The sequence below is a fragment of the Pseudomonas sp. SBB6 genome, from assembly GCF_024213215.1.
In the GTDB taxonomy this organism is placed as follows: Bacteria; Pseudomonadota; Gammaproteobacteria; order Pseudomonadales; family Pseudomonadaceae; genus Aquipseudomonas; species Aquipseudomonas donghuensis.
Genome location: NZ_JANAVH010000010.1, coordinates 1 through 115,343, shown reverse-complemented (window position 1 = coordinate 115,343; position 115,343 = coordinate 1). Strand labels below are relative to the sequence as shown.

Here is a 115,343-nt window from a genome sequence, read left to right as displayed (position 1 = left end):
CATTCCCATAACCACTACAAGAGGCGATGCAATGGGAAATTCGACCAAAGCGGGTAAGCCTGACAGCAGTGTCGATGCCTGGGCGATACTCTGTCTGATCATCCTGGTGGTGGTGACCGCCGTGTATTGGGTCAGCCACCAGTGACATCACGCGATGGGTAACAGTGAACCGCCCGCAGAAGGGATATCTGCGGGCGGACTGCTGTTTAGCGGGCGGTAAGGTGCATGGCCAGTTGCACCAGCCCGATCAGTACCAGAATGAAAATCAAGGTGAACACGGTGCCCAGCGCAATAAAGTGGCTGGCCTTGCCGTGGTTGAAGTCGCGGGCGCGGTTCTTGCCGCTTTGCACCCCGAACGCCGCCGCCAGGATGCTTTGCAGCATCTGCCAGAAGGTCGGGGGTTTGCCTTGGGCGGGTTCGTCCATGAGGGGCTCCTTGTAGAAGGCATCCCCATGAGTGTAGACCGCATCGCGGGGCAAGCCCGCTCCCACTGTAGGAGCGGGCTTGCCCCGCGATCACTCAGTTGTCATAGCCGAGGTTAGGCGCCAACCAGCGCTCACTCACGCTCAGGTCCTGACCTTTACGCGCCGTGTAGCTCTGCACCTGGTCCTTGTCGACCTTGCCCACGGCAAAGTACTGCGCCTGCGGGTGAGCGAAGTACCAGCCGCTGACCGCCGCCGCCGGGAACATGGCGAAGTGATCGGTGAGGAACACGCCGCTGGGGCCGGTTTCGCCGATGGCGGTGCCGTCGAGCAGGCGGAACAGGGTTTCCTTCTCGGTGTGGTCCGGGCAGGCCGGGTAGCCCGGGGCAGGGCGGATACCCGCGTACTGCTCCTTGATCAGCGCCTCGTTGTCCAGGTGCTCGTCCTTGGCATAACCCCAGTAGTTTTTCCGCACCTGTTCATGCAGCCACTCGGCGCAGGCCTCGGCCAGGCGGTCGGCGAGGGCCTTGACCATGATCGAGTTGTAGTCGTCGCCCTTGTCCTGGTAAGCCTTGGCCACTTCCTCGGCGCCGATGCCGGCGGTGGTGATGAAGCCACCGACGTAATCGGTGATGCCGGTCTCTTTTGGCGCAACGAAGTCGGCCAGGGAGAAGTTCGGCTTGTTGTCCGGCTTGATGGTCTGCTGGCGCAGGTGGTGCAGTTGTGCCAGCGGCTGGCCGTCGGCGCCATAGACTTCGATGTCGTCATGGTTGACCTGGTTGGCCGGCCAGAAACCGAACACCGCGCGGGCGCTGATCAGCTTCTCGTCGATCAGCTTGGCGAGCATTTCCTGGGCATCCTTGAACAGCGCGGTGGCCGCTTCGCCGACCACGTCGTCGGTGAGGATGCGCGGGTACTTGCCGGCCAGGTCCCAGGAGATGAAGAACGGCGTCCAGTCGATGTAGGCGGCCAGCACCTTGAGGTCGATGTCCTTCAGCACTTTGACGCCGGTGAAGCTCGGTACCACCGGCTGATAAGCGGCCCAGTCGTATTTCGGCTTGGCGGCAATCGACTGCTCGTAACTCAGGCGCTCGGTGCGGGCGCTGCGGTTGGCGGTGCGCTCGCGGACTTCAACGTAGTCCTGGCGGGTCTTTTCGACGAAGCCCGGCTTGAGCTCCTTGGACAGCAACTGGGTGGCGACCCCCACGGCACGCGAGGCGTCGGTGACGTAGATCACCGCGTCGTTGCTGTACTTGGGCTCGATCTTCACCGCCGTGTGCGCCTTGGAGGTGGTGGCGCCGCCGATCATCAGCGGCAGGTGGAAGTCCTGGCGCTGCATCTCACGGGCAACATGGACCATCTCGTCCAGCGACGGGGTGATCAGCCCGGACAGGCCGATGATGTCGCACTTCTGCTCGCGAGCAGTCTGCAAGATCTTCTCGGCCGGGACCATGACGCCGAGGTCGACGATGTCATAACCGTTGCAACCCAGCACCACGCCGACGATGTTTTTGCCGATGTCGTGCACGTCACCCTTGACCGTGGCCATGAGGATCTTGCCCTTGGCTTGGGGCTTGTCGCCTTTTTCCAGCTCGATGAACGGGATCAGGTGGGCCACCGCCTGCTTCATAACCCGCGCCGATTTGACCACCTGGGGCAGGAACATCTTGCCGGCGCCGAACAGGTCACCGACCACGTTCATGCCGCTCATCAGCGGGCCTTCAATCACCTCGATGGGGCGCGCGCACTGCTGGCGGCATTCTTCGGTGTCTTCGACGATAAAGGCAGTGATGCCTTTGACCAGCGCGTGTTCCAGGCGCTTGCCCACCGGCAGCGAGCGCCATTCTTCGTTCTCGACTTCCTTGACCGCGCCGCCGCCTTTGTAATCGTCGGCGATTGCCAGCAGGGCGTCGGTGCCGTGCGGGGTGCGGTTGAGCACCACGTCCTCGACCTTCTCGCGCAAGGTTGGCGGGATTTCGTCGTAGATCTCCAGCTGGCCGGCGTTGACGATACCCATGGTCAGGCCATTTTGGATCGCATGGTAGAGGAACACCGAGTGGATCGCCTCGCGCACCGGGTTGTTGCCACGGAACGAGAACGACACGTTGGATACCCCGCCCGAGGTCAGGGCGTAGGGCAGATGGTCGCGGATGTAGGCGCAGGCTTCGATGAAGTCGACGGCGTAGTTGTTGTGCTCCTCGATGCCGGTGGCGACGGCGAAGATGTTCGGGTCGAAGATGATGTCTTCCGGTGGGAAGCCCACTTCATTGACCAGGATGTCGTAGCTGCGCTGGCAGATCTCGCGTTTGCGCGCGGCGGTGTCGGCCTGGCCGACCTCGTCGAAGGCCATCACCACCACAGCGGCGCCGTAGCGCTTGCACAGCTTGGCGTGATGCTTGAAGGCCTCGACGCCTTCTTTCATCGAGATCGAGTTGACGATGCCCTTGCCCTGGATGCATTTGAGGCCCGCTTCGATCACCTCCCATTTGGAGGAGTCGATCATGATCGGTACGCGGGAGATGTCCGGCTCGCCGGCAATCAGGTTGAGGAACTTGACCATGGCTGCCTGGGAATCGAGCATCCCTTCGTCCATGTTGATGTCGATCACCTGGGCGCCAGCCTCGACCTGCTGCAGGGCGACTTCCAGGGCTTCGGTGTAGTTCTCTTCGCGGATCAGCCGGGCGAACTTGGCGGAACCGGTAATGTTGGTGCGCTCACCGACGTTGACGAACAACGAGTTGCGGTCGATGGTGAACGGCTCCAGGCCCGACAACCGGCACGCCTTGGGGATGTCCGGAATGGCCCGTGGCGGGTACTTGGCCACCGCTTCGGCAATTGCCTGGATATGCCCGGGGGTGGTGCCGCAGCAACCGCCAATGATGTTCAAAAAGCCGCTGGCGGCGAACTCTTCGACCACCACGGCCATCTCGGCCGGGGTTTCGTCGTACTCGCCGAAGGCGTTCGGCAGGCCGGCGTTGGGGTGCGCCGAGACATGCGTGCCGGCCTTGGTCGACAGCTCTTCGAGGTAGGGGCGCAGGTCCTTGGCGCCGAGGGCGCAGTTCAGGCCCACGGAGATCGGGTTGGCGTGGCGCACCGAGTTCCAGAAGGCTTCGGTGGTCTGCCCCGACAGGGTCCGGCCGGAGGCGTCGGTGATGGTCCCGGAGATCATGATCGGCAATTCGACGCCGTCCTCCTCGAACACCTGCTGCACGGCGAAGATCGCCGCCTTGGCGTTGAGGGTGTCGAAGATGGTTTCGATCAGGATCAGGTCGGCGCCGCCCTCGATCAGGCCACGGGTGGCCTCGATGTAGTTTGCTACCAACAGATCGAAGGTGACGTTGCGGTAGCCCGGGTCGTTGACGTCGGGGGAAATCGAGCAGGTGCGGCTGGTCGGGCCGAGTACGCCGGCAACGAAGCGTGGTTTGTCCGGGGTTTCGAGGGTCTTGGCGTCGGCCACCTGGCGGGCGATGCGCGCGCCTTCGAGGTTGAGCTCATAGGCCAGCGCTTCCACGCCGTAGTCGGCCTGGGAAATCTGCGTGGCGTTGAAGGTGTTGGTTTCGAGAATGTCGGCGCCGGCGTCCAGGTAGGCTTTCTCGATGGCAGCGATGACGTCGGGGCGCGACAGCAGCAACAGGTCGTTGTTGCCTTTGACATCGCTTGGCCAATCGGCGAAGCGCGTGCCACGATAGTCGTGTTCCTCGAGGCGGTAGCTTTGGATCATAGTACCCATGCCGCCATCGAGAATCAGGATGCGCTCTTTGAGTGCTTGCTGAAGTGCTTGGAAACGAGCGCTGCGGTCAGACATAGGACTACCTGGTCGGGCAAATACAAAAGTTGCGGAATAATAACAAAGCTGCGCGGTTTTTAGACGTGTTGAAGATTTACATGAATTTCATTCATGTTGGCACGCCGCCAGCACCGGTAGAATCGTGAAGCTATCAATACCCAGGACATTCGGCACATGGTGCATCGCTTACTTGCCGGCGCTTTCGCTCTGTTCATCAGCGGCGTGGCGTTGGGGCAAGCCCCTCAATCAAGCTCGGCTATTTCGTATACCCGGGACATCCAACCGATCTTTACCGAGAAATGCGTGGCCTGCCACGCCTGCAACGACGCGGCCTGCCAGCTGAACCTGGGCAGTGCCGAGGGTGCCGCGCGGGGCGCTTCGAAAGTGCCGGTGTACCAGGGCGACCGCAGCACGGCGGTAGCGCCGACGCGGCTGTTCTACGACGCCAACAGCACGCAAGCCTGGCAGCGCAAGGGCTTTTACTCGGTACTCGACAACCAGGGCAGCCAGGCTGCGCTGATGGCGCGGATGCTCGAGCTGGGGCACAAGACCCCGCTGACGCCCAACGCCAAGCTGCCCGAGGAGATCGTCCTGGGCCTGAACCGCAACAACATGTGCCCGCTGCCCGGCGAGTTCGACGCCTATGCCGGCGCGCACCCGAAAGAGGGCATGCCGCTGGCGGTCACCGGCCTCACCGATGCCCAGTACCAGACCCTGCAACGCTGGCTGGCGGCCGGTGCGCCGGTGGAGCACAACCCGATTCAGCCAAGCGCCAAAGAGGCCGCGCAGATCGCCGACTGGGAAGCGCTGCTCAACCGCCCGGGTTCGACCGAAGCGCTGGTCGGCCGCTGGCTGTACGAGCACCTGTTCCTGGCCCACATCCATTTTGTCGGTGGCGAGCAGGGGCACTTCTTCCAGTGGGTGCGTTCGCGCACGCCAAGCGGCCAACCGATCGACCTGATCGCCACGCGCCGGCCCAACGATCCGCCGGGCACCGACTTCTACTACCGGTTGATGCCGGTGCAGGGCGTGATCGTGCATAAAACCCACATCACCTACCCGATGGGCCCGCACAAGCTCAAGCGCGTCAAGCAGCTGTTCTACAGCGGCGACTGGCACGCCAATGCGCTGCCCGGCTACGGCCCGCGCCACCGTGCCAACCCGTTCGAGACCTTCGAAGCGATTCCGGCGGTGGCCCGTTACCAGTTCATGCTCGATAACGCCGAGTACTTCGTACGCACCTTCATCCGTGGCCCGGTGTGCCGTGGCCAGATCGCCACCGACGTGATCCGCGACAACTTCTGGACGCTGTTCCAGGAACCGGCCCACGACCGCTACCTGACCGATGCCGAGTATCGCGGCCAGGCCACGCCGCTGCTGGCCATGCCCGGGCAGATCGACGACGTCGGCAGCATCCTGACCCTCTGGCATGCCTACCGCGACAAGCGCAACGAGTACGAAAAGCTGCGCCGCGATGCCTATGCCGAAGTGCCGCCGCCGAGCTGGTCGACCCTCTGGGCCGGCAATGACAACGCGCTGCTGACCATCTTCCGCCACTTCGACAGCGCCTCGGTGAGCAAGGGCCTGATCGGTGACGTGCCGAAGACCATCTGGCTGTTCGACTACCCGCTGTTCGAGCGCACCTATTACCAGCTGGCGGTCAACTTCGACGTCTATGGCAACGTCTCGCACCAGGCGCAGACGCGGCTGTACTTCGACCTGATCCGCAATGGCGCCGAGGTCAACTTCCTGCGCCTGATGCCGGCCGATGCCCGTGGCGCGATCCTCGGCGACTGGTACCAGAACAGCGGCAAGGTGAAGATGTGGATGGACTATGAGGACATCGACACCGACACCCCGAGCTCGCTGAAGCTGGACAAACGCGACCCCAAGCGTGACTTCGGCCTCAAGCTGATCCAGCGTACCGGCAGCCTCAATGCCACGCCCGACCCGATCAACCGCTGCCAGGGCGCCTACTGCTCGCGCCCGCAAATGAACGAAGCGTTCCGCGATGTCGAACAGGCCCTGAGCCGCCTGGTATCACGCCCGGCGGCCGGCCTTAAGGTGATCAACCAGTTGCCGGAAGCGACCATGCTGCGCATCGAAGGGCAGGGCGGCCAGCGCCAGGTCTACAGCCTGCTGCGCAACCGCGCCCACAGCAACGTCGCCTTCATGCTCGGCGAGGCCTACCGTTACCAGCCGGGCCTGGACACCCTGACCCTGGTGCCGGGCGTGCTCAGCAGCTACCCGAACTTCATCTTCAACGTCCCGGCCCGCGATGTGCCGGAGTTCGTCGAGGACCTGGAAGCGGCCCGTGATGACACCGCCAGGTTCGAGCGTATTGTCATGCGCTGGGGCGTGCGTCGCAGCCATCCGCAGTTCTGGCAGTACTTCCATGACCTCGACAGCTACATCAAGGAGACCGAGCCGGTAGAGTCGGGCGTGCTCGACATGAACCGCTACGAGAACCTTTGAACATGATCTTTTCCGACAGAAATACTAGGACTTTGTTCGGCGGCCAGGTTGGCGTAAACTGCCGACAAGTCTGTGAGGAACTTCCATGAGCGCCATAACTATTACCGACGCCGCGCACGATTACCTGGCCGATCTGCTGGAAAAGCAGAACACCGCGGGTATTGGCATTCGCATTTTCATTACCCAACCGGGCACCACCTACGCCGAGACCTGCATTGCCTACTGCAAGCCGGGCGAAGAGAAGCCGGAAGACGAGGCGGTGGGCCTGAAATCCTTCACCGCCTACCTCGACGCGGTCAGCGTGCCGTTTCTCGAGGACGCCGTGGTCGACTACGCCACCGACCGCATGGGCGGCCAGCTGACCATCAAGGCGCCGAACGCCAAGGTGCCGATGGTCAACGAAGACAGCCCGATCAACGAGCGCATCAACTACTACCTGCAAACCGAGATCAACCCGGGGCTGGCCAGCCACGGCGGCCAGGTCAGCCTGATCGAAGTGGTCGAGGACGGCATCGCCGTACTGCAGTTCGGTGGTGGTTGCCAGGGCTGCGGCCAGGCTGACGTGACCCTGAAGGAAGGTATCGAGCGGACCTTGCTCGAGCGTATCCCGCAGCTCAAGGGTGTGCGTGATGTGACTGACCATAGTCAGAAAGAAAACGCCTACTACTAGCTCCATAGGGCCCCATCGCTGGCAAGCCAGCGATGGCGGTCTTCAAGCCTCAAAAGTCATAACTGACACTCGCATAGTAAAACGCCCCCTGCGCCCCCTCCGGCGACGTAATCGAATACTTCGGCACCCCATACAACTGCGGCCCTTCGAGCTTGTCCGGATGGCTGTCGAACAGGTTGATCGCGCCCACCGACAGTTTCAGCCCCTGGTCGAAGCTGTAGCTCAGGTCCAGGTCGGTGATCCACTGCGGGCTGAAGGTCTGGTCCAGGTTCGGGTTGCTGCTGTTCAGGCTCTGCCACTGGCCATAACGGCGCTGGGTCAGGGTCACGCCCCAGTTCTCATACAGCCAGTTGGCGCTCAAGGTCAGCTTGTCTTCCGGCGTGCCGTGTTCGATCAGGCCCTGGGTAGTGCGGCCGACGATCTGCTCGCCGCTGATACCGCCGACATCGCGCAGCTCGGTGATCCGTGTACGGGTCTTGGCAAAGCCTGCGTTGAGATTGAGCCGGCCAAACTGCTGCAAGTCCCACTGGTATTGCCCCGCCAGTTCCAGGCCGTCGGTGCGGGTGTCGGCGATGTTGGTGTAGAACGCCGCGCTCTGGATGTTGGCGTAGGGCGTGCCGCCAAAGATCGGCCCGACCACGTTGCTGGGCAACTGGTCGGAGAGGGTGATGCGGTTGTCGATATCGATGCGGTAGGCATCCAGGGTCACCGACGCATTGTTCAGCGGGCGCCAGACCAGGCCCAGGGACAGGTTGGTGGACTCCTCGGGCTTCAATGCGCGGCCACCGAGCAAGGCCGCCTCCGGGCTGTCGGCGCGCAGGGTGCGCTGCTGTACTTCGACCCAGTTGCCGCTGCCTGAAGGCTGCTCGACCACCTGTACGCTGAACGACGACAAACCGCTCTGCACCAGCGATGGCGCACGGTAACCGGAGCTGATGCTGCCGCGCGCGGCAATCTGCGGGGTGAAGTCGTAGCGCAGCGACAGCTTGCCGTTGGTGGTGTCGCCAAAGTCCGAATAATGCTCGGAACGCACGGCCAACCCGGCCTGGAACTTGTCGGTGATCTGCCCTTCGACATCGACATAGGCACCGAACACCTTGCGTTCAAGCGACGTGGCATCGACCTGGGTGATACCTGAGTAGTAACCGGGAATGCGCCGGCCACTCAGTGGGTCGAGCGTGTTGAACAGCGGCCCGTTCTGCCAGCCAGCCGCTTCGCCGGCACTCAGGCTGTAGTGCTCCTTGCGCCAGGCCAGGCCCGCCGACAGGGTCAGCGGCTTGGCCAGCAGCGCGGTGGGAAATTCGCGCACCCAGTCCAGGGTCAGGTTGCTCTGCTTGTTTTCGCGCTCGCCGGTGTAGATCTTCTGCGGGCTGGCGTTGCCCCAGCTGGGGTTGATGGCATTGCGGTCAGTGGACTTGAGCGTGTCGTTGCCGTAGTTGGCGGCCAGGTCGAACTTGCCCAGTTGCTCGTCTTCATAACGCACGCCAGCGGTCACGGCATAGTCTTCCAGGTTGTAGCGGGTGATCGGCAGGCGCCCGTCCGGGTAGCGCTGCAGGGCCACGCTACCGTAGTTGTTGCGCAGGGTGGTGGGCGGATCGAAGAAGCCTTCGGCGTCGGTGTTCTTGTGCGCGTAGGTGGCAAAGCCGTAGGCGCTGAGGCCATCGCCGATGCCGATCTCGCTGTTGGCCACCAGGTTGTACTGGTCGGAGACATTGCCCGAGCCCCAGTTCCAGGTGCGGTAGCGGTTGTTCTGTTCGCGCTCGCTGTTGATGCTGGTGGAGCCTGGGTAAAAGATCCGGTTGTCCGGGCGGGTGTCGCTGGCCGGGTCCTGGCTGCCGGCATCGAAACTCAGGTTGAGAAAACCATCGTTGGGCAGGGCCAGGCCCTTCCAGCCGCTGAGCTTGCGCTGCAGGCCGTCGCCCTTGGCGTAGCCGCCAAAGCGATAGCCGATGTTGCCGCCGGCGTCGTTCTCCTTGAGCACGATATTGATCACCCCGGCGATGGCATCCGAGCCGTACTGGGCAGCGGCGCCGTCACGCAGGATCTCCACCCGCGAGATGGCGCTCAGCGGAATCAGGCTCAAGTCCACCGCCGCCGCACCGCGGCCGTTGGCCAGGCCCTGGCGGGTGACGTTGGCACTGCTGTGACGGCGCTTGCCGTTGACCAGCACCAGCACCTGGTCGGAGGCCAGGCCACGCAACGAAGCGCCCTGGGCAATGGAGCCGGCAAAGGCCCCTTGCGGCGACTGCGGGAAGCTGAACGACGGCGACAGCGCAGTGAGCGCACCGGACAAATCCTGGGCGCCGGTTTCCTGCAACTGCTCGGCACTGAGCACATCCACCGGGGCGGCGCTTTCCAGGGCGGTGACATCACTGCGACGGGTGCCGACCACCACCACGGTGTCGAGCTTGCTGTCGCTGGCGCCCGGCGCCTGGGCGTAAACGCCGGGCGCGCCGAAGCCGCCGATGACCAGCGCGATGGCGCTGGCCTTGGGGGTAGGTCGGAACATGGCAACAGACTCCTGTAAGACGCAAAAGGTGCAGCGATCAGAACCGGCTGGTGACACTCAGGCCCACGGTGCGCGGGTCGCCATAGGTGATCACGTACTGGCCGGCGGTGCCGTTGGGGCGGCCGTGGACCTGGTAGCGGCGGTCGGTGAGGTTGTTGACGAAGCCGGTGACGCTGAGCTTTTCATCCGGGCTGAACCAGGTCAGGCGGGTATTGGCCAGGGTGTAGTGCGGCTGGTTGAGCGGCTGGTCGGCGCTGCTCTGGCGGTCGGCCAGAAAGTACTCGCGATCGCGAAAGCTGACATCGGCACCGGCCACCAGCTTGCCGCCGACTTCCAGCGGGATGGTGTAGTCGCCCCCCAGCGACACCACGTAGCGCGGCGAACGCACGAAACTGTTGCCGCTGTAGTCGGCGGTTACCGCGCCGGTGGTGGGGTTGGTGTTCTTGAAGTCGGTGTATTCGGTGTCGAGGAACGACAGCGCCGCGCGCAGGTGCAGGGCGTCGGTTGGCTGGCCCTCGATTTCGAGCTCGGCGCCCTTGACCTTGCCCTTGGCACCGTTGGTCAGCGCCGTGGTGAGGATGCCGTTGTTGACCGTCAGCAGGTTGACCTGGATGTCCTGGTAGTCGTAGTAGAACAGGTTGGCGTTGACCGTCAGGCGATGGTCGAGCCACTCTGACTTGAGCCCCAGCTCGTAGGCGTCCAGCTCTTCCGGATCGACCGTGGTCAACTGCGCGAGGCTGGTCGACAGCCCGGTGTTGAACCCACCGGAACGAAAACCGTGGGCATAACGGAAGAACACCCGCAGGTTGTCGTTGATGCGGTACTCGGGGGTCAGGTCGTAGGTCCAGGCATCCCAGCGCTTGGCTTCTTCCTGGGAGCCGTTGCTGCCATTGGCGGTCAGCGGGATCAGCGGGCCGTTGGCGGTGGCGCGGGTCAGTTGCACCAGGTCGAGGTCGATGTCCTTTTTCTCGGTGGTCCAGCGCAGGCCGCCGGTCACGGTGAGGTTGTCGGTGAGGTCATAGGCGAGGTTGCCGAACAGCGCGTAGCTGTCGGTCTTGTGGGTGTAGCTCAGGTCACGAAAATCCACCACGCCGCCAGTCTGGTTGGAGCCCGTACCATTGGGCGTCGGCCCCGGGGTGACGGTGCGCAGGGCGCTGCTGTCGAGGGTTTCGTGGAAGTAGTGGGCGCCGAGCATCCAGCGCAGGGTTTCCTGCTGCGCCGAGGCCAGGCGAAACTCCTGGGAGTATTGGTCGTAGCGGTTGTCGCTGTCGGCGGCGCCGTTGACTTCGTAGGGGGTGTAGTCGGCGTCACTGAGTTGCTGGTTGCGGATGTAGTCGTAGGCGCTGATCGAGGTCAGCGTGTAGCCGCCGATGTCCCAGTTCAGGGTCAGCGAGGTGCCGTTGTGGTCGAGCTTGGCATCTTCATCGACGTTCAGTTCGATGCGCCGGCCTTCCGGGCGCTGGTAACCGACGTTGTAGTAGCGGCCGAGCGTTAGCGAACCGCTGCTGCCATCGCCCTTGAACTGGCGGCCGTGGATCTTCCACAGCGCTTCCAGGTCGGGGTTGAGCTTGGCCAGGAACTGCACGCGCACCGCCTTCTTGTTGACGTCGCCGTAGGTCTGGTCGTTGCTCAGGTTGTGGGTGAAGCCATCGCGCTCTTCGGAGTACAGCGATACCCGCGCGGCCAGGCGCTCATCGACCAGCGCGCCACCGATGGCACCACTGAGGATGCGCTCGTTCTTGCTGCCAAAACCGATCGTGCCAAAGCCGTCGGTATCGAAGCCCGGCTTCTTGGAGATGATGTTCACCGCACCGGCGGTGGTGTTCTTGCCGTACAGGGTGCCTTGCGGGCCGCGCAGGATCTCGATGCGTTCCAGGTCGAACAGCGGGCCGCCGCCGGCCACCGGCGCATTGAGGTAGACGTCGTCGGCGTAGATGCCCACCGGGTAGACGGTGGCAGCACCAGTGTCGCCGGTGCCCAGGCCGCGGATGTACCAGCGCGGGCGGCCGTCGCCGTCGGGGTTCTTCGCCGAGGCGTTGGGGATGAACGTGGTGATGTCGCCCATGGCCCGAACGCCGTCGGCGGTGATGCTGCTGCCTTGCACCGCGGTGACAGCCACAGGGACTTCCTGCAGGGTTTCTTCGCGGTGCTGGGCGGTGACCGTGACGGTCTTCAGGGCCGGTGTGGTGCTGTCGTCGGCCCTGAGCAGTTGCGACTGGCTGGCCAGCAGGATGCTCAGGCCGATGCCTTTGGCGATTGGGTTAAGTGTGTGCATGCTGCTGGTCTCCCCGGATGTGCAGTTGAAGGGGATAGAGCAGGGTTTGTGCCATGTTTGTAACTTGTTGTATTTAAAGGGTTTTATTGGATTTCTTGAGAGTGGTTGCTAGCTATTCAGCAGGGCGGTGTGGAATGCCTGCTGCTCCAGCAGCAATCGCGAACCCTGTGGGCGCTGGTTTGCCAGCGATGGGCTGCAAAGCAGCCCAAAAAAACCTCAGGTCGCCACCCGCGAAGTGGAGCCGATCACCGCCTCCAGCACCCTGAAATCAATCCACTCACGCACATCGAAGCGCCGCGGTATAAAGTCCCAGCGATGCAAGAAATCAGTGAAATCCTGCAGCGCCTCGATCGAGCGGCTATCGAGGGTGGTGCGCAAGCGCCGATGGGCATCCTCGCCATAGGCCGCCGCCACCCAGTACTCGCTGGTATTCAGCTCACGGGCGAGATAACGCCGGGTTTCATCGGCATTGGCCCAGGCCCACTGCTCGGTGCGCAGCAGCACGTCAACGATGCGCTTGCAGGCACCGAAGTGCTGCTCCAGCAGGTTGATATCCACGGTCAAGGTGCGCGGCGTACCGTTGTTCGAACGAATCAGCGGGTCAGGGTGGGAGCCGGTGTCGATCACTACCCGCAAGCCAAACTCGTGGGCCAGTTGCAGCGCTGAGGCGCCCTTGAGGAAGATCGCGTCGATATCGCCGCGCAGCAGGCCGATCAGTTCGTTGTTACGGCGGCTGACGCGGTTGACGCCGAGGGTCACCGCCGCGCCATGCACATGGGCGACCTGTTCATCACTGTGGGTGCCGCCATAGGGGTAGTCGACCAGCTCGACATCGGCGACGTTCAGGCCTTCGAGTTTCAGCGCGTTCTCCAGCCCGCGCAGGGCCTGGGCGCGGGTGAAGTCGATCTGCACGTTGGCCCATTTCGGCAAGCCGAAGCGGCGGTTCTTCAGGTCGCGAACCGTGCGCACGCCACTGTCTTCGGTGGTCAGGATCAACTGCACCTCATCGGCCCAGCTCAGACCCAGCACGCGGGTCTGCACGCCGCTGGCGTAGGCCCAGATCGCCGGAATGTTGCCGCCGTGGCGCACCGAGTTGCGCAGGTGATGGTCGTAATGGGCTTCGCGCACTTCGCGCTCGCTGGATTCACGCAGCGACTGGATCGAGGTGCCCAGCGGCTGGAAGGCTTCGGCCAGGCGCCCGCTTTGCACGGCAATGCCAAGGCCGGTGGGCACCGGGCTGTGGGTGTACCAGAGGGTGTCGAGGGGTGTGCTCATGTCAGGCTCCGGTCAGGCAGTAGCGGTCAGGGGCAGGGCGGCGAGCGGTGCCTGACGCACCAGCGGCAGCACCTCCTGGCCGATGCGCAGGGCCTCTTCCAGGTGCGGGTTGCCGGCCAGGATGAAGGTCGAGAAGCCGGCGTCGCGGTATTCGGCCAGGCGTTCGGCAATGTGCTCGTGGCTGCCCACCAGGCCCACGGTCGGGCCCGGCTTGGCCTTGGCGAAACCGGCCCAGAGGTTGGGGCCGATGATCAGGTCGTCGAAGCGCTGGATGTTCTGGTGGTAGGCCGTTTGCCGCGCGCCGCCGACCGAGTCGCTGGCGCTGGTGAAGGCCTTGGCGATGGCGCTGGGCTTGCCGTCGAGCTTGTCGAACTGGCGCCGCAGGTCGCGCCAGGCGGCGTCTTCGGTTTCACGGGCGAACAGGTCGACACGCAGGCCGAAACGCACCGTGCGGCCTTGCTTGTCGGCCAGCTCGCGCACCCGCTCGATATGCGGCTTGAGCTGCTCAACTGGTTCCGCCCAGTTCAGGTAGACATCGGCATGGCGGGCGGCCACGTCCAGTGCCGGGTCGGAGAACCCGGAGAAGTACACCCCCGGCTTGCGCTCGTTGCCCAGGTGCGGTGGCAGCGCGCCGTTCTCCAGGCGGTAGATGTCGCCGTCGTAGGAGAAGCGTTCGTTGTTCCACAGCCCTGCGATGATGTCGAGGAACTCGCCGGTGCGCTGGTAGCGCTGGTCATGCTCGAGAAAATCGCCCTGGGCGCGCTGGCTGGCCGGGTTGCCGCCGGTGATGATGTTCCAGTCCAGGCGCCCGTGGCTCAGGTGCTGGAGGATCGCAGCCTGCTGGGCGGCATAGGCGGGCAGGGTCCAGGTGGCCTGGAAGGCGATCAGAAAGCGCAGCCGACGGGTTTCCCGGGCCAGGGCCGCGGCGGCGATCCACGGCTCGGGGCCGGTGGGCAGCAGGGCGCCTTCGAAGCCTGCAAGCTCCGCGGCCTTGGCCACCTGGGCGATGTAGTCGATGTAGGTGAAACCGTCGGCGCTGCCGTCCTGCAACTGGCCGGGGGCGATATGCCCGGGCGTGCGGCTGAAGCTGCCACGGTTGTGCTTGTCGGTGCTCAATTGCGGGCCGTCGGTGCCCAGGGGCAGACGCCAGAAGAATTCGGTGCTCATGGCTGTTCCTCGGTGGATGTGAGGACACTGGTGCAACGCCCATGCCACGCCGCGCGGGCCCGGAATCACTGGGGGTTGAGCGCAAGGGTGTTGCCAGGGCAGCAGCGGGTCAGCAGTGGCTGCGGCGGTTGCAGCACAACAGCATCGCTGGCAAGCCCGCTCCCACAGGTTTGGTGTACACAGATCCACTGTGGGAGCCGGTCTTGCCGGCGATGGAAGGCAAAGCCTTCCTGCTTGTCAGCAAGCTTCCCCCTGTAACTCGGCACCGTGCTGATAACGCCGATACAACGCCGCATAATCGCCACCCTTGGCCAGCAACTGCTGATGCGGCCCTTGCTCCACCAGCTTGCCCTCGCGAATCAGCACGATCCGGTCGGCATCGCGGATGGTCGCCAGGCGGTGGGCGATGATGATCGCCGTGCGCCCCTCGCACAGCCGTCGCAGTGCTCGCTGGATGCGCCGCTCGGTGTGCACGTCGACCGCCGAGGTGGCTTCGTCCAGCACCAGCACCGCCGGGTCGGCCAGGTACGCCCGCACCAGGCACACCAGTTGACGCTGGCCCTGGCTCAGGTGACTGCCCAGCGGCCCGACCTGGGTGTCAAAGCGATGCGGCAGGCGCTCCAGCACCTCGTCGGCACCCAGCTCGCGCACCGCGCCAATCAGGGTCTGATCATCAGCAGCAGGTGCGGCCAGGCGCAGGTTGTCGAGAATGCTGCCGTTGAACAGTACGTTGTCCTGCAGCACCACACCCACATGGCGGCGCAACTGTTGCTGGCTGAGCTGGCGGATATCGACGCCATCGAGGGTCACTGCGCCCCGGTCGACTTCGTAGAAGCGCGTGAGCAACTGCACCAGGGTACTTTTGCCATGCCCGGACGGGCCGACGATCGCCAGCACTTCACCGGCATGAATGCGCAGGTCCAGGCCGTCGATCACCGGCCGGGCCGGCTGTGGCAGGTAGGCAAACTGCACCTGTTGAAAATGCACCTCGCCACGGGCCCGGGGCAGGTCAACCGGGGTAACCGGGTCGAGGATCTGCGGCGCCGTGTCGAGCAGCAGGAAGATCCGTTGGGCCGAGGCGGAACCGGTCGCGTAGCGTTCGAACAGGTCGGTCAGCTCTTGCAACGGCCCGAGGAACAGCATCACGTAGAACAGGCTTTCGCCCACCTGGCCGACCGTGACCGTACCTTCGGCCAGGCTGTAGCCGCCGACCAGCACCAGCACCGCCATGCCGGCGGCGGTGAGCAGCGCGGTAAAGGGCGCGAACCAGCCCGAGCGCAGGCTGCCGACGATCAGCGCGGTGTTGAAGGCGTGCAGCAACTGCTGGTACCGCGCCAGGTTCGGCGCCTGCTGGCCGGTCTGCTGCAACAGGCGCACGCCGCTGACGCTCTCGACCAGGTGCGCGGTAAAGCGGCTGCGTTGTTCGGCGACCTTGGCCCAGTTGCGCTGGGCGATGCGCTTGAAGGCCCAGGTCGCCGCCAGCAGCAAGGGCACGCTACCGATCAGGCTGAAAAAGAACAGCGGTTCGATCAGCCACAACATCACCGCCGCCAGGCTGCAGCGCAGCAGGGCGCCGAGCAGCTCCGGCGGGCCCTGGATGAGTAGCGGCTCCAGGGCATCGACGTCGCGGTCGGCGCGGGAAATAATGCGCCCGGCGCGGGTGCGATCGAAGTAGCCGACGCTCAACGCCTGGACATGGGCAAACACCCGCACCCGCAACTGGTTGAGCACGCCGATGGCGGCGCTGCCGGCAATGTACTGCGACACCCCGGCAAGCAGAAAACGCCCCAGCCAACTGGCCGCCAGACCCAACCCCAGCCATAGCACCAGTGGCTGGTCGAGCAGCCAGCGGTTGCCGTCGTGGATCAGGCCGCGGTCGAGCAGTTCGCGGACGAACCAAGGGCGCAGGAACACGGTGAACACCAGCACCAGCTCCAGGACAATCACCCAAGCGATCTGCTTGCGCACCGGCCGCAGCAACGGCAGCAGGCGCTGGAACATGCTGCGGTCGAGGGCTTTTTTGGCCAGCAGTTCTTCGATTTCGATATCGCTCAGGGCGTTGCCCGGCAGTGGCTTAGCCATGGTCGATCCCCAGCAGGTCACGGTAGGTCGGGTTGCGTTGCAGCAGTTGCGCGTGGGTACCGCTGTCGGCGATGGCGCCGTTGTCGAGCAGCAGCACGCGGTCGGCGCGTTGCACGGTGGAAACCTTGCTGGCGATCAACAGCAGGGTGGTGGCCTGTGGTTGCCGGCGCAGGTTGTCCAGCACTCGGCCTTCGCTGTGCGCGTCGAGGGCGCTGGTGGCGTCGTCCAGGCAGAGGATGGCGGGCGCTGCGAGCAATGCCCGGGCCAGGCACAAGCGCTGGCGCTGGCCGCCGGAGAGGGTCACGCCGCGATCGCCGAGCGGGCTGTCGAGGCCATCGGGCAGGCGTTCGAGGATATCCTCGGCGGCGGCCTGGTGCAGGGCCTGGAGCAGTTGTTCATCGCTGGCGCCGGGTGCGCTCAGGCGCAGGTTGGCGGCCAGGCTGTCGGCGAACAGGAAGCTCTCCTGTGGCAGTACATGCACGCGCCGGCGCAGGTCGCTCAGGTCCAGGTCGCGCATGTCCTGCCAGCCGGATTGCGCGTTGCCGAGCAGCACACGGCCTTCGGCAACATCGGTCAGGCGTGGCAACAGGCTGGCCAGCAGGCTCTTGCCGGTGCCGGTGGCGCCGACCAAAGCGACGGTTTCACCCGGCGCCAGCTGGAAAGAGCAGTGGCGCAGGATCGCCTGGCCACCGCCGGGGGCGGCAACACTGACGTTTTCCAGCTTCAGCCCCAACGGCCCCTCGGGCAAGCGCCGACTACCGCCGACAATCAGCGCCGGCGCATCCAGCAACTGCCAGATACGCCCGGCCGAGGCGCGGGCGTCGGCGAAGGTCTGCATCACCCGGCCAATGCCTTCGATGCGAAACACCAGGGTGGTGGCGATCAGCAGCGAGGTCACCAGTTCGCCAATGCCGATCCGGCCTTCTGCGACCAATCGTGCACCCATCACGAGTATCCACACATGCCCCAGCGCCACCACCGCCTGCGGCAGCGGTATCCGCGAGCTGGCGTAGGCCAGGGCCTGGCGGGCCAGGGCGCTGAACTGCACAACCTGGCGCTCGAAGCCGGCGATGCGCTGGGCCTGCAGGCCGAACGACTTGATCACCCGCACCGCGCCAATGCCTTCGGCCAGGTCCTGGTTGACCCGGTCGTAGGCGGCGCCGACCGCGCGGTCGAGGCTCACCAGGCGCTCGGTCTGCAGGACGAAAATCCACACCCCGAGCACCGTCAGCAGCAACGGCCCGAGTGCCAGTAACGGGTCGTACCAGGTCAACAGGCCGACGGTGGCCAGCACCACCAGCGGCGTTTCGATCAATTGCCGCCAGAAGCTCACCAGCGCATCGCGAACCTTGTCGGCATCGCGGGTGGTGCGGGTGACCATCTCGCCCATGCCATGCTGCCAGTGATAGCCCAGGTGCAGGCGCAACACCTGTTCGAGCAGGCGTTCGCGCAGGCGCGTCAGCAATGCCTGGCCAAGGATCAGCGAGCCGATGGCGGCGGCGTACTGCAACAGCGCGCGGCCCAGGGCCACGCCGAGGATCAGCCAGAACCAGCGCCAGGCGCGCTGGCTGTCGAGGCTGCCATCGGCCAGGCGCTGCACCGCAGTGCCGGCGCTGACCTCGTTGAGGGCGTGGCCGATCAGCCATTGCTGCCAGACCAGCCCGAGGTTGATGGAAACGAACAGCCCGGCGACCAGGGCGAAACGCCAGGGCATTTCGCGGTAGATCGCCAGGCTGCGCAGCAGCGGGTGTCGAGGGCTCATGAAGGACTCGCGGCAGAAGGAACGTGTGTGCTCAGCGGCTGGCGCCGGCCTTTTGCTTGGCATTGAGGATGGCGGTGTATTCGCCCGGGTCGATACCGTTGAGGTAGTAATTGCCGACGTGGTGCAGGCGCCAGCGGATCGGGTCGTGGGTGGTGTGCACCCGGGCGTTGCGCCAGAAGCGGTCGAGGTTCCACTTGCTCAAGGAGGAGCTGGCACCGAGCAGCGAGAAGATGTCGCTGGAGATCTTCAGCGAAGCGCCATCGGCATGGGCGCGGGCGGTGGCCACCGAAAGGATCAGCTCATCTTGCAGGGCCTTGTTATCCGGCTCCCGCTCATGGGCGTCGAAGGTTCGCGCGGCGTCGCGCAGCAACGATTCGGCGGCGCGCAGGGCCACCGCGTATTCGCCGATCTGGCGGATGATATGCGGCTCGTCACTGGCCCGTTCCACCTCGCTCTCGACCCACGGCCGGGCGTGCTGGTTGAGGTAGTCGATGCCGGCCTGCAAGGCGCCGGCGGCGATGCCGGTGTCGATGGCGGCGTGGAGGATCTGCGGGAAGGTCAGGCCGGTGCGCTTCATTGGGCCCTGGCGGCGCAGCACGTAACGCTCGTCCAGTTCGATGTTGTCGAAGATCACTGTGCCGCTGACCGAATTGTTCTGGCCGAAGGCGTCCCAGTCGTCGACCAGGGTCAGGCCGGGCGTGTCGCGCTGTAGCAGCACCCCGGCGCCGCCGTCATCGCTGGCGGCGGTCAGCGAGATCCACTCGGCCAGATAGGCGCCGGTGGAGTAGAACTTGCTGCCGTTGAGGATCAGCTTGCCATCGGCGCGGCGCTCGACCCGGGTCTTGAGGGCGAACTTGTTCTTGCCGCCGACCTCGGCCAGGGCATTGCCCAGGCGCTTGCCGGCCAGCACGTCGCTGACCACGCGATCGCGCACTTCATCCGGATAGCCGCTGAGCACGCCGCGCAGCATCACGTTGTGAATCTGCAGCAACTGGCCGACGCCGCCGTCGGCGCGGGAGATGATCCGCACGGTTTCAACGATGGTCTCTACCGACGCGCCCAGGCCACCCAGCGCTGCGGGTACACCGATGGCGGTGATGCCGCTGTCGGACAGCAACTGCGCCTGGCGCCGGGGCAGTTCGCGGTTGAGCAACGGGTCGGCGGCGAGGGCGGCGATGGCCTCGGCAATCTCATGGGCCGCGGCGATGGCCTGGGCGGGGCTGTGCAGGCGACGGGGCAGAGTACTCACGATAGGGCTTCCTTGAATGAACAGGTACCCAGGGCCTTGAGCAGGTTCTGTGCCAGTGGCGGCAAAGCCCCGCGCAGCAAGGCTTGCGCAGCGTTTGCCAAGGCCGGGTGTTGCTGGAGCAGCAATCGGCGGGTGATTGTTGCTCTGGCAGCAGCAGGGCTGCGGCACAACTGCTGGCAGATCAGCAGTCGATGCCTGTGACAAAGGGCAAAGCCCAATGAAATCAGGGCTTTGCCGAGTTGGCACGGGCGCTGCAATACCTCAGGCAAAGGCCACCTGGCCGATTCGATCCGCTTGATGGAGCATGCCCATGACAATCGCCGCCACCTTGCCGCTGCCCACCGCAACTTCGCTTGAGCAACTCTGGTTTACCCGCTGCCCGGTGCCGACCGCTTCCGGCATCGCCTATACCCTGGGCTGGCTCACGGAAGAATTCGCCGCCGACGGCCTGCCGGTACACACCCTGCAGGAAGCTCGGCAACTGGGCCATCACCACTACGATCACCAACTGCCCGGGCTGTTTCGCGAGGGCGGTAATGTCCCGGCCTTGGCCGCCCGCGCCGCCGGTGCGCCGAGCCGCCTGATCGGCCTGACCTGGATCGAGGAGTGGCAGACCATCCTGGTTCGCCCCGACTCAGGCATTCGCAGCGCCGCCGACCTTAAAGGCAAGCGCCTGGCCCTGCCGGCCTGGGGCGCCAACCGCCCCGGCAGCATCGCCCGGGCCATGAGCCTGCACGGCTACAAAGGTGCCCTGAGCCTGGCCGGGCTGAGCTTCGATGATGTCCAGCTGGTGGAAGTGGCGCTGCAGTCCCAGGACGATGCACCGACCCCGCAGCAGGGGTTGCAGCGCCTGTGGTCGGGCCTGGATTACCTGGTGCGCGGCGAGGTCGATGCGGTCTACGTCAAGGGCGCTGCCGCCGCCGACGCTGCCCGGCGCCTGGGCCTGGTGGTGGGTATCGACCTGGACCGGATCGCAGACCCACGCTTGCGCATCAACAACGGCACGCCACGGCCGATCACCGTGCACCAGAGCCTGCTCGACGATCACTTCGAGCTGGTGGTGCGCTTTCTCGCCCAGACCCTGCGCGCCGCCGACTGGGCCCGCGATAACCGCGACGGCCTGCTGCGCATCCTTCAGGACGAAACCCGCGCCGGCGCCGAAGGCGTCGATCAAGCCTACCGCGGCGACTTTCATACCACCCTGGCCCCGGACCTTTCGGCCGAGCGCCTGGCCTACCTCGACATCCAGAAAACCTTCCTCAACCTGCACGGTTTTCTCGAAGCCGATTTTGCCCTGGCCGACTGGGTCGACCCGCGTCCACTGCAAGCCGCCCAACAACTGCTGGCCGAACGCCGCGCCCGCGCTTAAAGGAGCATTGCCATGACTGTACTGACCAGCGACCACCTGATCGATGCCGAACTGAAAACCTTCATCGAGCAGGTGATCAACGAGGCCGAGCAGGCCTTCACCGTGTTCCGCGAAACCAACACCATCACCGCCAACGGCACCGTCGGCTTTATCGAGCGGGTACCGGGCCGCGAGCTGCTGGTGTCGGTCAACTACCCGGGGCCGTGGGAGTACCGCAAACCGCTGCAGGCCACGGTCAGCGACCTGGCCGGCAACCTGGTGCATGGCCAGGGCAAGGGCGGCCTGGGCCGTTACGCCAAGCTGTTCCGCGAGCAGGCGCAGATCACCACGGTGTCCCATGTGCACTCGCCGTACCTGGGAGCCTGGGCCCAGACCCAACGCACCTTGCCGTTCAACTATGTGCCGGTGCAGCGCTTCCAGCTGGCCCGCGAGCTGCCGACCTACATCGACCGGCGCCAGGACGAGGTCGATTTCATCCTCGAACGCCTGGCCGAGAACCCGTTCACCCCGGCCATCCTCGAAGCCAACGGTGGCGCCACGGTCTGGGGCCAGCAGGGCCTGCGCGCGACCGCCGAGTTTATCGTGCTGCTGGAGGAGGGGGCGCAACTGCAACTGCTGGCCGAAGCCATCGGCGGCTCGCGGCCCTTCGGCCCGGGCGTGCTCACCCAGCAATGGCGGATGAGCAAGCTGATCGAAAAGGCCAACGAGCTGGGCCTGATTCCCGCCACCGACCGCATTCGCGCCTGAGGAAAGACCATGGCTGTCAAGATTCTCTGGTACCTCACCAGCCCCGATGGTCCCTATCCGTGGGAGCCGCAAGGACGCTGGAAAACCGATTTCGCCCACCTCAAGCAACTGGCGGTGGCCAGCGACCGCCTAGGCTATTACGGCTCGCTGCTGGGCTCGAGCCCCAACGAGAGCCTGGCGGTGGCCGCTGCGCTGATCGACGCCACCGAGCGCCTGCGCTTTCTGGTGGCCCAGCATCCGGGCGAGCTGTCGCCGGCGGTACTGGCCAAATGGGCGCTGACTTTTGATGAGTTCTCCAACGGCCGCCTGTTGTTCAACGTGGTCAACGGCAGCGACGCCGGCCTGGCCACACTGGGCGTGCATTACCCGCACGATGAGCGCTACCAGTTCAGCCTGGAGTACTGGCGCGCCTTCCAGAGTATTTATGCCGGTGAAACCGCAGGCTTTGACGGCCAGTACGTCAAGCTGGCGCCACGTCCGGCTGCGGCGGCACGTCACCCGCTGGGCGGCTGGCATCCGCCACAACGCGCCTCCGTGCCGCTGTGGGGGGCGGGCACTTCCGGCCCGGGTGTGGCCCATTCGGTGCAGTTGCTGGATGTCTACCTGAGTTTCGCCGACACCCCGCCAAGGCTGGGCGACAAGTTCCGCCGGGTAGCGGCAGAGGCCGCGAAGATCGGCCGCGAGCTGAGCTTCGGCACGCGCCTGCAGATCATCGTCCGCGAAACCGAAGAAGAGGCCTGGGCCCACGCTGAAAAGCTGCTGCAACAGACCTCGCTGGCAACCGCCCGCACCGCCATCGAACGCCAACTGCCCGCGGGCCAGACCCTGGAGACCTTCACCAGCGACAATCCGCAAATCCAGCGCAATGTGCAGAGCATCCGCGACGGCCGCCTGCCCACGGCCCGCGAGCTTGAGATCTACCCCAACGTCTGGACCGGCCCGAGCCTGTTCGGCTTCAACATCCTCGGCCCTGCGGCCGGCACCTATCTGGTCGGCAGCGCCGAGCAGGTGGCCGAACGGATTCGCGAGTACCAAGCCCAGGGCACCTCGGCGTTCATCCTCTCGGGCTTTCCGCTGATCGATGAAGCCCACCGGGTCGCCGACCTGCTGTTCCCCTTGCTCGACCTGGACCACGGTTTCGACATTCCGCGCCTGAGTGCGCGCACGGTTGCCGAACCGGCTTAAGGAGTTGCCCATGCCAAACGCATTTTCCCGCCGGGTGTTCCTCGGCAACAGCCTGGCCGTCGGTGGCGGCCTGTTGCTCGGCTCCAGCCTGCTCACAGGTTGCGGCGGTGCTGAACCGGCCGCAGGCGCAGCCATCGCCCGGCCGACCCAGCCGGTGCGTGGCGGGCGCCTGCGCGTCGGCATCATCGACGGCGACCAGGCCGGCAACCTCGATGCGCACAAGCCGTCTGGCGGCGGGATCATTCGCGGCTGGGCGCTGTACAGCAAGTTCTGGGAGTGGAACGACGACGTCAGCACGCGCCTGGGCCTGGCCGAATTCGCCGAGCCCAACGCCGATGCCAGCGCCTGGACCATCCGCATCAAGCCGGGCCTGGAGTTCCACCACGGCAAGAGCATCACCGCCGATGACATGCTGTTCTCGATCCTGCGCCTGACCGATCCAAAACTGGCCTCGCCGTTTGCCGGGCTGGTCGGCGCCATCGACCGCCAGGCCTTACGCAAGCTCGACGAGCGCACCATCGAGATCCGCTTCAAGCAGGGCCGCAGTTTCTTCCCGCTGGATGAAACCCTGATCGCCTTCGGCGGCATCGTGCCGACCGATTACCACCCGGTGAGCAACCCCGTGGGGGCCGGGCCCTACCGGCTGAAAATCTTCGTGCCGGGCCAGCGCGCGCTGTTCAGCCGGTTCGAGAACTACTTCAAACCCAACCAGCCGTATGCCGACGAGCTGGAGATCATCGAGTTCAAGGACCAGGTGTCGCGGGTCGCGGCGTTGCGTGCCGGGCAGATCGATATTGCCAGCGGCGTGCAGGCCGAGCACAGCGCCTTGATCAAGGCCGACCCGCGGCTGCAACTGGTGGTGTCGCCGAGCACTTCGTTCAGCGGCTTTAACCTCAACACCGCCAAGGCGCCGTTCCAGGACGAGCGGGTGCGCCAGGCCTTCCGCCTGCTGGCCGATCGTCAGGAGCTGATCGGCCGTGGCCTCAATGGTTTCGGGCGCATCGCCAACGACCTGTACTCGCCGCAGGACCCGACCTACAACCACGCCATCGCCCAGCGCGGCTATGACCTCGACCAGGCCCGCTCGCTGCTGCGCCAGGCCGGCGCTAGCGACCTGCGGGTCGAGCTGACCACCACTGCCAACGAAGTCAACGCCGCCCTGGTGTTCGCCCAGCAGGCGAAGAAGGCCGGGGTCGAAGTCAAGGTCACGCCAGTGGACAGCTCGGTGTTCAACGGCCCGCAGAAAGAGCAGTGGCTGATGTCGCCAGGCTCAACGCCGGCCCGTGGCTTCCTGGCCACCGGCCTGCACAACGATGCACCGCTGGCGATCTACAACCGCAGCAATTTTCGCGATGAGCGTTTCTCCGACCTGTTTACCCAGGCCCTCGGCCAGCCTGACCTTGAGCGGCGCAAGCAACTGGTACACGAGGCCCAGGCCATCCAGCACCAGCGCGGCGGCTTGCTGATCTGGGGCTTTACCGACGTGCTCGATGCCGCCTCCAGCAAGGTCGGCGGCCTGCACGGCGAACAGACCACTTTCGCCTCCTGGCGCTTTGACAGCCTGTGGTTGAACCATGCCTGAACCTTGCGCACGCACTTCCCGGCTCCCGGCCTGGTTACCGTGGTTCATCGGCCGCCTGGGCTACGGCCTGCTCACCGCCTGGGTCATCAGCCTGGTGGTATTCATCGCCACCCAGGCGCTGCCTTCGGACCCGGCGCGGGTCATCCTCGGCCCTGAGGCACCGCTGGAAAGCGTGCTGACCCTGCGCGAGCAACTGGGCCTGAACCGGCCGATCCTGGTGCAGTACTTCAGCTGGCTCGGCCAGGTGCTGCGCGGCGACCTGGGGATTTCCCTGGACTCCAACCAGCCGGTGGCGGCGATCATCTTCAGCCGCTTCGGCAATACCCTGGCGCTGCTGGCCGGGGTGCTGGTGCTGGTGGTGCCGCTGGCCTTGAGCATCGGCGTCAGCCTGGCCCTGCGCCGCGACAGCCGCCTGGACCGCTTTGGCCTGTCGGCGCTGATTTTCCTCAAGGCCACGCCGGGCTTTCTGCTGGCCATCGGCCTGGTGCTGCTGTTCTCCATGCCCCAGGTCAACCTGCTGCCGGCGGTGTCGATTCTCGATCCGGACAAGGCCCTGTGGCAGCAGCTTGAATACCTGTTGCTGCCGATCTTCGCCCTGAGCCTGTCGTCGCTGCCGTACCTGGCTCGTATGGTCCGCGCCTCGATGATCGAAGCGCTGGACTCGGACTACGTCAGCGCGGCGCGCCTGCGCGGCATTGCCGAATGGCGCATCGTCTGGTGCCACACCTTGCCCAATGCCCTGGTGCCGGCGATCCAGGGCGTGGCCCTGACATTGCGTACCCTGATCGGCGGCGCGTTGCTGGCCGAGGTGATCTTCAGCTACCCGGGGATCGGCACCCAGCTCAACAGCGCGATCCAGATGCGCGACCTGCCGCTGGTGCAGGGCGTGGTGCTGGTCATCACCCTCGGGGTGGTGCTGATCAACCTGGTGGCTGACCTGCTCACTGTCCTGCTTACCCCGAAACTGCGCACCGCCCGCCGCGCCACCCTGATCCAGCGCAACCGCCGCGGCATCCAGAGCTGGTGGCGGCGCCCGGCGGCCAAAGCCCCTTGAGAGGAATAGCCCATGTTCTATGCACGCTGGTGGCGTGAGCCACAGATTCGCCGCGGCGCCCTGGTGACCCTGGCCATCGTCCTCCTGGCCCTGTTCGGCCCCTGGCTGGCCCCCCATGCGCCCACCGACATGGTCGGCGGGGTATACGGTGCTCCGGCCAGTGACGCGCCGCTGGGCCATGATTTTCTTGGCCATGACGTGCTGTCGCGGTTGCTCAATGGCGGGCTGTCGATCTTGTGGATGTCGCTGGCGGCGGCCGCCATCGCGCTGATTGTCGGCACCGTGCTGGGCCTGCTGGCCGGCCTGTCGCGCCAGCGCCTGGACCAGGCGATCACTTGGCTGGCGGATGTCTGGCTGGCGTTTCCCGACCTGATCCTGGTGCTGTTGATTGTCTCGATGCTTGGCCGGGCGCCGTGGTTGATCGTGTTCACCGTGGCCATCGCCTTCACCCCCGGGGTGATCCGCCTGGCCCGTGGCAGCGCGGTGGCGGTGGCCAGCCAGGAGTTCGTCGAGGCGGCGCAGATGATGGGCTTTTCGCGCACACGCATCCTCTTGCGCGAGATATTGCCCAATGTGCTGACGCCGTTGCTGGTGCACTTTGGCAACATGCTCACCTGGGGCATTGGCATGCTCTCGGGCCTGAGCTACCTGGGTTACGGCGTGGCGCCACCGGCCGCCGACTGGGGCCTGATGATCAATGAAAACCAGGCTGGCCTGCTGGTCCAGCCCTGGGCGGTGTTGGCCCCGGCGCTGCTGATCGGGGTGTTCGCCTACGGCACCAATATCTTCGCCGAAGGCATTGCCCGGCACAGCGCGGGAGAACGTCGATGAATTCACATGCCCCACTGGCCCCATCGCGGGTCAAGCCTGCATGCAGTTCCACTGTGGGAGCGGGCTTGACCCGCGAGAGGCCGGCCCTGCAAGTGCAAAACCTGCGGGTTGAACTCAACACAAGCGCCGACATCATCGACCACATCAACTTCACCCTGGACCCTGGCGAAATCCTCGGCCTGGTCGGCGAGTCCGGCTCGGGCAAGACCACCCTGGCCACCGCCTTGCTGGCCCATGCCCGGCGCGGTGCGCGCATCGCCGCAGGGCATATCCAGGTTGCCGAGGTCAGCCTGCTCGAGCTACACGGCGAGCCCCTGCGCCAGGCCCGTGGCGGGCTGATCGGCTATGTCGCCCAGGACCCGGCGCAAGCCCTGAACCCGGCCCTGCGCATCGGCCCTTTGCTGCTGGAAACCCTGCACGCCCATGAACCGCAGTTGCCAAAAGCCGCGCAACAACAGCGCCTGCAACAGACCCTGGTCGACGTCGGCCTGCCCGGCGACGCGCAGTTTCTGCAGCGCTTCCCCCATCAACTGTCCGGCGGCCAGCAGCAGCGGGTGATGCTCGCCCTGGCGTTCGTCCTGCGCCCACGCTTGATCGTGCTCGACGAACCGACCACGGCCCTGGACGTCAGCACCCAGGCGCACATCCTGCAAACCCTGCGCCGGCTGTGCAAAGAGCAGGGCGTGGCGGCGGTGTACGTGTCCCACGACCTGGCGGTGATCAAGGAGCTGGTCGACCGGGTGCTGGTCCTGTATGCCGGACGCATCGTCGAAATGGCCAGCCGCAAACGGCTGTTCGCCCGGCCCAGCCATCCCTATACCCTGGGGTTGCTGGCGGCGATCCCGGACGTTGCCCGCCAGCACCCGCTGCAGGCGATCCCGGGCCATGCCCCGGCACCGGGCCAGCGCCCCAACGGTTGTGCTTTCGCGCCGCGCTGCCCTCGGCGTACGGCGGCCTGCGAGCAGGGGGAGCCGGGCTTGCAAACGCTTGAGGCCCGGCAACAGGTCGCTTGCCTGCATCCGCAGCTTGAGGCGCTGGCGCCGACAGCGGCGCCGCAGGTACGGGCGACGCGGGCGGATCAGGCACCGTTAATGGCGATCAGCAAGCTGAACCTGACCTACGACCGGCCGGTGCTGTTCGACCTGGCCCTGGACGTACAGGCGGGGGAGTGCCTGGCGGTGGTCGGCGAGTCCGGCTCGGGCAAGACCAGCCTGGCCCGTACCCTGGCAGGCCTGGGCGACAACGCTACGGGTGAGCTGCGCTTCGAGGGCCAGGCGCTGAGCCTGCTGGCCCGGCAACGTCCCAGCGCTACCCGCCATCGCATCCAGTACATCTTCCAGAACCCGTACCGGGCCTTGAACCCCCGGCAGACTGTTGGCCAATGTCTGCAGGCACCGCTGGAGCACTTCTTCAAGCTCAAGGGCCAGGCGTGCCGGGCGCGTATCGAGGCGGCGCTGCTGCGGGTGGCCTTGCCGGTTTCGGTCGCCGACAAGTATCCCCACCAGCTGTCCGGCGGCGAGCGCCAGCGGGTGGCGATTGCCCGCGCGTTGGTGTGCGAGCCGAGCGTGCTGATTTGCGATGAAGTGACCTCGGCACTGGACGTTTCAGTCCAGGCGGCGATCCTCACCTTGCTCAAGCAACTGCAAGGCGAGGGCATGACCCTGGTGTTCGTCACCCACGACCTGGGTGTGGTGCGGGCGATTGCCGATCGGGTGGTGGTGATCAAGCAAGGGCGCATCGTCGAGCAGGGCCCTGTGGATCAGGTGCTCGACCGGCCGGTAGACCGCTACACCCAGAGCCTGCTGGCCCATACGCCGAGATTGGCAGCAGCGCTTTAGCGGCTGCGCCAGGGCGCGCCGTTGGCGAAACGCGCCTCGATCCACTGCTTGAAGGCGAGGGTCGCGGCGCTGTTGTAGCGGGCGCCCGGGCGCACCAGGTAGATGCCGGCGTCGGCATCCAGTTGCCAGTCGGGCAGCACCGGCAGCAGGCGGCCGCTGTCCAGGTCCTGCTGCATCAGCCAGTCACCGCCGGCGAGGATGCCGACCCCAGCGCGCGCGGCGGCCAGTAGCGCTTCGTTGTCGTTACTGACCAGCGAACCGCGTACTTTTACCGTCTGCTGCTGGCCAAAGCCTGCCAGGCGCCATTCGGGGTACGAGCGCAGCCCGGTAAAACCCAGGCAGTTATGGTGGGCGAGGTCGGCCGGTGTTTGCGGCTGGCCGTGCTGTTGCAGGTAGGCCGGCGCCGCGCAGAGGATGCGCCGATGCTCACAGAGCTTGCGCGCCACCAGCCGGCTGTCGGCCAACTCGCCAATGCGGATCGCAGCATCGAAGCCTTCGGCAACGATATCGACAAAGCGTTCGGCGTATTCGGTCTCAAGTGACACTTCGGGAAATGCCAGGGCAAACTCGGCGAGCATCGGGCTCAGCCACAGGCGGCCCATGGACGAGGGCAGGGCGATGCGCAGCCGCCCGCGAATCTGCGTAGCGCCCTGGGCTGCTTCGCGTTCGGCCTCGCTGATCAGGTTTGCGGCCTGGCGCAGGCGCTCCACCAGCCGTGCGCCTTCATCGGTAAAGCGCAACTGGCGGGTGGTGCGCTCGACCAGGCGAATGCCCAGGCGCTGCTCCAGCGCACCCAGGCGTTTGGACAGCACCGAGGGGTGGCGCTGCAGCGTGCGCCCGGCGGCGGCAAACGAGCCTTGCTCGAACAGCGCCAGGAGGGTGGCAAGCTCATCGGCCTGGCGACTGTCGAACGGGTCCATCGGGGCTACCTCGGTAGGTCAGGGCGTGAGGATGATCGCGCCCTGTGAACGTCCATATTGCAGGTCTTCATGGGCCATGGCGGCGTCGACCAGGGCATAACGCTTGCAGATCTGCGGGCGAATGATACCTGCCGCCACCGCCGCCAGCACCTCCCCGGCACGTTGCTGGTATTCGGCAGCCGTTGCCGTGTGCGCCGCCAGCGACGGGCGGGTGATGAACAACGAGCCCTTGGCGTTGAGGGTGCTCAGTTCGATGGCCGGCGGTGCACCCGAAGCCATGCCGCAGGACACCAGCAACCCGCGTGGACGCAGGCTGTCCAGCGAGGCCTCGAACGACACCCGGCCAATCGGGTCGTAGACCACATCGAGTTTCTGCCCCTGGGTCAGTTCCAGCACCTGCGCAGCCAGGGTGGCGGCGTCGAATACCAGCACCTCGTCGCAGCCGGCGGCCCGGGCGCGGGCGACACTTTCTGGTTTCGAGACCACGCCGATGACAAACGCGCCCAGGTGCTTGGCCCAGGGCACCAGCAACTGGCCCAGGGCACCGGCGGCACCGTAGATCATCAGCCGCGTGCCGGGCCCGACCGGGTAGGTGCTGTGAAGCAGGTAGTGGGCGGTGATACCCTTGAACAGCAGCGCGGCGGCCTGTTCCAGGCCGAGCGTGTCCGGGAGTTTGACCAGCCGTTCGGCGGGGTACAGCCGGGCGCTGGCGTAGGCGCCCAGCGGGCCGGTGGCGTAGCCGACGCGCTCGCCGACAGCGATGCCGCTGACCCCCGCGCCAATTGCCGCTACCGTCCCGGCGCCTTCCAGGCCCAGGCCCGAGGGCAGGGCGATGCGCACATCGCCCTTACGCTGGCTGACGTCCAGCGGGTTGACGCCGATGGCCGCCTGGTCGAGCCAGACTTCACCGGGCCCGGGCGTTTTCGCCGTGGTCTGTTCGAGCTGCAGTACGCTTGACGCGCCAGTCTGCTGGAGGCGGATGTGCATGACCATGGTTGAGAATCCTGAAACACAGTTAAGGTGCGTTCAAGGGTATTTTCTCAACCAGGGTCCAGCAATCGGCTTGCATGCAGTTGATTGCTGCAGACATTGCACGAGTTGGGGCGTCTGAACGTGCTTATGCCAGCAAAGGCCGTAATACGCCCGCTACGATTTTGTCATTGAGGTACTCGACGATGCCGTGGCGGTTATCACTGGCGTTGCTGGCGTTGCTGTGGTTTTGCACCGCAGGTGCTCCACTGAAACGCGCGGCGGGAATTTCGTAGAGCGCAACCACATCGCGTTTGTCACGAATGTTGACCCAGCTGGGCACGCCATCCGGGGCCTTGCGCGGCGAACCGTTGGAGGGCAGCCGGCTAAGGATGGCCTCAATGCCCAGGGGCGAGCCAAGGGTCACCAGGCCCTTGATGTTGCTACGTGCAGGCCGGTTCATCAGCAGGTTATAGGCAATGATGGTACCCAGGGAGTGGGCAACCACGATGCACGGATCGTTTTGTGGAAGCTGTGCATCGACCAGCGTGTTGACCGCGTCACGGATGGTTTTTTCGGTCAGGTAATACCACACATCGCGGGTGAACAGCTCGACCGAGGTCGCGCCGGCACCGGGCAACTGATCGAGCAAGCGCAGGGCCGCTAGCACGCCGCGCCAGTTCTGAACACCTTTCTCAAGCATCTCGCCATTGGCCTCAGCGTTGATCTGCTCCTTGCTGATACCTTGCTGTTTGGCGATGTCGTAAATGACCTGGCGCATGAATTCTTCTTCCTCGCCACCCGGTGCCGCGGCGTCGGCGCCTTTGTCCGTGAGTACCTGAAAGTCTTTCTGCGCTCTGCGGTGGGTTTCGTCGAACAACAGATCGCCGTAGTAAGGGAAGGCCACATCGACCACGCCATTGTAGGGCGAACCGATGTCTTCAAAGCCCTTGATCAAGGCATTGGTCCAAGTGTTTTGCAGGGTGAGCGGGTTCTTGCCTTGTTGCGACCGGCCATGGATGAACACGACTTTCATGACAACTCTCCTTGTAGAAAAGCTTCGATAAGCGGCTGGGTATCGCGGCGGCGAAAGGTCGACCATTCAGTATTGAGCCGGTATTTACCGGCTTCGAGAATTGCAGGGTGGAGCTTTTGGTTCTTGCCATGGGCTGCCAGCACTGTCCAACCCAGGCTCATCATCGGGCAGAACGGTGCGATCAGCGGCCGTGTCTTGCGCTTGCCGGGTGCCAGGGCGCCGGCGAGCAAAGCCACATCGAACGGCACGGGCAGGGGCGGTTGGGACGATGCCTGATAGTCAAGGAAGTAGCGCAGCACCGAACGCACGCCGTCGTCGTCAGCGGCCAGCAGATAGGCGTAGGCGGCGTAGATGCCCAAGGTCGGGTCCAGGCGTTTTTTCTGGCGCAGGACATCGGCGAAGCTCGATGCCTGGGTCCCGGCCAAGGTGCGCAGTTTTGCGCTGCTGGCGAAGGCTGCGGCAAGTGCTTGCAAGTGGTGCAGGTGCTGGCGGCTGCTCGGGGTTTGCGCAAAGGCCTGCGCCAGGGTCATACCCATCTCGAACGAAACCGACTGCACCAGGCCTTCGTCTACGTGGACTGTGCCGATGTAGCCGGGTATGACCGGCAAGACGATCAGGGTATCGTCGCTGAACGTGACGATGACTGACTGTGCCTGTGCAGACGGCGACAGGCTGATGATGCTCTGCTGGTCGTGGGTTTCCAGAATGGGCGCCGCTTGGCCGGGGGCCACCAGCACGGTGGCGGCCTGGCTGCCGATGATGCGCAGTCCGGTTTGCGCCAGGCTCTGGGGGAGTGCTGTGTAGCGCTGCAGGTTACGCTGGTAGGCTTCGTCGAGGCCGGCTTGTTCAAGCAATGTGGTGCTGATGTACGCTTCGGGTTCCCTGAGAAAGTTGCTGGCCACCTGTTGTATCGCCTGGTTACGGCTGGTGACCCTGAGGTCTGCTGGAAACAGATCGGGAAGCGGCAGGATCTGGATTTGTTCAAAGTAAGGTGCTTCGGCTCCACCGGGCAGGCCGTAGTCCAGCGGCCCAGGGCCAGGCAGGGGTGAAGGGTTTGGAAAGACTAGTGGCGGGTTGGCATAGCCGAGGAACAGCGGTTGGCGCGCCTGGACAATGATGTCCGGCGTTTGTTCGAAGCGCGGTGTTTGCTGCTGGGCGCGGGTCGGCACCTGGTTGTACAGGTAGTCTTCCAGAAGCCAGGTGGGAATGATCGGCACGCTGGACCCTGGCCAGGTCTCGCAAATTTCTGTCGGTGGGCTTTGCAGCGCTTCGAGCAGGACCTTGGTAAAGAAGCCTTCGCCTTTGTACTCCTTGGCGGTTTGTGACGGTTCGGTGGCGTAGAAGATATCGACTTTGCCGGGCTTGATGCCGACCACCGCACCGCGTTTCACCGCCGGCCTGCCACTGACCTGGCCCAATGAACCAAAGGGGTCAACCGCATTGCGACAGGCGTCGGAGATGATCACTACATGGGGTACGCCAATATGGCGGGCGTTGAGCGCCGTTGCGGCAATATTAATGGCTTCGTCGGGGTAGTCCTTGACGTTCGACAGCAAGACTTGTTCATCGGCACCGTTCTTGACGATGCCGTGCCCGGAGAAATACAGGATCAACAGGTCGAGCCCGCCGACCGCGAGCAGGTCGCGGGCAGCGGTCTGGATCGCCTTGGCTTCGACCACCAGGTCATTCTGATCGGTCAGCACGCTGATGCTCGGGCTGATGCCGAACTGCTGTTGCTCCTCCAGCCAGCGGGCAAATTGCAGTGCCCCAGCGGCCGCGCCCTTCAACGAATCCAGAATACCAGTGTGATCCACTCCGACGGCAATCAAACCAACGTTTCGGCTCATGGTTCGGCCCCCGATCCGTTAAAGGCGTAGTGCTATCAGTATGGGGCCGTTTTAGCGCTTATCCAGTTCTGCGCTGGTGCCTGGCGACGAGGTGCCGGCAGGGCACTCAGGCCAGCACCTCGACAATCCGCCGGGCAATGTACGGCGCATGGGTCTCCAGGGCAAAGTGGCCGGTATCGAGCAGCTCCACCACGGCGTTGGGGTTGTCACGCTTGTAGGCCTCAGCCCCTGGTGGAATGAAGAACGGGTCATGCTTGCCCCAGATGATCAGCGAAGGCACCGGGTGCTCGCGGAAAAACGCCTGAAACTGCGGGTAGCGCTCAAGGTTGTTGGCGTAGTCGAGGAACAGGTCGAGCTGGATCTCCTTGTTGCCCGGGCGCTCCAGCAACAGCGCATCGAGGGTGTAGGACTCGGGGGCGACCAGGCTCGGGTCCGTCACGCCATGCAGGTACTGCCAACGGGTACCTTCCAGGTGCAGGACAGCGTCGCTGACAGTCTTGCGGTTGGCGGCCGAGGGGGCGGCCCAATAGGCGCGAATCGGCGCCCAGGCATCGCCCAGCCCTTCAAGATAGGCATTGCCATTTTGCGACACGAAGCCCGTGACCCGCTCTGGGTGCGCCACGGCCAGACGTAGGCCGGTGGGCGCGCCATAGTCGAATACATACATCGCGTAGCGCTTGAGGTTAAGGGCCTCGACAAAGGCGCCGAGGGTCTGCGCCAGGGCATCGAAGCTGTAGCGGTACTCGCGCGCGGCCGGTACTTCAGTGAAGCCGAAACCCGGTAGGTCCGGGGCGATCAGGTGAAAGTGCGCGGCCAACAGCGGGATCAGGTCGCGAAACTGGTGGGATGAACTGGGAAAGCCGTGCAGCAGGAGCAACACCGGTGCCCCCGGTTCGCCGGCTTCACGGTAGAACACGCGAACGCCGTCGGCGTCGACGAACTGGTAGCGCACGGTTGGGGCAGGAGTGCTCATCGGACTGTTCCTCTGTAACCTGATTGACTGATATTAAGGGTTACTGCGCAAACAAATCTTGCACAGGGTAAGTAACCTGTCAAATTAATTTTAAGGGTTACATAAAAACAGCGATGAGCGGCGCTGTAACTTGAAACACAGAAAATAAGGGTTACCATGGAGCAACCCCCACCGCCGAGAATGGCCATGACCGACGCCATCACCGAACCCTATGTCCTCGCCGATCACCCGGTACTGGACATGCTCAATACCGTGGCCATCGTCGACGGCCAGCGCACCGACTTCTGGCACAGCGATGCCGACGTGTTGGCCTGGCTGCAGCGCATGGGCTTGCAAGAGGGACCCGCGCCACGCCTGGCCAAGGGCGCGTTGCTGGAGGCGGCAGTTACCTTGCGCGAGTCATTGCGCGCGCTGGTCGAGCAACGCAAGGCGGGCGGGCGCGGCGATCCGGCGATCCTCAATCGCTTCCTGGCCCAGGGCGCCAGCCACGCGCAACTGCTGTGGGACAACCACGATGGCCCGAAACTGCTGCGAGTGGCCGAGCGGCGTTCGGCCGAGCAACTGCTGGCGCCCCTGGCCGAGCAAGCGGCCGAGCTGTTGGCCGGCGGCGACTTCAGCCTGGTCAGGACCTGCGAACACCCTGACTGCATCCTCTGGTTCTACGACCGCACCAAGTCCCACCGTCGGCGCTGGTGCAGCATGGCGGTGTGCGGCAACCGGCATAAAGTCGCCGAGCACCGCAAGCGCCTGCGCCAGGAGTAGCCGCCATTGTAGGAAGGCTCTGATGCCCGGGTTTAAACACCCGGCAACCGGGCAGCGCTAAACCGGTGCATGCCGGCGGTTTAAACAAACCCCTCCAGCGCGCCATCTTGGCCCGCTATGTGCTTTGCCTCTGCCATCGATTGCTGATCGATTGGTCAAACCTGCACGTCGCCGCATTGGCTTGAGCGCGCAGGTTGTTTCTTGCAAATGCGTCTGTAGCCCGATAGCTGCAGCGTTTACTGGAACCTGAGGCATGTCGCTCCCCGAACTCCCCGACCAGGTCACCGCTGATGCCGGCTGGCGCGCCGAGCTCAGGCTGCGTTTCGTCCGGGGCGAGACCAGGACCTGTATTGGTGCGCGGCGCCATTTCGGTCCACTTTTGGTGCAGCGGCCGTTCTATCCCGAGGGCGCGCCGTGCCACGTCTATGTGCTGCACCCGCCTGGTGGTGTGGTCGGTGGCGACAAACTGCTGCTCGATGTGCACCTGGAGCCAGGCAGCCATGCACTGCTGACCATGCCCGGGGCGACCAAGTTCTACCGCAGCGCCGGCCCGACCTCGATCCTCCAGCAGCACTTCTGTCTGGCCGAAAACAGCACGCTCGAATGGCTGCCCCAGGGCAGCATCTGCTTTGCCGGCGCCAGAGTGCGCCTGGAAAACCGTTTTACCCTCATGCCCGGCGCCCGCCTGCTGGCCTGGGAAACCCTGTGCCTGGGCCGCCCGGTGATGGGTGAGAGGTTCAGCCACGGCGCCCTCGACAGCCGCCTGCACATCGAGGTGGCCGACGACCCGGGCCTGCACGAGCGCCTGCGCATCGATGGCGGGCAGTTGGAGAAACTCGCAGGCTTGCCCCTGCAAGCGACCTTTTGTGCCTACCCGGCCAGCAACGAACTGCTCGAACAGAGCCGCGCCCTGCTCGAAGACCTGGGCGCCCCGGCCGGCGCGACCCTGCTCGGCCAACTGCTGGTGGTACGCCTGCTCGACCACGACAACCAACGCCTGCAATCCACTTTGCAGCGGCTCTGGCATGCCTTGCGACCCGCCGTGGTCGGCCTGGCGCCATGCCCGCCGCGGATCTGGGCCACTTGAGAGAACGCCATGGAGCTGACCCCGCGAGAGAAAGACAAACTGCTGCTGTTCACCGCCGCGCTGCTGGCCGAGCGGCGCCTGGCCCGTGGCCTGAAGCTCAACTACCCGGAAGCGGTGGCATTGATCAGCGCCGCAGTGATGGAAGGTGCCCGCGACGGGCGCACCGTGGCCGAGCTGATGAACCTCGGCCGCGAAGTGCTGCGCCGCGACCAGGTGATGGCCGGGGTCAGCGAAATGATCCCCGATGTGCAGGTGGAAGCGACCTTTCCCGACGGCACCAAGCTGGTCACCGTCCATGACCCGATCGTCTAGGAGCGCAGGATGATTCCCGGAGAAGTACAGGTCGCCGACGGCGACATCGAACTCAATGCAGGCCTGGCGGTAATCAGCGTCACCGTCGCCAACCACGGCGACCGGCCGGTGCAGGTCGGCTCGCACTATCACTTTTACGAGGTGAACAACGCCCTGGTGTTCGAGCGCGAGCCGACCCGTGGCTTGCGCCTGGATATCGCCGCCGGCACCGCCGTGCGGTTCGAACCGGGCCAGGCACGCACCGTCCACCTGGTGCCGTATCGCGGCAAACGCGAGGTCTACGGCTTTCAGGGCAAGGTCATGGGCAAGCTGGAGGCGCAGGCATGAGCCGGATTTCCCGCAGGGCCTACGCCGACATGTTCGGCCCCACGGTGGGCGACCGCGTGCGCCTGGCCGACACCGAGCTGTGGGTCGAGGTCGAGAAGGACTTCACGGTTTATGGCGAGGAGGTCAAATTCGGCGGCGGCAAGGTCATCCGCGACGGCATGGGCCAGGGCCAGATGCTCGCCGCCCAGGCGTTGGACCTGGTGCTGACCAATGCGCTGATCATCGACCACTGGGGCATCGTCAAGGCCGACATCGGCATCAAGGACGGGCGCATCGTCGGCGTCGGCAAGGCCGGCAACCCCGATGTGCAACCGGGGGTGACCCTGCCGGTGGGGCCGGGTACCGAGGTGATCGCCGCCGAAGGCAAGATCGTCACCGCCGGCGGCATCGACTCGCACATTCACTTCATCTGCCCGCAACAGGTCGAAGAAGCGCTGACCTCGGGCATTACCACCTTCATCGGCGGCGGCACCGGGCCGGCCACCGGCACCAATGCCACCACCTGCACCTCCGGGCCCTGGTACCTGGCGCGCATGCTCCAGGCCGCCGACCAGTTGCCGATCAATATCGGCCTGCTGGGCAAGGGCAACGCCTCGCGGCCCGAGGCCCTGCGCGAGCAGATCGAAGCCGGCGCCGTCGGCCTGAAACTGCACGAAGACTGGGGCTCGACCCCGGCGGCCATCGACTGCTGCCTTGGCGTGGCCGAAGAACACGACGTGCAGGTGGCGATCCACACCGACACCCTCAATGAGTCCGGCTGCATCGAGGACACCCTGGCGGCCATCGGCGATCGCACCATCCATACCTTCCACACCGAAGGCGCGGGCGGTGGCCATGCGCCGGACATCATCCGCGCCGCGGCCTTTGCCAACGTGCTGCCGTCCTCGACCAACCCGACCTTGCCCTACACCCAGAACACCGTCGACGAGCACCTGGACATGCTCATGGTCTGCCACCACCTGGACCCGAGCATTGCCGAAGACGTGGCCTTCGCCGAGTCGCGCATCCGCCGCGAGACGATTGCCGCCGAAGACATCCTCCATGACCTCGGGGCGTTTTCCATGACCTCGTCCGACTCCCAGGCCATGGGCCGGGTCGGGGAGGTGGTGCTGCGTACCTGGCAGGTGGCGCACCAGATGAAACTGCGCCGTGGCCCCTTGGCGCCAGATAGCGCACGCAGCGACAACTTCCGGGTCAAGCGCTACATCGCCAAGTACACCATCAACCCAGCGCTGACCCATGGCATCGCCCATGAAGTGGGCTCGATCGAGGCCGGCAAACTGGCTGACCTGGTGCTCTGGGCGCCGGCATTCTTCGGGGTGAAACCTGCGCTGGTGATCAAGGGCGGGATGATCGCCATGGCGCCCATGGGCGATATCAACGGCTCGATCCCGACCCCGCAACCGGTGCACTACCGGCCGATGTTCGGCGCCCTGGGCGCCGCGCGCCATGCCACGCGCATGACCTTTCTGTCCAAGGCGGCGATCGACCGTGGCGTGCACCGGCAACTGGGGCTGCACAGCCTGATCGGCGAGGCCCGAGGCTGTCGCACGGTGCGCAAGGGCGACATGGTCCATAACGGCCGGTTGCCGATGATCGAGGTCGACTCGCAAACCTACCAGGTGCGCGCCGACGGTGAGCTGCTGGTGTGCGAACCGGCCACGGTGTTGCCGATGGCCCAGCGTTATTTTCTGTTTTAAGGAGCGAGCATGATCCTCTTGACCCGTCGCCTGAGCGACGCCGCCCAGGTAAGCGGCACCGTCACCCTTACCGTCGACACGCGCATCAAGAGCCGTGTGCGCGTCACCCTCGACGATGGCCGCGAGGCCGGCTTGATGCTCGAACGCGGGCAGTTGCTGCGCGGTGGCGAACTGCTTGGCGAAGAGCAGGGCGGCGAGGTGATTCGCGTGCTGGCGGCGGCCGAGCAGGTGTCCACGGTGCGCTGCGCCAATCCGCTGTTGCTGACCCGCGCCGCCTATCACCTGGGCAACCGCCATGTACCGCTGCAGATCGAGGCCGGCCTGGTGCGTTATCAGCACGACCATGTGCTCGATGAGATGGTCCGCGGCCTGGGCCTGGAGGTGACGCTTGAGCAGGCGCCGTTCGAGCCTGAAGCCGGTGCCTACCAGAGCGCGCCGCACAGCCACGCCCACAGTGACCATCTGTTCGTTCGCGTCGCTCACCACTGATTGTCGATAAGGAGATTGCCCGATGAAGAAGCTCATTACCCTCGCACTGCTGCTGGTTGCGGTTCCGGCGTTCGCCCACCCCGGCCATGACGCCAACCCGTTGCAGGACGGTTTGCTGCACCCGCTGACCGGCCTTGATCACTTGCTGATGCTGCTCGGCACCGGCGTGCTCGCGGCCCTGACCGGGCGCACCCTGGCGCTGCCGTTGCTGACCCTGGGCGCGATGTTCGGCGGGGCGCTGATGGGCCACGTGTTCGGCGGCGTGCTCGGCATGGAAACCATGATCATCGGCTCGCTGCTGGTGGCCGCCGCGGCGCTGCTGGTGCCCAGCCGCCAGGTATTGCTGGCCCTGGCCATGCCGCTGTTTGCCCTGTTCCACGGTTGGGCCCATGGCGTTGAGGCCAGCCCGGGCGCGTTCTGGGTGTTCAGCGCAGGGTTCGTCAGCGTCAGTGGCCTGTTGTTGCTGGTCGGCTTTGGCGCGGGATGTCTGCTGCGTCGGCACCAGGGCTTGCAGAAGGCCTTCGCTGGCAGCCTGCTGGCCGGCGCCGCGCTGGTGCTGGCCGGTTGATGAACCACGACCTGAAGCTGCTGCGCGTGCTGCAACTGGCCAGCCCGAGCCTGCCGGTGGGTGGTTTCACCTACTCGCAAGGCCTGGAGTGGGCGGTGGAGGCCGGCTGGGTGCAGGGCGCCGAAGGTTTTCGCAGCTGGCAATGCCAACAGATCGAGGACACCCTGTGCCACCTCGACTGGCCGCTGCTGGCGCGGCTGTATCAAGCTTGCCTGGATGACGATGCCGAGGCGTTCGCACGCTGGAGCCGGTTTTTACTGGCCAACCGCGAAACCGCCGAACTGCGCCTGGAAGAACGCCAGCGTGGCATGGCCCTGACCCGATTGCTCGATGGCTGGCAGTTGGGCCAGGCGCCCGAATGGCGTGCGTCGCTGGAGCTCAGCCAGCTTGGCGGCATGGCCTGGCTGGCTGTGCACTGGGAGATCCCGTTGCGGGATCTGGCCCTCGGTCACGGCTATGCCTGGCTCGAAGGCGCGGTGATGGCCGGGGTCAAGCTGGTGCCGTTTGGCCAGCAAGCGGCACAGACCTTGCTGCGTGACCTGAGCGAAGTGCTACCCCAGGTGCTGCAAACCGCCCTGGCCCTTGGCGATGACCAGCTCGGCGGCGGCTTGCCGTTGCTGGCGATTGCCTCGGCGCGGCACGAAACCCAATACACCCGCTTGTTCCGATCCTGAGGAAACCCCCATGCAAAGCTACCAACAACCCCTGCGCGTCGGTGTCGGCGGCCCGGTCGGCTCCGGCAAGACCGCGCTGCTCGAAGCGCTGTGCAAGGCCATGCGCGACCATTATGAGATCGCCGTGGTGACCAACGACATCTACACCAAGGAAGACCAGCGCATCCTCACCGAGGCTGGCGCCCTGGCCCCCGAGCGCATTGTCGGGGTGGAAACCGGCGGTTGCCCGCACACCGCGATCCGCGAGGACGCCTCGATGAACCTGGCGGCGGTGGAAGAACTGGCGCGCACGTTCGGCAACCTCGAAGTGATCTTTGTCGAGAGCGGCGGCGACAACCTCAGCGCCACCTTCAGCCCGGAGCTGGCGGACCTGACCGTGTACGTGATCGATGTCGCCGAAGGTGAAAAAATCCCGCGCAAGGGCGGGCCGGGGATCACCAAGTCGGACTTCCTGGTGATCAACAAGATTGACCTGGCGCCTTACGTCGGCGCTTCGCTGGAGGTAATGGAAAAGGACACCCAGCGCATGCGCCCGCAACGGCCGTGGACCTTCACCAACCTCAAGACCGGGCAAGGCTTGCAGCAGGTGATCGATTTCATCGTCGAGCGGGGCATGTTGAAACCGCTGTGATCGTCAACAGCATCGCTGGCAAGCCAGCTTCCGCAGGAATGCGTGGGCCTGATAGAGTCGCCACCCCCAACGACTCGATCCAATGCAGGAGGCAACTTTGATGATGTGCAGTCAGTGCGGCAAGGACCACGCCGATGACCTGGGTGAACTGGCGTTCCGGCGTCCGGATGTGCTGTTCGCGCTTAGCGCCGAGGCGCGCGAGCACAAGGTTAGGGAAAGCAACGACTGGTGTGTGATCGCCGGCGAACGGTTTTTCCTGCGGGCACTGTTGCCTCTGGCCGTGGCGCAAATGAACGATAGCTACTGCATCGGTATCTGGGTTGAACTGCAGCCGAGCGATTTCGACCGTGTCTGCGAGCTCTGGCGTGATGAGGGCCAGGCTGGCGAGCCGCCTTTTGCCGTACGCCTGGCCAACAGCATTGCCAACCTGCCAGAGACCCTGGGGCTGGAAGGCCTGCTGCAATTGAGCGGGCCGACCTCACGCCCCAGTGTGACGCTGAACGCCAGCAGCCACCCGTTGGCCGTGGAGCAGGTCAACGGGATTTCCTTGCACCGCGCGCATGAGTACAGCGTGATGTTCGCCTGAAAGGCCCAGGCCTGTATCGTGCTGGCTGGCCTGGCCTATGCCACCCATCAGTCATAATGTACCCCGAGCCACACCGTGGTCTGGGTGCTGTCGGTCCATTCGAGCCGGTGCCGGCAGTGCGCCGGAATATCAATGAAATCCCCCGGTCGTAGCACCCGCTCGGCAGGCTCATGTTCCAGCCGCAACCCGGCAGACCCGGCCAGCAACACCACCCATTCGCCCTGCGCCTGGTTGTACCAGAACCCTGGCGGGCTGGCCTGGCCATGGGAGACGATGCGTTCAATGCGCAGCCCCGGGCGGGTCAGCAGTTGTTCGAAATGCTCTTGTGCGCCCGCCGCGGGCAGTGGATCAAACAGGTTGTCGAGCATGGCGGCCTGGCTCTCGTCTGGTTGCACGTTGTGGTTTAAGGTGGGCACCTGCCACTCATGATAGGGATTGATCATGAAACACCCGCTTTTGCGGCCCCTCGTTGTTGCAATGCTGCTGGGCGCGGCCCTGCCAGCTCTGGCGGCATTGCCCAGCGCGCCGTCCTACATCGACGATAGCGGTTATTCGCCGGCTGCCAAGCAGCGCATCCTGCCGCCAATGTTCGCCCAGACCCTGACCAGCACCCGCTACCTTGCCAAGCCGGACAACCCGCTGATCACCCAGGCCGAAGCCAGCGAATTCCGCCAGACCAGCAACTACGACGAAACCCGCGCCTACATGACCCGCCTGGCGGCGGCCTCCGGTGGCAATATCGTGCTCAACGACCTGCCGGAAAAAAGCGCCGAAGGCCACCCGATGTTGATGGCCATCGCCTCCCTTGAGGTCGACAAATCGCCGGCCGGGCTGAGTGAATCGGGCAAGCCGACGATCTTCGTCGAGGCCCAGATTCACCCGGGCGAAGCCAATGGCAAGGATGCGATGTTCATGCTCCTGCGTGACATGACCACGGGTGACAAACCGTTGGCTGCCTTGCTGGAGAAGGTCAACATCCTGTTCATTCCCACCGTCAATGTCGACGGCGACCTGCGCCGCAGTGCCTACGGGCGGATCAACCAGAACGGCCCGGATGAAACCGGCTGGCGGGTCAACGGCCTGAACTACAACCTCAACCGTGACTTCACCAAGCTCGACAGCGCCGAAATCCGCAACGTCGCCTGGGTGTTCAACACCTACCAGCTGAGTTTCTTCGCTGACACCCACTCCACTGATGGCGCCATGTACCCTTACGACAGTTCGTATTGCCACAATGGCAATGGCTGGTCGCCGGCCAGCAGCGCCTGGATGGACAACGTCATGCGCGCGCCGGTGTACCAGGCGCTGGAGGCCGACGGCCATGTGGTGCACGAGTGCATCAGCCTCAACAGCAACCAGGACCCAAGCCAGGGCTACTACCCGTACCGCACGGACTACGCACGCTTTTCCAACCAGTACGGCGATATCCGCAATGTGCCGTCGATCCTGATCGAGCAACACGCATTGCACCCGTACCAGACCCAGGTGCTGGGCAATTACGTGATGCTCAAGAGCATGTTCCAGGTGATCGGCGATCAGGCGGTGTCGCTCAACGAAGCCATCCGCCAGGACCGCGAACGCCTGGAGACGCAAGAGCAGGTGACCTTGACCTGGAAGCCGGGCAAGGCCCGGACCACAGCGTTTACCGTAGGTGATTACCGCTATGAGCAGTCGCCGATCACCGGCGCCAGGACCATCGTCTGGAGTAACACGGCGAAAAAACTCAAGGTCCCGGTCACCGGCAACACCGAGCCCGACCTGGTGGTCAAGCGGCCCCGGCAGTACGTGGTGCCGGGGCAGTGGCGCGAGGTGATCGCCCGGCTCAAGGCCCATGGCATCCACATGACCACTCTCGACAAGCCGACACCGATTGCCGTTACGCTGTATCGCATGGATGAGGTGAAAGTGGCGGGTGGTTTCGAACCCGATCGCACGCAAAGCAACCAGATCCCCGGTTACGAAGGGCGCTTGCTGGTCAGTGGCGTGGCCAAGCCGCTGGAGCGCTTGCAGACCTTCCCGGCCGGTTCGGTGGTGATCGATACCGACCAGCCGTTGGGCGTGCTGGCGGTCAACCTGCTATACCCCGAAAGCCCGGACTCGTTCTGGGCCTGGGGCTTCTTCAATTCGACCCTGGTGGCGGCTGAAGAGCCGGAGGAATACGTGATGGAGCCAATGGCGCGCAAAATGCTCGCCGAGAGCCCGGAACTGAAGGCCGAGTTCGACAGCAAGCTCAAGAGCGACAAGGCCTTCGCCGCCAGCCCCAGTGCCCGCCTGCACTGGTTCTACGCGCGCACGCCGTTCTATGACGTCAATGCATTTGTCTATCCGGTGGGCGCGGTGTACTGACCCGGTATCAATCGGTCTGAAATCGGTATTGGTCTTGGGCAAACGCGGTGATCTATAAAGGCGCTGGTCTTCCAGCCAGAGCCTTCATTGCATGAACATCCGCCGTCGCTCGCTGTTCGCCGCCAGCATGGCCCACGCCGTGCATGACGGCCTTACCGACGTTATCTACGTATTGCTGCCGCTGTGGCAGGCGCAGTTCGCCCTGAGTTTTGCTCAGGTCGGCCTGCTGCGTGGCGCCTATGCCGGGATGATGGCCGGCCTGCAATTGCTGGCCGGCCGCGCGGCCAAGCGCTGGGGCCGGGAGCGCCTGTTGGTCGGCGGCACCGCCCTGGCCGGGCTGGCTTACCTGGTTGCCGGGCAGGCCGGTGGCCTCGCTGTGCTGTTGCTCGCGCTGGTGCTGGGCGGCCTTGGCGCCAGTACCCAGCACCCCCTGGCGTCGTCGTTGGTCACCGACACCCATGAGGCCGGGGGCGGGGTCAAGGAGGCGCTGGCGCAGTACAATTTTGCCGGCGATATCGGCAAGATGCTGGTGCCTGCCGGAGTCGGTTTGCTGTTGCTGGTAACCAGCTGGCAAACCAGCGTCACCGTGCTGGGCCTGCTTGGCCTGGCTGCCGCCGGTGTGCTCTGGTGGCTGATTGCGCCGCAGCCGTCGTTGCCGTCGAGCCCGCGCAAAGCCGTGACGGCCCGTGGTAACGACTCCGGCAGCGGCCTGGCCGCCTTGCTGCTGACCGGCACCTTCGACAGCGCCGTGCGCATGGGTTTTCTTACCTTTCTACCGTTTTTGCTGCAAGGCAAGGGTGCCGGCTCCGCGGGTATCGGCCTGGCGTTGATGCTGCTGTTTGTCGGCGGCGCCTTCGGCAAGCTGGTGTGCGGCTACCTGGGTGCGCGCATCGGCATGATGAAAACTGTGTGGTTCACCGAGTCGGCCACCGCGTTGCTGATCCTGGTGATGTTGTTCCTGCCGCTAGCGGCGATGATGGCGCTGTTGCCGCTGCTGGGCCTGGTGCTCAATGGCACCTCGTCGGTGCTGTACGGCGTGGTGCCGGAACTGGCGGGGGCGGGCAAGCGCGATCAGGCCTTTGCCTTGTTCTACACCGGCACCATTGGTGGCGGCGCGCTGGCGCCGGTGGTGTTCGGCCGCATAGGCGATGCGTCCGGCGTCACTGCGGCGGTAATCGGCCTGGCGGCGATCCTGCTGCTGACCCTGCCGTTGTCCTGGTGGGTCGAGCGACAACTGCACAGCTACCTGCCAAGGACCCTTTAGGCGCGGCGGTCGCAGTCCAGGCGCCACCGGGTGTGCTGGCTAGGCGGGCCTCATCGCGGGACAAGCCAGCTCCCACAGGTTCTGCGCCAGCCGAACCCTGGTAGGGCTGGTGGTGATTGCCTGTGGCCAGGGCAGCCAGTTGTTGAGCCTGCTCAGATAAAGATCGTACCGCGCAGGTACAGCGCACCCTCTCCGCTGATGATCACCCGGCCGTTGTTCAACACTTGACAGTGCAGCTGGCCCTTGCGCGCGCCGCCTTGCTCGGCCGTCAGGCTGCGCTTGCCCAGGCGCTCGGCCCAGTAGGGGGCCAGCGAGGTGTGGGCGGAGCCGGTGACCGGGTCTTCATTGACGCCTACCCGCGGGCCGAACCAGCGCGAGACGAAGTCAAAGTGCTTGCCCGGGGCCGTGACCGCAATGCCGCGCACGTCAAAGGCCGCCAGCGCAGCATAGTCGGGCTCAAGAACGGCGATCAGCGCTTGATCCTCGACCACCACCAGGTAGTCATCGGTGCGGTACAGCGCCTCGATCCGCGCCAGGCCCAGGGCCTGCAATAAGCCATCGGGCACTGCCACGGCTTGTGGCTGCTTGGCCGGGAAGTCCATGGCCAGGCGAGCACCGTCACGGCGAACCCGCAACTCGCCGCTACGGGTGGCAAAGCGCAGGGTGTCGCGCTGTTCGCCGAACTGCTCGAACAGCACCCAGGCGGTCGCCAGGGTGGCGTGGCCACACAGGTCGACTTCTACCGTCGGGGTAAACCAGCGCAGTTCGAACAGCTCGCCGTTGCGTACTACATAGGCGGTTTCCGACAGGTTGTTCTCGGCAGCAATCTGCTGCAGCGTCGCATCCGGCAACCAGGCCTCAAGCGGGCACACTGCGGCCGGGTTGCCGCCAAACGCCGTGGCTGAAAACGCGTCTACCTGGAACAGTTCAAGTTGCATGCTGATCATTCCTGTCCGTTGTCTGTTGCCCGGATCTGCTCCAGGTAGTTGTAGATGGTGTAGCGGGTCACGCCGAGTGTGGCGGCGGCTTTCTCGATGCCGCCCTTGACGATGAACAGGCCGCGCTCCTGCATGTGCCGCACGGCCTGGATCTTTTGCGCTTTCTTCATGCCGAGCACGCCGCCGGGGCAGGCGTCCTGGATGATCTCGATCATCAACTGTTCCATGTCCCGGGATTCATCCGGCGCTGGCGCAGGTGCGCTGGCCAGCCCCAGCAGGCCTGCGAGCACGTGATGCGCGGCAGCGATCGCGCTGAGGTCGGTGTTGATGCACAGGCTGGCAAACGGCTGCCCGCTGCTGTCGCGATAAACCACGGTAGCGCTGCGCAAGGGACGGCCGTCGGGGGCGAGGGTGGCGTAGTTCTCGACCACGATCGGCTCGCTACTGGAGCGATCGTCCATGGCCCGGCGCACGGCGGCGAAACCCTGGTCATGACGCGGCCCGCCCAACACCGAACCACCGACCTGGCGCCCGGTGACATGGCCGTTGGCGATGGCGAGGATGGAGCGCTGCGGGTTGAGCACGTCATGCAGGACGATTTCGGTATGGGAGCCGAGTGCATGGCTGAGCATTTTCAAGGTGCTGTGCAGTACGCCGAGGATCAGTTGTCGTTCGCTGCTCAATGCGTTGGAAACCTTCATCAGGGCCTTCGAGGGAGTTGAATGGTCGCGATCAAATTATCAACGGATAGTTGAAATATCAACTAACTGTAGAGTTTGTGTGCGGCATCTCCACCCGCTAGGGCCCTTCAGGATTGCGTCCGCCCGGCTCAGGCACTTAAGATATAACCATTCTCATTTAATGCCTGCGCCGATGAAAGTGCCTCCTCCTGCTGACAGTCTCGACACCTTGTACAAGGGCTATCACGGCTGGTTGCTGGGGTGGCTGCGACGACGCCTGGACTGCCCGCACAATGCCGCCGACCTGGCCCAGGACACTTTCGTGCGCCTGCTCAATGCCGGTGCCTACGTGGCGCCGCGCGAGCCGCGGGCGTTTCTGGCCACGGTGGCGCGCCGCCTGCTGGTCGATCGCGGCCGTCGGCAAAAGCTTGAGCAGGCGTACCGTGAAGAACTCGCGCGGCACGTCGAGCACCTCGAGCAGGCCCCTTCACCCGAACAACTGCTGGCGGCCGTAAAGGCCCTTGAACAGATTGCCCGCGCCCTGGAGCAGATGAGTGCGCGCGCACGTCAGGTGTTTATCCTGCGCCACCTGGAAGGCCTGAGCCATGCGCAGATCGCCGAGCGCTTCCAGGTCTCGAGCAAAACCGTGCAGAACGATCTGGTCCAGGCCTTGTTGCAGTGTCATGCCGCCAGCGAGTCGGCACGATGAGCCCGTCACCCAGCGCCGCGGTGTTGCGCGAGGCGGCCGAATGGTTGGTACGCCTGGATGATGAACCGAGCGCTGCCGACCAGCAGGCGTTCGGCGCCTGGTTGGCCGAGGCCGATGAACACCTGGACGCCGTGCAGCGTTTGCAAGGCAGCCTTGCGCCGCTGCGCGAACTGCCGCGTGCCCCGGCCCGTGCCGCCTTGCAGCGGGTGACGGCGCGAGCCCCCGGCAAGCAGGCACTCAAGGCGCTGGCCGTCAGCCTGGCGCTGTTGCTGCCCGGCGCTGCCTTGCTCCAGCATTATCCGCCGGCCTACCTGATGGCCGATCTGCGCACCGGTACGGGCCAGTGGCGCAGCGAGCAATTGCCGGACGGCAGTCGGATCAGCCTGGAGGGCCGTTCGGCGGTCGACCTGCAGTTCGACGCGCAGACCCGTACCGTTCGGCTGCTCAGCGGTGACATCCTCGTGGACGTGGCCAAGGATGCCGCCCGGCCGTTCCGGGTGGTGACCGCGCATGGCAGCATTCGCGCACTGGGCACGCGTTTTAGGGTGGAGCGCCTGGACGAAAGCACGCGCCTGGTGATGATCGAGTCGAGTACCGAAGTGCACAGCGGCGCCAGCACCCAGACGGTGAGCGCCGGGCAGCAGGTGCAGTTCAGTGCCTCGGGCATGCAGGCGGTGCAGGCAGTGGATGCCTCGGGCCTGGAGCAGGCCTGGGCCAGGCAGCAGATGCTGGTGCGCGAACAACCCTTGAGCGAGGTGCTGGAGCGCCTGGCCCGCAATCACCAGGGCTACCTGCTGTTCGATGCCAAGGCCCTGGCGCACCTGAACGTCACCGCGGTGCTGCCTGCCGACGACAGCGAGCGGGCCTTGCGCCTGCTCGCGCGCAGTTTCCCGATCCGGGTCGAGCACTACACGCCGTGGCTGACCCGTGTCAGGCTCGAATAAAAATTATTATCAAACGCTTCCAGTTCTTGTTACCCGAGCGTCCTTGTATTAGCCCAATACATCGGAGAGTCGGGAACATGCTTTCACCCAAGCCATTCAAGCCCTGCCGTGCGTTGACCCTGGCGGTCCATTTCGCCCTTGGCGCCGTGCCTCTGCTGGCGGCCCAGCCGCTACAGGCCCAGCAGCAGATAAAACGCTACGACATTCCTGGCGGCCCTTTGGGTGACGTGCTGAGTCGCTTTGCCCGCGAGAGCGGCCTGGCCATCTCGTTCAATGCCGGGCAAGTGGCAGGCCTTGCCAGCGCCGGTCTGCAGGGCAGTTACGCGGTGCAGGAAGGGTTCGCCCAGGTACTGCGGGGCCATGCGTTGCAGGCACAGGCGAGCAGCGATGGCTATGTGCTGGTCGAGGTGCCCGCCGCCAATGGGGCAGTGGAACTGGGCGCCACCAGTATCAATGGGCAGATGCTGGGAAGCATCACCGAAGACAGTGGCTCCTACACCACCGGGCCGATGCAGACGGCGACCAAGCTGGCGCTGACCATCCGCGAGACGCCGCAGTCGGTAACGGTGATCACCCGCCAGCGCATGGACGACCAGAACCTGCGCAGCCTTGAAGATGTGCTCAAGAGCACCCCGGGCATGTCCATGACCAAGGATGGCCCGCAGCGCCCGACGTTCTATGCGCGTGGCTTTACCGTGGAAAACCTGATGAACGACGGGCTGTCCAACGACCTGTCGCATTACCTGTCGCGGGACATGAACTCGGCGCCGGACATGGCCATCTACGACCACGTCGAAGTGGTGCGCGGCGCCACCGGGCTGATGCAGGGGGCGGGTACACCGTCGGCGGCCATCAACATGGTGCGCAAGCGCCCGACGGCGGACCCGCGCGTGAGCATCACCGCCAGCGCCGGTAGCTGGGACAACTACCGCAGCGAAGTGGATGCTTCCGGGCCACTCAACGACAACGCCACCTTGCGGGGGCGGGTGGTCACGGCGTACCAGGCGCGCAACAGCTTTCAGGACGTCACCGACAGCGAGCGTTCGGTGTTCTACGCCATTGGCGAGGCCGACCTCAGCGACAACAGCACCTTGACCCTCGGCGTCTCCAACCAGCGCGTCAACAACACCGCGACCTGGGGTGGCTTGCCAACGGCAATCGATGGCAGCGACCTGCATTTGTCCCGCAAGACCTACCTGGGCAATGACTGGGAGTACTGGGACCAGGACAACACCACGGTGTTCAGCCGCCTGGATTACCGCTTCGACAACGACTGGAAACTGCTGTTGGCCGCCAGCCGCACCTGGTCGGACCTGAAGATGCTGGGCAGCATGACCGAACGCATGGGCGATGAGGGCGAGGTGTTCGGTCAGTACCTGGGCCAGTACCACTATGACGATGAGCAGAGCAGTTACGACGCCTACGCATCGGGGCCTTTCCAGTTGCTCGGGCGGACCCATGAACTGGTGGTCGGTGCCAGCCGGCGTGAGCTGACCTTCGAAGGCAAGGGCAACTACAGCGATGACGCGATCGGCATGGATATCTACAACTGGGACCCGGGCTCGCTGCCCAAGCGCGAGCTGGACCTGAGCTACTGGCATCAGGACCGCGAGACCTCGCAGACCGGCGCCTACCTGACCACCCGCTTCAACCTGGCCGATGACCTGAAGCTGATCCTCGGCGGGCGCCTGGACTGGTACGACAACGACACCCGTACCCGCAACGGCAGCCGCGCGCCAACCGGCAGCGACTACTCGGTGACGCGCCATGTCACGCGTTACGCCGGCATCATCTATGACCTGGATGTGCACCATTCGCTGTACGCCAGCTACACCGACATCTTCAAGCCGCAGTCGGAACTGGACGCGGCGGGCGCCGCGATCGAGCCGATGGAGGGCAAGAACTATGAGCTCGGGATCAAGGGCGAATACTTCGACGGCAGTTTGAATGCCAGTGCCGCAGTGTTTCGCATCGACCAGCAAAACCGCGCCAAGACGCTTGAGATCAATGAGTGCTCGGCGCTGGTGCCCAGTTGCGCGGAGGCTGCCGGCAAACTGCGCAGCGAAGGGATCGAGCTTGAGCTCAACGGCACCGTTCTGCCGGGGTGGGAGTTGGGCGCGGGCTATACCTTTGCCCAGGTCAAATACGTCAAGGACAGCGACCCTGCCAACGAGGGACGCTTGTTCGATACTGACATTCCCCGGCATGTGTTCAAGGCCTTCACCACCTATCAACTGCCGGGTGAACTGCAACGCTGGAAGGTCGGCGGCGGCCTGTACCGGCAGAACCAGATCTACAACAAGGGCAACAACTTCTATGCCACCGAGAGCCGTTACCGTATCGAGCAGCAGGCCTATACCCTGGTCGATCTGATGCTCAGCTACCAGGCTTCCGAGCACCTGGATGTGCGCTTGAACCTGAACAACGTGTTCGACAAGAAGTACTACCAGAGCATTGCCGGCAATACCGCCTACGGCGGCAACCTGTACGGCGATCCACGCAACTTCATGTTGACCACGCGCTGGAGCTTCTAAGGGCCGAGCCTGCGGGGCAAGCGCAAAGGGCACAGGTGAGGCAAGAGCGGCGCCCTTGAGTGCGGGCCGCCGCTCAAGCCTTACAGAATTTGAAATAGTTTCATGCTGTGAGAAAAGACTGCTGCAATTGTAGGATCACTTCCCCAATTGATTTCAGGTTGACATGACTTCGTTCTCGGAGCCCCCCAGTACCCGGCCGTTCCGGCCTTTCTCCCGTCCTTGTGACGCTTTCCGCCTGTTCCCGCACATGAGTAATCGCCCATGGAATGGCTAGCCGACCCCACGGCCTGGCTGGGCCTTGCCACGCTGATTGTGCTGGAGCTGGTACTGGGTATCGACAACCTGGTATTCATCGCCATCCTCGCCGACAAGCTGCCGCCCCATCAACGCGACCGCGCGCGGGTGATCGGCCTGTCGCTGGCATTGATCATGCGCCTGGGCCTGCTGGCCAGCATTTCCTGGATGGTGACCCTGACTGCGCCGCTGTTCGAGGTGTTCGACAAGCACTTCTCCGGTCGCGACCTGATCATGCTGTTTGGTGGTGTATTCCTGCTGTTCAAGGCCACCATGGAGCTGCACGAGCGCCTGGAAGGCCACGTTGCGCAAAATACCGGCAGCGTGCGTCATGCCGCGTTCTGGCCAATCGTGGCGCAGATCGTGGTGCTTGATGCGGTGTTCTCCCTGGACGCGGTGATCACCGCCGTGGGCATGGTCGAGGAACTGTCGATCATGATGATCGCGGTGGTCTTCTCGATCGGCATCATGATTGTCGCCAGCAAGCCGTTGACCCGCTTCGTCAACAACCACCCGACGGTGATCATGCTGTGCCTGGGCTTCTTGATGATGATCGGCTTCAGCCTCACCGCCGAGGGCCTGGGCTTTCATATCCCCAAAGGCTACTTGTATGCGGCTATTGGCTTCTCGATTCTCATCGAGCTGTTCAACCAGTTGGCCCGTGCCCGGCGCAAACGCAGCCTGCAGCAGCATCGGCCGCTGCGTGAGCGTACTGCCCATGCGGTCATGCGCCTGCTGGGCGGGCGTCGGGTCGAGGCCGACGACGTTGGCGAGGAGATCGCCGACCTGGTTGAAGGCGGTGAAGCGCAGGTGGTGTTCGACCGCCGCGAGCGGGTGATGATCAGCGGCGTGCTGAACCTTGCCGAGCGGCCAATCAAGACGGTGATGACGGTACGGGCCGAGGTCGACGCGATTGACCTGGCGCAGCCGGACGAGGCGATTCGCACCGCTTTGATGCATTCGTCCTACTCGCGCCTGCCGCTGATTCGCGACGGGCGCATCGAAGAACCCCTGGGCTTCGTGCACAAGAAGGAGCTGCTCAAGGAGCTGCTGGCCGGTCATCAGCCCGACCTTGAGAGCCTGGCCCGGGTGCCGCTGAACCTGTTGGAGAGTTTCAGCATCCTCAACGCCCTGGAGCAGATGCGCAACCAGTCGACGCACATTGCCTTCGTGGTCAACGAGTTCGGTGACTTCACCGGGGTGCTGACCATGACCGATATCCTCGAGTCGATTGCCGGCGAGCTACCGGATGCCAGTGAGGTCGAGGGGCCGGGCATTGTCGAAGACGAGCAGGGTTTTGTCGTCAGCGGCGCCCTGAACCTTAGCCAGATCCAGGCGCGCACCGGTTTTGCCGCCAAGCCCACCGAGGACTACCAGACCCTCGCCGGCCTGGTCATGAGCCTGCTCGACCGCTTGCCAATGGTCGGCGACAGCCTGGTGTGCAATAGCTGGAAGATGACCGTGGTCGCGGTGGAGGAGCGTCGGGTGCGGCAGGTACGCCTTACACCGAACGCCGCCGTTGACGCAGCAGGTGCCTGACGCCCTCAGCGATCAGCACCAGCACCGCCAGCCAGATCGGCAGGTAGGTCAGCCACTGGTCGGGGCCGATGGTCTCGCCCAGTAGCAGGGCGACGGCTACCAGCAACACCGGTTCGACATAGCTGAGCAGGCCGAACAGGCTGAACGCCAGCAGGCGGCTGGCCAGTACATAGCAGATCAGCGCCAGGGCGCTGATCACCCCCAGCAGCGGAATCAGGCCGTACAGCCCCGGATGCTCGGCCAGGTCCCGGGCCGACAACGGGCCCTGAATCACGAAGTACAGCGCCGCAGGCAACAGCAGGCACATGTCGGCCCATAGCCCACCGAGGTGATCGGTGGCGCATTTGCGCCGCAACACGAAATACAGCGGGTAGCCGCCGGCGACCAACAGGGTTTCCCAGGCAAAGCTGCCGTGCTGGTAGAGCTCATGGCCGACGCCGGTCATTGCGCAGGCTACCGCCAGTTTCTGCAGGCGCGACAGGCGCTCGCCATAAACCAGGCGGCCGGTCAGGACCATGGTCAACGGCAACAGAAAGTAACCCAGCGAGACTTCCAGGCTGCGCCCGTGCAACGGCGCCCAGAGGAACAGCCAGAGTTGCACGCCCATCAACGACGACGTCCCCAGCAGGCCGAGCAACAGCAGCGGGTTGCGCCGCACGCGCGCCAGCAACCCGGTGACCAGCGGCCAGTCGCGGGTGAACAGCATGAACAGGGTGACGCACGGCAGGGTCAGGAGCATGCGCCAGCCAAACACCTCTTCGCCATCCAGGGGTGTCAGCAGCGAGGTGTAGTAGTACATCACGGCAAACAGGAACGATGCCGTGACCGATGTAATGATGCCTTTTGACACAAATGCCTCGGTTGCAAAAGATGACAGAGCGGGTAACCCGCCATGATCTCAGGCTGCAGGCCTAACCGGCAACCTCCGCCCTCTGTGGCGCGACCTCGGCCTGGGCCGCCAGGGCGCGGACAAAGTCTTCTATCGGCATCGGCCGGGCGAACAGATAGCCTTGTTGAAAATCGACGTTGTGGCGTGCCAGGTAGTCGCGCTGGGTGTCGGTTTCCACGCCCTCGGCGACGATGCCCAGCTCAAGCTTGGCCGACAGCTCGATGATGCTGTCGAGAATGTGCAGCGACAAGGCGTCGACACCGATCAGGGCAACGAAACTCTGGTCGATCTTCAGGTAATCGACCTTGAACTGGCGCAAATAGCTGAGGCTGGACTGACCGGTGCCGAAGTCGTCGATGGCGATCATCACCCCCAGTTCGTGCAGCTTGGCGAACAGCGTCTGGGTGGCTTCGCTGGGGGCGATCAGTTTGCGTTCGGTCAACTCCAGGGTCAGTAACACCCGCCCGGGCGGGAAGGCGGCGAGAAAGTGCCGACAGTCGTGGTACAGGGCCAGGTCCTGGCAGTGATCGGCGGTGATGTTGATGCCAATGTGAAAGCCGTCGTCCATCAGCGCGGCATGCGGCGCCAGAAGCTGGGCGGTGCGCTGCATGAGCAGGCGCGTCATCGGTACGATCTGGCCGCTGTGTTCGGCATAGGGAATGAACAGGTCGGGGCGTACCAGGCCTTCACGCGGGTGCTGCCAGCGCATCAGCACTTCGGCACCGGCCCAGCGGTAGTCGCCCTTGCGCACCACCGGCTGGAAGTAGGGCAAAAATTCGTCGGCCTCCATCGCCCGCTGCAGTTCGACCCGCGGCGAACTGGCCCGGCGCAGCATCCAGTGGCACACGGCGCCGGCGATCACGCCGAGAAACACCAGCAAGCCGAACAGGGCAGGGTATTCGTCGCGCATCACCTGGCCGATCTTGCCGTGCTCATAACCGCTGTGAATCGAGAACGGGTAGTGGCTGGAATCGAGCCGTACCGGTGCAACGGCGGCAGCGGGGGCGAGCCCCTCATGCACCAGGCCGTCCTTGCCCATCCAGTAGCGCCCCACCTGCAGCAACAATTGGGTGTGCGGGCCGATCAGGCGCAGGGCAGTGAGCAGGTGGTCACCGTCGACGGTGCTGATGGCGCCACGCTCGCCTTCGTAGACCCGATACACCAGCAGGGGGTGGCCGGGGGTCACCGAGTTGCCATTCATCAACCAGAGTTTGCCATCGACATAGTCGCTGGCGTTGACCTGCTCGCTGTAGGGGCCGAACAGCGAACTGCAATACAGTTCGTTGCGGTACACCAGATTGGTCGAGCGCACGAACGAGCGACGGGTGACCTGATCGCGCAGGGCCAGTTTTTCTTCCATGCACGGCAGGCCGGCCAGCGGCAGCAGCGACCTGGCCGCGCCGGAAATGTTATCCAGGATCAGCTCCACCTGCGCCACCACCTGCTGCGCTGTGGCCTGGCTGCGTGCGTCAAGCTCGCGCTCGGCCTGCAGGTGCATGATCACCAGCCCGCAAAGCACCGGCACGGCGCCGACGGCCCAGGGCAGCAGGGCACGCAATGTCCAGCGTCCGGGGCGTTTTACCGTGAGCGGCATGGCAGCTAACCTGTATAAGCGCAGGGAATGAAAACGGCGGTGTGCCTAGGATAGCCGCTCGTCGGCCGATGGGTGTCAACTTAAGTGCGGACAAAACGGTTTACGCACTGTAGAATCCCGTTACGCATACAATAATAAGGTTCTCCACCGTCGGGGAATCAACCCACCGAGAATGGGTCCATATGAAGTGTCATGGGTTCAAGCTGATTTATGGTGACTACCTCGCCAGAAGTGTGAGGGGCATCTCTTGCGCGCCACCACGCCTGCTCGACATCGATAGCAATTAACGACCGTTATTTACCCGCTTTGATGATGAGGAAACGAGCATGGCTGATATCTTTGAAAACCCGATGGGCCTGATGGGCTTTGAATTCATCGAGTTCGCGTCGCCAACCCCGGGCGCCCTGGAACCGATCTTCCAGATCATGGGCTTCACCAAGGTGGCCACCCATCGTTCCAAGGACGTGCACCTGTACCGCCAGGGCGACATCAACCTGATCCTGAACAACGAGCCGAAAAGCGTCGCCTCGTACTTTGCCGCCGAGCATGGCCCGTCGGTATGCGGCATGGCCTTCCGTGTGCGTAACGCCCACGAAGCTTATGCCCGTGCCCTGGAACTGGGCGCCCAGCCGGTGGAAATCGAAACCGGGCCAATGGAGCTGCGCCTGCCGGCGATCAAGGGCATCGGCGGCGCGCCGCTGTACCTGATCGACCGTTTCGAGGAAGGCAGCTCGATCTATGACATCGACTTCAACTTCATCGAAGGCGTCGATCGTCATCCGGTGGGTGCCGGCCTCAAGATCATCGACCACCTGACCCACAACGTTTACCGCGGGCGCATGGCCTACTGGGCCGGTTTCTACGAGAAGCTGTTCAACTTCCGCGAGATCCGCTACTTCGACATCAAGGGCGAGTACACCGGCCTGACCTCCAAGGCGATGACCGCGCCCGACGGCATGATCCGTATCCCGCTCAACGAAGAGTCGTCCAAGGGCGCCGGGCAGATCGAAGAGTTCCTGATGCAGTTCAACGGCGAAGGCATCCAGCACGTCGCGTTCCTCTGCGACAACCTGCTCGAAAGCTGGGATGCCCTGAAGAAACTCGGCATGCGCTTCATGACGGCGCCGCCAGACACCTACTACGAGATGCTCGAAGGTCGTCTGCCAGGTCACGGCGAGCCGGTTGGCGAGTTGCAGAGCCGTGGCATTCTGCTCGACGGTTCGTCCGAGGCGGGTGACAAGCGCCTGCTGCTGCAGATCTTCTCGGAAACCCTGATGGGCCCGGTGTTCTTCGAGTTCATCCAGCGCAAGGGTGACGATGGCTTCGGTGAAGGCAACTTCAAGGCGTTGTTCGAATCCATCGAGCGTGACCAGGTCCGTCGCGGTGTGCTGAGCACCGACTGATCTGAGCGGTCACTGAAAAGGCCATTGGGCGTGTGCTCAATGGCCTTTTTTCATGGGCGGTCAAACAGTCGGCGAAGAAGGCCTGCGGCGTTGCCTGAACAAACCCCAGTAAGCCACCGCAGAGGTGATGATGCCGACCAGCAGCAGTGAGGGCGCTGTGGAGGCCATGGCCTGGCTCAGCATCTGCCGGGTGTGGCCATTTGGGTAGCCGGCATGCACGGTATAGCCGTATTTCTCCGAGATCATGCGCGTCCTGTCCTCTTCATGATTGGGGATCTGCCCGGCGCTACCACTTCCGGTTGCCCAGATGTAGTCGGCGCCGAATTGCAGGGCCAGCACGATGGAGTCCTTGAAGCCTTGCAGCTCCGATTGCAGAGCGCGGGCATCACTGATGGCGACGATGCCGTGGGGGTATTCCTGCAGGCGGTAGTGCAGTACCGGAACGTCCGGGGTGATTTCGTTGCGCAGGTCCAGGCGCAGGCGCTGGTTGAAGTAAGTGCCAGGGTCCACCGCTGCGTCAAAGTCGCCGAGCAGGGTGCTGCAATAGCCGCGGTTTTCCCTGACCAGCACCAGCGAGCGCACGTTGGGTTGTTTGAAGGCTTGCTGGCGCAGGGTGGGGAGGGCGTTCTCGCAGCGTTGTCCGGCCAGGCCGAGTACCGCACCGGCGGCGTCATGCAAGGTATCGATTACCCGGTCAATGACGTAAATGGCTTCAACGGCGGACAATTCGGCGGTTTCTTCCTGTTTGCGCTCGACCTGAAGTGACAGCACCAACAGCCCGCATGCGACCGGCGCCAGGCCGATCAGGAGCGTAAGCAGAAATTCGAGCAGGCTGCGGCCGGCAAGACGGGGTGGAGCCATGATTGCACCTCTATGCTGAACGAGAACCCGACCTTCCTGATCAGGTGGAGAGTCGCCAGCATAAAGAGCGCAATCAGAAGCGGCTGTAGGCCTCGTTTACGGAGTGCGCAGTACCAATCGGCAATCCGGGTAAGTGCCTCAGCGCTTTTTCAGCGCGGCCACTACCAGGTCCGCCACCGCGCCGCCTGATGCGGGGTTTTGGCCGGTGATCAGCCGACCTTCTTTCTGGTCGGCGATGGCGAAGGTCTTCCAGGGGTCCTCTGCCTTGCGGTAAAGCCCGCCACGGGCGCTCAGCTCGGTTTCAGTGAGGTAGGGCACCACTTTGTCCAGTTCTGCCAGTTGTTCCTCTATGTTGGAAAAACCGGTTACCTCGCGGTCCTTGACCAGCAAGGTGTTGTCGCTGAGCTTGATATTGAGCAGAGCAACGGCGCCATGGCACACCGACGCCACCACGCCACCGGCTTCGAAGATGCGCCGGGCCAGGGTCTGCAGCTCAATGTTGTCGGGAAAGTCCCAGATCACACCATGGCCGCCGGCATAGTAGATGGCGCTGTAGTCCTGGGCCTTGACTTCGCCGGGGGGCAGGGTGTTACCCAGGCGGTTCATGAACGCCTTGTTCTGATACCACTCCCAGTCGATATCCGCCGCCATTTGCAAGCTGTGCGGGTCGATCGGTACATAGCCGCCGCCGGGGCTCAGGTAGTCGACCTTGTAGCCAGCCTTTTCGACCTTGTCGACAAAGTGCACCGCTTCACCCAGCCATAGACCGGTGGCGCGCTTCAGCGTCGGGTATTTGGCCGTATTGGTCAGCACCACCAGTATCTTCTTGCTCATCGCAATGCTCCCTGATTCCGGAACCGACCCGGACTGCCCGGATCGCAGTGGAGAAACCTGTTCAGCATAGTAGCGGCTGGCATGGATGCCATTCCCCGCCGGCGATATGCTAGCCTGCGAGGATATCGCCAGCTTTGCTACAGGGAGTCTTCAAGCGGATGAACACGTTGACCCAACCCGTGGATGCGTTCATGCAGGCGGCCATCGATGAGGCCCGTCTGGGCCGAGAAGAGGGTGGCATACCGATCGGCTCGGTGCTGGTGCATGACAACCGGATCATCGGCCGTGGCCACAACCGCCGCGTGCAACAGGGCAGTGCGATCCTGCACGGCGAAATGGACGCGCTGGAGAACGCTGGCCGTCTGCCAGCTAGCGTCTATGCCCAGGCGACCCTGTACACCACCCTGTCACCGTGCCCGATGTGCAGCGGGGCCATTCTGTTGTATGGCATCAAGCGCGTCATTGTGGGCGAAAACCAGACCTTCATGGGCGAGGAAGACCTGCTCAGGGCCCGTGGTGTCGAGGTGCAGGTCCTGCACAATGATAACTGCGTCAACATGATGAAGGATTTCATCGAGGCGTGCCCCGAACTCTGGAACGAAGATATCGGCGTCTAGGTCCGACTATCAAACTCCTTACCGCCAGCCGAGCTCGCCCATGTCAGTACCGATGAGTGTCAAGGTTCGTAATCACGACTGGGGCAGCACGGCCCTTGGGCCTTTGCACCTGTGGCCGGCGTCATTGCGCATCGCCGTGGACATGCTCCTGGCGTCGAAATTTCCCGGTTGCCTGATCTGGGGGCCGCAGATGGTGACCCTCTACAACGATGCGTTCAAGCCGATCCTCGGGGCCAAGCCCGAGGCGCTCGGGCGCGGTTTTGACGAGGTCTGGAGCGAGGCCTGGGACAATATCGGCGCGCTGGTGTTTCGCACCCTGTCCGGCGAGGCGATCTTCATCGAAAACTTCCCGTTGATGATCAATCGCAACGGTTCGATGGAGCAGACCTACTTTACCTTCTGTTTCAGCCCTATCCGCGATGAGCGTGGGGCGGTGGCGGGGTTTCTCGACACGGTGATCGAGACCACCGCCAGCGTCGAGGCCGAACAGCAATGGCGTCATCTGGCCAACACGTTCGAGCGCCAGGTGCAGGAGCGCACGGCTGACCGCAATCAGTTCTGGCAACTGTCCAGCGATATCATGCTGGTAGTCCTGCCGGACCTCACGATCAGCGCGGTCAACCCCGCCTGGACCCAGGTCCTGGGCTGGCGCGAGGACGAAGTGCTGGGCTGCTTGATCATGAATTGGGTACATGCGGACGATCACCAGGAGGTCGCGTCGGTGGTTGAGCACCTGCGCGCGGGCCAAGGCACTGGAAACACGGTCAGTCGCTTGCGTCACAAAGACGGGCACTATCGTTGGTTCAACTGGGCAGCGGTGCCTTCGGCGCTTGGTTTTACCGCCGTAGGCAGCGACATCACCCAGGAGCGCGAGCGCGAAGAGGCGTTGCGTCTTGCTGAAGACTTGCTGCGCCAAAGCCAGAAAATGGAGGCAATCGGTCAGCTTTCCGGCGGCATGGCCCATGATTTCAACAACCTGCTGACCAGCATCAGCGGCAGCCTGGAACTGCTCGAACGGCGTATTGCCCAGGGGCATCTGGATAACCTGCATGTTTACCTCGATGCCGCCCGTGGCGCGACCAGGCGCGCGGCGTCCCTGACCCATCGATTGCTGGCCTTTTCCCGGCGCCAGGCACTCGATCCCAAACCTGCCAGTGTCAATCAGTTGGTATTGGACATCGAGCGGTTGATCCAGCAAACCCTGGGTACGCATATCGAATTGCAGGTGCAGGTCGAGCCTGCTCCCTGGTGGGTGCTGATCGATGCCACCCAGCTGGAGAACGCCCTGATCAACCTGTGCATCAATGCCCGCGACGCGATGGAGGCCGGTGGCTGCCTGCGCATCAGTACCGGGAACGAACGCCATGAGCTGCCTTTCGAGGGCGAAGATGGCCTGGACCCGGGCGACTATTTTTCGCTACAGGTACAGGACAACGGTCAAGGCATGAATGCCGACATCGTCGCGCGTGCCTTTGACCCGTTCTTTACCACCAAGCCGGTAGGCCAGGGCACCGGGCTTGGCCTGTCGATGGTCTATGGGTTTGTCCGCCAGTCGGGCGGGCGGGTATGGATCGATTCGACTCCCGGGCAGGGCACCCGGGTGAAGATACTCCTGCCACGCTACCTGGGCGAATTGCCGGAGTCAGCGCGTGGCAAGCCTTCTGGCACGACCTACGCACGGGCCAATGGCGAACGCATCCTGTTGGTCGACGATGAGAGCAGCTTGCGGTTAATGATCAAGGAAGCCCTGGACGAGGAGGGCTTCGAGGTGTTCGTCGCGGGCGATGCCAATGCGGCGCTGCAGCAGTTTCAGGCGTTGGGCTCGGTCGACCTGCTGATCACCGATATCGGCTTGCCGGGCGGCTTCAACGGCCGTCAGCTGGCCAATGCGCTGCGCATGCTGCAGCCACAGCAGAAGATACTGTTCATTACCGGCTTCGCAGCACAGGAAGTGACCGAACAGCAAGTCCTAGAGCCTGGTTCTGCGCTGATGACCAAGCCTTTTGCCCTGCAAGACCTGGTCCACCAGGTGCAGGAGATGCTGGCACCGGTTCAGCCGCTGGTTTGCGACCTGTCCCCGGTGCTGCGCTGACTGGCCAGGTGCTCGAGCACCAGGTACGTCAGTGTGGCAATCAGCAGCGGCAGCAGAAAGTAGATCGCCCGATAGCCAATCAATGCCGCAAGCAGCGTACCTTTGCCGTAGGTCCCGTGCAGCAGGGTGAGAAACACCGTTTCAAGCACACCGAGCCCGGCCGGAATATGGGTAATGACCCCGGCAATGCTGCTGATCATCAGCACCGCCAGAAGGGTCGGATAGTCTGCCCCTTTGGGCAGCAGGGTGAACACCACCAGCGCCATCAACGACCAGCTGCAGGCGCCCATCAGCGTTTGTAGCGTGGCCAGGCGGATGCCCGGCAGGCTGATCTGATGCTGGCGCAAGCGCCAGGTACGGCGGGTGGCGAACCCGCAGGCAAGCCAATAGATCACCGCCACCAGCAACAGCAGCGCGCCGATCAGGCGCAGGCCGGTATTGCCGATCTCCATGCCGGCCGGCAATCTGGGCAGCCCGCACACAAACAAGCTGCCCGCCACCACGCAGTACCCCACCCAGTTGGTCAGTAGCCCCAGGCTGAGCACCCGGGTAATGGTCGGGACCTTCAGGCCGAGGCGGGTATACAAGCGGTAACGCAGGGCGATGCCACCGACCCAGGCGCTGAGGTTGAGGTTGAAGGCGTAGCACACGAACGCCAGCGGCAGCACCTGACGGGCCGGCAGGTGGTGCCCGGTGTAGTGGCGCCCGAGCAGGTCGAAGCTGCTGAACAGGGCAAAGCTGCCCAGGGTCACGCCGGCGGCCAACGCCAACGTGCTCCAGCGATAGGCGGTCAAGGCCTGGTGTACTTCCTGCCAGTCGAGGTTTTTCAGCACGCTCAACAGCAACACCGGTACCAGGATGAAAAACGCCAGGGTCAGTGTCTGCCGCGCACGGCGCCAGCGCTTCTGGTGCTTGTTCATGTCGGCTTGCCCGGTAGTTCGTGGCCTTCGTACAGCGGTTTGAGCCGTGGTACATGGGCCGGCAGCCAGCCAATCAGGGCCGGAAAATGGCGGATGAAGTGAAAGGTCAGGAAGATCAGCGGCGCCCGCCACCAGTAGCCGCGCAGCACGCGTTTCAGGCTGACCGCTTTGCAGCGATGGGCGGTGAGGTCCTGCAGGTGCTCGTGCAGTCGGGTGTTGAAGGTCTCATCGCGGATGATCAGGTTGGCCTCAAGGTTCAAGGCCAGGCTCAGGGGGTCGAGGTTGCTTGACCCAACCGTCGACCAGTGCCGGTCCACCAGCGCCACCTTGCCGTGCAAGGGCCGCTCGCAGTACTCGAAAATCCGCACGCCGTCGCTGATCAGGTAGTTGTACAGCAAGCGCGAGCACATTCGCACCCAGGGCATGTCGGGCACGCCCTGCAGCACCAGGGTGACCCTCACGCCGCGGCGGGCGGCATTGCGAATCGCCCGCAGCAGCCGGTAACCGGGAAAGAAATAAGCATTGGCAATGGTGATCCGTTCGCGCGCACCGTTCAACGCCCGCAGATAGTGCTGCTCGATGTCATTGGGATGATCCTGGTTATCGCGGATGCACAGGGTCATGCTCGCCTGATCACTGTCCGGGGCGATCGGCACCCGCCGTTGCCACCAGCGCCGGCTGCCCGGTTTGAGCGCGCTGTGTTGTTCCAGCAAGCGCAGGGTGGCGCGCTGCAGGTCGGCGACGATCGGCCCGCGCACCTGTACCGCGTAGTCCTGTTTGGCCATCGGTCCGAAGTCGGCCAGGTGATCGGCGCAATAATTGATGCCGCCGACAAAGCCGACCTCGCCATCGACCACCAGGATCTTGCGGTGCAGGCGGCGAAACAGGTTGGTGCGCAGGCCCAGGCGTTTCGGGCTCGGGTCGAACGCCTGCAGGTGAACGCCGGCGTCGCTGAGTTCGCGCAGGTAGTCGACGCTCAGGTCGGCGGTGCCGTAACCGTCGACCAGCATCTCGACCTTGACCCCGCGCTTGGCTGCAGCGATCAACAGCTGCTGCAGCTGCTTGCCGACTTTGTCTTCAAAGATGATGAAGGTTTCCAGGAGGATTTCCACGCGCGCCTGTTCAATGGCGGCAAAGGCACTGGCGAAATAGTCTTCACCGTTGATCAGCAACTGCACCTGGTTGTCGGGTCGCCATTGGTTGTTCACAGGAGCACCTCCACTGCCAATGGCAGGTGATCGGAAAGGTGGGTCCAGGGCTTGCGGGCCATGACCTTGGGCGCATGCGCGCAGGCGTTGCGCAGGTAGATGCGGTCCAGGCACAGCAGCGGCCAGCGCGCCGGAAAGCTGCGCGCCGGCTGGCCATATGCCTGGCTGAAGACTTCCCGCAGGCCGCACTCGAGCAGTACCCCATCGGCGCGCTGGCGCCAGTCGTTGAAGTCGCCGGCAACGATGACCGGGGCATCGCCGGGCAGGCTGTGCAGCAGCGCGCAGAGCAGGCGCAACTGTTGCTGGCGCTGGCGTTCGTCCAGGCCCAGATGCACGCACACCGTGTGCAGTTCGGTCTCCGCCGGCAGCGCCAGGACCGAATGCAGCAGGCCACGTTGCTCAGTGCCGTGGACGCTGACATCGAGATTGTCGTGGCGCAGGATCGGGAACTTGGACAGCAGGGCATTGCCGTGTTCGCCTTCCGGGTACACGGCGTTGCGGCCATAGGCGAACACCGGCCAGAGGCTGTCGGCGAGAAACTCGTACTGCGGTACCTGCGACCAGTTGCGGTGGCGCAGGCCGTGCTGGCGGTGGCTGCCCAGCACTTCCTGAAGGAACACCAGGTCGGCGTTCTCGCTGCGCACCGCTTCACGCAGCTCGGGCAACACGTAATGGCGGTTCAGCGGGCTGAAGCCCTTGTGCGCGTTGACCGTCAACACCCGTACCCGATGCACTGCCGGCGCCGCAGCACGAGGGCCGGTTGATTCCATCCGGCTCATGGCCGACGGCCCTTGCCAAGGTAGAGAGGCCGGGTCAGCTGGCTGAGCTGCGCCGGTGCCGGAATCAGTGCTCGTTCGGCATTGGCTAACGCATTGCCCACAGGTGGCCTCCGTTGATAACGCTCAGGCAAGCACTGCGGGTGCCTGCTGTCCTCGCACTATCTCTGGACCACAGCGGTTGCCGGAGGGTTCAACCGGGGTGGCGGACGGTTGTCGAAGCGGGTCAAAGGCCTTGTTGCACCAGCGGATCGTCCGGGTTCTGCTGTTCCAGCTGGGCCAGCAATACCTGCACATTCTGCAGTTGGCCGGTTTCTTTCCAGTACTCGATCAGCAGCACCCGCGCTCTGCGATTGGCCGGTTGCCGGGCAAGGATGGTTTCCAGCTGTTTTTGTGCGGCATCGACCTGCTCCAGCTGGTGCAGGCTGGTGGCCAGGGTGTAGCGGTAGTCGTTGTTGTCCGGTTCCAGCTCCAGGGCCCGGGCGAAGGCCAGCAGGGCGTACTCGTCCTGGCCATGGCGCAGCAGCCAGCGGCCCAGTTCATGTTGCAGGAAGGCAGAACCGGGGCGTTGTTGCAAGGCTTTGGCCAACACCTGGCGCGAGGCGTCGGTCTGATTCTGGCGTTCCAGCAACTGGACCTGGGCGGCCAGTGCATCGAGATTGTCCGGGGCCAGTTGCAAGGTGCGCTGCAGCGCTTGTGCGGCCTCCTGGTAGCTGTTTTCGTGCAGGTACAGCTGAGCCAGGTGCAACTGCGCGCTGGCATCGTCGTCACGTCGGGCCAAGACCTGCTGATACTGCTCCAGCACCTGCTGCAGCGGGCCAAAGTACAGGCCAATGTCATCCGGGCCCAGCCCGAGCAAGGCATCGACCACCGCGAACCGCACACTTTGCTCGTCATCGTCGAGCAAGGGGCCGAGTACCAGGCTGCGCTGGGCGCCGGGCAGCATCGCCTGAATGCTGGCAATGGCGGCGCGGCGCACCAGCGGATCGTCGTGCTGCAGGTCACGGCTGGCCAGTTTCAGGGCCAGGGGCGAGGGGTAGTTGGGCAGTTCGGCGTACAGGCTGGCGCGGCGGATAGGTGACAGGTCCGGGCGCCCCAGTTGCTGGTAAAGCACCCGTGCGGCGCCAGGCTGGCCGTCATGGGCCATGGTCAGCGCCTTGGTGTAGCTGTGCTTGAGGGCCGGTGCCGGTGCCGGGCTGTCGTCACGCCAGAAATAGCCACCAAGGCCCAGGATGATGAGCAGGGTCAGGCTGATGAACGTGTACTGGCGCTGTTTCGACATGGTGAATCCGAAGCGTGTCGCGGCTGCAAAGGGTTGAGCTTGGGTCACGAGGGCCGGTGGCGTCAAATGCAAAGCGTGGTTATGCGCTGACTGCATCGCCGGCAAGGTCCAGCGTATGCAGCACCTGTGGGAGCTGGCCTTGCCAGCGATGGGCTGCAAAGCAGCCCTGGAATCGTCAGACACAAAAAAGCCCCGCCAGCGTGAGCCAGCGGGGCAAAAGGCCGGTCAGAAACCAACCAAAGGAGCTATTGAATCAGTTCACCGCCGCCACGCTCTCGGCCTGCCAGCCACCACCGAGGGCCTTGTAGATGGCGACAATGCCGCGGTACAGGTCGACTTCACCCTGGGCCTGGGCATCTTCGGCGCTCAGGCGTTCGCGTTCGGCGTCGAGCAGCACCAGGTAATCGACTGTGCCTTCGCGGTAGCGAATCGAAGCCAGGTCCGCCGCCTTGCGGCTGGCTTCGCTCTGGCGCAGCAGGGCCAGCAGGCGTTGCTGGCGTTTGCTGTAGTCGCTGAAGGCGTTTTCCGACTCTTCCAGGGCCAGCAGTACCTGCTGTTCATAGTTGGCCAGCGCGCCCTCGGCATCGGCATTGGCGCCGCGCAGACGGGCGCGCACGCTGCCCAGGTCAAAGGCCGCCCAGGTAATGCTCGGGCCCAGGGCCCAGGCTTTGGCGGCTGACGAGCCCAGTTGCGAACCGCGCCCGGCGGTAAAGCCGAGGAAGCCGCTGAGGCTGACCCGTGGGAACAGGTCGGCCGTGGCCACGCCGATGTTGGCCGTGGCCGCTGCCAACTGGCGTTCGGCGCTGCGGATATCCGGGCGGCGCTTGAGCAGCTCACCCGGGTCACCGACCGGCAAGGCCTTGGCGATGGCCGGCAGTTGCGCCGGCGAGAGGTCCACCGCCAGGGTGTCCGGGCGCTGGCCGAGCAGGGTGGCGATGCGGTTGCGCGCCCGCACCTGTTCGGCCTGCAGTTGCGGCACGCTGGCCTCGACCGCCGCCAGGCGGGCATCGGCACGCACCACGTCAAGGTCGTTGCCGACCCCGGCGTCGCGCAGGGTTTCGGTAATGCCACGCGAATCCTGCTGGGTCTTGAGGTTGGCCAGGGCGATCTTCTCGCGCAACTGAGCACCGCGTAGCTGGCCGTAGGCGTCGACCAGCTCGGCGATCAGGCTGACCTGCAACTGCTGCAGGTCGGCCTGGGCGGCGTCCTGCTCTGCATCGCTGGCTTCCAGTTGGCGCTGGATGCGGCCGAACAGGTCCAGTTCCCAGGCCATATCCAGGCCCAGGTCGTAGCGTTCGCTGTTGACCCGGTCCTCGGTCTGGCCGGGGACCTGGCCCTTGCCCAGGTCGCTGCTGGCGCGGCTGGTCACCGTTGGCAGGGCGTCGTTGCTGACATCGTCGCGAATCGCCCGCGCCGCTTTCAGCCGGGCGAAGGCCACACGCAGTTCACGGTTGCCGTCCAGCGACTGGCTGACCAGCGTGTTCAGCACCGGGTCGTCGAACTGCTTCCACCAGATGCTTTCGAAGCGGCTGCGGTCGTATGTAGCCTTGGCGTTCGGCTCGTTGGCGGCGCTCAGTTGCGCCGCCGCGGTGTCCGGGGCCTGGTAGTCCGGGCCCACCGCACACGCGGTCAGGGCCAGGACCAGCAGGCTAGGCATAAAGAGTTTCACACTGCGGTTCATGCATGAGTCTCCAGCTTCAGCGCACGCGCCGCTTTGCGGGCCTGGCTGCGTTCCACGTAACGGCGGATCAGGACAAAGAACACCGGCGTCAGCAGCAGACCGAAGAAAGTCACCCCGATCATCCCGGAGAACACCGCCACACCCATGGCATGACGCATTTCAGCACCGGCACCGGAGGAGAACACCAGCGGCACCACCCCCATGATGAAGGCGATCGAGGTCATCAGGATCGGTCGCAGACGCAGGCGGCAGGCTTCCAGTACCGCGGCCAGCGGGTCGAGGCCTTCGGCCTGTTTGTCCTTGGCGAACTCGACGATCAGGATGGCGTTCTTGCACGCCAGCCCCACCAGTACGATCAAGCCGATCTGGGTGAAGATGTTGTTATCGCCACCGGACAGGATCACCCCGGTGATCGCTGACAGCAGGGTCATCGGCACGATCAGGATCACCGCCAGCGGCAGGCTCCAGCTTTCGTACTGGGCGGCCAGCACCAGGAAGGCCAGCAGCACGCAGAGCGGGAAGACGAACAGCGCGGTGTTACCGGCGAGGATCTGCTGGTAGGTAAGCTCGGTCCATTCGAAGGTCATGCCGTTGGGCAGTTCTTCCTTGAGCAGCTTCTCGATGGCCTTTTCCGCTTGCCCGGAGCTGTAGCCCGGCGCTGCGGCACCATTGATCTCGGCGGTGATGAAGCCGTTGTAGTGCATGACACGGTCCGGCCCCGAGGTGTCGCTGACCTTGATGAAGGTCGCCAGCGGGATCATCTCGCCCTGGTTGTTGCGCACCTTGAGCTGGCCGATCTGCTCAGCTTCGAGGCGGAACTGCTGCTCGGCCTGGACGTTGACCTGGTAGGTGCGGCCAAAGCGGTTGAAGTCGTTGGCGTACAACGAACCCAGGTAGATCTGCAGGGTGTCGAAGATATCGCTGATGGCGACACCGTGGGTCTTGGCCTTCTCGCGGTCGATGGCGGCATCGACCTGTGGCACGTTGACCTGGTAGCTGGTGAACAGCCCGGCCAGCTCCGGCACGTTGTGGCTCTTGGCGATGATGTTCTGGGTTTCCTTGTACAGCGCTTCATAACCCAGGTTGCCACGGTCTTCGATCTGCAGGCGGAAACCACCGATGGTGCCCAGCCCCTGTACCGGTGGCGGCGGGAAGATCGCAATGTAGGCGTCTTCGATACCGGCGAACTGCGCGTTCAGCGCGGCGGCAATCGCCGCGGCCGACTGGCTCGGGTCTTTACGCTCATTGAACGGCTTGAGCGGGGTAAACACGATGCCGCTGTTCGGGCTGTTGGTGAAACCGTTGATCGACAGGCCCGGGAAGGCCACCGAGTCGGCTACGCCAGGTTGCTTGAGGGCGATCTCGCTCATCTTCTTGATCACCGCTTCCGTGCGGTCGAGGCTGGCGGCATCCGGCAATTGCGCGAAGGCCACCAGGTACTGCTTGTCTTGCGCCGGCACGAAACCGGTCGGCGTCGAAGAAAAGCCCAGCCAGGTCATGATGATCAGGCCGCCATAGACGAACAGGGCGATGCCGCTGCTGCGGATGACCCGGCCGACCGCGCCGACGTAGCCATGGCTGGCCCGGTCGAAGAAGCGGTTGAACGGGCCGAACAGCCAGCCACCGAGCAGGCGCTCAAGCACTTTCGAGAAGCGGTCTTTCGGGGCGTGGTGCTCCTTGAGCAGTACCGCGGCCAGGGCCGGCGACAGGGTCAGGGAGTTGAACGCCGAGATCACCGTCGAGATGGCAATGGTCAGGGCGAACTGCTTGTAGAACTGCCCGGTAAGGCCGGAAATGAACGCGGCTGGCACGAACACCGCGCACAGCACCAGCGCCGTGGCGATGATCGGCCCGGTCACTTCGCTCATGGCCTTTTGCGTGGCTTCCAGGGGCTTGAGGCCCAAACCGATATTGCGCTCGACGTTCTCCACCACAACGATGGCGTCGTCGACCACGATCCCGATGGCCAGTACCAGGCCGAACAGCGACAGGGCGTTGAGCGAGAAGCCGAACAGGTGCATCACCGCGAAGGTACCGATCAAGGATACCGGTACAGCCACCAACGGGATGATCGAGGCGCGCCAGGTCTGCAGGAACAGGATGACCACCAGCACCACCAGGATCAGCGCTTCGAACAGGGTATGTACCACGGCTTCGATCGAGCCGCGGACGAACACCGTCGGGTCATAGACGATGCTGTAGTCCATGCCTTCAGGGAAGTCCTTCTTCAGCTCGGCCATTTTCCCCCGGACCTCGTCGGAGATCTCGATGGCGTTGGAGCCAGGACGCTGGAAGATCGGGATGGCCACCGCCGGCTGGTTGTTCAGCAGTGAACGCAGGGCGTACTGGCTGGAGCCGAGCTCGACCCGGGCAATGTCTTTCAGGCGAGTGATTTCGCCATCGGCACCCGAGCGAATGATGATGTTCTCGAACTCTTCCTCACTGACCAGGCGGCCCTGGGTGTTGACCGACAGCTGGAAGCTGGTGGCCCCTGGCGCAGGTGGCGCACCCAGTTGGCCGGCAGCCACCTGGCGGTTTTGCTCGCGAATGGCCGCAACCACGTCGCTGGCGGTCAGGTTGCGCGAGGCGGTCTTGTTCGGGTCGAGCCAGACCCGCAGCGAGTAGTCGCCCATGCCGAACAGCTGCACGTCACCGACACCGCCCAGGCGCGCCAGTTCGTCCTTGATGTTAAGGATGGCGTAGTTGGACAGGTAGAGCATGTCGTAACGGTTGTCCGGCGAGGTCAGGTGCACGACCATGGTCAGGTCGGGCGAGGCCTTGTCGACGGTGATACCGATCCGCGTCACTTCCTCGGGCAGCTTGGGCTGGGTGCGGGTCACGCGGTTCTGCACCTGCACCTGGGCGTTGTCCAGGTCAGTGCCCAGGGCAAAGGTGATGGTCAGGGTTAGCTTGCCGTCGGCGGTGGACTGCGAGGACATGTAGAGCATGTTCTCCACCCCGGTAATCGCCTGCTCAAGCGGCGCGGCGACGGTCTCGCCGATCACTTTGGGGTTGGCGCCGGGGAAGTTGGCGCGCACCACCACGGTGGGCGGCACCACTTCCGGGTATTCACTGATCGGCAGCTGGAACAGTGAGATGCTGCCGGCGATCAGGATCAGCAGCGACAGCACCGCGGCGAAAATCGGCCGGGTAATAAAAAACTTGGAAAAATTCATCGGACTGATCCCTTAACCGCGCGGTGCCGAGGCACTGGCGAGTTTTACGCTGGGGTTGACCACGACCTTGCCCTGGGTGCTGGCTTCGAGTGCCTGACGTTGTTGGGCGAGGGCGGCGATGGTTGCGTCACTGGCCATTGGCGTGTCCTGCGGGTCGACCGGCGAGCCCGGGCGTACCCGTTGCAGGCCCTTGACCACGATGCGGTCATCCTTGCTCAGGCCGTTGCGCACGATGCGCAGGCCTTCGAGCTTCGGCCCCAGCTCCACGGCGCGGTAGGCGGCCTTGTTGTCGTTGTCCATGACCAGCACGAACTTCTTGCCAAGGTCGGTGCCCACCGCTTCATCGTTGATCAGCACCGCCGAGTAGGTGGCGCTGCCGACCAGCTTCAGGCGCGCATACAGGCCCGGGGTGAACTGGCCATCCGTGTTGTCGAACACCGCGCGGCCACGGATGGTGCCGGTCTTGGGGTTGACCTGGTTGTCGACGAAGTTCATCTGCCCCAGGTGCGGGTTGCCGCTTTCGTTGGACAGGCCCAGGTACACCGGGGTGCTCTGGCCGCGCTGGCCGTCGCGTGCCAGCTGGGTGTACTTGAGGTACACGCGCTCGTCGGCGTCGAAGTAGGCGTAGACCTTGTCGGTGGAGACCACGCTGGTCAGCGGCGTCACGTCAGCAGTGACGATGTTGCCGGCAGTGAACTGGGCACGACTGACCCGGCCGCTGATCGGCGCGGTCACGCGGGTGAAGCTCAGGTTCAGGCGGGCCAGGTCGAGCTGGGCCTGGATTGCGGCGACTCCGGCGCGGGCTTCGGCGGCGGCGCTGGTGCGCGATTCGGCAAGCTCGGCGGAAATCGCGTTGCTGCTGCGCAGGCGCTCGCCACGTTGGGCTTCGTTTTCACTGCGGATGGCGGTGGCGCGGGCTTGTTGCAGCTGGGCTTCGAGGCGGCGGACCTCAGCCTGGAACGGACGCGGGTCGATCTGGAACAACAGATCGCCTTTTTTCACCTGGGCGCCTTCGGTGAAGGCCACCTGGTCGATCTGCCCGGAGACGCGCGGGCGCACCTCGACGGTTTCCGGCGCTTCCAGGCGGCCGGTGAACTCGTCCCATTCGTTGATCGGTTGTTCCAGTACCTTGGCCACGCTGACCTTGGTCGCTGCCGGTGCCTGCACGGCCTCCGGGGTGCGACCGCAGGCACTCATCACCACTACAGCCAATAGAGCAAGGGGGTAACGCAAAGGTTTGAGTGACTGTTCCATGGGGAGTCCGCCAATTTATTGATAGTGGGCGGATTCTGCGATCTGTAACTATTAACGACGAATCGAATGGGGCGAAGGTTATTATCATTGGGAATGATATGAGGGAATCGGCGGTGGCCTCATCGCTGGCAAGCCCGCTCCCACATTGGACCTGTGTATGCCGACCCTGTGGGAGCTGGCTTGCCAGCGATGGGCTGCGCAGCAGCCCCGAAGATCCAGAGATTACAGCGACTGCAAAAACGCCCGCAACGCCCGGCGATCCTCAGCCACCAGCGCCTCGAAGCGCTCGCGCGCCACAGCCCCTTCACCACCATGCCACAACACCGCCTCCTCAAGCGTACGCGCGCGGCCGTCATGCAGGTAACCGGCGCCGGGGTTGATCCGCTCGATCAGCCCCAGCCCCCACAGCGGCGGGGTACGCCACTCGCGGCCGTTGGCCTGGTAGTCGTCGCGGCCATCGGCCAGGCCTTCGCCCATGTCATGCAGCAACAGGTCGCTGTAAGGCTCGATCTGGCGCGCTGACAACAGCGGGTACAGCGGATGCTGCCCTGTGCTCAGGTGCGGGCGGTGGCACTGGGTGCATCCCGCTGCATTGAACAGCCGCTCGCCACGCTGCACCTCGGGATTGTCCAGGCCTCGCCGCGGCGGTGGCGCCAGATGCGCCAGGTAGAAATGCAGGTCGCCCAGTTGCACGGCATCGAGTTCCGGCTCACCGCCACTGACCGCCTGGCGACAGTCCTGTTGCAACGGCGTGCAGTTCTGTTCAGGGTACAGCGCCGAGGTAATCCCCAGATCACCGTGCAGGGCGCTGGCGATCTGCTGAGGCAGGTCCGGCTGGTTGGATTTGAGGCCAAAACGCCCGGCCTCAAGGCGCCGGCGCTCGACGCTCCATACCAGGTTGACGCGGCCCTTCACGCCATCAGGCTTGGGCGCGTCGGCCAGCGCTTGCAGGGTGCTGGCCTCGATGGCTTCGAGCAGGCCCAGGCCGAACACTTGTGAGCCGACCCGCATCGAGGTGTGCACGTTATCCAACGGACCATCGCTCAGCTCGCTGAAACTCAGCCGTGGCGAACGCAGGCCGATGCGCTCACCCTCCGCCAGGGTCACAAACTGCTCTTGCCAGCGGACATGCGCCCGGCCTTCACCGGCCACGCCGGGAATCCCCGACTCATTGAGCTGATCGCCATAGGCTGGATGCGGCAGTGGCCCGCCATGGACATTGCGGCCGGGCAGCGAGAGGCGGACCAGCAGCGTGCGCAGCGGTTCGTGTTCGCTGGCAGGTGCCTGCCCGCGACCATTTTTCGGGTGGCAGGCAATGCAACTGATGCGGTTGTACAACGGCCCCAGGCCATCGACCACGTCATCCCGCGAGGGGGCGATCACCCAGGCCTGGCGGAACAGGCTGCGGCCGTGGAAGAAACGCTCCCGTTGCTGCGGGTCATCCAGGCCTGGCAAGGGTTGGGCGAAGGCCTCACGATTGACGGCGGCAGGCTCGGCGCTTGCGTTCAGGCTCAGCAGCGCACCAAACAGCAGCCAGAGACCGCAGCGCTTCACAGGCCCATGGCCGCAAGCAGGCGCTCGGCTTGCGCCTGTTGCCTGGCACTATGGAACTGCCAGGCGATTTCCTCGCGGCCCAGCGCGTCCTGATCGCTGACCGGCTGGCGCAGCATGCCGTGATCCTGGCGTTGGCCAAACAGCGCCAGCAGCGTGGCTGAGGTGGCTTGATCGTCGTCGATGGGCGGCACGCTGAGGAACTCGCGCACGGCGGTCAGGTCACGGCCCTGGGCTTCACCGGCATGCACCCGCGCCCACAAGGCGCTGAGTTGCTCATGGGGCAGGCCGAGCCATTGGTCAAACAGTGAGGTGATCAGCGCCAGGCGTTCGCGCGAACTGTCGTTCGCGTAGGCATAGCTACCTTGGCGTGCAGCGGCAAAGGGGTCGTGATAATCCGCCGGCAGTTGCGCGTAGACGCCGGGGCGCACCGGCAGTTTGCGAATGTCCGGATCGGCCAGCAGGGTTTGCCCCTCGGGCGACAACACGAAGTGCACGAAGGCCCTGGCGCCCTCGACCTGCTTGGCGGTCCGGGTGATGGCGATATGCGCCGGGTTGAGGCCGCCATGGGCGGGATAGACGAACTCGACCGGCTGGCCGTTGCTGATCGCCGAGGCAACGAAGAAGTCGATCGACACGCCCACCGCCGAGCGCCCGCTGGCCACCTCGTCACTGACCAGGGTGCCGCCGCGGCTGACCAGCCGCGATTGCCCGGCAAGCTCGCTCCACAGTGCCCAGCCTTTATCCCAGCCGTAGGCCTGCAGAACGATGTCCAGCAGCACCGGGGCAAAGCCGACCCGGGCCGGGTCGGGCAGGGCGATGCGCCCGCGCAGGCGGGCATCGAGCAGGTCCGGCCAGTCTCGCGGGGCGGGCATGTTCAGCTTGGCCAGTTCGCCCGGATTGATGGCAAAGCCGTAACCGGCGAGCTCCGTGGCCTGGTAGCGCGCATCACGATCGCGCAGGGCGATGCCACCCAGGCGCGGCGGCAAACCTTGCAGGTCGACGCCCAGCGGCTGCCAGCCAGCGTCCTTGGCCAATTGGCTGAAGTTGCCCGGTGACGGCGCCCAGTACACATCGACACCGCCTTGATCCGCTTGACGCAAATAGGGCAGGGCATCGAAGCCCTGGCGCCAGAGGATCTGCAGGCGATAGCCGGGGTTGGCGCGCTCGAAGGCCGCTTCGAAGCGCGTCATCATCTCCTCGGGGTAGCTGGTCAACACCACCACCGGCTGCGGCGCTGCGGCTTGTGAGCTGGCCGAGCCCAGCACCAGCGCCAGCAGCCAGGCCTTACAGCGGCACATTGAACTGTACGAAGTAGTTGCGGCCAATTTCCGGATACCCCTCGCTGTATGCATAAAGACGGTCGAACAGGTTGCGCACGCCCGCCTCGATGCGCAGGTCATTGCTGAAGCGGTAGCCGCTCTTGAGGTTGTACACCGCGTAACCGCCGCTCATCTGGCTGCCATCGGACAGGTTGTAGCGCCGCGACGCGGCTTCGACGCCGGCGGTGTAGCGCCAGGCATCGAGGTTCAGGCTGGCCGAGGCGAACAGGTTGTGGCGCGGTGTGTCGATCGGGTGCAACTCGGGGTTGCTGCGGTTTTCGCGATCGAGGTAGGTGTAGCTGGTGTTCAATTCCCAGTTGCCCAGGTCACCGCGCAGGCCCAGTTCAACGCCCTGGTTACGCGCCTTGGCGATGTTCTGGTATTGCCCGCACGGTGCAGCGCAACCAGCTACCGGGGCGACGGTGACCTGCTGGATGGAATCTTCGATGTTACTGACGAACAGTGCCGCATCCAGGGCCCAGTGCGCCGCCAGCGCACCGCTGTAGCCCAGCTCGTAATGGGTGGCGCGTTCGGATTTCAGGTCGGGGCTGGGGATGACTGTGCCAAAGCGCGTCGAGTAGCGATCCTTGATGGTCGCAAAGCGGCTCTTGCGCGCCACGGTCAGGCGTACCTGGCCGTTGTGATTGATGTTCAGCAGCGGGCCGGTGTTCATGAACAGGCCCAACTGGCTGTTGAGCGCATCATCGCTGCCGGTGGGTTCGTCATACAGGGTCTTGACCCTCGGCGACGCGGCGTTGGTGCCGAAGTTCTCGGCCTCCAGGCTCTTGCGGTAGTTGTACGAGACGCCGCCGACCACGCTGAAAATCTCGTTCAGGCGCAGGGTGTCTTCCAGGGCGATGGACTGGGTCTGGTCGCGAAAGTGCGTTTGCGGGTCGTTGCCATCGCGCGAGCGGTGCAGGTCTTCCTTGAAGTGATAGGCGATGCCCAGGCGATTGCTTTCGCTCAGGGCCAGGTCGCCTTCGACCGAGAAGCCGGTGGACTCATCGTCGTACTTGCTCGGAAAACCCGGCTGCATCGCACCAGGGTTGCCGTTGTTGTAGACGAAGCTTTCCAGCGAGTTCTTGAAGGTGTCGCGGTACACCCGGGTTTTCAGGCCGTGCTCGCCGAAGCGGGTGTTGGTGGCCAGGAACAGGCTGGTCTTGTCCCATTGCGGCCACTCCCACCAGCGTTTGCGCTGGCCGCTTGCAGGCAGGTCGCCGGCGTAGGGCGGCTGGCCCTTGCAGCCTTGCTGCTGGACATAGCCGAGGACGTACTCGTCGGTGTCGTTGGGGGTAAAACCGAGCTTGAAGCTGAACTTGCCGTCACGCTTGTTGCTGTTTTCGCGCCGGCCGTTGCCTTGCTGATTGTTGCTCGGCTCGAAGTCGTCCGGCAGCATCGTGTAGTCATAGTCGACATAGGACACGCCGCCCTGCATCCACCAGGCACCCTGGTTGGAGCCGAGGTTGGCATAGCTGCGGTAGGCGTTGACGTTGCCGTGGTCGGTCAGCTCCAGGCCGCTGCCCACTTCACCTTCGAAGGCCTCGGTGGGCCGCCGGGTAATCAGGTTGATCGCACCGCCCAGGGTGTTTGGGCCGTACAGCAATGAGGCAAAGCCCTTGGCCACCTCGATGCGTGACAGGTCATAGGTGGTGAAGCGGCCCAGGTCGATATTGCCGTCGTAGGGTACGTAGGTGGGGATGCCGTCGATATAGACCGGTACCTGCAGACGGTCAAAACCACGCACGTACACCACCTGCTCGGCGCGCCCGCCCATGTAGGCGAGGTTCACCCCGGGCGCCAGGGCCAGGGCGCGGTCGACGGTTTCGCGGTCGTGCAGGCGCATGTCTTCGAGCTCGACGACGCTGCTGCCGGTTGCCAGGGCATCATCCTGCGGGGCGCCAATCTGGATTTCGCCGAGGCTGAAGGTTTTTTTCTGCTCTGCCAGGGCGGCCTGGGCACTGATGGCCGCCAGGGCGAGCAGCAGGGTAGGCGGGGCGAACGGCTTCATGGCGCTCCTTTGTCGGTATCGTTATATATTTTATTATATAGCGCATGGCGTAAAACGGCCGACGGCTCCCTCCCCGGAGCAGTCAGGTCGTATCGGTCAAGCAGGCACGCGCATCGGCAGAACGCCGCAGATACTAGAGGCAGGCGTGGAAATTGACAACGCTATATATAAATTAATATAACGCTTTGCTCATAGGCTGGGTTCGGCTAGCGTTTGCACTCGGCCAGCACCACCTTGCAGGTCGCCGGCAAGCCGCCCGAGCGCCCGGCATAGCGCATGCAGTTGTTCATGGATTTTTGCCGGGCGATCTGCAAGGTCGCGCCCCAGGCCAGCCCGCCTTCACCCGCGCTGGGCATGGCTTTGGCGTGGCAGTTGGAACCCGCGTTGGCGGCCTGGTAGGAGGCTTTGGGTTTGCTCGAACAGCCGGCCGACAGCGCCAGGCAGAGGGCGAGCAGGCAGGTGGTGAAAGCGGTGCTGTTCATATCAAAGGCTGTCCGGACCGCCGAAGAGGGCTGTACCCGGGTTTGCCCCGGTGCTGCTCAATTATAGGCAGTGGGCAACAATGTTTGTCGGGTATTTTGAGCGGGAAGCGCTCGGCATGAGAGAGCAGGGTAGACCTGCCCCCAGTGTGTTGCATTCACCGGTTGAATCCACAGCTCAACGCGGACGGTCGAACGCTTACTTTTCTCGATGGCTATTGCAATGGCTGGATTGCAGCGCTCCGAGTACCGGCGAACGCACTCGTGCCAAGCCAGCGCCACAAGTTTTGCGCATCCTGCACAGCGCCGTCCACACGCAGCTCTTGCGACTGAAGCACCTCCCTTGGTGTACGGTCGCCAGTCCACACCTCGGTCAATGCACGCACGCTAGAGTCGACGACGAGCGTGAGTTCGCGTCCGGGGTCGTCGCGGCACAGATCTGCCACACCATGTTCGACCACCAGCCACCACTCTTGCTCGCCGGACCGCGCGTCGCGGAACCTGAAGTGAATGACCACCGACCGGGACGGGAACATCTCGATGCGCGCGAACCGGCGCACGTCCCACATGAGCAGGCCCGCGTCGAGCTCGTCATCGCGAAGGCGACTACCTATCCAACGCGCGCCCCAATGGCCTAGCGCCATTATGATGGGGCGCAATGCCTCGCCTGCCTCGGTCAGGCTGTACTCCCAGACTTTGCCCGTGGCTGTGCGATGTACGACACCGATATCTTCCAAGTGGCGCAGCCGTTGTGCCAGCAAGCTGGTGGACATCCGTGGTACGCCGCGGTGCAGTTCATTGAAGCGCTTGCTGCCGCATAGCAGTTCGCGCACGACCAAAGGCGTCCAGCGCTCGCACAGTGCTTCAGCGCCGCGCGCGACCGTGCAGAACTGACCGTAGCTTTCATCCATCGCCTGTACTCCGCAACTACAACGCTTCAGATTCTGAACTAGCCTCGCGACTGCGCCAGGTGCACGCTGAAACCTGCGAAAGCCACCGCCCGAGGAGAACGCCATGACCATGATCGCCATCATTCAGCGGCCGCCCGTGCTGCTCGATCGCAGCGCGACGATCGCTCGAGCCGTGCAATCAGTTGCTGAGGCTGCGGCGGCCGGAGCCGCGTTGATTGTTCTACCCGAATCGTTCATTCCAGGTTACCCGTCGTGGATCTGGCGGCTGGCGGCGGGAAAGGACGGGGCCTTGATGGGGCAGTTGCACACGCGTCTGCTGGCCAACGCCGTTGATATCGCCAACGGTGACCTGAACGAATTGTGCGAGGCCGCCAGCGCCCATGCCGTGACCATCGTATGCGGCATCAATGAATGCGAGCGGCGTAATGGCGGCGGCACGCTCTACAACAGCGTAGTCGTTATCGGTGCGAACGGCGAAGTGCTCAACCGGCATCGCAAGCTGATGCCAACGAACCCCGAGCGCATGGTCCATGGTTTCGGTGATGCGTCCGGGTTGCGTACGGTCGATACACCCGTCGGGCGCATTGGTGCGCTTATCTGCTGGGAAAACTACATGCCCTTGGCGCGCTATACATTGTATGCCCAAGGCGTGGAAATCTACGTCGCCCCCACGTACGACACCGGCGAGGGCTGGATCAGCACGATGCGTCACATTGCACTCGAAGGTCGATGCTGGGTGCTCGGCAGTGGCACCGCGTTGCGCGGCAGCGACATTCCCGATGACTTTCCGGCGCGCATGCAACTGTTTCCCGATCCGCAAGAGTGGATCAACGACGGCGACTCGGTGGTGGTCAACCCGCAAGGCCGGATCACCGCCGGTCCATTACATCGAGAGGCAGGCATTCTGTATGCAGACATCGACGTGTCACTCGTGGCGCCAGCGCGGCGGACGCTTGACGTCACCGGGCACTATGCGCGCCCTGACATTTTCCAATTGCAGGTGCGCCGCGCGCCGGCGACAGCGGTGCGCTTCACCGACGGATGAAGCTAACCGACCCTCAGGCGATCCATACCAACGTTGGCGATGTGTGTATCAACTGATCAAGGAGTCATGCCATGAGCATTCAAAAGTCTTACAAGGGCAGTTGTTTTTGCGGCGCAGTCGAGTTCACCGTCAGCGGTGAGCCAGCGGCAATGGGCTATTGCCATTGCGAGTCGTGTCGACATTGGTCAGCAGCGCCGGTCAATGCCTTCACACTGTGGAAGCCCGAGGCGGTGCAAGTAACGCGGGGGGCTGACAACATTGGCACCTACAACAAGACACCGCAGAGTTCTCGCAAATGGTGCAAGCGTTGCGGCGGGCATATTTTCACCGAACACCCGGGGATGGGGCTCATCGACGTGTATGCCGCAGTCATCCCGGATTTCGCGTATTCGCCAGGCGTTCACGTCCACTATCAGGAGACCAGGCTGCGGATCAAAGACGGGCTGCCCAAACTGAAGGATGTCCCTAGCGAATTAGGGGGGTCGGGCGTCAGCGTGGACGAATAGCGCTGGTACCGTCACGGACTTCAGTAGACCTGGATTATTTATAGACGCTGCGACGGGTTGTTAAGGGTCGTTTGCTGCCTGTTGCGAAGGGCAGTAAACGGCCAGGAGCGGCCCTTCACCTTGGCTGGTCACCACTAAGGATTTCTCGGTTAGGATAGGCCCATCAGAGACCTAGGGAATGGTAGCGATGGACGATTGGACTACACGCTTCGCCCGCGATGGTTATGCCATCGTCCCTGGCTTGCTGAGTGATTCCGATCTTCTTGATGCGACGCGCCTGGTGAATAGTCTTGTTCACCGTCATCGCCATGGCGATCTCGGCGTGCGCATCGAGTCGGTGAGCATTGGCGAGGTCAGCCGCCAACACCCTCAGCGCAATCCGGGAGTAGCTTCGGAAACCGAAGCATGCGCGGCAGAGCCCTATATCATTGGCAATTTGGCTGCGCTCGACCATCGATTTGCATGCTTAATAGGGAATGCGCGTATTTGGCACAACGTGGCGATGGTCATGGCGCGCCCTGTTTCCGACCTCGTGTTTCATTTTGGCAACATCACTCGCAAGCCTTGACACAATGGACCCTCAGCAAGCTGGCACCGCGATGGAGCCAACAGATACTTTTCCACGCAAGACTCCCTCTCCGTACGGGTATTGATTCCGCTGCAAGAAATGAGCGTGATAAACGGAGGCACCGCTGTAGTGCCAGGCTCGCATCAGGCAAGTAACGATCTCACTCACGGCAACACCCTATGTCCAGTCGTACCCGCCGGTGCAGGATTGGTCCTCCATGCAGAAATACTCCATGGGGGATCATTCAATCGTAGTGGTCAAGAACGCGATGTATTGGTCTTGCAATTTGGTGTCAAGACCTCGGTATTGCGACATTCTTCAGCGGAAACACTTGCGTTAATGTCCCTTGAAGAAGTCTTGGCGTCATGCAAGGAAAGCGGGCTGGATCTGGGCCCTAGCATCAGTCATTGAAGGGCCTTCCACAACCCATAGCCGCCCTTCGTGGAGGGCAGCTCACGGCCAGAAGCAGACATAAAAATGTCTGCTAATCTTCGTAATGCGGCCAAATGCCATGTCGTCTTTCCTCCTCGTCTCATGTCGTTTTATTGACGCGACACTCAAGAAAAGCGAGGGTTGTGCATGAGCAAGGAACGCTAGTAAGCACCGGCAGGGGGAGATACTCAGCGGACCACCTTTGGTGAACCGCGAGCTCAAACATTTGACAAGGAGAAGGCGATGACAACGGAAGAACTTTTGAAACGATGGCACAAGACCATCCGCCGGCAGCAAGTTGAACATGAATTGTCTGCACGTTTCTACGAGAAGCTTAATTGGAAACTTGGTATACCTGTGGTTATCTTATCCGCGATTGTAGGGGCATCTATTTTCGGAACTCTGGAGAGCACCGAACTGCTGTGGCTCAAGATTTTTGCTGGATTTCTCAGCGTAACCTCGGCCGTGCTTGCTTCATTACAGACATTCCTCGGTTTCAACGAACGCGCCAGCGGTCATAAGGCCGCTGCGGACCGTTTCGGTGAAATTGCTAAGGAAATTCAGCAAGTGACTGTATGTGGAGTTGCTGATGGCAAAATAGACGAATTCATTGAGTCAGTTAGGTCTCGATGGGACTCCATCACTCGTGAAGCCCCCACATTTCGAAAGTCGACAATCATTGCATTGGCAGAAGATCCTGAAGGAGTCGATCCGTTGGATATTCGCAAACTAGAATCTGTTGCCTAACACGGCATTGAAGCTTACTGCAACGCCATCGAGAGGACGTTTTATAATCGGTTTTACAAACTACAAGCGGCCTCTCATTTCAAAAAACACAAGACAACGAATGCTGCGGTGGCGCCTATCCGGCGCGTCTCTGACGATAGGGTTCACCAGGACCTGGACAGGTCAACAGATAACAGCAGCCACTTTCGTCGCCCTTCAGCACCGGGGTGAGGTATATGGCGATAACTAGCTGAATTTAACAAATGCGAAGTTATTTGATAGCTCCGCATATGGAACAGCTGCTTTGGGTCGAGAGCCGTCTGTCGCGAACGGCTGCTATTGACCCATCTGGCCGGCGTTACCCCTTGGTCAGATCAACCAGCGGCGTCTGCCGCACCTCGGTTTCGCGCCCACCCTGGATCTCGCCCACCTGTTTCAAGGCCTTGTCCACAGCCGCCTTATCCGTCAATAAGCTGTAGCTGATGTGGAACTGCCTGTGTTCCTTCGGCCCGATTGTCGGCACCAGGTTCAGTGGCCGCTGGTAACGGCGGTTGTAGGAAAAACTCGTTCCTGGCTCCAGCCCTGTGACATAGCCCTGGCCTTGGGTATCGGTATTTTTCCACAGGGAAAACACGGGCAGTGTCCGAGTATTGAAACCGACCGAAACGCCCAGGCTGCCAGCCTTGTTATACAACACGGCCAACGTATCGCCCTTGGCATCGGCATACGGCACCACGTTATACACCGTTTCGTCATAGTCCTTGGTGGGTGCGCGGTAGACTTGCCAGTCGGGCAGATCGCCCCTGGCCTTGTCGTTGAACGGCGACACCTGTTTCACCGGCGCGGCGAAACGAGCGTCCTGTTCCAGGAACGGGGTGCTGAAGTTGCTGTGATACAGCGCCTGGTATTCCTTCGGATAGTCGCCGTTGTTGGTTAGGGTGTCGTTGAGGGTGAACACCACGCTGCCGGGTTCGGTGACCACTTCGGTGGCGACGGAGAAGTCGACCTTCTTGAATGCCTGCTCTTTCAGTTCGCCACGCAAGGTGATGGCGTACGGTGGTTTCTCATCGATGTGCAGGGTGACTTTGTTCGCAGGAATGTTGGCGGCCCGACCGTGCAGGGTCAGCAGTTCGCCGTTGTCGACGCCGGGGTGGCCGACCCATTCGTAACCGCAGCGGGCGACCAGCTCGTTGAAACCTTCCAGCCAGCCTAGACCATTGCGCCCATTGAGTTCGATGAAGGACGGGTTGACCACTTCCTTGACCGGCGAATCCCAGCCCATGCGCACATTACCGACCGAGGCCTGCAAGACGTTCATTCCGCGAGTCGGCACTACCGAAAGTTTCATCGTACCGTTATCGATGTCGACAATGCTGACACCCTCCTGCCGACCTCCGTGCAAGGTGCGCAGGGTAACGCTGAAGGGCTTATCGGTTTTTACGCCAAGTAGCTGGCTAGTGATCTGCCAGTTCTGGGCGGCTTTGTCGGTGTCGAGCAGGACGTAATCCCAGGCCATGGCATGGGAGGCCGCGGACAGGGCGCTGAGAGCAACGAAGAGTTTGAGGGGGGACATGGCAGCAGCCTTTCTTGGAGTTGTGCCTTTTTATAGACTGACGGAAACGTTTCAGCAAGCTGAATAAGTGATGCTTCCGGCAAATGTCAGGAATCATTTGGAGATCAACTACGCCAGAAATCTTCGGCGCATTTGTTGGCCAGCGCAGCCTCCGGCAGCGATTAAGGTACACAGGTTGCTTGACCGCTTTGGGTCCAGGCTGTGTGAAAACTCCCGCAATTGTCTAATCTTCTGATCGTCGAGATCGTAGCGGGGGCGATCATGAAGCGATTTATTGAAGGTGAGGCTCGGACACAAGTCACCTTGCTGCCGGAGTGTCTGGACGATTACGTAGCCGAAGAAAATCCAGTGCGCGTGGTCGATGAACTCGACCTGGGCGCACTTGGTTTTGAGGGTGTCGATCCTGCCGCAACTGGTCGTCCGGCCTATCACCCAGCGGTGTTGCTGAAGATCTATATCTACGGCTACCTCAATCGGATTCAGTCCAGCCGCCGGCTTGAGCGTGAGGCCGAGCGCAACGTCGAGTTGATGTGGCTAACGGGCCGCTTGGCTCCGGACTTCAAAACCATTGCCGACTTTCGCAACGACAACGGCAAAGCCATTCGCAGCGTATGCCACCAGTTCGTCGTTCTTTGCCGCAACCTCAATCTCTTCTCCCAGTCGATCATCGCCATCGACGGCAGCAAATTCAAAGCCGTCAATAATCGCGACCGCAACTTCACTCAGGGCAAGGTGAAGGCACGCATGCAGCAGATCGAGCAGAGCATTGATCGATATTTGGCAGCGATGGATTCGGCGGATCGGGCAACGCCCGAAGCGGCCGAGGCACCGGAACGGTTGGCTACAACGTGCAAACAGCTGTCGACGACAAGCACCATCTGATCATTGCCCATGAGGTGACCAACGTTGGTAATGACCGTGGGCAACTGAGCAATATGGCGAACCAGGCGCGTGAAGAGATCGGCGCTGAGTCGCTGACGGTGGTGGCCGACCGAGGCTATTACAAAGGTCTGGAAATTCTTGCTTGCGAGCAAGCCGGCATCACTACCTTCGTATAGTGGCCGTTTTGGCCGCTGACGCGGCCCAAACGGCATTACGAACTTCTATGTCACTGACTGAGCTAATTCGCGCTTCCGCCCGCGTGATTCCATAGGCAACCCTCGCGACTCTCAGTTTTCGAGGTATTTAGCGCGTTTTCACACAGACTGGACCCAAAGCGGACATCCTGTAACGGATTACTGCCAGCCTCATCGGCATCAGGCCGGACGGCCATGGCTCAGGTGCGATCAGATGATCTCGCCTTCACTACTCAGCACTCTTGCATACAAGCTGCGCGCAACCAGCCCTTGCTCTGTCAGGCCTGCGGCGAACCCAATGCAGCAACGACTTCGTCTATGAAGTGCCTGAGCTTTGCGGAGGGGCGACGGTCGAAGGAGTAGATCAGATTGACGGGATACGTGGGCCCTTCGAATTCCTCGAAGAGTACGACCAGTTCACCCCGTTGCACGTAGGGCATCAGTACATCCTCGACGCAGAGCGTGATGCCGAAATCCGACAATGCGGCGTTCACCTTGGCCAGGGTGTTATTGACTTTCAGTCGACTCGCAATGGGGATCGTGAACGTCTGCATGTTTTTGGTGAATCGCCAGAGTTTGTCCGTCATTCGATCGGAGAACAGATAGCCCAGGCAATCATGGTCCACGAGTTGTTCGGGATGGAGCGGGGTCCCTTTGCGTGACAGATAAGCGGGGGATGCGCAAGCAAACATCCTGAAAGGTCTCAAGCCGCGTTGAACCAATGCCGCGCTGTCGGCCAGTTGGGGTTTGCCCAGCCGAAACACGACTTCGAATCCCTCTTCTACGATATTCACGAACCTATCCGTCAACTCCAACTCGATTTCCGTTTCCGGGTAACGCGTCAGGTATTGGGTCAGGAACGGGATGAGTCTATGAGAACCATAATTATAGGGCGCGCTGATCCTGATTTTTCCGCGCGGAGTCGAGTTTGCTGACAGCGCCAGCTCATCGGCGTCTTCAACGTCACTCAGGATAGCCTTGCAGCGCGAGTAATATTCCCTGCCCACGGCGGTCAAGCTTTGGCGGCGAGTGGTTCGGGTGATCAGTTTGAGCCCTAGCTGAGATTCCAGATTGCCGACCTGCTTGGCAATCAGCTGTGGAGTCACGCCTAATACGGCAGCCGCTGCCGAGAAGGAGTCTGACTCAGCTGCCGCTACGAACGCCGCCATGCTTTTCAGCTTATCCATATCTACAACCTTTGGTTGTCAATGTTATTTGATATTGAACATTTATCTTTAAGATCCTCATGCTTAGCATGTCGTGGGTCAATCAAAAAAAGCGCTGCGCGCTTTACGGAACGGAGAGTATGAAATGGTGAACATTTCCCATGAAACGGCACGGGATACGGAGCGCAGACTGTTGCACGTAATTACCGAAGCGCGTGTCCGGTTCTTCCCCGGCACTTACACGTTTCTGGAGTTTCCTTTGTCATCGTTTCCTGGTGCCACACGCCCTGATGCACTGGCGCTCGTACGAGATGACAAGGTATGGAGTCAACTAGTCCCCTGTGCGGACTTCGAGCAAGAGCTGTTCGGTGTCTTCCGGTTCCATTTTCCGGAAGGCGCCGACAACAGCGGGTTCGTTGGTTGGTTGGCAATGCGCCTGAAGCAGAGGTTTGGGACCGGCGTTTTTGTTACTTGTGGCCAAAATCGAGATGAGGGCGGGATCTTTGATTATTGGGGCGTCCCGGCCAGCCTAGCTTCAGATGTCTTCGCAGAGATCCAGGCTTTGGTAGATGGCCAAGTGGACGGGGAGGTGGGAGTTTCCCTGTAGCGGATACGTTCGCGTGTCCCCAGATGTCAGCTTCTGGCCGATTGCTTCCCTTCGCCACCGGCAGCTTTGGTCGAAAGCGGCCGGTCGCGACCTCCCGCTATTCGACCCAAAGCCGACATTCAGGAGCGAGTTGGTTCTTTATACGCAATGAGTTCTCCATCACACGCTCACGTGTCGAGACGCTCGGTACGGCTGACAGCGACTTGCCGCCCGCGCTCCAGGTCGACCCCGGCCAGGATCAGCAGGCCGACGACGAAATAGCTGCCAGTAATCAGCATCGCCAGGCGGTGATCGCCTGCGGACAGCCAACTGGTCAGGCCGTAAGTCATCGGGCCGAGGATTGCCGACAGTTTGACCGCCAGCCCCCAGAGGCCGAAGAACTCCGCCAGCCGTGTCGGCGGCGCAAGCAGGCCGACTATCGCACGTCCGGCCGATTGGCTGGCACCCATGCACAAGCCGGCAAGGTTGGCCGCCAGCCAGAACAGCCCGGGGCCGCGCGCGACCCAGACCAGAGCGACCATGCCCAGCCAGCCCAGCAGGGTCAGCGCCAGGGTGGCGCGATGGCCGAGGCGGTCCTGCAGCCAACCGAACAGCACTGCACCGATGGAGGCCGTGATATTCACCACTAAGATCAGCAGCAGCGTGTCTTGGGTACTGAAGCCCATGACCTGATTGGCATAGATGGCAGCCAGGGTGATCACGGCCGAGATACCGGCCTGGTAGCAGACCGTGCAGGCAAGAAAGCGCAGCAGGTCGCGATAACGCTTGGCTTCGCGTAGCGTCTGCGCGAAGCGCGCCAGCACTGCTTGCGCGATAGGCATGTCGCCGCACACGGGCTGCGGCTGGCTGCGTTCGCGCAGGAACAGGAAGGTCGGCAGGCTGGCGACGGCGAACAAGGACGCGGTGATCAGCATGCACACCGGCACGAACTGCGCCGCAGTCTGGCCCTGTGCCTGGGCCCAGCTGACGAAGGCCAGGCAGGCGCCCAGGCTGAACAGGCCACCGATATAGCCGAATCCCCAGCCCCAGCCGGACACCTTGCCCAAGGCCTCCACACGGGCGAGTTCGGGCAGGAAGGCGGCGATCAGGTTTTCGCCGCTGCCGAAACAGAAGTTGGATAGCACGATGAAAAGGATCGCGACACCGAGTTCCCCTGGCCCTGCCAGCGCGAGTCCAGCGGTAAATACGACACAACCGACGGTACTGAACAGCAGCAGGCGTTTCTTGCAGGCGAAGGCGTCGGCATAGGCGCCAACCAGCGGCGCGCTCAGGATGATCAGGGCGTAAGAGAGGGCTATGGCGCTGGTCCAGGCCAGCGTACCCCAGGCTTCGCCTTTGGCGACCACGGCGACGAAGTAGGCGTTGAACACGGCGGTGATCACCACCGTCGTGTAGCCGGAGTTGGCGAAATCAAACATCGCCCATGCCCAGATTTCTCGGCGTGTCACTCCGGGGGCAAGGCTGGCTGGCATGGCGATCCCTCTACAGGGCTGTGGCGAGGGTAAGGCCCTCGCCACAGGTGCAATGTTCGTCTCAACGTCCTTAACCGACTGGTATAGAGCCTAGCCCTGGCCCACCCTTCCTGCGAGCGTATAATGGCAATTGGCAAGGATTTATACGCAGAGTTTCCTGTCATGAGGGGCCGCCGATGTCTCGTCCGCCTCCAGACCCCCGCGCCGTTCCCCATTACGATGGGGGCGCGGAAAAATTGCTCGAAATTGTCCAGCGCACCGTGGTCGAGCTGCACCCGCAAGCGGCAGAAGGGTTGCACGTTACCTTGCACAGCGTGCTGGACCGGGACCTGGGCGTAGACAGCCTGGCTCGAGTCGAACTGTGGTCACGTATCGAGCACGAATTCGGTGTGCGCTTACCAGAACACCTGTTCGCCTCGGCGGACACCCCCGCCGATGTTCTGCGCGTGCTGCACAGCAGTCATGGCGCCGAGGCCGTCCGACCGCTGCCCGCCAGCGACGCTAGCGAGGCCCTGACAGCAACAGGGCAGACGCCGGACGCCGCGCGGACCCTGATCGAGGTACTGGACTGGCATGTGCGTCATCAGCCGCAGCATCTCCACGTGCGCCTGCTAGGTGAAGGTGACCAGCAGGAAGCGATCAGCTATGGCGCCTTGCACCAGGGCGCCCTGGCCGTTGCCGCAGGGCTGCAACGCAGTGGCTTGCGGGCCGGTCAGACCGTGGCCCTGATGCTGCCCACAGGCCGCGACTTTCTCCAGGGTTTTCTCGGCATCCTGTTGGCCGGTGGGGTGCCGGTGCCCATCTACCCACCGCTGCGCCTGTCGCAGATAGAGGAGCATCTGCGCCGCCAGGCCGGCATCCTGCACAACGCCGAGGCCAAAGTGCTGATTACCGTGACGCAAGCGAAGCTGCTCGCCCGCCTGCTCCGGCCGCAGGTCCCGAGCCTGGTCCGTATCGCCAGCGTGGCCGAGTTGATGGGCGAGGGGGGCGAGTGCGTCACACCGTTGCGGCAACCGGATGACATCGCCTTCCTGCAGTACACCTCGGGTAGCACTGGCCAGCCCAAGGGCGTGATGGTCAGCCATGCCAATCTGCTGGCCAATCTGCGCGCCATGGGTAGGGCGCTGAAGGTGGGGCCGCAGGACGTGTTCGTCAGCTGGCTTCCCATGTACCACGACATGGGCTTGATCGGTGCCTGGCTGGGCAGCCTGTATTACGGCTACAACCTGGTGCTGATGTCACCGCTGGCTTTCCTGGCACGGCCGGAGCGTTGGCTATGGGCCATCGATAGCTTGCATGGCACCTTGTCGGCGGCGCCCAATTTCGCCTACGAACTGTGCCTGAACAAACTCGCTGACAGTGACCTCGAGGGCCTGAACCTGAGCAGTTGGCGCCTGGCCTTCAACGGTGCCGAACCGGTCAGCCCGGATACCTTGCAGCGCTTTGCCGAGCGCTTCGTACGCTACGGCCTGGCGCCCACCGCGTTGACGCCTGTCTATGGGTTGGCCGAGGCCACGTTGGGCGTGGCCTTTCCTCCCTTGGGCCGAGGGCCGCTGATCGACCGGGTGCAGCGAGAGGCGTTCCAGACCCGTGGCACTGCACTGCCCGCCGAAGCGGACGCCAGCGCAACGCTGCGCTTTGTCTCCAGCGGCCGGCCGTTGCCGGGTCATCAGATTCGCATCGTCGATGGTCGCGGGGTCGAACTCCCCGAACGCAGCGAAGGTCACCTGCAATTCAGTGGGCCGTCTGCCACCGGAGGCTATTACCGTAACCCCGAAGAGACTCGCCGGGTGTTGCGCGATGGCTGGATCGACTCGCTCGACTTCGCCTACATGGCCGCTGGTGAGGTCTACCTGACCGGCCGCGCCAAGGATCTGATCATTCGGGCCGGGCGCAACATCTACCCCTACGATGTCGAAGCGGCGGTCGGCAACTTGCCCGGTCTGCGCAAAGGCTGCATCGCGGTGTTCGGCAGTCCTGACCCGGCCACCGGCACCGAGCGCCTGGTGGTGTTGGCCGAAAGCTACGAGAAGGAAGCTGCCGCGCGGCAACGCCTGCAGCAGGAGGTCAACCGCATCGTGGTTGACCTCACCGGGGTGTCGCCCGATGATATCGTGCTGGCACCGCCGCATAGCGTACTGAAAACCTCCAGCGGCAAGATTCGCCGTGCTGCCAGTCGCGAACTGTATGAGCGCGGTGAAGTAGGCCGGCCACACCTCGCTGTGTGGCGCCAGTTGCTGCGCCTGGTGCTGCAGGCCGTACGCGGGCATTTCCGTCGCAGCTGGCGGAGCGGCCGCACGGCGCTATATGCCGCTTACATCTGGCTGCTGTTCTGGTTGGTCACCCCACTGACCTGGCTGGGCGTCGCGCTCCTGCCGCGCCAGCGTTGGTGCCGTAGCTTTACCCGCGTGGCCGCACGGCTGTTCGTGTGGTTGACGGGTGTGCCGTTCAGCGTCACGGGGCTGGAGCACCTGCCTGAGTCTGGGGCGAGCGTGCTGGCCGTAAACCATGCCAGCTACCTCGACGGCGTCATGCTCTGCGCGGCCCTGCCGCCGCAATTCAGCTTCGTTGCCAAGCGCGAACTGGCTGAACAGTGGATCGCCGGCCGGTTCCTGCGCAAGCTCGGTGCCCGCTTCGTCGAACGCTTCGACCTGCAGCGCAGCGCCGCGGACACCGGGCCCCTGGCCGAGGCGCTAGAGGCTGGCCAGCCGCTGGTGTTCTTCCCCGAAGGAACCTTCACCCGCGAGCCAGGCTTGCGAACGTTCCACATGGGCGCCTTCGTGCTCGCCGCGCGTACCGGCGTGCCGCTGCTGCCGGTCGCAATCCGCGGCACGCGCAGGGTGCTGCGCGACGGTCAGTGGTTCCCGCGTTACGGTGCAATCCACGTCAACGTCTGCTCGCCGCTGTTGGCGCAAGGGCCGGACTGGACGGCGGCAATCAAGCTGCGGGATACGACGATAGCGATGCTGCTAGAGCATCTGGATGAATCGGAACACGCCCAGCGCGCTGGATAGGCGACTACTTTGCTGTCGTCGTCTGTCCAGGGCCGGTTATAGCGTGGCACACGTCAACAGCTAAACTGGCTTGGACCAATCATCACCGACACGAGCTGACCAGGGCGGCTACAGGTGCCGAGCAATAGCACACTCCAACACCCTGGCCAGCACCTGAGCAGGTCCAATGACCCTGCGGACAGCCAACACCGTGACGGTTGCAAGCCCCAGCATTGGCGGCTTCAGTTTTGCGCGGTCTTTTCACCGGCTTCCAGTTTCACTGTCTCTTCCAGGGTGAAGCGCCCCAGTGGGTTTTGCAGGAAGTTCTGGATATTGCTGCGTGAAATATTGATATAGGGGCTGTAGTACAGATCGATCCAATGGACATCCTGTTTGGCTTGCTTCTGTAGTTCCTGGTAAATCTGCTTGCGTTTGCTTGGGTCGATCTCCACCCGGGCCGCGGCCACCAGGTCCTTGACCTTGTCGTTGTGGTAGCGGGTCATGTAGTTCATGTTGGTGTCGTGACCGAGCACGAAGGTGGTCTTCTGGTCCGGGTCCAGCACGTCGTTGGTCCAGTACATCACCGACAGGTCGTAATCGCCATCGACCAGCATCTGCCAGCTCTGGGTCGGGTCGACCTTCTGCAGGTTGGCGGTGATGCCGACATCGGCCAACTGCTTCTGCACCAGCACGGCGATCTGCTCGTCGGCCTCGTTGCCGGCGTTGACCACATAGTTGACCTTGAGCCCCTCGGCGCCAGCCTTCTTCAGCAGCTCGCGGGCCTTGGCCGGGTCGAAGGGGCGCTGTAGGTTGTTGGCGTTGTGATAGAGCGCGCCCTTGGGAATGTACGAATAGGCCACGTCGCCGTGGCCGAAGGTCACGGTGTCCACCAGGGCCTTCTTGTCGATCGCCAGGTCGATAGCCTCGCGCACCTCGACCTGGCCCAGCAACCCCTTCTCGTGGTTGATCAGCAGATGGTCCTCACGGGTCGACGGGTCGATGTGAATGGTCAGGCTCGGGTCCTTGCGCAGGGTATCGACACGGGAGAAGGGCACGAAGATCGCCGAGTCCAGTTCGCCGGCCTGGACCTTGAGCATGCGGGTGTTGTCGTCGGGGATGGAGATCCACTCCACGCCATCCAGGCTGACCTTGTCGGCCTCCCAGAAGTGTGGGTTCTTTGCCAGGATCACCCGGTCACCGCGCAGCCACTCCTTGACCTTGAAGGCACCGGAGGTCACCGGCTCCTGGGCGTAGGCGTCTTCGCCGATCGCGTCCATGGCCTTTTTCGACAGGATCGAGACGTTGGCGGTGGCCAGTTGCGAGAGGAACGGCACCGACTTGCTCTTCAGGGTCACCACCAGGGTGCGGTCGTCCGGGGCGTCGGCCTTGTCGATGATCTTGTAGGAGTCGGCCCACAGCGAGCCGGGGTTGTCGCGGATGCGCAGCAGGGAGAACGCCGCATCGCTGGCGCTCAGTGGCGAGCCATCGGAGAACTTGGCTTCGCGGATCTTGAAGGTGTAGGTCAGGCCGTCGTCGGAGACCTTCCAGCTTTCGGCCAGGCCCGGGACCAGCCGGGTGCCGCTGTTGTCGACCCGTATCAGCACGTCGTAGACGTTGGCGAAGACCCAGCTGTCGCGGTTCTGTGCGCTCTTGATCGGGTCGAAGGTGGTGCTCTCCTCACGGCAGCCGATGGTCAGCACGCCGGCTGCCAGGGTTGTGCCGGTGGCCAGGGTGCTGGCGGCCAGCACGGCGGCGGTGAGTAGCTTCAATGCTGTGGGTTTCATGCTCAAGCTCCGTTTGATGGTCATGGTTGTTGTGTCAGTACGGCGGTCGCGGATGGATGCAGGCATGGCGCCGGGCACCCTGTGAATGGCTGGGCGGCGCGGTTTCGCTGCAGGTGGGCAGCGCCTGCGGGCAGCGTGGGTGGAAGGCGCAACCCGACGGCAGGTGCAGCGGGCTCGGTGGCTCGCCGGCCAGGGGGCGTTCTGGCAGGCGGCGGGCCGGGTCGATGTCGGCGATCGACTGGATCAGCGCGGCGGTGTAGGGGTGATGGGGCGCGTCGAACACCTCGTCCACCGGGCCTTCCTCGACGATCTGCCCCAGGTACATCACCGCCACCCGGTCGCACAGCCGGCGCACCACGCCCAGGTCGTGGGTGATGAACAGCAGCGCCAGGCCCATGCGCTCGCGCAGCGTCAGCAGCAGGTTGATGATCTGCCCCTGGATCGACACGTCCAGGGCGGCGACGCATTCGTCGGCGACGATCAGCCGCGGCTCGATGGCCAGGGCTCGGGCGATGCCGACCCGTTGGCACTGGCCGCCGCTGAGCGAGCCGGGCTTGCGTTCGGCCATCTCGGGGTGCAGGCCGACCAGCTCGAGCAGTTCGTCGACCCGCGCCGGGATCCGCTCGGCGGGCACCTTGCGCTGCACCTGCAGGACTTCGGCGAGGATCTGGCCGATGCGCCGGCCTGGATTGAGCGCGCTGTACGGGTCCTGGAAGATCATCGCAGTCTCGCGGCGCAGGCGGGCGATATCGACCTTGCGGCCCTGGGTCATGTCGATGCCGTCGAACAGCACCTGCCCGGCGGTGACCGGGTTCAATTGCAGGATGGCCCGGGCCAGGGTGCTCTTGCCGCAGCCCGATTCGCCCACCAGGCCGAGGGTCTGGCCGGCGGCGAGGGTCAGCGAGGCGCCGTTGACCGCGTTGACTTTGCGCGGACGCAGGCCGAACAGGCCGCCGCCGGCGGCGGAAAACTGCACATGCAGGTCCTTGACCTGCAACAGCGTGGTCATGACAGGCCTGCGGCCAGCAGCGGGGTGTGGCAGGCGAGGCGGTGGCCGGGGCCGCTCTCACGCAGCTCCGGCAGTTGCTCCCGGCACCGCGGCAGGGCCTGGGCGCAGCGCGGCTCGAAGCGACAGCCCGGGGGCAGGGCATCGAGCAGGGGCGGTTGCCCGGCAATGGTGTTCATCAGCCGCACCTGGCGTTGCGCCGCAGGGTGGCAGGCCAGCAGCCCGGCACTGTACGGATGGCGTGGATGGGCCAGCAGCTGGTGCTTGGCGCCGTGCTCGCAGAGACGCCCGGCGTACATCACGGCGATGCTGTCGCAGGTCTGCGCCACTACCCCCAGGTCGTGGCTGATCAGGATCATCGACAAGCCGCGACGGTCACGCAGTTCCAGCAGCAGGCGCAGGATCTGCGCCTGCACGGTGACGTCCAGGGCCGTGGTCGGCTCGTCGGCGATCAGCACTTTCGGGTTGCAGCCCAGGGCCACGGCGATCATCGCACGCTGGCGCATGCCGCCGGAGAACTCGTGAGGGTAGTTGTCCACCCGGGATTTCGGGTCGGGAATGCCGACCTGGCGCAGCACTTCGATGGCTTCGGCCCGAGCCTCGCGGCGCGAGGCGCCCTGGTGCAGGCGGATGCCCTCGGCGATCTGTTCGCCGATGCGCATCAGCGGGTCCAGGTGGCTGCTGGGGTTCTGGAAGATCATGCCCAGCTCGCGTCCGCGTAGGCGGCGCATGCCGGCCTCGTCCAGTTGCAGCAGGTCGTGGCCCGCCAGGTGCACGGCCTTGCCCTCGATCCGCAGGTTCGGCGAGGGCAGCAGGCGCATGAGGGCACGGCAGGCCAGGGTCTTGCCCGAGCCGCTTTCGCCCACCAGGCCGAGGATCTCGCCCTGGCCAAGGTCGAAAGACAGGCGCTCGACCAGGGTGATCTCGCGCAGGCCGTTGCGGGCGATCACGCTCAGCTCCCGGACCTGCAGCAGCGGTGTGCTCATGAGCGGTCTCCAAGGCGTTCGGCGACGCCATCGGCCAGCAGGCTGAAGCCCATGGCCAGGGTCACCACGGCAAGGCCCGGGAAGGTGCAGATCCACCAGGCGATGGTGATGAAGCTCTGGCCCTCGGCCACCATCGAGCCCCACTCCGGGGTCGGTGGCTGCACGCCAAGGCCCAGGTAGCTGACGGCGGCGCCGTTGAGCAGCACCAGCACCGCGTCCGACATGCAGAATACAACCGAGCCGAACAGGGCATTGGGCAGCAGGTGGCCGAACAGCGTGCGCCGGTGGCTGAAGCCCAGGCTCCTGGCGGCCAGGGCGAAGTCGCTTTCCTTGAGCACGAGGATCTGTGAGCGGATCAGCCGTGCATAGGACACCCAGCCGACCAGGGCCATGGCGATATAGAAGCTGCCAAGGCCCGGGCCGAGAATGGCCATGATCGCCAGCATCAGCACCAGGAAGGGGAAGGCCAGGACGATGTCGATCAGGCGCATGCAGGCGTTGTCCAGCAAGCCGCCGATGTAGCCGGAAATGGCGCCGATGCAGGTGCCCAGCAGGAACGGGAAGATCACCCCGATCAGGGCCATCTGCAAGTCGATGCGCGCGCCCCAGATCACCCGCGACAGCACGTCGCGGCCGAAATTGTCGGTGCCAAAGGGGTGCGCCAGGCTGGGGGCGGCCAGGCGCAGCTCGCCGTTCTGCATCAGCGGGTCGAACGGCGCGATCCACGGCGCGCACAGCGCCAGCAGGCACCAGCCGAGGACGATGGCAAGGCCGCAGTACAGGATCAGGCGACCGTTGCGCAGGCTCCAGCCCAGGCGCCAGCGGAGGGACAGCGTGGGGCTGGGACTGTGGCTCATTGGATCTTCACCCGGGGATCGAGGGCGGTGGTCGCCACGTCGGCGATGAAGTTCACCGCCACCGTGGCACAGGCCAGCACCATGGCCACGCCCTGGACCACCATGTAGTCGCGGGTGAAGATGCCGCGCACCAGCAACTGGCCGATGCCGGGCAGGGAGAACAGGCTCTCGATCACCACGGTGCCGCTGATCAGCCAGCCGATGTTGACCGCCAGCAGGTTGATCGTCGGCACCATGGAGTTGGGCAAGATGTGCCGCCGCAGCAGCGCGCCTTCGCCAAGGCCGCGGGCGCGGGCCGCGGTGACGTGGTCGGCCTGCATCTCCAGCAGGATGCTGGCGCGCAGGTTGCGCACCAGTACCGCCGAGAGCGCCAGGGCGATGGTCAGGCAGGGCAGCACCAGGTGATGCAGCTTGTCGGCCCAGGTCCGGCCATAACCGGACACCGGGAACAGCCCCCAGTGCACGCTGAACAGCAGGATCAGCATCAGGCCCAGCCAGAAGGCCGGCAGGCCCAGGCCGGCGGTGGTGAACAGGCGGATCAGGTTGTCGACCCAGCCGCCCTTGTTGCGGGCGGCGAGCGTGGCTAACGGCAGGGCGATGAGCAGCGCCAGCAGCACGCTGCCCAGCACCAGCATCAGGGTGGGCTCGATGCGGCTGGCGATCAGGGGCAGGGCGTCGATCTTGTACAGCAGCGATTTGCCCAGGTCACCGTTGAGCAGGTTCTTCAGGAAGTACAGGTACTGCACCCAGATCGGCTCGTCCAGGCCAAACTGGGCGCGGATCTTCTGGATCGCATCCGGGGTGCTGCGCGCGCCCAGCAGCACCCGCGCCGGATCGCCCGGAATCGAACGGACCAGCACGAAGGTGATGATGCTGATACCCAGCAGCACCGGCAGCAGTTGCAACGGCCGGATCAAGACGAACCGGTAGCGTGCCAGGTTCATCGATCAGCCCCGGTTGCGCTGCAGGAAATCCAGCAACACCGGGAAGTAGGCTTGCGGCTCTTCGTAGAACGGCATGTGGCTGCTGTTGGGGAACACGTGCAGCTCGGCCTGGTCATGCAGTGCCAGTTTCATGCGCAGGGCGCAGGCGGGGGACAGTTCGTCGTGCTGGCCGGTGGTGATCAGGACCGGCATGCGGAACTCGCGCATTTGCTCCAGGCGGTTCCAGTCCTTGAGGTTGCCGATATAGAGGAATTCGTTGGGCCCCTGCATGGTGGTGTAGGGGCTCATGTTCCAGTCGTCCAGCGAGCGTTTGACCGGCGCCGGCCACTCGTCGAGGCGGCACACGTGACGGTAGTTGAGCAGGGTGATGGCTGCCTGGTACTGGGGATGGTCGAGGTTCCCCTGGGCTTCGTAGCGCTGCATCATCGCCACGGTTTCGCTGCCCAGGGCGCTGCGCAGGCGTTCCAGCTCGCTGATCAGGTGCGGGATGTCGCCGACGGTGTTTTCCAGAATGAGGCTTTTCAGCGACTGCGGGTGGTGGATGGCGTACTCGATCGCCAGCCAGCCGCCCCAGGAATGTCCCAGCATGTGCACGCGGCCCAGGTCCAGGGCCTGGCGGACCTGCTCGACCTCGGCCACGTAGCGCGTGATGTTCCACAGGCTGTCGTCGTCGGGGCGGTCGGAGGCGCCGGTCCCCAATTGGTCGAAGGCGACCACGCGGATGCCCTTGTCCTTGAGCCAGGCATGGGCATCGCGAAGGTAGTCGCAGGGCAGGCCCGGCCCGCCGTTGAGGCACAGCAGCACCTCGTCCCCTTCGCCAAAGCTGTACACCACGAGATTGTGGCCATCGACCGATACATTGAACAGCTGGTCAGGTTGCATCTCACGCCACATCGCTACTCTCCTGTTGGCCATGGCTTACAGCTATACCCTGCACAGGAGAGTGCGCCGCCTACAAGCTAGTATTTCTTATAGGTTTTGTCTGGCAGTCCCGCGCCGAGCCGTGGCATTCTACTCGGCGGACTTCAAGATGGAAATCCAACAGGGTATACACAGGGAGTGTAAGGAATGCAGGCCAAGCTGGCTGATCTCCATACCCGTCTGTCGTCGGACAGTAGCCTGGACGCACAGATGGATAGCGTCGCCGAGCTGGCGGCGCAACTGGGCTTCGATGCCCTCGTGTACGACTACAGCCCGGTGCCGCTGGATCACCTCGGCGAGTTGATCACCCCCTCAGTGGTCAGGCTGCGCCAGACCCCGAGGGATTGGCAGGACCTGTGGTGCTCCGAAGGCTTCTACCAGATCGACCCGGTGCAGCAACTGGCCGTTTCCTCCATCGCGCCGTTCGCCTGGTCGTACCTGCCCAAGGGCGAGACCGTCCTGCAGCGCCTGATCGATCGCCGCCATGCGCCGGTGGTCGGTTACCTGCTCGATGCGCAGCTGGCCTGCGGCGTCACCGTGCCCATCCACCTGCCGCGCGGTGGGCTGGCGACCCTGACCGGCCTGCGTCCCCAGGCCAGTCAGCGTGACCTGGACGATGCCCGGGAACACCTCGCCGACTTCAGCCTGATCGCCCATGCCTTGCAGGAGGCCGCCTATCCCTTGCTGGGCAAGGAGGCCGCCAGCCGCGCCATCCGCCTGACCCGCCGTGAGCTCGAGTGCCTGCGCTGGGCTGCCGAAGGCCTGACCGCGGCGCAGATCGCCGAAATGCTCACCCGCTCGCTGGCCACGGTCTCCCTGCACCTGACCTCGGCCATGCACAAGCTGGGGGCGAAGAACCGGGTCCAGGCGGTCGCCCGGGCGGTGCACTACCGTCTGCTCGACAACTGAGTGGTAAAAAATCCGAAAACCTAGAGAACTCTCTAGTTATGCCTCGTCGTGCGTAGGGCTATTGTGTGCTCCACGATTCGCACGGAGCCGGATGAAATGGAACTCATCAAATCGCATGAAGGTTTTGCCCCGTTCGGCGACTATCAGACCTGGTACCGCGTCACGGGTGACCTGGATTGTGGTCGCACCCCGCTGGTCATCCTGCATGGCGGGCCGGGCTGCACCTACGATTATGTCGATGCCTACAAGGATGTCGCGGCCGGTGGCTACCCGGTCATCCACTATGACCAGCTGGGCAATGGCCGTTCGACCCACCTGCCGCAGATGCCGTCGTCGTTCTGGACGGTGAAGCTGTTCATGGAAGAGCTCGACAACCTGCTCGAGCACCTGGGTATCAGCGACCGCTACGCCCTGCTGGGTCAGTCCTGGGGTGGCATGCTGGCCAGCGAGCACGCGGTGCAGCGCCCGGCGGGCCTGCGTTGCCTGGTGATCGCCAACTCGCCGGCAGACATGCGCACCTGGGTCAGCGAGGCCAACCGCCTGCGCGAGAGGCTGCCCAAGGACGTGCAGGCCACACTGTTGCGCCATGAAGCCGTGGGCGACTACACCGCCGCCGACTACATCGCCGCCACCCGGGTGTTCTACGACCGTCACGTGTGCCGCCTGAACCCCTGGCCGGACGAGGTGGCCCGCACCTTCGCCCAGGTCGATGCCGACCCGACCGTGTACCACGCCATGACCGGACCCAACGAGTTCCACATCATCGGCAGCACCAAGGACTGGACCATCGTCGACCGCCTGCCGCAGATCAACGTGCCGAGCCTGCTGATATCAGGACGCCATGACGAAGCCACGCCGCTGGTGGTCAAGCCGTACTTGGACCTGATCCCGGGCATCCGCTGGGCATTGTTCGAGAACTCCAGCCACATGCCCCATGTGGAGGAGCGGGTGGCCTGCATGGGTACCGTGGTCAAGTTCCTTGACGAGAGCCTGTAGCGTTCGTAGCGGCCCTCATTCTGGCGATCACTACCTTACGATTGGTGTAGGCAGGATTTTCCATGTGGAGGTTCAAGAAAATCCTGCGTCGCCAATCTACCTTCCCATGCAGGCAATCGCTGCACCTTCGAACCTCGGGCTCAGCCCCCTGCGGGCAAGCCACGACCCCGGTACATGGCGTGCACCTGCCGCTCATCTCAAGATCATCGTGTTTTTGAAATCACACCACTCATGTATTGATGTAGATCGCGCAGATCCTTAATGCTCCAGGCGTGCGGCGGTATCTTTACACCGTTCTCCTGTAGCGTCTTTGGAATTAAGTTTCCATTGGGGCGAAGTATTATGGAAGATACAATAACACCCGGGTAATCACTCAGTCGCCTCTTGAAAGCCGATGTTGTAAGGTCAGGGGTTGGCGGATTGCTTTTATTGGCCAATGGCCCTGTCCCCTTGATATCTGCTCCGTGACACACGGCACATCTCTGTAAATAGAGATTTTTCCCATTGGTATTATCCGCGAAGGCGGGTGATGTTTGAATGAGTGAAAACATCCCGAGTAAAGCAATGAATGGTATTTTAATTTTTATTTGTCCGTGTTGTATGAATAGGATCCGCATCGAGGGCAAGCCCAGCGTTACCAATGCAACGCTCAATGCGCTCGATAACATTTGAACCCAGAGTGTTCATTAGGGTCTTTACGAAATATGCCTGCGCGACAAGGGTGGAAACCGACCCATGGCGGACATCACTAAAACGCGTTGAACGTCGTGCCTCGACCGTTCCGGCTTCGAGCTATTGCGATACTTGCGACAACGCATGAATGACATCCGCAGCCATCTGTTCAGCACTGTTCATCCCGTCAAGCCGTAAGACCGGAGCCGTTTGCTCTGATAGCCACGCCTCATGCCACGCTCGGTTGCGTCCTGAAAAGTTCGGATTGTCATACTGCGAGGCCCATTCCCGAAAGGCCACATGTATCTCATGCATGTCACCACCTGGTGCTATCCGATCTCCAAAGCGCTCTTTTTCACGTGCGGCCAGCCGTTCAAGGCGAACGGGCGTTGCGGTCACAACAAACACAATCAGATCGGCATGGGCAATCAACGCATCTCCCCAACCGATACAAGAACCGGTCAGCAGCCAGTCTTCGTCACCGAGTGTTTGCTGGAGCAATGGCACACGCTCACTGACAGGTCGCTTGGTCGTAAAAGGAGGGTTCGTGGGCATCCAGAAAAAATCATCGACATCTGCATGTCGTACACCAAGCAGAGTTGCGAGGTTTTGACCCAAAGTGGTCACGCCCGCACACGAAGCCCCTGTAATGTAAATCCGCAATTTTTCCTCCATGAATGCAAGTCGGTTTCGAGGCCAGCAAGATATCCCATACCCGCCTGAGTCTCACTTTTTTCTGGACTGTAAATGACCGCTTCTGACTGCGGTCTTGAGCTTGGAGCAGGTCAGTGGCTTGGACATGCCTTGCAAGGCGGGGTTTATCTGGCTGGCTGGCAGCGCGGCGCCGACCTTGCAGGTGACTGTACTGGCGAAAGGCCCCTTCGCTGTGCTCCGGCAGGTGTTGCCAGCCGCCTGTGAAGCTCCAGCCGGTGACGCGCAACGTGTCCTCTACCTAGTCACCTTGGCGGATGATCGAGTCGGGTGCGGCCGGTTCGTCGATCAGTTGCTCGAACACTTCAAGGACAGGGTATTTGGCCGGTGGTTGCGGCTTGGGCGGGGGCGAGCAGCAGGGCTAATGAAATAGAGAAACGGGCATCCATGGATGAAAACTCTTGGTCGAAAAAATGGTTCTTCACGCAATCCCGGGGCTATGGTCCTTGGGTTGGGTTGTTGAGGCTGCGAGCTTATCCATTCGGCGCCACAGCAAATGGATAAGCTCGCAGCCTCAAGTGATGAAGATGATTTTCGACACCAGCTCTGCACTGTTCTTGGCCTGAAGCTTCTTCATCAGCCGGGCGCGATGGACTTCCACGGTGCGGTGGGAAATGCCCAGTTTGCGCGCCACTTCCTTGCAGGTCAGGCCGTTGACGATGTGCAGCGAGATCTCCCGTTCGCGCGGGGTCAGCTGGATGGTCGGCGCCGGCTGACGGTCCAGGCGCTCGAAATGCCAGACCATCAGTTTGAACGGGTCCTCGACCGTCAGGGAAAACCCGTGGGCCCGGGCCCAGAACACCTCGCCGTTGCGATGCTGCATGAAGCGCTCGTCGGAGTAGAAGGCGCCGGGGCCGTTGCGCAGCCAGTGCTCGCTGCGCTCGCCGATGCTCTGGTAGTCGGCTTGGGAGGGGTACAGCAGCAGGGTCAGGTGGCCCTGCAAGTGTTCGCGCTCGTAGCCGAACAGGCGGACGAAGGCCTGGTTGCAGTCGAGCATGCGCCGATGTCCGGTGATCATCTGCGGTGCGGGAGAAACCTGGAAGGCCAGGCGCTCGAGGTCCTGGAATCGCGGATCGTGTACGGTCATCAGGCATCCTGCCTTGGGTTTATCTCGGGTACTACTTACTGGCGTAAGTAGTTGCCCCAACTAGCGTGCTATTCGGGCACTGAATCATTGTATGGAATACGCGCTTCAAGGACAGAAGAAAATCACCATGACTCACGATTCCGTATCCATCGTCGCAGCCGCCCACAGTCCTTTCGGTCGCCTGGACGGCCTGAACCTCGAGGACCTGATCGTCAAGGTTACCCGCGACGCCTTGGCGGACGCGGCGATCGACGCAGCAGAAATCGACGCACTGTTTCTCGGGCACTTCAACTCCGGCTTGGTGGCGGATGGTTTCCCCGCCTCGCTGATGCTCCAGGCCGACCCGCAACTGCGCTTCAAGCCCGCCACGCGCTGCGAGAACGCTTGCGCCTCAGGCTCAGCGGCGATCCAGGCCGGGATCAACGCGATCCGCAGCGGTGCCGCCGAACTGGTACTGGTGGTCGGCGCGGAGAAAATGACCGGCAACAGCACCGTCGAAGTCACCCGGGCCCTGGCCGGCGCCGGCTACCAGAACGCCCTTCAGGAGGCCGGCCTGAGCTTCGCCCAGCTGTTTGGCCAGGTGGCGCAGCAGTACGCCGAGCGCTACCACAGCCCCTTGGCCTCGATGGCCGCGATCGCGGTGAAGAATCACGCCAATGCCATGGCCAACCCCCTGGCGCAGATGCACCGGGTGATGGACTTCGAACACTGCAACAATGTTTCCCAAGGCAACCCGCTGATCGCTCCGCCACTGCGCCTGACCGACTGCTCGCTGATCAGCGACGGTGCGGCGGCGATCATCCTCGCCTCGCCGCGGCGCGCCCGTTCGATGCGGCGCCAGGTGGCGATCCGTGCCATGACCCAGGTGAACGACTTCCTGCCCTTGTCGCGCCGCGACGTGCTGGCCTTCGAGGGGCCGCAACGGGCCATCCAGGGGGCCCTGCGCGAGGCCGGGGTGACCCTCGGCGACCTGAGTTTCGCCGAGGTCCACGACTGCTTCACCATCGCCGAACTGCTGATCTACGAAGCCATGGGCCTGGCGCCCAAGGGCGAGGGCCACCGGGTGCTGGACGCGGGCATCGTACGCCAGGGCGGCCGCCTGCCGGTGAACCTGTCCGGCGGGCTCAAGGCCAAGGGGCATCCGGTGGGGGCCACCGGGGTATCGATGCATGCCCTGGGCTTTGCCCAACTGGTCGGTGAACCTATCGGCCTGGGGGTGCCCGGTGCCGAGTTCGGCTTGCTGTTCAACATGGGCGGCATGGCGGTGGCCAACTACGCCAGCGTCCTGCAAGCGGTCAAGGTCTGAGGATGAACATCGCCCATTGGCTGCACGCTGCGGCCCAGCGCTGGCCGCGGCGGCCGGCGCTGTTCGAGGGGTACCGCGAGGTCGCCGACTACCAGGCGTTCGCCGCCCAGGCCCGGGCACGCGCCCTGCAACTGTGCGACGAGTACGGCATCGTGCCGGGCGACCGGGTGGCGCTGCTGATGAAGAACAGCTGCGCTTATCTCGAACTGTTGTACGCCATCTGGTGGAGCGGGGCGGTGGCGGTGCCGATCAACAGTAAGCTGCACGCACTGGAAGCCGCCTGGATTGCTAACAATGCCGGGGCACGGCTGGTCTATACCGATGAGGGCCGGGTGTTCGACAGCGCGTCGCTGCCGGTCGGCTGCCGCGAACTGGCCGCACCCGGGCCGGACGATCAAGGCCCGGTGCCGGGCGGTGAACTGCTGGAGCCACATCCGCGGCAGGACAGCGACCTGGCCTGGCTGTTCTACACCTCCGGCACCACCGGGCGTTCCAAGGGCGTGATGCTGTCTCATGGCAACCTGATCGCCATGTCCTTGTGCTATCCGCTGGACGTCGATCCGGTGGCCGCTGATGACGCGGTGGTCTATGCCGCGCCGATGTCTCACGGCGCCGGCCTGTACAACTTCATCCATGTGCGCTGTGGCGCCCGGCACGTGGTGCCGGCGTCCCGGGGGTTCCAGGCGGCGGAGTTGTTCGAGCTGGCGCAGGCGCTGGGCCAGGTCAGCCTGTTTGCCGCGCCGACCATGGTCAAGCGCATGGTCGACCAGGCCCGGCAGCAGGGCTATTGCGGCGAAGGGATCAAAACCATCGTCTACGGCGGGGCGCCGATGTACCTGGCCGACCTCGCCCAGGCCCTGGACACCTTCGGCCCGCGCCTGGTGCAGATCTACGGCCAGGGCGAATGCCCGATGACCATCAGCGCGCTGTCGCGGGAGGCCATCGCCGACCGCGGGCATGCCGACTGGCCGGTCATTGCCGCCTCGGTCGGGCGTGCCCACGCCTGCGTCGAGGTACGTGTGGTGGATGCGCAAGGCCAGCCCCTGGCCCCCGGCGAACCTGGGGAAATCGCCGTGCGCGGGGCGGCGGTGATGCAGGGTTACTGGGACAATCCGCAAGCCACCCAGGAGGCCCTGGTGGATGGCTGGCTGCGTACCGGCGACATCGGTTTCCTCAATGAACAGGGCTACCTGACCCTTACCGATCGCAGCAAGGATGTGATCATCTCCGGCGGCAGTAACATCTACCCGCGGGAAGTCGAGGAAGTGCTGGTCCAGCACCCCGAGGTGTTCGAAGTGTGCGTGGTGGGGGAGGCCGACGCCCATTGGGGCGAGTCGGTGGTGGCCTTCGTGGTCCTGCGCACGCCCCACAGCCTCGATGCGCAGGCACTCAACGATTGGTTCCTGGCGCGCATGGCCTCGTTCAAAAAACCGAAGAAGTACCTGTTTTGTGCCGAGCTGCCGAAGAACAGCTATGGCAAAATTCTCAAGACCCGCTTGCGCCAGTGGCTGCAGGACCCCATGGGGCCTTTGAGCAACCTCTGAAGCACTGCATTTCATGGATAGCACTACGACAGGAGTCCCCACGATGGGCGTGTCAACTTCCAACTCCCAGCGCCAGCGGCGCCGGGCCTTCATCGGCGCCACTTCCGGCCACTTGATCGAGTGGTACGACTATGGCGTCTATGGTTTTCTGGCCTTGTACATCGGCAAGGCCTTCTTCGTCTCTGACGACCCCACCAGCAGCCTGCTGGCAAGCTTCGCGGCCTTTGCCCTGAGCTTCTTCATCCGGCCCCTGGGCGGCCTGTTCTTCGGCCCCCTGGCCGACAGGATCGGCCGACGCAAGACCCTGATCACCGTGCTGGTGATGATGGCCGGCTCCACCTGCCTGCTGGGCCTGTTGCCAACCTACGCCAGCATCGGCATTGCCGCGCCGGTGATCCTGGTGCTGATCCGCTGTGTGCAGGGCTTCTCCGCCGGTGGCGAAATCGGCACCATCACCAGCTTCATTTCCGAATATGCCGGGCCTGGGCGCCGGGGGTTCGCCACCTGCTGGCTGATGGTCACCGCCGTGCTCGGCCTGCTCCTGGGCGGCGCCGTGGCCAACGGTATGACCTGGGCCCTGGGCGCCGAACTGATGCAGGAGTGGGGCTGGCGGATCCCGTTCCTGATCGCCGGGCCGCTGGGCTTCATCTCGATGTACATCCGCCTGAAACTTGAGGACAGCCCGGAGTTTCTCGCCCTGGTCGAGGCCGGGCAGACCTCCAAGGCGCCGCTGCGCGAAGTCTGGCAGTGGAAGCGCTCGATCGCCCTGGTGTTCTTCATCATCACCCTGCACAGTTCGATCTTCTACCTGGTGCTGACCTTCGCCTCGACCTACATGTCCAACACCCTCAAGTTCGACAGCGGTACCACCTTGCTCTATGTGTTCGTCGCCAGCCTTTCGGCGGCGGTGGTCATGCCCTTCGGCGGCGCCTTCACCGATCGTTATGGGCGCAAGCCGTTCCTGATGGTGATCGGCACCCTGGCGACGCTGGCCATGTACTGGTTCTTCAAGACCGCGCCCGGCGCCACCCCGGCCACCTTGTTCTGGCCGTTGATGGCCGTGGCGGTCCTGTTCGGGCTGTACGCGTCCTCGACCTACGCCCTGATGAGCGAGCTGCTGCCAACGCGCATCCGCTCCACCGGCATCGCCGTGGCCTACAACATCCCGGTGGCGGTGTTCGGCGGCAGTGCGCCGCTGATCTCCACCTGGCTGATCAAGCTCACCGGCGACATCACTGCGCCCTGGTACTTCTACGTGGCGACCGGGGTCGCGTCGCTGCTGGCACTGGTGGTGCTGCGCAAGGAGGATTTCGTTGCGTGTGGCCATGACGTTCGGCATGAGGGTGGCGCGGCGGTGCCAGGGTTGGTAAATCTGCAGCCTTGAGCCCGTCGGTCGGCGCCAGCGTTGGCTGGCGCCGCCTGTCACAATCGAAGTTGCGGTGGCGGCTGCAACGGGAACTTCAGGGTACTGGCCAGGTCAATGGGGGCCCTGTATCGGCAATGCCGAGCAGCACTGTGGTCTGTTTACGGCAGTGCCGTCCGAGATCAGTCGAGTCCGCCCCCTGATGCCAACCAAGAATTTTCTCCCGGGTCTGATCCTGGTGTTCTGCGCCGTCGCGTCGTTTTGTGCGGTTGCTGCTGAACGAACAGCGGCCGCGCACAGTAACAGCGCATCAACCACCCTCATCGAAACCGCCTCGCGGCAGTATGAAAATGGCCAGTTGGACCAAGCCGCTGCCACGCTGGAGCGAGCCCTGCATATCCAGCCGAACAATCCAGCGACGCTGCATTACCTCGGTGTCTTGCGTCTTCAGCAGGGGCAGTACCAGCAGGCTGAAACCTTGGCGGCGCGCTCGAACATGCGGGTTGGTCGCAACGTCGAGTTACGCAACCGCAACTTCCAATTGATCCAGGCGGCGCAGCAGGCCCGGTCTTCGGGTACCCCGCCCAGCGTCAAGGCGGACCTGGTCGCAGTACAGAAGAGGCAGGAAGAGCAGGCGCAAAGGCGCAGCGAGGCAGCACTGGGCGTTGCCGAACAATCCACCCAGCCTGGGTACGATGACGTTGTAATTCCCCGCAGCCATTTGCCGCCGCCGGGTAAATGCCGAATCTGGTTTCCTGATCGCCCGCCGGGGCATCAGCCCGCACCCGGCAAATGCAAGAAGCTGCGGTATCGGGTTCCGTCAGGGGCCTACCTGGTGCACGGTTGAGCTTCTCCGTGTCCAGGTCTGGCCGCCGCCAGCCGGTAGCGTTGCCGACCACGTTGTGGGAGGGCAAAAGCGGACGTTCATATGTACTCCACCTCACCGCTGTAGCAAATGCACTGTCATACCAACCAGCGCGCAGACTAACAGCACTTGAATGACTCCCCGTTTGAAGCGAAACAAGGCGACGGCGGCACCGACCGCGATCACCGCAGATGGCCATTCAAACGTGCCGTTAAAGCCGTTTGGCCAAAGCGCGTGATAACCGAAGAACAGCGCCAGGTTGAGGATCACGCCTACCACTGCGGCGGTGATGCCGGTGAGTGGGGCGGTGAACTTCAGCTCGTTATGAGTCGACTCCACCAACGGTCCGCCAGCCAGGATGAAAAGGAAAGACGGCAGGAACGTAAACCAGGTGACGAGGCTGGCCGCGATTGCGCCGGCAAGGAAAGGCTGATCGGCACCAAACATTGGGTTGGCATACCCACCGACAAACCCCACAAATGCCACCACCATGATGAGTGGCCCAGGAGTGGTTTCGCCCAGCGCGAGCCCGTCAATCATCTGGGTAGGCGTCAGCCAGCCGTAATGACCAACGGCACCCTGGTAGACGTAAGGCAACACCGCGTAGGCGCCGCCGAATGTCAGCAAAGCGGCTTTGGTGAAAAACCAGCCCATCTGGGTCAGGGTGCTGTCCCAGCCAAACGACCCTATCAATGCCCCCATTGGCAGTAGCCACAACCCGGCACCAACCAGCGCCAGGCGCAGTAGATGCGCCCAGCGAAAGCGCGCGTGCTCGGGCGTTGGCGTGTCGTCATCGATCAGGGCGGGGCCGTAATTGGCTTTCGCAGCACCATGCCCGCCGCCAATGACGAACTTGTCCGCGGCTAAGCGGCCACCGACATAACCGCTGATACCGGCAACCAGCACGATCACCGGGAACGGAACGTTCAACGCAAAAATAGCCACGAAGGAGGCTGCGGCAATCGCCCAAAGCCAAGCGTTCTTCAGGGCCCGAGAGCCGATCCGGTGAGCGGCGTGAACCACAATCGCCGTCACCGCAGGCTTGATACCGTAGAAGATCCCGGCCACCACCGGCACCTCACCAAAGGCCACATAGACCCAGGACAATCCGATCAGGATAAAAAGCGACGGCAGCACGAACAGCGCCCCGGCAATCACTCCTCCCCAGGAACGGTGCATCAACCAACCGATGTAAGTTGCAAGCTGCTGGGCCTCCGGGCCGGGCAGCAGCATGCAATAGTTCAGTGCGTGTAGAAACCGCTTTTCACTGATCCAGCGCCGACGCTCGACCAGTTCCTGGTGCATGATCGAAATCTGACCTGCCGGGCCGCCAAAGCTGATGAAGCCAAGTTTGAGCCAGAACAGGAATGCTTCAAACAAGCCGACAGGCTGCGGATCAGCCTGCGGCTGATCGCTAATTGGAGAGGTTGTATCAACCATTGGCAACATCCTCGCTTGCGAAAGCCGCCAGGAGGCCATCAAAGATGCCCCCGGCAACCTGGGTCAGTTGATCGTCATCGAGAATACTTTCCCGCAACCCTGTGAGGACACGCTCAATCCCTGGGGCTTCAACGGGCTGGCTCCCCCCCACGTCCAGGTAGTGAACGACGGCGGCGAGTCGCGATAGCCCCGATACTTCAAGGGCAAAGCTGGCAATGAGGGTCTCGAAGGAGACTCGCTGGCCGGTGTGGCTGAACTGGGCCCCATCGAAATCGAAACCGAGCGCCTCGCCAGGACAGTCCTTCGGGCTATCCAGCCAGATGATTTTGGCGTCCGTATCGATAAAGCGGCGGATCAACCAGGCGCAGGCAAGCCGGTCTACCCACGGGCGTTTTCGGGTCGCCCATTTACGCCTTTGAAACGCGCTGCGATCAAGAACGATGATCGGCTGTTCATAGGCTGTCGGCTCGTCGGCAGACAGCGCTCGACTGATTGCCGTCTCCAGGTCTTGAAGCGCTGAATCGGCCTGGGCTTTGGGTGCGCCAGGGAAAAAATCGATGGTCGTCAACTGGCCATAGGCTTTCCTGAGTTTTCTCACCTGCCGCGCTACTTGAGGTGCATTGTCCTGAGTCAGCGCTGCTCGGCAGCCAGCAATGTCTTCCAGCAGCTTGGTGTAGTCATCGCTTCGGTCGAACAGTGCACTGAAGCGTTCTTCCGGCGCCGAAAACGTCAGCAAGTATGCCGTGCCATTGAGGCTAAGTACGTCTCGCTCGACCGTCTCGAATGCATCTTTGCTCACGCTGAGCTCGGGGAGCAGATAGACACCGTCGCGCAAAACCGTCGCGCCTGAAGACTTCAGGGTCCTCCAGGCACGCATTCGCTCGGTCGCATTCGCTGTCGGTAGACCAAGAATCAATAGCGACCAATCGATCATGTAGATTTCTCAACTATTAATGTTATGTACTCTACATTAAAACTGATTAAACCGAAGTCAATCTCATCCTGCCGGGATAACCAGGGCGGGGGGAAAAAGCCGTGGTGTACGCGCCGCGCGAGGGCAGAGGATGAGCTGCTGCGCTATCTTGCGCAGCTGGATGCGGATGGGCTTGCCCGCGAACGCGGCAGTTCATCCGCGTTCATCAGCCAATCAGCTGCATGTATTCCACAAAGTCGGGTGTCGAAAAGCCTAGGCTGCCGTTGCCCCGAAATGCCCCATTAACCCTGCGCAGTTGGATGCGTTCGGCCTCTTCAGGGCAGGTCGGGAAAAATGCCCCGCCTGGCTCGCTGTGCATGAAGAAGTCGCCCAGCTTGGCGCCACAGTGTTCGCAGTGGTTCATGTAGTAGATGCAGCCTGCGGTTTTACTACGTGCAGGTTTGTATTGCTGAGTGCGCAGGCGAAGCTGCTCGAGCACATCGGGCGAAACCGACGCTAGCTGCGAGACCTTGGCGTAGTAGCCATGGCATGCCCAGTACCCTTGGTGGCAGGTCAGGGCGAAGGCTTCGTCCTCATCCTCGACCACCTCGAACTCCTCATGCTCCGGAGGTAGGAGGAAGGCGAACACCCGGCCCCAGTTGCTGCACTTCCAGCAGTCCGACAGCGACTCGGCAATGTAGTAGTAGGGCGAGCGGATCTGGTACTCAGACAGGTGCTCCAGCGCCGGCTCCGGTGGGCTGGGCAACCAGCGCACGAACAAGCCGATCTCCTTGCCCTCAGGCACGTACCAGGTTTTCAGCTGCGGGTCCCAGCGGGCGCCGAGGGCCTTGGCTTCATCCTTTTCTGCGAAAGGGACATTCAGGTCGGCCCGGGTCATGACGCGCCCTCGAAGCGCAGGCAACGCTGCGCGATGCAGATCCCGGCGAGCATCACGGCGTACTTTGCAGCCGTGCCCCAGGCCAGGTACTCGGCGAGCGTGCCGAGTGTGATACCGATGGTGATCAAAAGCAGTATTCGAATGAAAGACTTCATGGCTATCCTTGCAACGATGAATCTCCGTGGGGGGCGCCCGATGCTAGCAAATCCGGCGTTGATCGGGGCAGTGGGGTGATGCGAGAAGCAGGCATCGTCAGTCGTTAGCGCAGGCGCCATAAGTACAAGTCGCCAGGGGGGGAGGCGTTAGTTGCCAGTACACCAGCCCAGGCCGCCCCATTGCGGGACAAGGAGTCAGGTTTTTTTCGGCTGCTTTGGCTTGAATACTAGAGTGCTAAATGTTCGCACCTGGCCGGTTCTCATTACGGCACTCAATACTGTTCGCGCCGCTCACTGGACCGGTAAAAGCTACGCTTGATCATTGGCCGACTATTGCCCAATGCTTTAGTCCAGCTCTGGGCCGTTCTGCAAGACGCATGGGTGGTAAGGGCATTGAGGAAGCTATGACTGACCGCGAACAACTTCATCGAGATGGCTATGTGCTGCTCCGTCAAGCAATTCCGGCCGAGTGGCTGGGTGACCTTCGTGCCGTGTTCGATGCGGGGGTGACACCATCGGGCCAATGGCCGGTACCGCGTGGCATGGGCTGGCGCCATTCGCTGTTAGACACTGACTCGACGGTTCAGGCTGTGTGTCGTCTGCCGCAGGTGCTGGCGGCGGTTGGTGAGTTGATCGGAGAGCGGTTCTTCCTCTCGCAGGTGGAGGGTCGCGAACCCCTTGCAGGTGACGGTCATCAGCAGCTGCACCGCGACTTGTCGGCCCAACGGCCAGGCGACATAGTGAGCGCGCTGGCTTATTTCGACGATTATGGTCCCGAGAACGGCGCGACACGTATCGTCCCCGGCAGCCATCGCCCTGAGCAGGGAGAGCCGCCATTCGACTTCAATGACGAGTCCCGGTCTGTGCAGCTTTCAGGCTCCGCTGGCGACATCCTGGTGTTTGATGTCGATTTAGTGCATGCGGGCAGTCTGAACTCAATCGGCGCACGCCGTCGCTCCCTCCTGATTAGCTACTTTTCTGAGCCTCTGTACGCGTCACACCTGGAAACAGTGAGCCTGCGAAGTGTTCGGATGGACACGAGCGATCGGTTCGATCCCTCGGATTTTGCCTTTGGGGCTATATAACCTGACCTACCTGACGCAAAAGCCAGTTATCCCTGGCAACGCAGCCGGCCCGATGCGCTTGGCTATTGGTCCAGCAGCGGTGCCAGCAGTGCACACATGCCGCGCCAGTGCGAACCCTCCCAGTAAACCCGTTGGCAGGCGTCGCAGCGCAGGAATTGCGAATAGAGGGCGCCAATGCGTGGCGGCACCTGCGGCCGGGCCAGTTCCGGGCTGATCGCGTGCAGCGGCTGGTTGCAATGAAGGCACAGGCTGAATGGCCGCGCGCTACGCGCCAGATCGAGGCGCTCGTACAATTCGCGCAGTTGCAGCGACGGTTTCAGGGCATGTACGTAACAGCCGTGGCTGATGATCCGCCGCTTGAGGAGTTCGCGGTCGCGGGTTAGCACGATGCGTCCTTGCTGCGCAGCAATCTCGGCAATCTCGGCGTCCTCGAAGCCATTGTCGTAGAGCGTGTCGAAGCCACTCATGCGCAGCAGGCTGGCCAGCCCGCCAAGGTGCGCATCAGCGATGAAGCGCAGCACCCGTAAAGGTTGCGCACGAACCTGTAGCAGCGGGCTGATGTCCAGCGCTTCGAACTTGGGATACACCGCCAGCCGGTCACGGTCGAAGATCACCCGCTCGAAGCCCACCGACTCGTCGTTGAGCAGCACCAGCTCGACCTCGGTGTGCGGTATCCCAAGCGCCTCGATCATGTGCTTGACCGTGGCCCCGCGCGCGCACTCGCAGGTGAAGGACTGCCGCCGCCGTTCGGCCGGCAGGAAATCGTTGAGCTCCTCGTAGAAGCGAAAGGTTGCACTGGTCATGCTGATCAGTATGGCAGGGCTGCGGGATGAGCGCGTCGAGCCCGGTCAACGACTATCCGGATCCCCTCATTCAGCAACGGAACAGGCGATGCACGCCTTTGTCATCCCGTTCTCCCTCCCAAGTAGTCTGAAACTCCCATGCCGCTTGGGAGTATCGGCCGATGCGCAATTCCCCGCGCTTGTTCACAGTGGTGGCTGGTAGCAGTAAAGGTTCCATGCTCCGGCCTCTGTGGCTGGGATTGCTTGGGAGAGCGCTATGACTATCCGCAAAAAAATCACATCGCCGACGAGCGACCTTACCGATGACGCTGATGCCGGCCTGTATCCCATCACGCTCGCCTCCACCAACCAGGCAGACGCCGCCCCCGCCAGCACTGCCATCAGCGTGGCCAGCGCCCTGAGTGTCGTGGCGACGGGGGTGAACGTTTCGTTGGACGAGACCGCCGGGTTGCAGAACAACACGGCCACCGCAAGCCCTGCGGGAGACGCTGACGACAATGATATTCTGCTCACGGCGCTGCCCTCGGCCTTTGCTGCCCGGTTGACAGCGTTGGGGGCAGGTACCGCAACAGGTGCAGCCCTGAGTGGCTATACGGGTGCGGTGGGTAACACCGGCAGCGATGCGTTCACCATCACCGCGGCACCCGGCGGCAGCGTTACCGATGTCAGCTTCAGCGACAGCCTGGGCGCACCGCTCAATGGCCTGGACAGCGGACTCGATACCCTCGATGGCACCAGCATCCTTCTCTATACCGATAGCAACAACAACATCCTGGTAGGCCGAGCCGGGGGCCCAGCCGGCGCGATCGTGTTCGCGGCCTACATTGAAGAAAGCGGATCGCCGGTCACCGGCGGCAAGATCTGGACCGTGGAATACCAGCCGCTCAAGCATCCGGACGCCAGTAACCCGGACGATGCCCTCAACCTGCTGAACAAGGTGTTCATCGGCGCCAGCCAGGACCTGGCATTCAGCCTGGCCAATGCGCCTTCCGGGCAGAACCTGTTCCTGATGTTCACGAAGGCGACCCCGACCGTTGTCGACGTCGGCGGAGTCTTGCGGATTACTGACCCGACCATTATCGCCACCGGCAAGGACCCCGCCGACCAGTCGAGCGGCGCCAATATAACGACGGGCGACACGATCAATACCAGCCAGGCGGGTGGCCCGACCACCTTCGGCACCAACAATCAGATGATTGTCGAACAGGAAGGCATCCGCTTTTCGTTCGTCACCGGTGCCCGGCAGAATGTGACCATTCCCAACCTTAGTCAGAACGAAGCAGATGTTGAATCCAACATCGACTTCACCGACGTCTTCAATACGAGGTCGGCCACGTTCGACGTCGTGCAGTTGCAAAGCGGCAAGAGCGCGGTGGTAAAAGTCAGCGCATTCAGCACCGCTGCTGAACCTGGCGTGAATTTCATCAACGGCTATGTAGGTGATGCGTCGGTTGCAATCAGCAATGTTCGCGTCATCAACATCAGCACCGGGCTGGTGATCGAGAACTCGGACGGCTCGGCGAATGATCCGGCCATTGTCATCAGCTTTGCTTCCGGGGTTGCAACCATCACCGGCGTTAAAGCTGGCTACCAGATTGAATACACCACAACGGCAGACCACAACCGCGTGCTCATCGAGAACGGCGCGGCCACCGACGCCAAGGGCAATAATCACGCCGATTTCGATATCGGTGGCTTCACGCTGCGCCAAGCCTCTACTACGACCGCCGAAATTGGCTCGAAGATGATCTTTGAGGACGATGGCCCAAGCATCAGCACCACCGGCACCGAGCCGATACTGACAGTCGATGAAACCGTGCTGGCGACCGACGCCACGCAGAACTTCGCCGCCAACTTCACCTCGGCGTTTGGCGCCGATGGCGCCGGTACGCTGACCTATGCGCTGGGTGTGGTGGCCGGGGCTTCCGGCTTGACCGACACTGCTACCGGAGAGGCCGTCAACCTGTCGCTCAATGGCACAGTAGTCGAAGGCCGCACGGCGACGACCAATCAGCTGGTGTTCACCGTCAGCGTCGCCGCCAACGGTGATGTCACCCTCGACCAGCTCCGCGCCGTAGTGCATTCCGACACCACCAATCCGGATGATTCCACCAGCCTGACCTCGGACAACCTGGTCACCCTGACGGCAACCAAAACCGACGGGGATGGCGACAGCGTCCAGGCGACCCTCAACATCGGGCAGAACCTGGTGTTCAAAGATGACGGCCCAAGCATCAGCACCACCGGTACGGAACCGATGCTGACGGTGGACGAAACGGTGCTGGCAACCGATGCCACGCAGAACTTCGCTGCCAACTTCAGCTCGGCGTTTGGCGCCGATGGCGCCGGCACGCTGACCTATGCGCTGGGCGTGGTGGCCGGGGCTTCCGGGCTGACCGACACCGCCACCGGTGAGGCGGTCAACCTGTCGCTCAACAGCGGCGTGGTCGAAGGCCGTACGGCCACGACCAACCAACTGGTGTTCACCGTCAGCGTTGCCGCCAACGGTGACGTCACCCTCGACCAGCTCCGCGCCGTGGTGCATCCCGACACCACCAATCCGGATGATTCGACCAGCCTGACCTCCGACAACCTGGTGACCCTGACGGCAACCAAGACCGACAAGGACGGCGACAGCGCCCAGGCCACCCTCAACATTGGGCAAAACCTGGTGTTCAAGGATGACGGCCCGAGTATCAACACCACCGGCACCGTGCCGATACTGACAGTTGATGAAACCGTACTGGCGACCGACGCCACGCAGAACTTTGCGGCTAACTTCACCTCGGCGTTTGGCGCCGATGGCGCCGGCACGTTGACCTATGCGCTGGGCGTGGTGGCGGGGGCCTCCGGGCTGACTGACACCGCTACCGGGGAGGCCGTCAACCTGTCGCTCAACAGCGGCGTGGTGGAAGGCCGCACGGCCATAACCAACGAGCTGGTGTTCACCGTCAGCGTCGCCGCCAACGGTGACGTCACCCTCGATCAGCTCCGCGCCGTGGTCCATCCCGACGCGACCAATCCGGATGACGCCACCAGCCTGACCTCGGACAACCTGGTCACTCTGACGGCAACCAAAACCGACAAGGACGGCGACAGCGCCCAGGCCACCCTTAACATCGGGCAAAATCTGGTGTTCAAGGACGACGGCCCGAGCATCAGCACCACCGGCACTGAGCCGATACTGACAGTCGATGAAACCGTACTGGCGACCAACGCCACGCAGAGCTTTGCGGCTAACTTCACCTCGGCGTTCGGCGCCGATGGCGCCGGTACGTTGACCTATGCGCTGGGCGTGGTGGCGGGGGCCTCCGGGCTGACTGACACCGCTACCGGGGAGGCCGTCAACCTGTCGCTCAACAGCGGTGTGGTGGAGGGCCGCACGGCCATAACCAACGAACTGGTGTTCACCGTCAGCGTCGCCGCCAACGGTGACGTCACCCTCGACCAACTCCGCGCCGTGGTGCATCCCGACACCACCAATCCGGATGATTCCACCAGCCTGACCTCCGACAACCTGGTCACCCTGACGGCAACCAAGACCGACGGGGATGGTGACAGTGCCCAGGCCACCCTCAACATCGGGCAGAACCTGGTGTTCAAAGATGACGGGCCAAGCATCAGCACCACCGGCACGGAACCGACGCTGACGGTGGACGAAACGGTGCTGGCAACCGATGCCACGCAGAACTTTGCGGCTAACTTCAGCTCGGCGTTTGGCGCCGATGGTGCCGGCACCCTGACCTATGCGCTGGGCGTGGTGGCCGGGGCCTCCGGGCTGACCGACACGGCCACCGGTGAGGCCGTCAACCTGTCGCTCAACAGCGGCGTGGTGGAAGGCCGTACGGCGACGACCAATCAACTGGTGTTCACCGTCAGCGTCGCCGCCAACGGTGACGTCACCCTCGACCAGCTCCGCGCCGTGGTGCATCCCGACACCACCAATCCGGATGATTCCACCAGCCTGACCTCCGACAACCTGGTCACCCTGACGGCAACCAAGACCGACGGGGATGGTGACAGTGCCCAGGCCACCCTCAACATCGGGCAGAACCTGGTGTTCAAAGATGACGGGCCAAGCATCAGCACCACCGGCACGGAACCGACGCTGACGGTGGACGAAACGGTGCTGGCAACCGATGCCACGCAGAACTTTGCGGCTAACTTCAGCTCGGCGTTTGGCGCCGATGGTGCCGGCACCCTGACCTATGCGCTGGGCGTGGTGGCCGGGGCCTCCGGGCTGACCGACACGGCCACCGGTGAGGCCGTCAACCTGTCGCTCAACAGCGGCGTGGTGGAAGGCCGTACGGCGACGACCAATCAACTGGTGTTCACCGTCAGCGTCGCCGCCAACGGTGACGTCACCCTCGACCAGCTCCGCGCCGTGGTCCATCCCGACACCACCAATCCGGATGATTCCACCAGCCTGACCTCCGACAACCTGGTGACCCTGACGGCAACCAAAACCGACAAGGACGGCGACAGCGCCCAGGCCACCCTGAACATCGGGCAAAACCTGGTGTTCAAGGATGACGGCCCGAGCATCAACACCACCGGCACCGAGCCGATACTGACGGTGGACGAAACCGTACTGGCAACCAACGCCACGCAGAACTTCGCCGCCAACTTCACCTCGGCGTTTGGCGCCGATGGCGCCGGCACCCTGAC

The 115,343-nt window shown here is 63.5% G+C and carries 92 protein-coding genes and 2 pseudogenes; 44 read left to right on the top strand and 50 right to left on the bottom strand.

Going from position 1 to position 115,343, the window contains the following annotated elements:
- Positions 1-206: 206 nt before the first annotated feature.
- Together NLX68_RS19415 and metH are read right to left on the bottom strand one after the other, a co-directional pair.
- Positions 207-425: a DUF2970 domain-containing protein gene (locus tag NLX68_RS19415; RefSeq protein ID WP_254285399.1), complete on the bottom strand. Its 219-nt coding sequence runs from the start codon at positions 423-425 to the stop codon at positions 207-209.
- A 94-nt stretch (positions 426-519) separates the two neighbouring features.
- On the bottom strand, positions 520-4,227 hold the full coding sequence (gene metH / locus NLX68_RS19410; protein WP_254285397.1) for a methionine synthase: 3,708 nt from the start codon (positions 4,225-4,227) through the stop codon (positions 520-522).
- Positions 4,228-4,383: 156 nt separating this feature from the next.
- Between metH and NLX68_RS19405 the strand changes: the two genes are divergently transcribed.
- A complete protein-coding gene (locus NLX68_RS19405) occupies positions 4,384-6,684 on the top strand; it encodes a fatty acid cis/trans isomerase (RefSeq protein ID WP_254285394.1) in 2,301 nt (766 codons plus the stop codon).
- 85 nt (positions 6,685-6,769) lie between these two features.
- Positions 6,770-7,354 carry a Fe-S biogenesis protein NfuA gene (gene nfuA, locus NLX68_RS19400; protein WP_254285392.1) on the top strand — a complete coding sequence of 195 codons (585 nt, stop codon included), beginning with the start codon at positions 6,770-6,772 and terminating at the stop codon, positions 7,352-7,354.
- Between the two features lie 49 nt (positions 7,355-7,403).
- Here the strand turns inward: nfuA and NLX68_RS19395 are convergent, their stop codons facing one another.
- From NLX68_RS19395 to NLX68_RS19365, 7 genes are all read right to left on the bottom strand, one after another.
- The gene (locus NLX68_RS19395) at positions 7,404-9,863 is read right to left on the bottom strand and encodes a TonB-dependent siderophore receptor (protein WP_254285389.1); all 2,460 of its coding nucleotides are present in this window, start codon (positions 9,861-9,863) and stop codon (positions 7,404-7,406) included.
- Positions 9,864-9,900: 37 nt separating this feature from the next.
- A complete protein-coding gene (locus tag NLX68_RS19390; RefSeq protein WP_254285387.1) occupies positions 9,901-12,138 on the bottom strand; it encodes a TonB-dependent receptor in 2,238 nt (745 codons plus the stop codon).
- 216 nt (positions 12,139-12,354) lie between these two features.
- Complete coding sequence (locus NLX68_RS19385; protein ID WP_254285384.1) at positions 12,355-13,413, bottom strand: ABC transporter substrate-binding protein; 1,059 nt, start codon at positions 13,411-13,413, stop codon at positions 12,355-12,357.
- A gap of 12 nt (positions 13,414-13,425) precedes the next feature.
- Entirely contained in the window at positions 13,426-14,580 is a 1,155-nt protein-coding gene (locus NLX68_RS19380; protein WP_254285381.1) for an LLM class flavin-dependent oxidoreductase, read from the bottom strand.
- Positions 14,581-14,817: 237 nt separating this feature from the next.
- On the bottom strand, positions 14,818-16,662 hold the full coding sequence (locus tag NLX68_RS19375) for an ABC transporter ATP-binding protein (protein WP_254285379.1): 1,845 nt from the start codon (positions 16,660-16,662) through the stop codon (positions 14,818-14,820).
- A complete protein-coding gene (locus NLX68_RS19370; protein ID WP_254285377.1) occupies positions 16,655-18,424 on the bottom strand; it encodes an ABC transporter ATP-binding protein in 1,770 nt (589 codons plus the stop codon). The genes NLX68_RS19375 and NLX68_RS19370 overlap by 8 nt, the downstream gene beginning before the upstream one ends.
- 31 nt (positions 18,425-18,455) lie before the next feature.
- Complete coding sequence (locus tag NLX68_RS19365; RefSeq protein WP_254285375.1) at positions 18,456-19,673, bottom strand: acyl-CoA dehydrogenase family protein; 1,218 nt, start codon at positions 19,671-19,673, stop codon at positions 18,456-18,458.
- Between the two features lie 310 nt (positions 19,674-19,983).
- Between NLX68_RS19365 and NLX68_RS19360 the strand changes: the two genes are divergently transcribed.
- Genes NLX68_RS19360 through NLX68_RS19330 form a run of 7 tightly spaced genes read left to right on the top strand, consistent with a single transcriptional unit; the run spans position 19,984 to position 28,279 of the window.
- Entirely contained in the window at positions 19,984-21,042 is a 1,059-nt protein-coding gene (locus tag NLX68_RS19360; protein ID WP_254285374.1) for an ABC transporter substrate-binding protein, read from the top strand.
- 12 nt (positions 21,043-21,054) lie between these two features.
- Complete coding sequence (locus NLX68_RS19355) at positions 21,055-21,789, top strand: class II aldolase/adducin family protein (RefSeq protein ID WP_254285372.1); 735 nt, start codon at positions 21,055-21,057, stop codon at positions 21,787-21,789.
- 9 nt (positions 21,790-21,798) lie between these two features.
- Positions 21,799-22,974, top strand: coding sequence for an LLM class flavin-dependent oxidoreductase (locus NLX68_RS19350; protein WP_254285370.1), 1,176 nt, complete (start codon positions 21,799-21,801; stop codon positions 22,972-22,974).
- A 10-nt stretch (positions 22,975-22,984) separates the two neighbouring features.
- On the top strand, positions 22,985-24,556 hold the full coding sequence (locus NLX68_RS19345) for an ABC transporter substrate-binding protein (RefSeq protein ID WP_254285368.1): 1,572 nt from the start codon (positions 22,985-22,987) through the stop codon (positions 24,554-24,556).
- Positions 24,549-25,610 carry an ABC transporter permease gene (locus tag NLX68_RS19340; RefSeq protein WP_254285367.1) on the top strand — a complete coding sequence of 354 codons (1,062 nt, stop codon included), beginning with the start codon at positions 24,549-24,551 and terminating at the stop codon, positions 25,608-25,610. Before NLX68_RS19345 ends, NLX68_RS19340 begins: the two co-directional genes overlap by 8 nt.
- Before the next feature lie 12 nt (positions 25,611-25,622).
- A complete protein-coding gene (locus NLX68_RS19335) occupies positions 25,623-26,441 on the top strand; it encodes an ABC transporter permease (protein ID WP_254285365.1) in 819 nt (272 codons plus the stop codon).
- On the top strand, positions 26,438-28,279 hold the full coding sequence (locus NLX68_RS19330; protein ID WP_254285363.1) for an ABC transporter ATP-binding protein: 1,842 nt from the start codon (positions 26,438-26,440) through the stop codon (positions 28,277-28,279). Before NLX68_RS19335 ends, NLX68_RS19330 begins: the two co-directional genes overlap by 4 nt.
- Here NLX68_RS19330 and NLX68_RS19325 read toward each other — a convergent pair.
- From NLX68_RS19325 to NLX68_RS19305, 5 genes are all read right to left on the bottom strand, one after another.
- Positions 28,276-29,199 (bottom strand): LysR family transcriptional regulator, encoded by a 924-nt coding sequence (locus tag NLX68_RS19325; RefSeq protein ID WP_254285361.1) that lies wholly within the window; start codon positions 29,197-29,199, stop codon positions 28,276-28,278. The two genes, NLX68_RS19330 and NLX68_RS19325, sit on opposite strands and share 4 nt — an antisense overlap.
- An 18-nt stretch (positions 29,200-29,217) precedes the next feature.
- Positions 29,218-30,192: a quinone oxidoreductase gene (locus tag NLX68_RS19320; protein ID WP_254285359.1), complete on the bottom strand. Its 975-nt coding sequence runs from the start codon at positions 30,190-30,192 to the stop codon at positions 29,218-29,220.
- Between the two features lie 124 nt (positions 30,193-30,316).
- Entirely contained in the window at positions 30,317-31,204 is an 888-nt protein-coding gene (locus NLX68_RS19315) for an alpha/beta fold hydrolase (RefSeq protein ID WP_254285357.1), read from the bottom strand.
- Entirely contained in the window at positions 31,201-33,051 is a 1,851-nt protein-coding gene (locus tag NLX68_RS19310) for a caspase family protein (protein WP_254285354.1), read from the bottom strand. Before NLX68_RS19310 ends, NLX68_RS19315 begins: the two co-directional genes overlap by 4 nt.
- A gap of 106 nt (positions 33,052-33,157) precedes the next feature.
- Positions 33,158-34,024 (bottom strand): alpha/beta fold hydrolase, encoded by an 867-nt coding sequence (locus NLX68_RS19305; protein ID WP_254285352.1) that lies wholly within the window; start codon positions 34,022-34,024, stop codon positions 33,158-33,160.
- 186 nt (positions 34,025-34,210) lie between these two features.
- Between NLX68_RS19305 and NLX68_RS19300 the strand changes: the two genes are divergently transcribed.
- From NLX68_RS19300 to NLX68_RS19255, 10 genes are all read left to right on the top strand, one after another.
- Positions 34,211-34,786, top strand: a complete 576-nt coding sequence (locus NLX68_RS19300; protein WP_254285350.1) for an ABATE domain-containing protein — start codon at positions 34,211-34,213, stop codon at positions 34,784-34,786.
- A 253-nt stretch (positions 34,787-35,039) separates the two neighbouring features.
- Positions 35,040-35,873, top strand: coding sequence for an urease accessory protein UreD (locus NLX68_RS19295; RefSeq protein ID WP_254285348.1), 834 nt, complete (start codon positions 35,040-35,042; stop codon positions 35,871-35,873).
- Between the two features lie 9 nt (positions 35,874-35,882).
- Positions 35,883-36,185: an urease subunit gamma gene (locus NLX68_RS19290; protein WP_254285347.1), complete on the top strand. Its 303-nt coding sequence runs from the start codon at positions 35,883-35,885 to the stop codon at positions 36,183-36,185.
- A gap of 9 nt (positions 36,186-36,194) precedes the next feature.
- Positions 36,195-36,512 (top strand): urease subunit beta, encoded by a 318-nt coding sequence (locus NLX68_RS19285; RefSeq protein WP_254285345.1) that lies wholly within the window; start codon positions 36,195-36,197, stop codon positions 36,510-36,512.
- Positions 36,509-38,212 (top strand): urease subunit alpha, encoded by a 1,704-nt coding sequence (gene ureC / locus NLX68_RS19280; RefSeq protein ID WP_254285343.1) that lies wholly within the window; start codon positions 36,509-36,511, stop codon positions 38,210-38,212. The genes NLX68_RS19285 and ureC overlap by 4 nt, the downstream gene beginning before the upstream one ends.
- A gap of 9 nt (positions 38,213-38,221) precedes the next feature.
- Positions 38,222-38,701 carry an urease accessory protein UreE gene (ureE, locus tag NLX68_RS19275; protein ID WP_254285341.1) on the top strand — a complete coding sequence of 160 codons (480 nt, stop codon included), beginning with the start codon at positions 38,222-38,224 and terminating at the stop codon, positions 38,699-38,701.
- Positions 38,702-38,723: 22 nt separating this feature from the next.
- Positions 38,724-39,269 carry a HupE/UreJ family protein gene (locus NLX68_RS19270; RefSeq protein ID WP_254285339.1) on the top strand — a complete coding sequence of 182 codons (546 nt, stop codon included), beginning with the start codon at positions 38,724-38,726 and terminating at the stop codon, positions 39,267-39,269.
- Positions 39,269-39,943 carry an urease accessory protein UreF gene (locus NLX68_RS19265; protein ID WP_254285337.1) on the top strand — a complete coding sequence of 225 codons (675 nt, stop codon included), beginning with the start codon at positions 39,269-39,271 and terminating at the stop codon, positions 39,941-39,943. Before NLX68_RS19270 ends, NLX68_RS19265 begins: the two co-directional genes overlap by 1 nt.
- A 10-nt stretch (positions 39,944-39,953) precedes the next feature.
- Positions 39,954-40,574, top strand: a complete 621-nt coding sequence (gene ureG, locus NLX68_RS19260; RefSeq protein ID WP_254285335.1) for an urease accessory protein UreG — start codon at positions 39,954-39,956, stop codon at positions 40,572-40,574.
- A gap of 100 nt (positions 40,575-40,674) precedes the next feature.
- A complete protein-coding gene (locus NLX68_RS19255; protein WP_254285333.1) occupies positions 40,675-41,160 on the top strand; it encodes a DUF2199 domain-containing protein in 486 nt (161 codons plus the stop codon).
- 47 nt (positions 41,161-41,207) lie between these two features.
- On the opposite strand, the gene NLX68_RS19250 is transcribed toward NLX68_RS19255, so the two are convergent.
- The gene (locus NLX68_RS19250; RefSeq protein WP_254285488.1) at positions 41,208-41,528 is read right to left on the bottom strand and encodes a cupin; all 321 of its coding nucleotides are present in this window, start codon (positions 41,526-41,528) and stop codon (positions 41,208-41,210) included.
- A gap of 73 nt (positions 41,529-41,601) precedes the next feature.
- On the opposite strand from NLX68_RS19250, the gene NLX68_RS19245 reads away from it, so the two are divergent.
- Positions 41,602-43,506 carry a M14 family metallopeptidase gene (locus NLX68_RS19245; protein ID WP_254285332.1) on the top strand — a complete coding sequence of 635 codons (1,905 nt, stop codon included), beginning with the start codon at positions 41,602-41,604 and terminating at the stop codon, positions 43,504-43,506.
- Positions 43,507-43,597: 91 nt separating this feature from the next.
- A complete protein-coding gene (locus tag NLX68_RS19240; protein WP_254285330.1) occupies positions 43,598-44,770 on the top strand; it encodes an MFS transporter in 1,173 nt (390 codons plus the stop codon).
- Positions 44,771-44,922: 152 nt separating this feature from the next.
- On the opposite strand, the gene NLX68_RS19235 is transcribed toward NLX68_RS19240, so the two are convergent.
- Together NLX68_RS19235 and NLX68_RS19230 are read right to left on the bottom strand one after the other, a co-directional pair.
- A complete protein-coding gene (locus NLX68_RS19235) occupies positions 44,923-45,708 on the bottom strand; it encodes a PhzF family phenazine biosynthesis protein (RefSeq protein WP_254285328.1) in 786 nt (261 codons plus the stop codon).
- 5 nt (positions 45,709-45,713) lie between these two features.
- Entirely contained in the window at positions 45,714-46,409 is a 696-nt protein-coding gene (locus NLX68_RS19230) for a transcriptional regulator (protein WP_254285326.1), read from the bottom strand.
- Between the two features lie 172 nt (positions 46,410-46,581).
- On the opposite strand from NLX68_RS19230, the gene NLX68_RS19225 reads away from it, so the two are divergent.
- From NLX68_RS19225 to NLX68_RS19210, 4 genes are all read left to right on the top strand, one after another.
- Complete coding sequence (locus NLX68_RS19225; RefSeq protein ID WP_254285324.1) at positions 46,582-47,097, top strand: sigma-70 family RNA polymerase sigma factor; 516 nt, start codon at positions 46,582-46,584, stop codon at positions 47,095-47,097.
- Entirely contained in the window at positions 47,094-48,041 is a 948-nt protein-coding gene (locus tag NLX68_RS19220) for a FecR domain-containing protein (protein WP_254285322.1), read from the top strand. Before NLX68_RS19225 ends, NLX68_RS19220 begins: the two co-directional genes overlap by 4 nt.
- Before the next feature lie 77 nt (positions 48,042-48,118).
- On the top strand, positions 48,119-50,575 hold the full coding sequence (locus NLX68_RS19215; protein WP_254285321.1) for a TonB-dependent siderophore receptor: 2,457 nt from the start codon (positions 48,119-48,121) through the stop codon (positions 50,573-50,575).
- 261 nt (positions 50,576-50,836) lie between these two features.
- A complete protein-coding gene (locus NLX68_RS19210; protein WP_254285319.1) occupies positions 50,837-52,408 on the top strand; it encodes a TerC family protein in 1,572 nt (523 codons plus the stop codon).
- Here NLX68_RS19210 and rarD read toward each other — a convergent pair.
- Both rarD and NLX68_RS19200 read right to left on the bottom strand, forming a co-directional pair.
- Positions 52,371-53,258, bottom strand: coding sequence for an EamA family transporter RarD (gene rarD, locus NLX68_RS19205; protein WP_100783366.1), 888 nt, complete (start codon positions 53,256-53,258; stop codon positions 52,371-52,373). The genes NLX68_RS19210 and rarD overlap by 38 nt on opposite strands.
- Before the next feature lie 61 nt (positions 53,259-53,319).
- A complete protein-coding gene (locus NLX68_RS19200; protein ID WP_254285317.1) occupies positions 53,320-54,891 on the bottom strand; it encodes an EAL domain-containing protein in 1,572 nt (523 codons plus the stop codon).
- Between the two features lie 326 nt (positions 54,892-55,217).
- Here NLX68_RS19200 and hppD point away from each other — a divergent pair, with 326 nt between their 5' ends.
- Positions 55,218-56,294, top strand: coding sequence for a 4-hydroxyphenylpyruvate dioxygenase (gene hppD, locus NLX68_RS19195; RefSeq protein WP_010223608.1), 1,077 nt, complete (start codon positions 55,218-55,220; stop codon positions 56,292-56,294).
- A gap of 60 nt (positions 56,295-56,354) precedes the next feature.
- On the opposite strand, the gene NLX68_RS19190 is transcribed toward hppD, so the two are convergent.
- Both NLX68_RS19190 and NLX68_RS19185 read right to left on the bottom strand, forming a co-directional pair.
- Positions 56,355-57,155 (bottom strand): CSS-motif domain-containing protein, encoded by an 801-nt coding sequence (locus NLX68_RS19190; RefSeq protein WP_254285315.1) that lies wholly within the window; start codon positions 57,153-57,155, stop codon positions 56,355-56,357.
- Between the two features lie 138 nt (positions 57,156-57,293).
- Positions 57,294-57,989 carry a type 1 glutamine amidotransferase domain-containing protein gene (locus NLX68_RS19185; protein ID WP_254285313.1) on the bottom strand — a complete coding sequence of 232 codons (696 nt, stop codon included), beginning with the start codon at positions 57,987-57,989 and terminating at the stop codon, positions 57,294-57,296.
- Positions 57,990-58,168: 179 nt separating this feature from the next.
- Between NLX68_RS19185 and NLX68_RS19180 the strand changes: the two genes are divergently transcribed.
- Complete coding sequence (locus tag NLX68_RS19180; RefSeq protein WP_254285487.1) at positions 58,169-58,606, top strand: nucleoside deaminase; 438 nt, start codon at positions 58,169-58,171, stop codon at positions 58,604-58,606.
- A gap of 52 nt (positions 58,607-58,658) precedes the next feature.
- The gene (locus tag NLX68_RS19175; protein ID WP_254285311.1) at positions 58,659-60,698 is read left to right on the top strand and encodes a PAS domain-containing sensor histidine kinase; all 2,040 of its coding nucleotides are present in this window, start codon (positions 58,659-58,661) and stop codon (positions 60,696-60,698) included.
- On the opposite strand, the gene NLX68_RS19170 is transcribed toward NLX68_RS19175, so the two are convergent.
- From NLX68_RS19170 to NLX68_RS19115, 12 genes are all read right to left on the bottom strand, one after another.
- Positions 60,659-61,618, bottom strand: a complete 960-nt coding sequence (locus NLX68_RS19170) for a lysylphosphatidylglycerol synthase domain-containing protein (protein WP_254285309.1) — start codon at positions 61,616-61,618, stop codon at positions 60,659-60,661. The two genes, NLX68_RS19175 and NLX68_RS19170, sit on opposite strands and share 40 nt — an antisense overlap.
- On the bottom strand, positions 61,615-62,826 hold the full coding sequence (gene clsB, locus NLX68_RS19165) for a cardiolipin synthase ClsB (RefSeq protein ID WP_254285307.1): 1,212 nt from the start codon (positions 62,824-62,826) through the stop codon (positions 61,615-61,617). The genes NLX68_RS19170 and clsB overlap by 4 nt, the downstream gene beginning before the upstream one ends.
- Positions 62,823-63,596 carry an endonuclease/exonuclease/phosphatase family protein gene (locus tag NLX68_RS19160; RefSeq protein WP_254285486.1) on the bottom strand — a complete coding sequence of 258 codons (774 nt, stop codon included), beginning with the start codon at positions 63,594-63,596 and terminating at the stop codon, positions 62,823-62,825. The genes clsB and NLX68_RS19160 overlap by 4 nt, the downstream gene beginning before the upstream one ends.
- Before the next feature lie 232 nt (positions 63,597-63,828).
- Positions 63,829-64,884, bottom strand: coding sequence for a tetratricopeptide repeat protein (locus NLX68_RS19155; protein WP_254285306.1), 1,056 nt, complete (start codon positions 64,882-64,884; stop codon positions 63,829-63,831).
- A 253-nt stretch (positions 64,885-65,137) separates the two neighbouring features.
- On the bottom strand, positions 65,138-66,565 hold the full coding sequence (locus tag NLX68_RS19150) for an efflux transporter outer membrane subunit (RefSeq protein ID WP_254285304.1): 1,428 nt from the start codon (positions 66,563-66,565) through the stop codon (positions 65,138-65,140).
- Positions 66,562-69,741: an efflux RND transporter permease subunit gene (locus NLX68_RS19145; RefSeq protein ID WP_254285302.1), complete on the bottom strand. Its 3,180-nt coding sequence runs from the start codon at positions 69,739-69,741 to the stop codon at positions 66,562-66,564. Before NLX68_RS19145 ends, NLX68_RS19150 begins: the two co-directional genes overlap by 4 nt.
- 12 nt (positions 69,742-69,753) lie before the next feature.
- The gene (mexE, locus tag NLX68_RS19140) at positions 69,754-70,995 is read right to left on the bottom strand and encodes a multidrug efflux RND transporter periplasmic adaptor subunit MexE (protein ID WP_254285301.1); all 1,242 of its coding nucleotides are present in this window, start codon (positions 70,993-70,995) and stop codon (positions 69,754-69,756) included.
- A gap of 222 nt (positions 70,996-71,217) precedes the next feature.
- Positions 71,218-72,549 carry a di-heme oxidoredictase family protein gene (locus tag NLX68_RS19135; RefSeq protein WP_254285299.1) on the bottom strand — a complete coding sequence of 444 codons (1,332 nt, stop codon included), beginning with the start codon at positions 72,547-72,549 and terminating at the stop codon, positions 71,218-71,220.
- On the bottom strand, positions 72,546-73,847 hold the full coding sequence (locus NLX68_RS19130) for an ABC transporter substrate-binding protein (RefSeq protein WP_254285297.1): 1,302 nt from the start codon (positions 73,845-73,847) through the stop codon (positions 72,546-72,548). Before NLX68_RS19130 ends, NLX68_RS19135 begins: the two co-directional genes overlap by 4 nt.
- Positions 73,834-75,876, bottom strand: coding sequence for a TonB-dependent siderophore receptor (locus NLX68_RS19125; RefSeq protein ID WP_254285295.1), 2,043 nt, complete (start codon positions 75,874-75,876; stop codon positions 73,834-73,836). The genes NLX68_RS19130 and NLX68_RS19125 overlap by 14 nt, the downstream gene beginning before the upstream one ends.
- A 206-nt stretch (positions 75,877-76,082) precedes the next feature.
- Positions 76,083-76,358, bottom strand: coding sequence for a hypothetical protein (locus NLX68_RS19120; RefSeq protein ID WP_254285293.1), 276 nt, complete (start codon positions 76,356-76,358; stop codon positions 76,083-76,085).
- Between the two features lie 212 nt (positions 76,359-76,570).
- Positions 76,571-77,266 (bottom strand): helix-turn-helix domain-containing protein, encoded by a 696-nt coding sequence (locus tag NLX68_RS19115; RefSeq protein ID WP_254285292.1) that lies wholly within the window; start codon positions 77,264-77,266, stop codon positions 76,571-76,573.
- 103 nt (positions 77,267-77,369) lie between these two features.
- On the opposite strand from NLX68_RS19115, the gene NLX68_RS19110 reads away from it, so the two are divergent.
- The 5 genes and pseudogenes from NLX68_RS19110 to NLX68_RS19095 all read left to right on the top strand — a co-directional run bounded on the left by NLX68_RS19110 (position 77,370) and on the right by NLX68_RS19095 (position 80,564).
- On the top strand, positions 77,370-78,311 hold the full coding sequence (locus NLX68_RS19110; protein WP_254285290.1) for a carbon-nitrogen hydrolase family protein: 942 nt from the start codon (positions 77,370-77,372) through the stop codon (positions 78,309-78,311).
- A 71-nt stretch (positions 78,312-78,382) separates the two neighbouring features.
- On the top strand, positions 78,383-78,817 hold the full coding sequence (locus NLX68_RS19105) for a GFA family protein (protein ID WP_254285288.1): 435 nt from the start codon (positions 78,383-78,385) through the stop codon (positions 78,815-78,817).
- Positions 78,818-79,004: 187 nt separating this feature from the next.
- A complete protein-coding gene (locus NLX68_RS19100) occupies positions 79,005-79,385 on the top strand; it encodes a hypothetical protein (protein ID WP_254285286.1) in 381 nt (126 codons plus the stop codon).
- Between the two features lie 15 nt (positions 79,386-79,400).
- Positions 79,401-79,796 (top strand): annotated as a pseudogene (locus NLX68_RS26535) (phytanoyl-CoA dioxygenase family protein); the annotation flags it as partial.
- A gap of 264 nt (positions 79,797-80,060) precedes the next feature.
- On the top strand, positions 80,061-80,564 hold the full coding sequence (locus NLX68_RS19095) for an SLATT domain-containing protein (RefSeq protein WP_254285284.1): 504 nt from the start codon (positions 80,061-80,063) through the stop codon (positions 80,562-80,564).
- Between the two features lie 337 nt (positions 80,565-80,901).
- Here NLX68_RS19095 and NLX68_RS19090 read toward each other — a convergent pair whose 3' ends face one another.
- Complete coding sequence (locus NLX68_RS19090) at positions 80,902-82,116, bottom strand: aldose 1-epimerase family protein (protein ID WP_254285282.1); 1,215 nt, start codon at positions 82,114-82,116, stop codon at positions 80,902-80,904.
- A gap of 261 nt (positions 82,117-82,377) precedes the next feature.
- Between NLX68_RS19090 and NLX68_RS19085 the strand changes: the two are divergent.
- Positions 82,378-83,171 (top strand): annotated as a pseudogene (locus NLX68_RS19085) (transposase); the annotation flags it as partial.
- 299 nt (positions 83,172-83,470) lie between these two features.
- Here NLX68_RS19085 and NLX68_RS19080 read toward each other — a convergent pair.
- Positions 83,471-84,379, bottom strand: coding sequence for a LysR family transcriptional regulator (locus NLX68_RS19080; RefSeq protein ID WP_254285280.1), 909 nt, complete (start codon positions 84,377-84,379; stop codon positions 83,471-83,473).
- Between the two features lie 124 nt (positions 84,380-84,503).
- Here NLX68_RS19080 and NLX68_RS19075 point away from each other — a divergent pair, with 124 nt between their 5' ends.
- Positions 84,504-84,965 carry a DUF6196 family protein gene (locus tag NLX68_RS19075; RefSeq protein WP_254285278.1) on the top strand — a complete coding sequence of 154 codons (462 nt, stop codon included), beginning with the start codon at positions 84,504-84,506 and terminating at the stop codon, positions 84,963-84,965.
- Between the two features lie 167 nt (positions 84,966-85,132).
- On the opposite strand, the gene NLX68_RS19070 is transcribed toward NLX68_RS19075, so the two are convergent.
- On the bottom strand, positions 85,133-86,383 hold the full coding sequence (locus NLX68_RS19070) for an MFS transporter (RefSeq protein WP_254285277.1): 1,251 nt from the start codon (positions 86,381-86,383) through the stop codon (positions 85,133-85,135).
- A gap of 290 nt (positions 86,384-86,673) precedes the next feature.
- On the opposite strand from NLX68_RS19070, the gene NLX68_RS19065 reads away from it, so the two are divergent.
- Positions 86,674-89,451: an AMP-binding protein gene (locus tag NLX68_RS19065; protein ID WP_254285275.1), complete on the top strand. Its 2,778-nt coding sequence runs from the start codon at positions 86,674-86,676 to the stop codon at positions 89,449-89,451.
- A gap of 221 nt (positions 89,452-89,672) precedes the next feature.
- Here NLX68_RS19065 and NLX68_RS19060 read toward each other — a convergent pair whose 3' ends face one another.
- Genes NLX68_RS19060 through NLX68_RS19035 form a run of 6 tightly spaced genes read right to left on the bottom strand, consistent with a single transcriptional unit; the run spans position 89,673 to position 95,901 of the window.
- Positions 89,673-91,214, bottom strand: coding sequence for an ABC transporter substrate-binding protein (locus NLX68_RS19060; RefSeq protein WP_254285273.1), 1,542 nt, complete (start codon positions 91,212-91,214; stop codon positions 89,673-89,675).
- 34 nt (positions 91,215-91,248) lie between these two features.
- On the bottom strand, positions 91,249-92,223 hold the full coding sequence (locus NLX68_RS19055) for an ABC transporter ATP-binding protein (RefSeq protein WP_254285272.1): 975 nt from the start codon (positions 92,221-92,223) through the stop codon (positions 91,249-91,251).
- Positions 92,220-93,206 carry an ABC transporter ATP-binding protein gene (locus NLX68_RS19050; RefSeq protein WP_036995126.1) on the bottom strand — a complete coding sequence of 329 codons (987 nt, stop codon included), beginning with the start codon at positions 93,204-93,206 and terminating at the stop codon, positions 92,220-92,222. Before NLX68_RS19050 ends, NLX68_RS19055 begins: the two co-directional genes overlap by 4 nt.
- Positions 93,203-94,063, bottom strand: a complete 861-nt coding sequence (locus NLX68_RS19045; RefSeq protein ID WP_254285270.1) for an ABC transporter permease — start codon at positions 94,061-94,063, stop codon at positions 93,203-93,205. Before NLX68_RS19045 ends, NLX68_RS19050 begins: the two co-directional genes overlap by 4 nt.
- Entirely contained in the window at positions 94,060-95,007 is a 948-nt protein-coding gene (locus tag NLX68_RS19040) for an ABC transporter permease (RefSeq protein WP_254285268.1), read from the bottom strand. Before NLX68_RS19040 ends, NLX68_RS19045 begins: the two co-directional genes overlap by 4 nt.
- Before the next feature lie 3 nt (positions 95,008-95,010).
- Entirely contained in the window at positions 95,011-95,901 is an 891-nt protein-coding gene (locus tag NLX68_RS19035) for a proline iminopeptidase-family hydrolase (RefSeq protein ID WP_254285266.1), read from the bottom strand.
- Positions 95,902-96,075: 174 nt separating this feature from the next.
- On the opposite strand from NLX68_RS19035, the gene NLX68_RS19030 reads away from it, so the two are divergent.
- Both NLX68_RS19030 and NLX68_RS19025 read left to right on the top strand, forming a co-directional pair.
- Positions 96,076-96,837 (top strand): LuxR family transcriptional regulator, encoded by a 762-nt coding sequence (locus NLX68_RS19030; RefSeq protein ID WP_254285264.1) that lies wholly within the window; start codon positions 96,076-96,078, stop codon positions 96,835-96,837.
- A gap of 96 nt (positions 96,838-96,933) precedes the next feature.
- On the top strand, positions 96,934-97,833 hold the full coding sequence (locus tag NLX68_RS19025) for a proline iminopeptidase-family hydrolase (RefSeq protein ID WP_254285263.1): 900 nt from the start codon (positions 96,934-96,936) through the stop codon (positions 97,831-97,833).
- Positions 97,834-98,036: 203 nt separating this feature from the next.
- Here the strand turns inward: NLX68_RS19025 and NLX68_RS19020 are convergent, their stop codons facing one another.
- From NLX68_RS19020 to NLX68_RS19010, 3 genes are all read right to left on the bottom strand, one after another.
- Positions 98,037-98,450: a c-type cytochrome gene (locus NLX68_RS19020; protein WP_254285485.1), complete on the bottom strand. Its 414-nt coding sequence runs from the start codon at positions 98,448-98,450 to the stop codon at positions 98,037-98,039.
- Positions 98,451-98,625: 175 nt separating this feature from the next.
- The gene (locus NLX68_RS19015; protein WP_254285484.1) at positions 98,626-99,168 is read right to left on the bottom strand and encodes an adenylate kinase; all 543 of its coding nucleotides are present in this window, start codon (positions 99,166-99,168) and stop codon (positions 98,626-98,628) included.
- Between the two features lie 562 nt (positions 99,169-99,730).
- Entirely contained in the window at positions 99,731-100,303 is a 573-nt protein-coding gene (locus tag NLX68_RS19010; protein WP_254285261.1) for a LuxR C-terminal-related transcriptional regulator, read from the bottom strand.
- A 127-nt stretch (positions 100,304-100,430) separates the two neighbouring features.
- Between NLX68_RS19010 and NLX68_RS19005 the strand changes: the two genes are divergently transcribed.
- The 4 genes from NLX68_RS19005 to NLX68_RS18990 all read left to right on the top strand — a co-directional run bounded on the left by NLX68_RS19005 (position 100,431) and on the right by NLX68_RS18990 (position 105,363).
- Positions 100,431-101,609 (top strand): acetyl-CoA acetyltransferase, encoded by a 1,179-nt coding sequence (locus NLX68_RS19005; RefSeq protein ID WP_254285259.1) that lies wholly within the window; start codon positions 100,431-100,433, stop codon positions 101,607-101,609.
- A 2-nt stretch (positions 101,610-101,611) separates the two neighbouring features.
- Entirely contained in the window at positions 101,612-103,153 is a 1,542-nt protein-coding gene (locus tag NLX68_RS19000) for a class I adenylate-forming enzyme family protein (protein WP_254285257.1), read from the top strand.
- Positions 103,154-103,196: 43 nt separating this feature from the next.
- Positions 103,197-104,537 carry an MFS transporter gene (locus NLX68_RS18995; RefSeq protein ID WP_254285255.1) on the top strand — a complete coding sequence of 447 codons (1,341 nt, stop codon included), beginning with the start codon at positions 103,197-103,199 and terminating at the stop codon, positions 104,535-104,537.
- A gap of 181 nt (positions 104,538-104,718) precedes the next feature.
- Positions 104,719-105,363, top strand: coding sequence for a tetratricopeptide repeat protein (locus tag NLX68_RS18990; RefSeq protein ID WP_254285253.1), 645 nt, complete (start codon positions 104,719-104,721; stop codon positions 105,361-105,363).
- A gap of 93 nt (positions 105,364-105,456) precedes the next feature.
- Here the strand turns inward: NLX68_RS18990 and chrA are convergent, their stop codons facing one another.
- The 4 genes from chrA to NLX68_RS18970 all read right to left on the bottom strand — a co-directional run bounded on the left by chrA (position 105,457) and on the right by NLX68_RS18970 (position 108,787).
- Entirely contained in the window at positions 105,457-106,821 is a 1,365-nt protein-coding gene (gene chrA, locus NLX68_RS18985) for a chromate efflux transporter (protein ID WP_254285251.1), read from the bottom strand.
- Positions 106,814-107,755, bottom strand: coding sequence for a chromate resistance protein ChrB domain-containing protein (locus tag NLX68_RS18980; protein ID WP_254285249.1), 942 nt, complete (start codon positions 107,753-107,755; stop codon positions 106,814-106,816). The genes chrA and NLX68_RS18980 overlap by 8 nt, the downstream gene beginning before the upstream one ends.
- A gap of 205 nt (positions 107,756-107,960) precedes the next feature.
- Positions 107,961-108,632, bottom strand: coding sequence for a DUF5710 domain-containing protein (locus NLX68_RS18975; protein ID WP_254285248.1), 672 nt, complete (start codon positions 108,630-108,632; stop codon positions 107,961-107,963).
- Positions 108,629-108,787, bottom strand: a complete 159-nt coding sequence (locus NLX68_RS18970; RefSeq protein ID WP_254285246.1) for a hypothetical protein — start codon at positions 108,785-108,787, stop codon at positions 108,629-108,631. The genes NLX68_RS18975 and NLX68_RS18970 overlap by 4 nt, the downstream gene beginning before the upstream one ends.
- Before the next feature lie 404 nt (positions 108,788-109,191).
- On the opposite strand from NLX68_RS18970, the gene NLX68_RS18965 reads away from it, so the two are divergent.
- Entirely contained in the window at positions 109,192-109,872 is a 681-nt protein-coding gene (locus NLX68_RS18965) for a phytanoyl-CoA dioxygenase family protein (protein ID WP_254285244.1), read from the top strand.
- Positions 109,873-109,934: 62 nt separating this feature from the next.
- Here NLX68_RS18965 and NLX68_RS18960 read toward each other — a convergent pair whose 3' ends face one another.
- Positions 109,935-110,675: a Mut7-C ubiquitin/RNAse domain-containing protein gene (locus tag NLX68_RS18960; protein ID WP_254285242.1), complete on the bottom strand. Its 741-nt coding sequence runs from the start codon at positions 110,673-110,675 to the stop codon at positions 109,935-109,937.
- 256 nt (positions 110,676-110,931) lie between these two features.
- Here NLX68_RS18960 and NLX68_RS18955 point away from each other — a divergent pair.
- Positions 110,932-115,343 (top strand): DUF5801 repeats-in-toxin domain-containing protein (locus NLX68_RS18955; protein ID WP_254285241.1); only part of this gene is annotated, 4,412 nt, incomplete at its 3' end.

Excerpts from the sequence above, each read along its gene's own strand:
- NLX68_RS19250 (WP_254285488.1), bottom strand. The coding sequence starts at position 41,528 with ATGCTCGACAACCTGTTTGATCCACTGCCCGCGGCGGGCGCACAAGAG.
- NLX68_RS19345 (WP_254285368.1), top strand. The coding sequence starts at position 22,985 with ATGCCAAACGCATTTTCCCGCCGGGTGTTCCTCGGCAACAGCCTGGCC.
- NLX68_RS18990 (WP_254285253.1), top strand. The coding sequence starts at position 104,719 with ATGCCAACCAAGAATTTTCTCCCGGGTCTGATCCTGGTGTTCTGCGCC.
- nfuA (WP_254285392.1), top strand. The coding sequence starts at position 6,770 with ATGAGCGCCATAACTATTACCGACGCCGCGCACGATTACCTGGCCGAT.
- mexE (WP_254285301.1), bottom strand. The coding sequence starts at position 70,995 with ATGGAACAGTCACTCAAACCTTTGCGTTACCCCCTTGCTCTATTGGCT.
- NLX68_RS19380 (WP_254285381.1), bottom strand. The coding sequence starts at position 14,580 with ATGAGCACCGAATTCTTCTGGCGTCTGCCCCTGGGCACCGACGGCCCG.
- NLX68_RS19080 (WP_254285280.1), bottom strand. The coding sequence starts at position 84,379 with ATGGATAAGCTGAAAAGCATGGCGGCGTTCGTAGCGGCAGCTGAGTCA.
- NLX68_RS19215 (WP_254285321.1), top strand. The coding sequence starts at position 48,119 with ATGCTTTCACCCAAGCCATTCAAGCCCTGCCGTGCGTTGACCCTGGCG.
- NLX68_RS19360 (WP_254285374.1), top strand. The coding sequence starts at position 19,984 with ATGACAATCGCCGCCACCTTGCCGCTGCCCACCGCAACTTCGCTTGAG.
- NLX68_RS19240 (WP_254285330.1), top strand. The coding sequence starts at position 43,598 with ATGAACATCCGCCGTCGCTCGCTGTTCGCCGCCAGCATGGCCCACGCC.
- NLX68_RS19120 (WP_254285293.1), bottom strand. The coding sequence starts at position 76,358 with ATGAACAGCACCGCTTTCACCACCTGCCTGCTCGCCCTCTGCCTGGCG.
- NLX68_RS19170 (WP_254285309.1), bottom strand. The coding sequence starts at position 61,618 with ATGAACAAGCACCAGAAGCGCTGGCGCCGTGCGCGGCAGACACTGACC.
- NLX68_RS19130 (WP_254285297.1), bottom strand. The coding sequence starts at position 73,847 with ATGTGCCGCTGTAAGGCCTGGCTGCTGGCGCTGGTGCTGGGCTCGGCC.
- NLX68_RS19330 (WP_254285363.1), top strand. The coding sequence starts at position 26,438 with ATGAATTCACATGCCCCACTGGCCCCATCGCGGGTCAAGCCTGCATGC.
- NLX68_RS19030 (WP_254285264.1), top strand. The coding sequence starts at position 96,076 with ATGCAGGCCAAGCTGGCTGATCTCCATACCCGTCTGTCGTCGGACAGT.
- NLX68_RS19005 (WP_254285259.1), top strand. The coding sequence starts at position 100,431 with ATGACTCACGATTCCGTATCCATCGTCGCAGCCGCCCACAGTCCTTTC.
- NLX68_RS19075 (WP_254285278.1), top strand. The coding sequence starts at position 84,504 with ATGGTGAACATTTCCCATGAAACGGCACGGGATACGGAGCGCAGACTG.
- NLX68_RS19115 (WP_254285292.1), bottom strand. The coding sequence starts at position 77,266 with ATGGATGAAAGCTACGGTCAGTTCTGCACGGTCGCGCGCGGCGCTGAA.
- NLX68_RS19055 (WP_254285272.1), bottom strand. The coding sequence starts at position 92,223 with ATGACCACGCTGTTGCAGGTCAAGGACCTGCATGTGCAGTTTTCCGCC.
- NLX68_RS19060 (WP_254285273.1), bottom strand. The coding sequence starts at position 91,214 with ATGAAACCCACAGCATTGAAGCTACTCACCGCCGCCGTGCTGGCCGCC.
- NLX68_RS19310 (WP_254285354.1), bottom strand. The coding sequence starts at position 33,051 with ATGAGCCGAAACGTTGGTTTGATTGCCGTCGGAGTGGATCACACTGGT.
- NLX68_RS18995 (WP_254285255.1), top strand. The coding sequence starts at position 103,197 with ATGGGCGTGTCAACTTCCAACTCCCAGCGCCAGCGGCGCCGGGCCTTC.
- NLX68_RS19405 (WP_254285394.1), top strand. The coding sequence starts at position 4,384 with ATGGTGCATCGCTTACTTGCCGGCGCTTTCGCTCTGTTCATCAGCGGC.
- NLX68_RS19220 (WP_254285322.1), top strand. The coding sequence starts at position 47,094 with ATGAGCCCGTCACCCAGCGCCGCGGTGTTGCGCGAGGCGGCCGAATGG.
- NLX68_RS19315 (WP_254285357.1), bottom strand. The coding sequence starts at position 31,204 with ATGAAAGTCGTGTTCATCCATGGCCGGTCGCAACAAGGCAAGAACCCG.
- NLX68_RS19295 (WP_254285348.1), top strand. The coding sequence starts at position 35,040 with ATGTCGCTCCCCGAACTCCCCGACCAGGTCACCGCTGATGCCGGCTGG.
- NLX68_RS19255 (WP_254285333.1), top strand. The coding sequence starts at position 40,675 with ATGATGTGCAGTCAGTGCGGCAAGGACCACGCCGATGACCTGGGTGAA.
- NLX68_RS18980 (WP_254285249.1), bottom strand. The coding sequence starts at position 107,755 with ATGATCGATTGGTCGCTATTGATTCTTGGTCTACCGACAGCGAATGCG.
- NLX68_RS19325 (WP_254285361.1), bottom strand. The coding sequence starts at position 29,199 with ATGGACCCGTTCGACAGTCGCCAGGCCGATGAGCTTGCCACCCTCCTG.
- NLX68_RS19040 (WP_254285268.1), bottom strand. The coding sequence starts at position 95,007 with ATGAACCTGGCACGCTACCGGTTCGTCTTGATCCGGCCGTTGCAACTG.
- NLX68_RS19095 (WP_254285284.1), top strand. The coding sequence starts at position 80,061 with ATGACAACGGAAGAACTTTTGAAACGATGGCACAAGACCATCCGCCGG.
- NLX68_RS19125 (WP_254285295.1), bottom strand. The coding sequence starts at position 75,876 with ATGAAGCCGTTCGCCCCGCCTACCCTGCTGCTCGCCCTGGCGGCCATC.
- NLX68_RS19050 (WP_036995126.1), bottom strand. The coding sequence starts at position 93,206 with ATGAGCACACCGCTGCTGCAGGTCCGGGAGCTGAGCGTGATCGCCCGC.
- NLX68_RS19235 (WP_254285328.1), bottom strand. The coding sequence starts at position 45,708 with ATGCAACTTGAACTGTTCCAGGTAGACGCGTTTTCAGCCACGGCGTTT.
- NLX68_RS19010 (WP_254285261.1), bottom strand. The coding sequence starts at position 100,303 with ATGACCGTACACGATCCGCGATTCCAGGACCTCGAGCGCCTGGCCTTC.
- NLX68_RS18960 (WP_254285242.1), bottom strand. The coding sequence starts at position 110,675 with ATGACCAGTGCAACCTTTCGCTTCTACGAGGAGCTCAACGATTTCCTG.
- NLX68_RS19025 (WP_254285263.1), top strand. The coding sequence starts at position 96,934 with ATGGAACTCATCAAATCGCATGAAGGTTTTGCCCCGTTCGGCGACTAT.
- ureE (WP_254285341.1), top strand. The coding sequence starts at position 38,222 with ATGATCCTCTTGACCCGTCGCCTGAGCGACGCCGCCCAGGTAAGCGGC.
- NLX68_RS19200 (WP_254285317.1), bottom strand. The coding sequence starts at position 54,891 with ATGCCGCTCACGGTAAAACGCCCCGGACGCTGGACATTGCGTGCCCTG.
- NLX68_RS19175 (WP_254285311.1), top strand. The coding sequence starts at position 58,659 with ATGAGTGTCAAGGTTCGTAATCACGACTGGGGCAGCACGGCCCTTGGG.
- NLX68_RS19335 (WP_254285365.1), top strand. The coding sequence starts at position 25,623 with ATGTTCTATGCACGCTGGTGGCGTGAGCCACAGATTCGCCGCGGCGCC.
- NLX68_RS19160 (WP_254285486.1), bottom strand. The coding sequence starts at position 63,596 with ATGGAATCAACCGGCCCTCGTGCTGCGGCGCCGGCAGTGCATCGGGTA.
- NLX68_RS19190 (WP_254285315.1), bottom strand. The coding sequence starts at position 57,155 with ATGGCTCCACCCCGTCTTGCCGGCCGCAGCCTGCTCGAATTTCTGCTT.
- NLX68_RS19265 (WP_254285337.1), top strand. The coding sequence starts at position 39,269 with ATGAACCACGACCTGAAGCTGCTGCGCGTGCTGCAACTGGCCAGCCCG.
- NLX68_RS19045 (WP_254285270.1), bottom strand. The coding sequence starts at position 94,063 with ATGAGCCACAGTCCCAGCCCCACGCTGTCCCTCCGCTGGCGCCTGGGC.
- NLX68_RS19285 (WP_254285345.1), top strand. The coding sequence starts at position 36,195 with ATGATTCCCGGAGAAGTACAGGTCGCCGACGGCGACATCGAACTCAAT.
- NLX68_RS19245 (WP_254285332.1), top strand. The coding sequence starts at position 41,602 with ATGAAACACCCGCTTTTGCGGCCCCTCGTTGTTGCAATGCTGCTGGGC.
- NLX68_RS19020 (WP_254285485.1), bottom strand. The coding sequence starts at position 98,450 with ATGCGGATCCTATTCATACAACACGGACAAATAAAAATTAAAATACCA.
- NLX68_RS19385 (WP_254285384.1), bottom strand. The coding sequence starts at position 13,413 with ATGAGCACACCCCTCGACACCCTCTGGTACACCCACAGCCCGGTGCCC.
- NLX68_RS19225 (WP_254285324.1), top strand. The coding sequence starts at position 46,582 with ATGAAAGTGCCTCCTCCTGCTGACAGTCTCGACACCTTGTACAAGGGC.
- NLX68_RS19070 (WP_254285277.1), bottom strand. The coding sequence starts at position 86,383 with ATGTTTGATTTCGCCAACTCCGGCTACACGACGGTGGTGATCACCGCC.
- NLX68_RS19375 (WP_254285379.1), bottom strand. The coding sequence starts at position 16,662 with ATGGCTAAGCCACTGCCGGGCAACGCCCTGAGCGATATCGAAATCGAA.
- NLX68_RS19150 (WP_254285304.1), bottom strand. The coding sequence starts at position 66,565 with ATGAACCGCAGTGTGAAACTCTTTATGCCTAGCCTGCTGGTCCTGGCC.
- NLX68_RS19110 (WP_254285290.1), top strand. The coding sequence starts at position 77,370 with ATGACCATGATCGCCATCATTCAGCGGCCGCCCGTGCTGCTCGATCGC.
- NLX68_RS19340 (WP_254285367.1), top strand. The coding sequence starts at position 24,549 with ATGCCTGAACCTTGCGCACGCACTTCCCGGCTCCCGGCCTGGTTACCG.
- NLX68_RS19145 (WP_254285302.1), bottom strand. The coding sequence starts at position 69,741 with ATGAATTTTTCCAAGTTTTTTATTACCCGGCCGATTTTCGCCGCGGTG.
- NLX68_RS19210 (WP_254285319.1), top strand. The coding sequence starts at position 50,837 with ATGGAATGGCTAGCCGACCCCACGGCCTGGCTGGGCCTTGCCACGCTG.
- chrA (WP_254285251.1), bottom strand. The coding sequence starts at position 106,821 with ATGGTTGATACAACCTCTCCAATTAGCGATCAGCCGCAGGCTGATCCG.
- NLX68_RS19395 (WP_254285389.1), bottom strand. The coding sequence starts at position 9,863 with ATGTTCCGACCTACCCCCAAGGCCAGCGCCATCGCGCTGGTCATCGGC.
- NLX68_RS18975 (WP_254285248.1), bottom strand. The coding sequence starts at position 108,632 with ATGACCCGGGCCGACCTGAATGTCCCTTTCGCAGAAAAGGATGAAGCC.
- ureG (WP_254285335.1), top strand. The coding sequence starts at position 39,954 with ATGCAAAGCTACCAACAACCCCTGCGCGTCGGTGTCGGCGGCCCGGTC.
- NLX68_RS19185 (WP_254285313.1), bottom strand. The coding sequence starts at position 57,989 with ATGAGCAAGAAGATACTGGTGGTGCTGACCAATACGGCCAAATACCCG.
- NLX68_RS19370 (WP_254285377.1), bottom strand. The coding sequence starts at position 18,424 with ATGAGCCCTCGACACCCGCTGCTGCGCAGCCTGGCGATCTACCGCGAA.
- NLX68_RS19305 (WP_254285352.1), bottom strand. The coding sequence starts at position 34,024 with ATGAGCACTCCTGCCCCAACCGTGCGCTACCAGTTCGTCGACGCCGAC.
- NLX68_RS19105 (WP_254285288.1), top strand. The coding sequence starts at position 78,383 with ATGAGCATTCAAAAGTCTTACAAGGGCAGTTGTTTTTGCGGCGCAGTC.
- NLX68_RS19355 (WP_254285372.1), top strand. The coding sequence starts at position 21,055 with ATGACTGTACTGACCAGCGACCACCTGATCGATGCCGAACTGAAAACC.
- NLX68_RS19350 (WP_254285370.1), top strand. The coding sequence starts at position 21,799 with ATGGCTGTCAAGATTCTCTGGTACCTCACCAGCCCCGATGGTCCCTAT.
- NLX68_RS19390 (WP_254285387.1), bottom strand. The coding sequence starts at position 12,138 with ATGCACACACTTAACCCAATCGCCAAAGGCATCGGCCTGAGCATCCTG.
- NLX68_RS18965 (WP_254285244.1), top strand. The coding sequence starts at position 109,192 with ATGACTGACCGCGAACAACTTCATCGAGATGGCTATGTGCTGCTCCGT.
- NLX68_RS19155 (WP_254285306.1), bottom strand. The coding sequence starts at position 64,884 with ATGTCGAAACAGCGCCAGTACACGTTCATCAGCCTGACCCTGCTCATC.
- NLX68_RS19035 (WP_254285266.1), bottom strand. The coding sequence starts at position 95,901 with ATGTGGCGTGAGATGCAACCTGACCAGCTGTTCAATGTATCGGTCGAT.
- NLX68_RS19000 (WP_254285257.1), top strand. The coding sequence starts at position 101,612 with ATGAACATCGCCCATTGGCTGCACGCTGCGGCCCAGCGCTGGCCGCGG.
- NLX68_RS19300 (WP_254285350.1), top strand. The coding sequence starts at position 34,211 with ATGACCGACGCCATCACCGAACCCTATGTCCTCGCCGATCACCCGGTA.
- NLX68_RS19415 (WP_254285399.1), bottom strand. The coding sequence starts at position 425 with ATGGACGAACCCGCCCAAGGCAAACCCCCGACCTTCTGGCAGATGCTG.
- NLX68_RS18970 (WP_254285246.1), bottom strand. The coding sequence starts at position 108,787 with ATGAAGTCTTTCATTCGAATACTGCTTTTGATCACCATCGGTATCACA.
- NLX68_RS19320 (WP_254285359.1), bottom strand. The coding sequence starts at position 30,192 with ATGGTCATGCACATCCGCCTCCAGCAGACTGGCGCGTCAAGCGTACTG.
- NLX68_RS19270 (WP_254285339.1), top strand. The coding sequence starts at position 38,724 with ATGAAGAAGCTCATTACCCTCGCACTGCTGCTGGTTGCGGTTCCGGCG.
- ureC (WP_254285343.1), top strand. The coding sequence starts at position 36,509 with ATGAGCCGGATTTCCCGCAGGGCCTACGCCGACATGTTCGGCCCCACG.
- NLX68_RS19230 (WP_254285326.1), bottom strand. The coding sequence starts at position 46,409 with ATGAAGGTTTCCAACGCATTGAGCAGCGAACGACAACTGATCCTCGGC.
- NLX68_RS19100 (WP_254285286.1), top strand. The coding sequence starts at position 79,005 with ATGGACGATTGGACTACACGCTTCGCCCGCGATGGTTATGCCATCGTC.
- metH (WP_254285397.1), bottom strand. The coding sequence starts at position 4,227 with ATGTCTGACCGCAGCGCTCGTTTCCAAGCACTTCAGCAAGCACTCAAA.
- hppD (WP_010223608.1), top strand. The coding sequence starts at position 55,218 with ATGGCTGATATCTTTGAAAACCCGATGGGCCTGATGGGCTTTGAATTC.
- NLX68_RS19290 (WP_254285347.1), top strand. The coding sequence starts at position 35,883 with ATGGAGCTGACCCCGCGAGAGAAAGACAAACTGCTGCTGTTCACCGCC.
- NLX68_RS19090 (WP_254285282.1), bottom strand. The coding sequence starts at position 82,116 with ATGTCCCCCCTCAAACTCTTCGTTGCTCTCAGCGCCCTGTCCGCGGCC.